The organism is Streptomyces sp. A0592 (assembly GCF_004795115.1).
In the GTDB taxonomy this organism is placed as follows: Bacteria; Actinomycetota; Actinomycetes; order Streptomycetales; family Streptomycetaceae; genus Streptomyces; species Streptomyces erythrochromogenes.
Map to the genome: position 1 here is coordinate 112,306 of NZ_SSBM01000012.1, position 108,238 is coordinate 220,543.

At 72.6% G+C, this 108,238-nt stretch carries 128 protein-coding genes and 3 pseudogenes (2 of these 131 running past the window's edge); 31 read left to right on the plus strand and 100 right to left on the minus strand.

The annotated features are described in order from the left end of the window. The 9 genes from E6U81_RS19135 to E6U81_RS19175 form a co-directional block, all read left to right on the plus strand. Positions 1–2,860 carry the 3' portion of a non-ribosomal peptide synthetase gene (locus E6U81_RS19135; protein ID WP_136231308.1) on the plus strand. Its footprint begins 1,079 nt before the window's first position, so the window shows 2,860 of its 3,939 coding nt (coding positions 1,080–3,939); the start codon falls outside the window, past its left edge; its stop codon occupies positions 2,858–2,860. Continuing rightward, on the plus strand, positions 2,860–3,504 hold the full coding sequence (locus E6U81_RS19140; RefSeq protein ID WP_136231309.1) for a 4'-phosphopantetheinyl transferase family protein: 645 nt from the start codon (positions 2,860–2,862) through the stop codon (positions 3,502–3,504). The genes E6U81_RS19135 and E6U81_RS19140 overlap by 1 nt, the downstream gene beginning before the upstream one ends. A gap of 12 nt (positions 3,505–3,516) precedes the next feature. Continuing rightward, positions 3,517–4,548 (plus strand): winged helix DNA-binding domain-containing protein, encoded by a 1,032-nt coding sequence (locus E6U81_RS19145; RefSeq protein WP_136231310.1) that lies wholly within the window; start codon positions 3,517–3,519, stop codon positions 4,546–4,548. Between the two features lie 119 nt (positions 4,549–4,667). Then, positions 4,668–5,948, plus strand: coding sequence for an MFS transporter (locus E6U81_RS19150; protein ID WP_136231311.1), 1,281 nt, complete (start codon positions 4,668–4,670; stop codon positions 5,946–5,948). Positions 5,949–6,125: 177 nt separating this feature from the next. Continuing rightward, positions 6,126–10,211, plus strand: coding sequence for a non-ribosomal peptide synthetase (locus E6U81_RS19155; protein ID WP_136231312.1), 4,086 nt, complete (start codon positions 6,126–6,128; stop codon positions 10,209–10,211). Then, positions 10,204–13,560 (plus strand): non-ribosomal peptide synthetase, encoded by a 3,357-nt coding sequence (locus E6U81_RS19160; protein WP_136231313.1) that lies wholly within the window; start codon positions 10,204–10,206, stop codon positions 13,558–13,560. The genes E6U81_RS19155 and E6U81_RS19160 overlap by 8 nt, the downstream gene beginning before the upstream one ends. Beyond that, positions 13,560–14,966 carry a condensation domain-containing protein gene (locus E6U81_RS19165; RefSeq protein ID WP_136231314.1) on the plus strand — a complete coding sequence of 469 codons (1,407 nt, stop codon included), beginning with the start codon at positions 13,560–13,562 and terminating at the stop codon, positions 14,964–14,966. The genes E6U81_RS19160 and E6U81_RS19165 overlap by 1 nt, the downstream gene beginning before the upstream one ends. Before the next feature lie 78 nt (positions 14,967–15,044). Next, on the plus strand, positions 15,045–16,235 hold the full coding sequence (locus E6U81_RS19170; RefSeq protein WP_136231315.1) for an acyl-CoA dehydrogenase family protein: 1,191 nt from the start codon (positions 15,045–15,047) through the stop codon (positions 16,233–16,235). Beyond that, positions 16,232–17,377: an acyl-CoA dehydrogenase family protein gene (locus tag E6U81_RS19175; protein WP_136231316.1), complete on the plus strand. Its 1,146-nt coding sequence runs from the start codon at positions 16,232–16,234 to the stop codon at positions 17,375–17,377. Before E6U81_RS19170 ends, E6U81_RS19175 begins: the two co-directional genes overlap by 4 nt. Before the next feature lie 67 nt (positions 17,378–17,444). Here the strand turns inward: E6U81_RS19175 and E6U81_RS19180 are convergent, their stop codons facing one another. The 6 genes from E6U81_RS19180 to E6U81_RS19205 form a co-directional block, all read right to left on the minus strand. Beyond that, positions 17,445–18,026, minus strand: coding sequence for a GNAT family N-acetyltransferase (locus tag E6U81_RS19180; protein WP_136231317.1), 582 nt, complete (start codon positions 18,024–18,026; stop codon positions 17,445–17,447). 26 nt (positions 18,027–18,052) lie between these two features. Next, complete coding sequence (locus E6U81_RS19185; RefSeq protein ID WP_136231318.1) at positions 18,053–19,123, minus strand: GntG family PLP-dependent aldolase; 1,071 nt, start codon at positions 19,121–19,123, stop codon at positions 18,053–18,055. Next, complete coding sequence (locus E6U81_RS19190; protein ID WP_168714670.1) at positions 19,120–19,809, minus strand: DUF2461 domain-containing protein; 690 nt, start codon at positions 19,807–19,809, stop codon at positions 19,120–19,122. The genes E6U81_RS19185 and E6U81_RS19190 overlap by 4 nt, the downstream gene beginning before the upstream one ends. Next, entirely contained in the window at positions 19,806–21,206 is a 1,401-nt protein-coding gene (glyA, locus tag E6U81_RS19195) for a serine hydroxymethyltransferase (protein WP_136231320.1), read from the minus strand. The genes E6U81_RS19190 and glyA overlap by 4 nt, the downstream gene beginning before the upstream one ends. A gap of 54 nt (positions 21,207–21,260) precedes the next feature. Then, positions 21,261–24,551, minus strand: coding sequence for a non-ribosomal peptide synthetase (locus E6U81_RS19200; RefSeq protein WP_136231321.1), 3,291 nt, complete (start codon positions 24,549–24,551; stop codon positions 21,261–21,263). Between the two features lie 90 nt (positions 24,552–24,641). Then, positions 24,642–26,504, minus strand: a complete 1,863-nt coding sequence (locus E6U81_RS19205; RefSeq protein WP_240803902.1) for a BTAD domain-containing putative transcriptional regulator — start codon at positions 26,502–26,504, stop codon at positions 24,642–24,644. Positions 26,505–26,717: 213 nt separating this feature from the next. On the opposite strand from E6U81_RS19205, the gene E6U81_RS19210 reads away from it, so the two are divergent. Further along, positions 26,718–26,924 carry a hypothetical protein gene (locus E6U81_RS19210; protein ID WP_136231323.1) on the plus strand — a complete coding sequence of 69 codons (207 nt, stop codon included), beginning with the start codon at positions 26,718–26,720 and terminating at the stop codon, positions 26,922–26,924. 127 nt (positions 26,925–27,051) lie between these two features. Here the strand turns inward: E6U81_RS19210 and E6U81_RS19215 are convergent, their stop codons facing one another. Both E6U81_RS19215 and E6U81_RS19220 read right to left on the minus strand, forming a co-directional pair. Further along, the gene (locus E6U81_RS19215; RefSeq protein WP_136231324.1) at positions 27,052–30,096 is read right to left on the minus strand and encodes a BTAD domain-containing putative transcriptional regulator; all 3,045 of its coding nucleotides are present in this window, start codon (positions 30,094–30,096) and stop codon (positions 27,052–27,054) included. A 140-nt stretch (positions 30,097–30,236) separates the two neighbouring features. Next, complete coding sequence (locus E6U81_RS19220) at positions 30,237–30,707, minus strand: MarR family transcriptional regulator (protein ID WP_136231325.1); 471 nt, start codon at positions 30,705–30,707, stop codon at positions 30,237–30,239. Positions 30,708–31,075: 368 nt separating this feature from the next. On the opposite strand from E6U81_RS19220, the gene E6U81_RS19225 reads away from it, so the two are divergent. Then, positions 31,076–32,578, plus strand: a complete 1,503-nt coding sequence (locus E6U81_RS19225) for an FUSC family protein (RefSeq protein ID WP_136231326.1) — start codon at positions 31,076–31,078, stop codon at positions 32,576–32,578. Here E6U81_RS19225 and E6U81_RS19230 read toward each other — a convergent pair. Further along, entirely contained in the window at positions 32,568–34,913 is a 2,346-nt protein-coding gene (locus E6U81_RS19230) for an ATP-binding domain-containing protein (RefSeq protein ID WP_136231327.1), read from the minus strand. The genes E6U81_RS19225 and E6U81_RS19230 overlap by 11 nt on opposite strands. A gap of 92 nt (positions 34,914–35,005) precedes the next feature. On the opposite strand from E6U81_RS19230, the gene E6U81_RS19235 reads away from it, so the two are divergent. From E6U81_RS19235 to E6U81_RS19245, 3 genes are all read left to right on the plus strand, one after another. Beyond that, positions 35,006–35,593, plus strand: a complete 588-nt coding sequence (locus E6U81_RS19235) for a GNAT family N-acetyltransferase (RefSeq protein WP_136231328.1) — start codon at positions 35,006–35,008, stop codon at positions 35,591–35,593. A 272-nt stretch (positions 35,594–35,865) separates the two neighbouring features. Beyond that, a complete protein-coding gene (locus E6U81_RS19240; RefSeq protein WP_136231329.1) occupies positions 35,866–37,002 on the plus strand; it encodes a nitric oxide synthase oxygenase in 1,137 nt (378 codons plus the stop codon). Positions 37,003–37,057: 55 nt separating this feature from the next. Then, positions 37,058–38,131: a lactonase family protein gene (locus tag E6U81_RS19245; RefSeq protein WP_136231330.1), complete on the plus strand. Its 1,074-nt coding sequence runs from the start codon at positions 37,058–37,060 to the stop codon at positions 38,129–38,131. Between the two features lie 67 nt (positions 38,132–38,198). On the opposite strand, the gene E6U81_RS19250 is transcribed toward E6U81_RS19245, so the two are convergent. The 3 genes from E6U81_RS19250 to E6U81_RS19260 all read right to left on the minus strand — a co-directional run bounded on the left by E6U81_RS19250 (position 38,199) and on the right by E6U81_RS19260 (position 40,999). Next, entirely contained in the window at positions 38,199–39,113 is a 915-nt protein-coding gene (locus tag E6U81_RS19250) for a hypothetical protein (RefSeq protein WP_136231331.1), read from the minus strand. 96 nt (positions 39,114–39,209) lie between these two features. Beyond that, entirely contained in the window at positions 39,210–39,896 is a 687-nt protein-coding gene (locus tag E6U81_RS19255; RefSeq protein WP_030657563.1) for a uracil-DNA glycosylase, read from the minus strand. An 11-nt stretch (positions 39,897–39,907) separates the two neighbouring features. Next, positions 39,908–40,999 carry an exo-alpha-sialidase gene (locus tag E6U81_RS19260; protein ID WP_136231332.1) on the minus strand — a complete coding sequence of 364 codons (1,092 nt, stop codon included), beginning with the start codon at positions 40,997–40,999 and terminating at the stop codon, positions 39,908–39,910. 227 nt (positions 41,000–41,226) lie between these two features. Here E6U81_RS19260 and E6U81_RS19265 point away from each other — a divergent pair, with 227 nt between their 5' ends. From E6U81_RS19265 to E6U81_RS19275, 3 genes are all read left to right on the plus strand, one after another. After that, positions 41,227–42,570, plus strand: a complete 1,344-nt coding sequence (locus E6U81_RS19265; RefSeq protein ID WP_136231333.1) for a wax ester/triacylglycerol synthase family O-acyltransferase — start codon at positions 41,227–41,229, stop codon at positions 42,568–42,570. A gap of 79 nt (positions 42,571–42,649) precedes the next feature. Then, entirely contained in the window at positions 42,650–43,759 is a 1,110-nt protein-coding gene (locus E6U81_RS19270) for an NADH:flavin oxidoreductase/NADH oxidase (RefSeq protein ID WP_136231334.1), read from the plus strand. Between the two features lie 131 nt (positions 43,760–43,890). Further along, positions 43,891–44,238, plus strand: a complete 348-nt coding sequence (locus E6U81_RS19275; protein ID WP_136231335.1) for a helix-turn-helix domain-containing protein — start codon at positions 43,891–43,893, stop codon at positions 44,236–44,238. Between the two features lie 125 nt (positions 44,239–44,363). Here E6U81_RS19275 and E6U81_RS41100 read toward each other — a convergent pair. From E6U81_RS41100 to E6U81_RS19290, 3 genes and pseudogenes are all read right to left on the minus strand, one after another. Beyond that, a pseudogene (locus tag E6U81_RS41100) lies at positions 44,364–44,595 on the minus strand (IS5/IS1182 family transposase); the annotation flags it as partial. 70 nt (positions 44,596–44,665) lie between these two features. Then, positions 44,666–44,893, minus strand: a complete 228-nt coding sequence (locus E6U81_RS41105; RefSeq protein ID WP_240803903.1) for a DUF2945 domain-containing protein — start codon at positions 44,891–44,893, stop codon at positions 44,666–44,668. Positions 44,894–45,417: 524 nt separating this feature from the next. Continuing rightward, positions 45,418–45,849, minus strand: coding sequence for a TspO/MBR family protein (locus E6U81_RS19290; protein WP_240803904.1), 432 nt, complete (start codon positions 45,847–45,849; stop codon positions 45,418–45,420). Positions 45,850–46,336: 487 nt separating this feature from the next. On the opposite strand from E6U81_RS19290, the gene E6U81_RS19295 reads away from it, so the two are divergent. Continuing rightward, complete coding sequence (locus tag E6U81_RS19295) at positions 46,337–46,810, plus strand: DIP1984 family protein (protein ID WP_136231337.1); 474 nt, start codon at positions 46,337–46,339, stop codon at positions 46,808–46,810. A 399-nt stretch (positions 46,811–47,209) separates the two neighbouring features. Further along, positions 47,210–47,734, plus strand: a complete 525-nt coding sequence (locus tag E6U81_RS19300; protein ID WP_136231338.1) for a VOC family protein — start codon at positions 47,210–47,212, stop codon at positions 47,732–47,734. A 144-nt stretch (positions 47,735–47,878) separates the two neighbouring features. Here the strand turns inward: E6U81_RS19300 and E6U81_RS39890 are convergent. The 3 genes and pseudogenes from E6U81_RS39890 to E6U81_RS19315 form a co-directional block, all read right to left on the minus strand. Beyond that, positions 47,879–48,370 (minus strand): annotated as a pseudogene (locus E6U81_RS39890) (prealbumin-like fold domain-containing protein); the annotation flags it as partial. 248 nt (positions 48,371–48,618) lie between these two features. Then, entirely contained in the window at positions 48,619–49,992 is a 1,374-nt protein-coding gene (locus tag E6U81_RS19310) for an FAD-dependent oxidoreductase (protein ID WP_136231339.1), read from the minus strand. 52 nt (positions 49,993–50,044) lie between these two features. Then, entirely contained in the window at positions 50,045–50,746 is a 702-nt protein-coding gene (locus E6U81_RS19315; RefSeq protein WP_240803905.1) for a DUF305 domain-containing protein, read from the minus strand. A gap of 63 nt (positions 50,747–50,809) precedes the next feature. Between E6U81_RS19315 and E6U81_RS19320 the strand changes: the two genes are divergently transcribed. Then, complete coding sequence (locus tag E6U81_RS19320) at positions 50,810–52,306, plus strand: hypothetical protein (RefSeq protein ID WP_136231340.1); 1,497 nt, start codon at positions 50,810–50,812, stop codon at positions 52,304–52,306. An 11-nt stretch (positions 52,307–52,317) separates the two neighbouring features. Here the strand turns inward: E6U81_RS19320 and E6U81_RS19325 are convergent, their stop codons facing one another. The 4 genes from E6U81_RS19325 to E6U81_RS19340 all read right to left on the minus strand — a co-directional run bounded on the left by E6U81_RS19325 (position 52,318) and on the right by E6U81_RS19340 (position 55,301). Beyond that, the gene (locus E6U81_RS19325; protein WP_136231341.1) at positions 52,318–52,950 is read right to left on the minus strand and encodes a TetR family transcriptional regulator; all 633 of its coding nucleotides are present in this window, start codon (positions 52,948–52,950) and stop codon (positions 52,318–52,320) included. Between the two features lie 102 nt (positions 52,951–53,052). Further along, positions 53,053–53,697: a phosphatase PAP2 family protein gene (locus E6U81_RS19330; RefSeq protein ID WP_136231342.1), complete on the minus strand. Its 645-nt coding sequence runs from the start codon at positions 53,695–53,697 to the stop codon at positions 53,053–53,055. 46 nt (positions 53,698–53,743) lie between these two features. Further along, complete coding sequence (locus tag E6U81_RS19335; RefSeq protein WP_136231343.1) at positions 53,744–54,682, minus strand: M56 family metallopeptidase; 939 nt, start codon at positions 54,680–54,682, stop codon at positions 53,744–53,746. 82 nt (positions 54,683–54,764) lie between these two features. Then, positions 54,765–55,301, minus strand: coding sequence for a DUF5134 domain-containing protein (locus E6U81_RS19340; RefSeq protein WP_136231344.1), 537 nt, complete (start codon positions 55,299–55,301; stop codon positions 54,765–54,767). Positions 55,302–55,431: 130 nt separating this feature from the next. On the opposite strand from E6U81_RS19340, the gene E6U81_RS19345 reads away from it, so the two are divergent. Next, positions 55,432–55,977 carry a GNAT family N-acetyltransferase gene (locus tag E6U81_RS19345; RefSeq protein ID WP_136231345.1) on the plus strand — a complete coding sequence of 182 codons (546 nt, stop codon included), beginning with the start codon at positions 55,432–55,434 and terminating at the stop codon, positions 55,975–55,977. 17 nt (positions 55,978–55,994) lie between these two features. Here the strand turns inward: E6U81_RS19345 and E6U81_RS19350 are convergent, their stop codons facing one another. Continuing rightward, the gene (locus E6U81_RS19350; protein WP_136231346.1) at positions 55,995–56,687 is read right to left on the minus strand and encodes a glycerophosphodiester phosphodiesterase family protein; all 693 of its coding nucleotides are present in this window, start codon (positions 56,685–56,687) and stop codon (positions 55,995–55,997) included. A gap of 191 nt (positions 56,688–56,878) precedes the next feature. Further along, complete coding sequence (locus tag E6U81_RS19355; protein WP_240803906.1) at positions 56,879–57,484, minus strand: PadR family transcriptional regulator; 606 nt, start codon at positions 57,482–57,484, stop codon at positions 56,879–56,881. 82 nt (positions 57,485–57,566) lie between these two features. On the opposite strand from E6U81_RS19355, the pseudogene E6U81_RS19360 reads away from it, so the two are divergent. Together E6U81_RS19360 and E6U81_RS19365 are read left to right on the plus strand one after the other, a co-directional pair. Then, positions 57,567–57,743 (plus strand): annotated as a pseudogene (locus tag E6U81_RS19360) (LLM class flavin-dependent oxidoreductase); the annotation flags it as partial. Between the two features lie 65 nt (positions 57,744–57,808). After that, positions 57,809–57,997 carry a hypothetical protein gene (locus E6U81_RS19365; RefSeq protein ID WP_136231348.1) on the plus strand — a complete coding sequence of 63 codons (189 nt, stop codon included), beginning with the start codon at positions 57,809–57,811 and terminating at the stop codon, positions 57,995–57,997. A gap of 60 nt (positions 57,998–58,057) precedes the next feature. Here E6U81_RS19365 and E6U81_RS19370 read toward each other — a convergent pair whose 3' ends face one another. Further along, positions 58,058–58,255, minus strand: a complete 198-nt coding sequence (locus tag E6U81_RS19370) for a hypothetical protein (protein WP_136231349.1) — start codon at positions 58,253–58,255, stop codon at positions 58,058–58,060. A gap of 173 nt (positions 58,256–58,428) precedes the next feature. Here E6U81_RS19370 and E6U81_RS19375 point away from each other — a divergent pair, with 173 nt between their 5' ends. Further along, the gene (locus tag E6U81_RS19375) at positions 58,429–58,665 is read left to right on the plus strand and encodes a helix-turn-helix transcriptional regulator (protein WP_136231350.1); all 237 of its coding nucleotides are present in this window, start codon (positions 58,429–58,431) and stop codon (positions 58,663–58,665) included. 43 nt (positions 58,666–58,708) lie between these two features. Here E6U81_RS19375 and E6U81_RS19380 read toward each other — a convergent pair whose 3' ends face one another. The 4 genes from E6U81_RS19380 to E6U81_RS19390 all read right to left on the minus strand — a co-directional run bounded on the left by E6U81_RS19380 (position 58,709) and on the right by E6U81_RS19390 (position 60,045). Next, positions 58,709–58,939, minus strand: coding sequence for a hypothetical protein (locus E6U81_RS19380; protein WP_136231351.1), 231 nt, complete (start codon positions 58,937–58,939; stop codon positions 58,709–58,711). Positions 58,940–58,962: 23 nt separating this feature from the next. Then, positions 58,963–59,544 (minus strand): hypothetical protein, encoded by a 582-nt coding sequence (locus E6U81_RS19385; protein WP_240803907.1) that lies wholly within the window; start codon positions 59,542–59,544, stop codon positions 58,963–58,965. Positions 59,545–59,662: 118 nt separating this feature from the next. Further along, positions 59,663–59,821 (minus strand): hypothetical protein, encoded by a 159-nt coding sequence (locus tag E6U81_RS39895; RefSeq protein WP_168714671.1) that lies wholly within the window; start codon positions 59,819–59,821, stop codon positions 59,663–59,665. Next, a complete protein-coding gene (locus E6U81_RS19390; RefSeq protein WP_136231352.1) occupies positions 59,818–60,045 on the minus strand; it encodes a hypothetical protein in 228 nt (75 codons plus the stop codon). Before E6U81_RS19390 ends, E6U81_RS39895 begins: the two co-directional genes overlap by 4 nt. Positions 60,046–60,223: 178 nt before the next feature. On the opposite strand from E6U81_RS19390, the gene E6U81_RS19395 reads away from it, so the two are divergent. Both E6U81_RS19395 and E6U81_RS19400 read left to right on the plus strand, forming a co-directional pair. Continuing rightward, positions 60,224–61,471 (plus strand): Twin-arginine translocation pathway signal, encoded by a 1,248-nt coding sequence (locus E6U81_RS19395; RefSeq protein ID WP_240803908.1) that lies wholly within the window; start codon positions 60,224–60,226, stop codon positions 61,469–61,471. A gap of 1 nt (position 61,472) precedes the next feature. Beyond that, complete coding sequence (locus E6U81_RS19400; protein WP_136231354.1) at positions 61,473–61,787, plus strand: 4a-hydroxytetrahydrobiopterin dehydratase; 315 nt, start codon at positions 61,473–61,475, stop codon at positions 61,785–61,787. A 59-nt stretch (positions 61,788–61,846) separates the two neighbouring features. Here E6U81_RS19400 and E6U81_RS19405 read toward each other — a convergent pair whose 3' ends face one another. The 21 genes from E6U81_RS19405 to E6U81_RS19505 form a co-directional block, all read right to left on the minus strand. Beyond that, on the minus strand, positions 61,847–63,205 hold the full coding sequence (locus E6U81_RS19405; protein ID WP_136231355.1) for a collagen-like protein: 1,359 nt from the start codon (positions 63,203–63,205) through the stop codon (positions 61,847–61,849). Between the two features lie 37 nt (positions 63,206–63,242). Beyond that, positions 63,243–63,611, minus strand: coding sequence for a hypothetical protein (locus E6U81_RS19410; protein WP_136231356.1), 369 nt, complete (start codon positions 63,609–63,611; stop codon positions 63,243–63,245). Next, complete coding sequence (locus E6U81_RS19415; RefSeq protein ID WP_136231357.1) at positions 63,601–64,032, minus strand: hypothetical protein; 432 nt, start codon at positions 64,030–64,032, stop codon at positions 63,601–63,603. The genes E6U81_RS19410 and E6U81_RS19415 overlap by 11 nt, the downstream gene beginning before the upstream one ends. After that, a complete protein-coding gene (locus tag E6U81_RS19420) occupies positions 64,032–64,292 on the minus strand; it encodes a hypothetical protein (RefSeq protein WP_136231358.1) in 261 nt (86 codons plus the stop codon). Before E6U81_RS19420 ends, E6U81_RS19415 begins: the two co-directional genes overlap by 1 nt. Before the next feature lie 2 nt (positions 64,293–64,294). After that, on the minus strand, positions 64,295–65,053 hold the full coding sequence (locus E6U81_RS19425) for an N-acetylmuramoyl-L-alanine amidase (protein ID WP_136231359.1): 759 nt from the start codon (positions 65,051–65,053) through the stop codon (positions 64,295–64,297). Further along, the gene (locus E6U81_RS19430) at positions 65,053–65,328 is read right to left on the minus strand and encodes a hypothetical protein (RefSeq protein WP_136231360.1); all 276 of its coding nucleotides are present in this window, start codon (positions 65,326–65,328) and stop codon (positions 65,053–65,055) included. Before E6U81_RS19430 ends, E6U81_RS19425 begins: the two co-directional genes overlap by 1 nt. A 66-nt stretch (positions 65,329–65,394) precedes the next feature. Next, entirely contained in the window at positions 65,395–65,898 is a 504-nt protein-coding gene (locus E6U81_RS19435; RefSeq protein ID WP_136231361.1) for a hypothetical protein, read from the minus strand. Positions 65,899–65,906: 8 nt separating this feature from the next. Then, positions 65,907–68,618 (minus strand): hypothetical protein, encoded by a 2,712-nt coding sequence (locus E6U81_RS19440; protein ID WP_136231362.1) that lies wholly within the window; start codon positions 68,616–68,618, stop codon positions 65,907–65,909. A gap of 12 nt (positions 68,619–68,630) precedes the next feature. Beyond that, entirely contained in the window at positions 68,631–71,099 is a 2,469-nt protein-coding gene (locus tag E6U81_RS19445; protein WP_136231363.1) for a hypothetical protein, read from the minus strand. A 149-nt stretch (positions 71,100–71,248) separates the two neighbouring features. Beyond that, complete coding sequence (locus tag E6U81_RS19450) at positions 71,249–71,719, minus strand: hypothetical protein (protein WP_136231364.1); 471 nt, start codon at positions 71,717–71,719, stop codon at positions 71,249–71,251. After that, positions 71,716–72,195 (minus strand): hypothetical protein, encoded by a 480-nt coding sequence (locus E6U81_RS19455; RefSeq protein WP_136231365.1) that lies wholly within the window; start codon positions 72,193–72,195, stop codon positions 71,716–71,718. The genes E6U81_RS19450 and E6U81_RS19455 overlap by 4 nt, the downstream gene beginning before the upstream one ends. A 64-nt stretch (positions 72,196–72,259) precedes the next feature. Continuing rightward, on the minus strand, positions 72,260–72,691 hold the full coding sequence (locus E6U81_RS19460) for a minor capsid protein (RefSeq protein ID WP_136231366.1): 432 nt from the start codon (positions 72,689–72,691) through the stop codon (positions 72,260–72,262). Beyond that, positions 72,684–73,034, minus strand: coding sequence for a minor capsid protein (locus E6U81_RS19465; RefSeq protein ID WP_206309968.1), 351 nt, complete (start codon positions 73,032–73,034; stop codon positions 72,684–72,686). Before E6U81_RS19465 ends, E6U81_RS19460 begins: the two co-directional genes overlap by 8 nt. After that, entirely contained in the window at positions 73,031–73,345 is a 315-nt protein-coding gene (locus tag E6U81_RS19470) for a hypothetical protein (protein WP_136231367.1), read from the minus strand. The genes E6U81_RS19465 and E6U81_RS19470 overlap by 4 nt, the downstream gene beginning before the upstream one ends. Continuing rightward, positions 73,339–73,758, minus strand: coding sequence for a hypothetical protein (locus E6U81_RS19475; protein WP_136231368.1), 420 nt, complete (start codon positions 73,756–73,758; stop codon positions 73,339–73,341). Before E6U81_RS19475 ends, E6U81_RS19470 begins: the two co-directional genes overlap by 7 nt. A 12-nt stretch (positions 73,759–73,770) precedes the next feature. After that, the gene (locus tag E6U81_RS19480) at positions 73,771–74,280 is read right to left on the minus strand and encodes a hypothetical protein (protein ID WP_136231369.1); all 510 of its coding nucleotides are present in this window, start codon (positions 74,278–74,280) and stop codon (positions 73,771–73,773) included. Continuing rightward, a complete protein-coding gene (locus E6U81_RS19485; protein ID WP_136231370.1) occupies positions 74,271–74,579 on the minus strand; it encodes a hypothetical protein in 309 nt (102 codons plus the stop codon). The genes E6U81_RS19480 and E6U81_RS19485 overlap by 10 nt, the downstream gene beginning before the upstream one ends. Positions 74,580–74,589: 10 nt before the next feature. Then, complete coding sequence (locus tag E6U81_RS19490) at positions 74,590–75,177, minus strand: hypothetical protein (RefSeq protein WP_136231371.1); 588 nt, start codon at positions 75,175–75,177, stop codon at positions 74,590–74,592. Further along, positions 75,174–75,554, minus strand: a complete 381-nt coding sequence (locus tag E6U81_RS19495; RefSeq protein WP_136231372.1) for a hypothetical protein — start codon at positions 75,552–75,554, stop codon at positions 75,174–75,176. The genes E6U81_RS19490 and E6U81_RS19495 overlap by 4 nt, the downstream gene beginning before the upstream one ends. Continuing rightward, entirely contained in the window at positions 75,554–76,618 is a 1,065-nt protein-coding gene (locus E6U81_RS19500; RefSeq protein WP_136231373.1) for a major capsid protein, read from the minus strand. Before E6U81_RS19500 ends, E6U81_RS19495 begins: the two co-directional genes overlap by 1 nt. Positions 76,619–76,633: 15 nt before the next feature. Then, entirely contained in the window at positions 76,634–77,407 is a 774-nt protein-coding gene (locus tag E6U81_RS19505; protein ID WP_136231374.1) for a hypothetical protein, read from the minus strand. 205 nt (positions 77,408–77,612) lie between these two features. On the opposite strand from E6U81_RS19505, the gene E6U81_RS19510 reads away from it, so the two are divergent. Next, entirely contained in the window at positions 77,613–77,807 is a 195-nt protein-coding gene (locus E6U81_RS19510; RefSeq protein ID WP_136231375.1) for a hypothetical protein, read from the plus strand. Position 77,808: 1 nt separating this feature from the next. Here E6U81_RS19510 and E6U81_RS19515 read toward each other — a convergent pair whose 3' ends face one another. The 16 genes from E6U81_RS19515 to E6U81_RS19570 form a co-directional block, all read right to left on the minus strand. Next, a complete protein-coding gene (locus E6U81_RS19515; protein ID WP_136231376.1) occupies positions 77,809–78,957 on the minus strand; it encodes a phage minor capsid protein in 1,149 nt (382 codons plus the stop codon). An 18-nt stretch (positions 78,958–78,975) separates the two neighbouring features. Next, complete coding sequence (locus E6U81_RS19520; RefSeq protein WP_136231377.1) at positions 78,976–80,529, minus strand: hypothetical protein; 1,554 nt, start codon at positions 80,527–80,529, stop codon at positions 78,976–78,978. Positions 80,530–80,559: 30 nt separating this feature from the next. Then, the gene (locus E6U81_RS39900; protein ID WP_240803909.1) at positions 80,560–80,721 is read right to left on the minus strand and encodes a hypothetical protein; all 162 of its coding nucleotides are present in this window, start codon (positions 80,719–80,721) and stop codon (positions 80,560–80,562) included. Next, on the minus strand, positions 80,718–82,010 hold the full coding sequence (locus E6U81_RS19525) for a PBSX family phage terminase large subunit (protein ID WP_136231378.1): 1,293 nt from the start codon (positions 82,008–82,010) through the stop codon (positions 80,718–80,720). The genes E6U81_RS39900 and E6U81_RS19525 overlap by 4 nt, the downstream gene beginning before the upstream one ends. 21 nt (positions 82,011–82,031) lie before the next feature. Further along, a complete protein-coding gene (locus E6U81_RS39905; RefSeq protein WP_168714673.1) occupies positions 82,032–82,550 on the minus strand; it encodes a helix-turn-helix domain-containing protein in 519 nt (172 codons plus the stop codon). A 212-nt stretch (positions 82,551–82,762) separates the two neighbouring features. Then, positions 82,763–83,056: a hypothetical protein gene (locus tag E6U81_RS19535; protein ID WP_136231379.1), complete on the minus strand. Its 294-nt coding sequence runs from the start codon at positions 83,054–83,056 to the stop codon at positions 82,763–82,765. Positions 83,057–83,277: 221 nt separating this feature from the next. Next, complete coding sequence (locus E6U81_RS19540; RefSeq protein WP_168714674.1) at positions 83,278–83,721, minus strand: NUMOD4 motif-containing HNH endonuclease; 444 nt, start codon at positions 83,719–83,721, stop codon at positions 83,278–83,280. Continuing rightward, on the minus strand, positions 83,714–84,193 hold the full coding sequence (locus E6U81_RS19545) for a DUF6221 family protein (protein WP_136231381.1): 480 nt from the start codon (positions 84,191–84,193) through the stop codon (positions 83,714–83,716). The genes E6U81_RS19540 and E6U81_RS19545 overlap by 8 nt, the downstream gene beginning before the upstream one ends. A gap of 8 nt (positions 84,194–84,201) precedes the next feature. Beyond that, positions 84,202–84,339 carry a hypothetical protein gene (locus E6U81_RS39910; RefSeq protein ID WP_168714675.1) on the minus strand — a complete coding sequence of 46 codons (138 nt, stop codon included), beginning with the start codon at positions 84,337–84,339 and terminating at the stop codon, positions 84,202–84,204. Between the two features lie 77 nt (positions 84,340–84,416). Then, the gene (locus E6U81_RS19550) at positions 84,417–85,010 is read right to left on the minus strand and encodes a hypothetical protein (RefSeq protein WP_136231382.1); all 594 of its coding nucleotides are present in this window, start codon (positions 85,008–85,010) and stop codon (positions 84,417–84,419) included. Then, positions 85,007–85,510 (minus strand): hypothetical protein, encoded by a 504-nt coding sequence (locus tag E6U81_RS19555; RefSeq protein ID WP_136231383.1) that lies wholly within the window; start codon positions 85,508–85,510, stop codon positions 85,007–85,009. Before E6U81_RS19555 ends, E6U81_RS19550 begins: the two co-directional genes overlap by 4 nt. Continuing rightward, positions 85,510–86,472: an iron-containing alcohol dehydrogenase gene (locus E6U81_RS19560; RefSeq protein ID WP_136231384.1), complete on the minus strand. Its 963-nt coding sequence runs from the start codon at positions 86,470–86,472 to the stop codon at positions 85,510–85,512. The genes E6U81_RS19555 and E6U81_RS19560 overlap by 1 nt, the downstream gene beginning before the upstream one ends. 73 nt (positions 86,473–86,545) lie before the next feature. Then, positions 86,546–86,710, minus strand: a complete 165-nt coding sequence (locus E6U81_RS39915) for a hypothetical protein (RefSeq protein WP_168714676.1) — start codon at positions 86,708–86,710, stop codon at positions 86,546–86,548. Positions 86,711–86,739: 29 nt separating this feature from the next. Continuing rightward, entirely contained in the window at positions 86,740–86,892 is a 153-nt protein-coding gene (locus tag E6U81_RS39920) for a hypothetical protein (RefSeq protein ID WP_168714677.1), read from the minus strand. Beyond that, positions 86,889–87,203 (minus strand): hypothetical protein, encoded by a 315-nt coding sequence (locus tag E6U81_RS19565; RefSeq protein WP_136231385.1) that lies wholly within the window; start codon positions 87,201–87,203, stop codon positions 86,889–86,891. Before E6U81_RS19565 ends, E6U81_RS39920 begins: the two co-directional genes overlap by 4 nt. Further along, positions 87,200–87,583, minus strand: coding sequence for a hypothetical protein (locus tag E6U81_RS19570; RefSeq protein WP_136231386.1), 384 nt, complete (start codon positions 87,581–87,583; stop codon positions 87,200–87,202). The genes E6U81_RS19565 and E6U81_RS19570 overlap by 4 nt, the downstream gene beginning before the upstream one ends. Before the next feature lie 163 nt (positions 87,584–87,746). On the opposite strand from E6U81_RS19570, the gene E6U81_RS19575 reads away from it, so the two are divergent. From E6U81_RS19575 to E6U81_RS19585, 3 genes are all read left to right on the plus strand, one after another. Next, positions 87,747–88,049 carry a helix-turn-helix domain-containing protein gene (locus E6U81_RS19575; RefSeq protein WP_168714678.1) on the plus strand — a complete coding sequence of 101 codons (303 nt, stop codon included), beginning with the start codon at positions 87,747–87,749 and terminating at the stop codon, positions 88,047–88,049. An 82-nt stretch (positions 88,050–88,131) separates the two neighbouring features. After that, positions 88,132–88,464: a DUF6233 domain-containing protein gene (locus tag E6U81_RS19580; protein WP_136231388.1), complete on the plus strand. Its 333-nt coding sequence runs from the start codon at positions 88,132–88,134 to the stop codon at positions 88,462–88,464. A gap of 23 nt (positions 88,465–88,487) precedes the next feature. Beyond that, positions 88,488–88,706, plus strand: a complete 219-nt coding sequence (locus E6U81_RS19585; protein WP_136231389.1) for a hypothetical protein — start codon at positions 88,488–88,490, stop codon at positions 88,704–88,706. A 159-nt stretch (positions 88,707–88,865) separates the two neighbouring features. On the opposite strand, the gene E6U81_RS19590 is transcribed toward E6U81_RS19585, so the two are convergent. Both E6U81_RS19590 and E6U81_RS19595 read right to left on the minus strand, forming a co-directional pair. Beyond that, positions 88,866–89,336: a GIY-YIG nuclease family protein gene (locus E6U81_RS19590; protein WP_136231390.1), complete on the minus strand. Its 471-nt coding sequence runs from the start codon at positions 89,334–89,336 to the stop codon at positions 88,866–88,868. Between the two features lie 70 nt (positions 89,337–89,406). Next, positions 89,407–89,895: a DUF3883 domain-containing protein gene (locus E6U81_RS19595; protein WP_168714679.1), complete on the minus strand. Its 489-nt coding sequence runs from the start codon at positions 89,893–89,895 to the stop codon at positions 89,407–89,409. A gap of 139 nt (positions 89,896–90,034) precedes the next feature. Here E6U81_RS19595 and E6U81_RS19600 point away from each other — a divergent pair, with 139 nt between their 5' ends. Further along, the gene (locus E6U81_RS19600) at positions 90,035–90,631 is read left to right on the plus strand and encodes a DUF4352 domain-containing protein (protein WP_136231392.1); all 597 of its coding nucleotides are present in this window, start codon (positions 90,035–90,037) and stop codon (positions 90,629–90,631) included. Between the two features lie 60 nt (positions 90,632–90,691). On the opposite strand, the gene E6U81_RS19605 is transcribed toward E6U81_RS19600, so the two are convergent. From E6U81_RS19605 to E6U81_RS19745, 32 genes are all read right to left on the minus strand, one after another. Then, positions 90,692–91,399: a hypothetical protein gene (locus E6U81_RS19605; RefSeq protein ID WP_136231393.1), complete on the minus strand. Its 708-nt coding sequence runs from the start codon at positions 91,397–91,399 to the stop codon at positions 90,692–90,694. A gap of 727 nt (positions 91,400–92,126) precedes the next feature. After that, positions 92,127–92,681 (minus strand): hypothetical protein, encoded by a 555-nt coding sequence (locus E6U81_RS19610; RefSeq protein ID WP_136231394.1) that lies wholly within the window; start codon positions 92,679–92,681, stop codon positions 92,127–92,129. A 220-nt stretch (positions 92,682–92,901) separates the two neighbouring features. Further along, positions 92,902–93,363: a hypothetical protein gene (locus E6U81_RS19615; RefSeq protein ID WP_136231395.1), complete on the minus strand. Its 462-nt coding sequence runs from the start codon at positions 93,361–93,363 to the stop codon at positions 92,902–92,904. Beyond that, on the minus strand, positions 93,360–93,725 hold the full coding sequence (locus E6U81_RS19620; RefSeq protein WP_136231396.1) for a hypothetical protein: 366 nt from the start codon (positions 93,723–93,725) through the stop codon (positions 93,360–93,362). Before E6U81_RS19620 ends, E6U81_RS19615 begins: the two co-directional genes overlap by 4 nt. Next, a complete protein-coding gene (locus E6U81_RS19625; protein ID WP_136231397.1) occupies positions 93,722–93,940 on the minus strand; it encodes a hypothetical protein in 219 nt (72 codons plus the stop codon). The genes E6U81_RS19620 and E6U81_RS19625 overlap by 4 nt, the downstream gene beginning before the upstream one ends. A gap of 4 nt (positions 93,941–93,944) precedes the next feature. Beyond that, positions 93,945–94,118: a hypothetical protein gene (locus tag E6U81_RS39925; protein ID WP_168714680.1), complete on the minus strand. Its 174-nt coding sequence runs from the start codon at positions 94,116–94,118 to the stop codon at positions 93,945–93,947. Further along, complete coding sequence (locus E6U81_RS19630; protein WP_136231398.1) at positions 94,115–94,504, minus strand: hypothetical protein; 390 nt, start codon at positions 94,502–94,504, stop codon at positions 94,115–94,117. The genes E6U81_RS39925 and E6U81_RS19630 overlap by 4 nt, the downstream gene beginning before the upstream one ends. Before the next feature lie 86 nt (positions 94,505–94,590). Then, the gene (locus E6U81_RS19635) at positions 94,591–95,010 is read right to left on the minus strand and encodes a hypothetical protein (RefSeq protein ID WP_136231399.1); all 420 of its coding nucleotides are present in this window, start codon (positions 95,008–95,010) and stop codon (positions 94,591–94,593) included. A 28-nt stretch (positions 95,011–95,038) separates the two neighbouring features. Further along, positions 95,039–95,296: a hypothetical protein gene (locus E6U81_RS19640; RefSeq protein ID WP_136231400.1), complete on the minus strand. Its 258-nt coding sequence runs from the start codon at positions 95,294–95,296 to the stop codon at positions 95,039–95,041. Between the two features lie 26 nt (positions 95,297–95,322). Continuing rightward, positions 95,323–95,520, minus strand: a complete 198-nt coding sequence (locus E6U81_RS19645; RefSeq protein WP_136231401.1) for a hypothetical protein — start codon at positions 95,518–95,520, stop codon at positions 95,323–95,325. Between the two features lie 71 nt (positions 95,521–95,591). Then, entirely contained in the window at positions 95,592–96,242 is a 651-nt protein-coding gene (locus tag E6U81_RS40505; RefSeq protein ID WP_206309969.1) for a hypothetical protein, read from the minus strand. After that, positions 96,242–96,541 (minus strand): helix-turn-helix transcriptional regulator, encoded by a 300-nt coding sequence (locus tag E6U81_RS40510; protein ID WP_206309970.1) that lies wholly within the window; start codon positions 96,539–96,541, stop codon positions 96,242–96,244. The genes E6U81_RS40505 and E6U81_RS40510 overlap by 1 nt, the downstream gene beginning before the upstream one ends. A 50-nt stretch (positions 96,542–96,591) precedes the next feature. Then, positions 96,592–96,825 carry a helix-turn-helix domain-containing protein gene (locus E6U81_RS40515; RefSeq protein ID WP_206309971.1) on the minus strand — a complete coding sequence of 78 codons (234 nt, stop codon included), beginning with the start codon at positions 96,823–96,825 and terminating at the stop codon, positions 96,592–96,594. A gap of 82 nt (positions 96,826–96,907) precedes the next feature. Beyond that, positions 96,908–98,701: an AAA family ATPase gene (locus tag E6U81_RS19660; protein ID WP_136231403.1), complete on the minus strand. Its 1,794-nt coding sequence runs from the start codon at positions 98,699–98,701 to the stop codon at positions 96,908–96,910. A gap of 11 nt (positions 98,702–98,712) precedes the next feature. Next, a complete protein-coding gene (locus tag E6U81_RS19665) occupies positions 98,713–99,009 on the minus strand; it encodes a hypothetical protein (protein ID WP_136231404.1) in 297 nt (98 codons plus the stop codon). Further along, on the minus strand, positions 99,009–99,848 hold the full coding sequence (locus E6U81_RS19670; protein ID WP_136231405.1) for a DUF2303 family protein: 840 nt from the start codon (positions 99,846–99,848) through the stop codon (positions 99,009–99,011). The genes E6U81_RS19665 and E6U81_RS19670 overlap by 1 nt, the downstream gene beginning before the upstream one ends. Before the next feature lie 2 nt (positions 99,849–99,850). Then, positions 99,851–100,210 (minus strand): hypothetical protein, encoded by a 360-nt coding sequence (locus E6U81_RS19675; protein WP_136231406.1) that lies wholly within the window; start codon positions 100,208–100,210, stop codon positions 99,851–99,853. Then, a complete protein-coding gene (locus E6U81_RS19680) occupies positions 100,207–100,626 on the minus strand; it encodes a hypothetical protein (protein ID WP_136231407.1) in 420 nt (139 codons plus the stop codon). The genes E6U81_RS19675 and E6U81_RS19680 overlap by 4 nt, the downstream gene beginning before the upstream one ends. A 298-nt stretch (positions 100,627–100,924) precedes the next feature. Next, entirely contained in the window at positions 100,925–101,602 is a 678-nt protein-coding gene (locus E6U81_RS41740) for a WhiB family transcriptional regulator (protein WP_136231408.1), read from the minus strand. Beyond that, positions 101,599–101,850: a WhiB family transcriptional regulator gene (locus E6U81_RS19690; protein WP_136231409.1), complete on the minus strand. Its 252-nt coding sequence runs from the start codon at positions 101,848–101,850 to the stop codon at positions 101,599–101,601. Before E6U81_RS19690 ends, E6U81_RS41740 begins: the two co-directional genes overlap by 4 nt. Next, positions 101,847–102,473, minus strand: coding sequence for a hypothetical protein (locus E6U81_RS19695; RefSeq protein WP_240803910.1), 627 nt, complete (start codon positions 102,471–102,473; stop codon positions 101,847–101,849). Before E6U81_RS19695 ends, E6U81_RS19690 begins: the two co-directional genes overlap by 4 nt. Next, positions 102,470–103,042 carry a hypothetical protein gene (locus E6U81_RS19700; RefSeq protein ID WP_136231410.1) on the minus strand — a complete coding sequence of 191 codons (573 nt, stop codon included), beginning with the start codon at positions 103,040–103,042 and terminating at the stop codon, positions 102,470–102,472. The genes E6U81_RS19695 and E6U81_RS19700 overlap by 4 nt, the downstream gene beginning before the upstream one ends. Beyond that, positions 103,042–103,794, minus strand: coding sequence for an exonuclease domain-containing protein (locus E6U81_RS19705; protein WP_136231411.1), 753 nt, complete (start codon positions 103,792–103,794; stop codon positions 103,042–103,044). Before E6U81_RS19705 ends, E6U81_RS19700 begins: the two co-directional genes overlap by 1 nt. Then, positions 103,791–104,558 carry an ERF family protein gene (locus E6U81_RS19710; RefSeq protein ID WP_136231412.1) on the minus strand — a complete coding sequence of 256 codons (768 nt, stop codon included), beginning with the start codon at positions 104,556–104,558 and terminating at the stop codon, positions 103,791–103,793. Before E6U81_RS19710 ends, E6U81_RS19705 begins: the two co-directional genes overlap by 4 nt. Then, positions 104,558–105,598, minus strand: a complete 1,041-nt coding sequence (locus E6U81_RS19715; protein ID WP_240803911.1) for a lambda-exonuclease family protein — start codon at positions 105,596–105,598, stop codon at positions 104,558–104,560. The genes E6U81_RS19710 and E6U81_RS19715 overlap by 1 nt, the downstream gene beginning before the upstream one ends. Then, complete coding sequence (locus tag E6U81_RS19720; RefSeq protein ID WP_136231413.1) at positions 105,595–106,098, minus strand: hypothetical protein; 504 nt, start codon at positions 106,096–106,098, stop codon at positions 105,595–105,597. The genes E6U81_RS19715 and E6U81_RS19720 overlap by 4 nt, the downstream gene beginning before the upstream one ends. Then, positions 106,095–106,343: a hypothetical protein gene (locus E6U81_RS19725; protein ID WP_136231414.1), complete on the minus strand. Its 249-nt coding sequence runs from the start codon at positions 106,341–106,343 to the stop codon at positions 106,095–106,097. The genes E6U81_RS19720 and E6U81_RS19725 overlap by 4 nt, the downstream gene beginning before the upstream one ends. Further along, positions 106,340–106,681 carry a hypothetical protein gene (locus tag E6U81_RS19730; RefSeq protein ID WP_136231415.1) on the minus strand — a complete coding sequence of 114 codons (342 nt, stop codon included), beginning with the start codon at positions 106,679–106,681 and terminating at the stop codon, positions 106,340–106,342. Before E6U81_RS19730 ends, E6U81_RS19725 begins: the two co-directional genes overlap by 4 nt. Next, a complete protein-coding gene (locus tag E6U81_RS19735; RefSeq protein WP_136231416.1) occupies positions 106,674–107,579 on the minus strand; it encodes a hypothetical protein in 906 nt (301 codons plus the stop codon). Before E6U81_RS19735 ends, E6U81_RS19730 begins: the two co-directional genes overlap by 8 nt. Then, positions 107,576–107,833 (minus strand): hypothetical protein, encoded by a 258-nt coding sequence (locus E6U81_RS19740; RefSeq protein ID WP_136231417.1) that lies wholly within the window; start codon positions 107,831–107,833, stop codon positions 107,576–107,578. The genes E6U81_RS19735 and E6U81_RS19740 overlap by 4 nt, the downstream gene beginning before the upstream one ends. Before the next feature lie 81 nt (positions 107,834–107,914). After that, positions 107,915–108,091 (minus strand): hypothetical protein, encoded by a 177-nt coding sequence (locus E6U81_RS39930; protein ID WP_168714681.1) that lies wholly within the window; start codon positions 108,089–108,091, stop codon positions 107,915–107,917. Next, positions 108,088–108,238 carry the 3' portion of a helix-turn-helix transcriptional regulator gene (locus tag E6U81_RS19745; protein WP_136231418.1) on the minus strand. It continues 65 nt past the right edge of the window, so 151 of the gene's 216 nt are visible here — the last part of the coding sequence; the start codon falls outside the window, past its right edge; the stop codon is at positions 108,088–108,090. Before E6U81_RS19745 ends, E6U81_RS39930 begins: the two co-directional genes overlap by 4 nt.

Here is a 108,238-nt window from a genome sequence, read left to right on the forward strand (position 1 = left end):
CGGCCGGCTGCACGTCTCCGGGGCCGGGGTCGCCGCCGGCTACCACGGCCGCCCCGAACTCACCGCCGCCAAGTTCCTCCCCAACTTCCTGCCCGACGACCCGCACCCGGTGCTCTACGACACCGGCGACCTCGCCCGCCGTCGCGAGGACGGCGCCGTCGAACTCCTCGGCCGCTCCGACTCCCAGGTCAAGATCCGCGGCTTCCGCGTCGAGCTCGGCGAGGTCGAGACGCACATCGCCCGCCTCGACGACATCGCCGAGGCCGTCGTCGTCACCCAGGAGCGCGGCCCCGGCGACAAGCGGCTCATCGCGTACGTGTCCCCGGCCGGCGGGGCCGAACCCGACTCGGCCGCCGTACGCGCCGAGGTCGCCCGGACCCTGCCCTACTACATGGTTCCCGCAGCCGTCGTCGTCCTGCCCGCCCTCCCGCGGCTGCCCAACGGCAAGGTCGACCGCCGCAGCCTGCCCGAGCCCCCCGAGGGCCGCGACGGCGTCGGCGCCGGCTACGAGGCTCCGCGCAACGAGGTCGAGGACGGCCTGAGCCGCCTGTGGGCCGACGCGTTCCGCACCGACGGCGTCGGCATCCACGACAACTTCTTCGAGCTGGGCGGCCATTCGCTGCTCGCCTTCCAGCTCATCGACGAGATCCGCCGCCGCTACGGGGTCGAGCTGAGCCTCTCCGACCTGTCCACCTGCCCCACCGTCGCCGAGCTCGCCACCCTCGTCACCACCGAACGCGCCGGCGGCCGCGCCTCCTTCGGCGGACTCCCCGCGATCGTCCCCGACCCGGCGGCCCGCTTCGAGCCCTTCCCGCTGACCGAGAGCCAGCAGGCCCTGTGGATCGGCCGCGGCGGACTCGTCGAACTCGGCAACGTCGGCTGCCACGGCTACTTCGAGTGGGAGAGCGAGAAGCTCGACGTACCCCGCTTCGAGGACGCCTGGCGCCGCCTCGTCGAACGCCACGACGCCCTGCGCACCCGGGTCCTGCCCGACGGCACCCAGCAGGTCTTCGAGGAGATCCCGGCGTACGACATCCCCGTCACCGACTTCGGCGGCCTCGACGAGGAGACCCGTACGGCCGAACTGGCCGACCTGCGCGAGAAGCTGTCCCACCAGGTCCTCGACGCCGACGCCTGGCCGCTGTTCGACGTGCGGATCAGCCTGCTCGGCGGCGGCCGGGCCCGGATCCACCTCTCACTGGACTTCCTCGTCGCCGACGCCTGGAGCTACTTCCAGGTCCTCATCCCCGACCTGGTCACCTACTACGTGGAACCGGACGCCGAACTCGCCCCGCTGGAGCTGACCTTCCGCGACTACGTGCTCGCCGTCGGCAACTCCCTGCGCGACAGCGAGATCTACCGCCGCTCCGAGTGGTACTGGCGCGACCGCCTCGCCACCCTCCCGCCCGCCCCCGAACTGCCCGCGCGCCCGGCCGACGCCGCCGAGCTGCCGGTCCGGTTCGAGCGGCGCAGCCACGTCGTCTCCCCGGAGCTGTGGACCCGCATCCAGGAGCGGGCGCACGCCCGCGAGGTCACCCCCTCCGGGGTACTGGCCGCCGCCTACGCCGAGATCCTCGGCCGGGCCTCCGGACAGGCCCGCTTCACCATCAACTTCCCGCTCTTCAACCGGCTTCCGCTGCACCCGCAGGTCAACGCCCTGCTCGCGGACACCACGACCACCCTGCTGCTCGCCGTCGAACAGCAGGACTCCACCTTCGCCGGACGCGCACAGGCCGTCCAGCGCCGCCTCTGGGCCGACCTGGAGCACCGCTACTTCAGCGGCGTGCAGGTCCTGCGCGAGCTGACCAAGCTGCGCGGCTCCCTCGCCCCTGCCATGCCCGTGGTGATGACCAGCCTGGCCGGCCACCCGCCGCAGTACGAGGAGACCGAGCTGGGCGCCCCGGTCTACGGCATCTCCCAGACCCCCCAGGTCTCCCTCGACTTCCAGGTCTTCGAGAAGCCCGAAGGACTCACCTTCAACTGGGACTACCTGCCCGCCGTCTACCCGGACGGCCTCATCGACTCCATGTTCGACGAGTTCACCGCCCTGCTGGAGGCCCTCGGCGAGGACGGCGTCTGGGAGCAGTACTCCCCGCCGCCCGGCGAGGAGGGCACCGACGCGGGCAGGGCCGAGGAGCGCGACACGGGCGACGCCTGGGAGCGCTACTGGGCCGGCATCAGCCGCACCGGCCGCGGCGGCGACGTCATCTGGGACGCCGACAGCGGCGAGGAGTTCCAGTGGCTCCTCGACCAGGCTCAGCGCCACTTCCGCGGCGACCTGCCGCTCATCGACCTCGGCTGCGGCAACGGCCGCTACAGCCGCGAACTCGCCCCGCACTACCCGTCGGTCATCGGCGTCGACGTCTCCGTCAGCGCCATCGACCACGCCAAGCGCGAGGCCGAGGGCGTGGCGAACGTCGACTACCTGGCGATCGACATGACCGACGCCGACCAGGCCGCGGCGCTGGGGGAGGGGCCCTACAACATCTTCGTCCGCGGTGTCTTCCACGTCCTGGACACCGAGGCCCGGGCCCGGCTCGCCGCGGTCGCCGACCGGCTGCTGGGCGACGAGGGCACGCTGATCGTGCACGAGCCCGACTACTCCAGCAACTCCTTCGGCTACCTGGGCTTCGTGGGCGGCAAGCGCGGCCGCGCCGAGGACCTGGTCGGCCCGCTGGAGGCGGCCGGCGTCCGGCACTCGCACCGCTTCACCCGGCCCGAACTCGCCGAGGCGTTCGGCGCCGACGGCTGGGAGATCGTCGAGGACGAGGCGATAGAACTGCACGCCATCGACCCCCAGTCGGACTCCGACGCACTGCGGCTGCCCGGCTACTACGCGGTGCTGCGCCGCAGGCGCTGATGGCCGGTCTCGCACTGGCCGGGCCGACCGGAGCGGTGCTGGCCGCGGCCGGTGACGTACGGGAGCTGCTGACCCGTACCGAACTGGACCGCGCCGGCGCCCTCCGGTCGGCCGCCGACCGGGACGACTTCCTGGCCGCGCACGCACTGGTCCGGCTCTGCGCCGGGCGGCTCCTGGGCCGCCCGGCGCAGAGCCTCACCGTCGTTCAGCGCTGCGGCTCCTGCGACCGGCCGCACGGCAGGCCGCGGCTCGTCGAGGCGCCCGGCACCGGCGTCAGCCTCGCGCACGCCCGGGGCTGGGTCGCGGCAGCCGCGGCCGGCGGCCCCGTCGGCGTGGACGTGGAGGCCGTCGACGGGGGAGAGGTGGACTGGCGGACGGCCGAGGCCGTCTGCACGGAGAAGGAACTGGCCGCCCTGCGGTCGGACACCCACCCGCGGCGCGCCTTCCTGCGCCAGTGGGTACGAAAGGAGTCCCTGGTCAAGGTCGGGGCGGGCACGCTGGATGAGCCGGCCCGCCTCGACGTTCCCGTGTACGGGCAGGAGCCGCCGCGCTGGCACGGCTGGCGGCTGCTGGACTGGGGCGGAGCGGAAGCCGTCGGATGCGTGGCGGCCCGCGAGGAGATGCGGCTGCGGCTGCTCGGCTGAAAGACTGGACACGTGGAACGACGTACGACCGAACGGCTGCTCAGGGCGCGCGCACAGGCGATCGGGGGCGAGGTCCGGGAGGACTCCGTCGCCGCCGTCCTGGACCGGGTGCTGGCCGTCCAGGCCCAGGACCTGCCCGCGGCGGAGCTCGGGCTGCGGGTACGGGCCCGCGGACTGACGCAGGAGGCGGTGCGCCGCGCCACCGACACCGAACGCACCGCCGTGCGCGGCTGGTTCATGCGCGGCACCCTCCAGCTGGTGCCCGCCGCCGACGCCCGCTGGCTGCTGAACCTCTTCGGCCCGGTCTACCTCGCGCTCGCCGCCCGGCGCCTGCGCGAACTCGGCCTGGACGAGGCCCTGTGCACGCGCTCGGAGCGCCTCATCACCGACGCGATCGCCGCGGAGGGCCCGCTGACCCGCGCCCGGCTCACCGACCGGCTCACCACCCTCGGCGTCGAACCGAAGGGGCAGTCCGCCTTCCACCTCATCCGCCGCGCTGCCCTGGCCGGCCGCATCTGCCACGGACCCCAGCAGGACGGCGACGCCACCTTCGTCCTCCTCGACGACTGGCTGCCCGCCACCGGGCCGCTGCCGTACACCGGGGAAGCGGCCGTACGGGAACTCGCCCGGCGCTACCGCGCGGCCCACGGGCCCTCCGACGCACTGGACTTCGTCCACTGGTCGGGGCTGAAGGCCACGGCGGGCAAGAACGCCTGGGCCGCCGTCCGGGAGACCGCTCCCGAGGAGCCGGCCGTCTCCGGCGAACCCGATGTACGGCTGCTGCCGGCCTACGACAACTACCTCGTCGGCTACCGCAGCCGGGACCTCTCGGTGCCCGCCGAGCACGAACGGCGGGTGTGGCCGGGCGGCGGGCAGATCCGTGCCACCGTGGTCGTCGACGGCCTGGCCGTCGGCACATGGTCGGGCGGCCGCCGGGGAACTCCGGTCAAGGTCGAACCGTTCCCCGGAACGGAGCCCCCGAGCCCCGCCGTGGCCGCCGGAATCGCCCGCGAGAGCGCCGACATTGCACGCTTCTCCAGCTGAACTCATCGCATGTCTACAAGCGTTCTATAGTCCCGGAATTCATAACCGGGCGCTAACTCGGGGTCCATAGCGTCAGTGCCGTCCGACAATTCCGTACCCAATCAGAAAAGGGCGTCGACATGGCACTCGGTCGGCATTCCGATTTCAATCGCCTGTGGTTCGGGCAGACCGTCAGCAACTTCGGCGACAAGATCTCCCTTCTCGCACTACCGACCCTCGCGGTCGTGGTGCTGGACGGCGGAGCCTTGGAGGTCGGCGTGCTCGGCGCGCTGCGCTTCCTCCCCTTCCTGCTGCTCGCCCCCATCGCAGGGCTGGTGGCCGACCGGGTATCGAGGCGCACCGTCATGATCGTGGCCGACCTGGGCCGCTTCCTGGCCCTGGCCACGATCCCGCTGGCGTTCGCGCTCGACTCCGTCACCATGACGCACATCTTCATCGTCGCCGGCGTCACCGGCTGCCTCACCACCTTCTTCGAGGTCTCGTACCAGTCCTGGCTGCCCCAGCTCATCGGCACCGAGAACCTCATCGAGGGCAATACCAAGCTGCAGATCAGCCGCAGCGTCGCCGAGGCGGTCGGCGCCGGCGCCGGTGGCGCACTCATCCAGCTGCTCGGCGCCGCACGCGCCATCACCGCCGACGCGTTCACCTTCCTCATCTCGCTCATCGCCCTGCTGATCATCCGTCACCGGGATGTGCGCGAGCGGACCGAGGAGCGGAAGGCCTCCGCGAAGGCGGAGATGAAGGAGGGCATGAAGACCCTCTTCGGCAACCCGGTCCTGCGCGGCCTGTTCACCGCCAACGTCGTGGTCAACCTCGGTGCCGCGATGGGTGACGCCATCCTGATCGTCTACGCGTACAAGGAGCTGAACCTCAGCCCCGGCCAGGTCGGTATCGCGTTCGCCGTCATGTCGGTCTTCGTCATCGTCGGCGCGGTGCTCTCCGAGGTCGTCTCCAAGAGCCTCTCGGTCGGCCGCCTGCTCGTGATCACCGCGGTCGTGCTCGGCGCCGGCTACATCCTCGTCCCGACGGGCGGCGCGGTCGGCGGCTTCGTCGGACTGATCGTGGTCCAGGCCATCATCGGTTTCGTCTCCCCGATGTTCGACATCCACGTCCTCAGCCTGGTGCAGGGTGTCACCCCGAACGAGCAGATGGGCCGCGTCAGTGGAACCGCGCTCTCCGCGGTGTACGGCGCCCTGTCCCTCGGCTACTTCGCCGGCGGTGCGCTCGGCGAGGCGATCGGTCTGACCGGCGGCCTCGCGGTGGCCGGCGCCGTCACCATCATCGGCGGCCTGACCCTGCTCAGCGGCCCGGTCGCCAAGATCAAGGAAATGCCCGGTGGCGGCGACGACGCCGCCGAGGAGGGATCTCCGGCGGCGGACGAGACCAGGATCACCGCCTGACGGTCCGGCCCGGCCCCACGGGAGCGGGTGCCCGCCCAGCGGCACCCGCTCCCGAGGCCCGCACCCCGCCCGCACGGGCGCACCCGCACGCCCGCACCTCGCACCCGCACGCCCGCGCCGCGCTCCCGCGGCGCGCCCTGCCGTACTCCCTCTCCCGAAGACGCACGGAGGCTCAAGGTGAGCGAGTCCCTCGCCGAACGCATAGCCGCACTGCCGAAGTCCCGCAGGGCACTGTTCCAGGCCCTGACGGGCCGCAACGGCGGGCGCGCCGCCGTACGGGAGGACCCTGAGCCGGCACCCCGTGACCCCGCCGACCCGCCGGTGCTCTCCTTCGCGCAGCGTCGGCTCTGGTTCATCGACCAGCTCCAGCCCGGCAGCCCCGCCTACAACGTGCCGGTGGCCACCCGCATCCGCGGCCCGCTCGACGTCCCCGCCCTGCACGCGGCGCTCCAGGACATCGTCGACCGCCACGAGGTCCTGCGCACCGTCTACACCTACCAGGAGGGCGCCTCCGAGGCCGTGCCCCGCGTGGTGGACGGCTTCCGGCTGCCCCTGCCGCTGACTCAGCTGCCCGACGAGGAATCCGTCCGGCCGTTCTACGACGCGGACGCCGGCGCCCCCTTCGACCTGGCCGGCGCCGTCCCGCTGCGGGCCCGCCTGGGCCGCCTCGGCGCCGAGGACCACGTCCTCGTGCTCAACCTGCACCACATCGTCACCGACGGCTGGTCGATGCGGATCCTCTACACCGAACTGGAGCGCGCCTACGCGGCCCGCACCGGGACCCCCGCCGACGCGAACGCCCCGCTCGCCCTTCAGTACGCCGACTTCGCCACCTGGCAGCGTCGCCGGGTCAGCGGCGACCGACTGGAGTCGCTCACCTCCTTCTGGCAGGAGGAGCTCGGCGGAGCCGCACCCGTGGACCTGCCCACCGACCGGCCCCGGCCCCCCGTCTTCGGGCACGCCGGAGCCTCCCGCTACATCGACCTCCCGCCCCACCTCATCGCCCGGCTCCGGGAGTTCGGCAAGTCCGAGGGCGCCACCCTCTACATGACGATGCTGGCCGGCTTCGCCGCCACCCTGCGCCGCTGGACCGGCCAGGAGGACATCGTCGTCGGGACGTCCGTCTCCGGCCGCGACCACCCCGCCTTCAGCGAGCTCATCGGCTTCTTCGTCAACACCCTGCCGCTGCGCATCAGAACCGGCGGGGACCCCGGGTTCGCCGAGTTGGTCCGGGCCACCCGCCACACCACCCTCCAGGCGTACGCGCACCAGGAACTGCCCTTCGACCTCATCGTCGACGCGCTCGGACTGCCCCGCGACCCGAGCCGGCCGCCCCTGACCTCCGTGATGTTCCTCCTCGACGAGACCCCCGACACCGCCCCCGGCCTCGCGGGCCTCGCCACCGAGCCCATCGACTTCTCCTCGCACGCCACCAAGTACGACCTCATGATCAGCGTCCACGACACCGGCACCGCGGTCCGCGCCCTCGTGGAGTACCCCACCGACCTGTTCGACGCCTCGACCGTGGACCGGCTGCTCGGCCACTTCCTCACCACCCTCGAAGGCGCCGTCGGCCGCCCCGACGCCCCGCTGTCCGCCCTGCCGCTCCTCACCGACGCCGAGCGGACCGCCGCCCTGGACGAGTGGAACGCCACCCGCGCCCCCTTCCCCCAGGATGCCTGCCTGCACCACCTCTTCGAGCAGCACGCGGACCGCCGGCCCGACGCGCCCGCCGTGGTCCTCGGCGGAGTCGGCGGCTGGAGCGTCACCTACCGGGAACTGGAGGAGCGCGCCAACCGGCTCGCCCACCGGCTCGCCGCGTCGGGTGCGGGCCCCGGCCGGACCGTGGCCCTGTGCCTGCGCCGCGGCCCCGGCCTGGTCACCGCGATCCTCGCCGTCCTCAAGGCCGGCGGGGCCTACGTACCCCTCGACCCGGACTACCCCGCCGAACGCCTCGCCCTGCTGCTGAAGGACTCCGCGCCGCCCATCGTCGTCTCCGACGCCGAACTCATCGGCAGGCTGCCCGTCCCCGACGGCACCGCACGGGTGCTCCTGGACACCGACCGGGCCGCGCTCGCCGAACTCCCCGCGACCCGGCCCGACGTGCCCGTCACCGCCCGGGACCTCGCCTACGTGATCTTCACCTCGGGCTCCACGGGCACCCCCAAGGGCATCGCCCTGGAACACCGCGGCGTCGTCAACAACCTCCTCGACCTCAACCGCTCCTACGGCATCGGCCCCGCGGACTCCGTACTCGCCCTGTCCTCGCCCAGCTTCGACATGAGCGTCTACGAGACGCTCGGCATCCTGTCGGCGGGCGGCACGCTCGTCCTGCCCGACCCCGCCGCCGCCAAGGACCCGGCACACTGGGCCGACCTCGTCGAGCGGCACGGCGTCACCGTCTGGAACTCCGCCCCCGCCCTCCTCGGCCTCCTCGTCGACCAGCTCGAACACGCCGGCGGGCCCCGACTGCCCAAGCTGCGCACCGCGTTCCTCGGCGGCGACTGGATCCCCGTCACCCAGCCCGACCGGATCCGCGCCTTCGCGCCGGAGCTGTCCTTCGCGGCACTCGGCGGGGCGACCGAGGCCTCCATCCACTCGGTGGAGTTCAGCGTCGGCCGGGTCGATCCGCAGTGGACGAAGCTTCCGTACGGGCGGCCCATGGCCAACCAGCTCACCTACATCCTCGACCCGCACGACCGCCTCGTCCCCGTCGGCGTCCCCGGCGAACTCCACCTCGGCGGGGTCGGACTGGCCCGCGGCTACCTGAACCGGCCCGAGCTCACCGAGGAGAAGTTCGTCCACGTCGAGCTTGCCCCGGGCCGCACCGAACGCCTCTACCGCACCGGCGACCTGGCCCGCTACGGCACGGACGGCACCATCGAGCTACTCGGCCGCACCGACTTCCGGATCAAGCTGAACGGGCTCCGCATCGAGCCCGGCGAGGTGGAGAGCGCGCTGCGCGACCGCCCCGGCGTCCGCGAGGCCGTCGTCGCCGCCCGGCGCTCCGCCGCCGGCTCGGACCGCCTCGTCGGCTACGTCGTCCCCGAGGACGGCGCCGACCTGGACACCGCCGCCCTGCGGACCGCGCTCGGCGCGGTCCTGCCCCCGCACTGCGTCCCCGCGGAACTGGTGCTGCTGGAGAGGCTGCCGCTGAGCCCCAACGGCAAGGTGGACCGGGGCGCCCTGCCCGACCCGCGCCCCGCCGCCCCGGCCCCGGACCGGCCCGCCGCCGCACCGGCCGGCGGTGATCCCGTCGCACTGCGGATCGCCGCCGTCTGGGCCGAGGTCCTCGGCGTGGCCGAAGTGGCCCCCGGCGACGACTTCTTCGCCCTGGGCGGGGACTCCTTCGCCGCCGTGCGCGCCGTCCGGGCCGTCGCGGCCGCCCTGCCCGACGGCGGGGCCGCCGCCCTGCGCGTCGTCGACCTCTTCAGCAACCCGACCCCGGCCGGCCTCGCCGCCCGCACCGCCGAACTCGGCGCCGCCGGAACGCAGGCACACGGGCTCCTGCACCGGCTCACCCCCGAACGCCCCGCCGGCACCGCCACGCTGACCCTGGTCTGCTTCCCGCACGGCGGCGGCGACGCCATCGCCTACCAGCCGCTGGCGGCCCAGCTCCCGCCGCACATCGAGCTCCTGGCCGTCTCCCCGCCCGGCCACGACCCGCTGCGCCCCGGCCCGATGCTGCCGGTCCCCGAGTTCGCGGAGCTCGCCGCCGGGGAGATCGCCCGCACCGTGCAGGGTCCGTACGCGGTCTACGGCCACTGCGCCGGAGTCGTCACCGCGCTGGAGACCACCCACGTCCTCGAACGCATGGGACAGCGGCCGATCGCCCTGGACCTCGCCGCCGCCCTCCCCGAGGAGGACCCGGAGTACGCCCTGGAGATGGAGCGCGTCTCCGGCGACGACGACCTCGTCGCCTACCTGACCACCATGGACGGCTTCGACGGGGTCCTCGACGACCGCGACCTCACCGCGGTCCTGCGGATGGTGCGGCACGACATGACCGAGGCCGCCCGCTTCTTCGCCCGTACCCCGGCCGGCTACGACCGGCCCCTGGCCACCCCGCTCACCTGCATCATCGGCGACGCCGACGACGCCACCGAGGGTTACGAGGACGGCTACCGCGCCTGGGGCCGGTACGCGGCCGACGTCCGGCTCGCCGTGATCCCCGGAGGCCGCCACTACTTCGCCAAGCACCTGCCCGACCGGCTCGCCGCCCTGCTCGCAGACCTGCACCGCAACGGAGGAAACCATGTCTGATCTCGCCGAACGGCTCGGCCGCCTGCCCCAGGGACAGCGCTCCCGGCTGCTGGGCAGGATGCGCAACCAGATGACGGCCGGCGTCGGCCGCCGCGTCGAACTGGGGCGCGCCGACCACGGACCGCGCTCCCGCTCCTCCTTCCAGCAGGAGCAGATGTGGTTCGTCGACAAGCTCGGCGCCGGCAAGGCCCGCAACAACATAGCCCTCTCCATAGCCCTGGGCGGACCCCTGGACCGGGCCGCCCTGCACGAGGCGCTCAACGCCGTCGTCGCCCGCCACCAGGTGCTCCACAGCAAACTCGTCGAGATCGACGGAGTCCCCTGGCAGGAGCCCGTCCCCTCCTTCGTGCTCGGCGTCCAGAGCACCGACCTGTCGGGCAGCGAGGACGCCGACCGCGAACTCGCCGAACTCACCGCGACCGCCGCCTCCGCCCCCTTCGACCTGGCCGCGGCCCCGCCCGTCCGCGCCCACCTCGTACGCCTCGCCGAGGACCGCCACGTCCTGCTCTGGGTCGTCCACCACATCGCCTGGGACCCGGGCTCGACCCGGATCTTCACCGAGGAACTGACCGCCAGCTACGCCGCGGCCGCCGCGGGCCAGCGCCCCGAGGCCCCCGCACTCGCCGTCGAGTACGCCGACTTCGCGGCCTGGCAGCGGGCGAAGCTGGAGAACGACGAGCACGGCCGGGCGCTCGCCGCCAAATGGCGCCAGATCCTCGCCGGCGCCGTCGCCACCGAGGTCATGCCCGACCACCCGCGCGGCCCCGAGACCCGCGGCGACGGCCGCGGCCTGAAGCTGACCCTCGACCAGAAGCTGCTGGACCGGCTCACCGAGCTCGCCGACGCGGGCAGCACCACCGTCTTCACCACCCTGCTGGCCGCCTTCAACGCGCTGCTGCGGCACTGGACCCGGACCGAGGACGTCGTCGTCGGCACGGCCAGCGCCTCCCGCCCGCACCCCGACCTGGAACAGGTCATCGGCTGCTTCGTCCAGATGATCACCCTGCGGACCGAGGTCACCGACGGACTCACCTTCCGCGAGCTCGTCACCCGCACCGCCGCCTCCGTGATGGACTCCTTCACCAGCAGCGAACTGCCCTTCGAGCAGGTCGTGGAGGCCGTCCGGCCGGTCCGCGACCCGCTGCGCCACCCGCTCTTCCAGATCGAGTTCACCTCGCTCGGCCGCTGGGGCACCCACCGGGCGCAGGCGGCGGACGTCGAGTTCACCATGGACCAACTGCACGACGGCGCAGCCAAGTTCGACATGAGCTTCCTCGTCGGCGAGAACGACGGCCTGGAACTCTCCCTCGAATACAACACCTCCCTCTACCGGCACGGCACGGCCAGCGCCCTCCTCGCCGCCTTCCGGCAGGTCCTGGAGCAGGTCGCCGAGAACCCCGACCTCCTGGTCGGCGACATCAGCCTGGTGGAGGAGCCGGCAGCCTCCCGGCACGCCCGCGAGCTGTCCCGCGGCGGTCCGGTCGACGAGACCGCCTGGACCACCACCCTCGACCGCGCCTTCCGCGAGCGGGCCACCATCCACCCCGACGCCGTCGCCGTCCGCCACGGCGCCACCCGGCTGGACTACGCCGCCCTCGACCGCTGGTCCGAGGCCATCGCCCACCGGCTGCGCGACCGCGGCGTAGGACACGGCGACCCGGTCGCCGTGTGCGTGGCCCGCGGCCCGGCCGCCGTCGCCGGAGTGCTCGGCGTCCTCAAGGCGGGCGCCCACTACATCCCCGTCGACCCGGCCGCCCCGGCCGAGCGCACCCGCACCGTCCTGGCCGACGCAAAGGTCCGCCACGCCCTCGTCGACGAGAGCGCGCAGCTGCCCGTACCGCTGGAACTGGTGAACACCGGGACCGCGGCCCCCGTCCGCGAGGTCCCCTCCCTCGCCGTCAGCTCCACCCCCGCCGACCTCGCCTACGTGCTGTACACCTCGGGCAGCAGCGGCACCCCCAAGGGCGTCATGATCGAGCACCGCTCGGTCACCCACTTCTCCCGCACCATCGCCAAGTCCTACGAGATCAAGGCCGAGGACCGGGTCCTGCAGTTCGCCCCCCTCACCTTCGACGTCTCCGTCTTCGAGATCTTCGCCACCCTGCTCGCCGGCGGCTCCCTCGTCATCGCCACCGACGACGAACGCCGCGACCCCGCCCTGCTCCAGGCCCGGATGCGCGAGGAGGCGGTCACCGTCGCCGAACTCCCGCCCGCGCTCCTGCCGCTGCTGGACCAGGCGGCCCTGCCCGACCTGCGCCTGGTCTCGGTCGGCGGCGAGGCCTTCCCGGGCCGGCTGGTCGCCGAATGGACCGCGGGGGAGCGCCGGTTCGTCAACGGCTACGGCCCGACCGAGGCCACCGTCGCTGTCACGCTGATGGACTGCACCGGCAGCTACGACCGCAACCCGCCCATCGGCCGCCCCATGCCGGGCCACCAGGCCTTCGTGCTCGACGAGCGGCTGCGGCCGGTCCCGCCCGGCGTCCCCGGCGAACTGTGCGTGGCCGGCCCCGGCGTGGCCCGCGGCTACCTGGGCCGCCCCGACCTCACCGCCGAGCGCTTCGCGGACAACCCCTACTCCGACGGCCCCGAGACCGCCCGCCTCTACCGCACCGGAGACCTCGTCCGCTGGCTGCCCGGCGGCAACCTGGACTTCCTCGGCCGTACCGACCGCCAGCTCAAGGTGCGCGGCCACCGGATCGAGCCGGGCGAGGTCGAGGCCGTCCTGACCGGGCACCCCTCGGTGCAGCAGGCCGTCGTGGTGGCCCAGCCCGCCGCGGGCGGCGAGCGCATGCTGGCCGCCTACGTCACCGTCGAGCAGGTCGGCTCCTACGCCTCGGAGGTCGCCGACGCCGAAGGCCTGCGCGCCTACACGGCCGTCCGGCTCCCCGGCTACATGGTCCCGGTCGTCGTCGTCCTGGACGAGCTGCCGCTGACCCCGCACGGCAAGGTCGACACCGCCGCGCTGCCGCTGCCCACCGAGCAGTCGGCACAGGGCGGGACCCCGCCGCGCGACGCCGTCGAGGAGCAGATCTGCCGCGACATCCTCACCCCGCTCCTGGAATGGCAGAACCCGGACGTGGAGGGCGACTTCTTCGCCCTCGGCGGCAGCTCCCTGCAGGCCACCATCGTGGTCTCCCGGGTCCGGGCCCTCTTCGGCATCGACATCGCCCTCGCCGACTTCTTCGGCCGCCCGACCGTCTCGGGCCTGGCCGAACTCGTCCGCGCGGCGAAGGCCGAGGCCGCCGGTGAACAGGACCGGCTGCTCGCGGTCTTCGAGCAGATCGAGAACATGAGCGACGAGGAGGCCGCCGCCCTCCTCGGCTCCCTCCAGCAGCCGGAGGGGCCCTGATGGCCGGACCGGCCGGGCTGGAGGGAGCGCTCGCCGCGCTCCCCGAGGCCAAGCGCGAGCTCGCCCGCCTGATGCTGGCCGCCCGCCGGCCCGTACCCGCACACCCGGCCCCGCGCTCCGGCGCGGGGCCGGTCCCGCCGACCGCCCTCCAGACCCGGCTGTGGCGCCGGGAGCGCACCCATCCGGCCGTCGCCACCGGCTCGCACGCCCTCCGCCTGACCGGCCCCCTCGACCCGCAGCGGCTGAACGAGGCCCTCACCGGGGTGCTGCGCCGCCACGAGGCGCTGCGCACCCGGCTGGTCCGCTCCACCGCCGACCAGCCGCGGCTGCACGTGGACGAGGAACCGGTCCTGCGGCTCACCCGGGCCGACCTGTCGGGCTTCACCCCGCAGGCCGCGGCGGAGCGGACCGTCCTGCAGCTCACCGAGAGCGCCTCCACCGTCCTGGACCTGGAGAGCGGCCGCACCAGCGCCTTCCGGCTGCTGCGGACCGGCCCCGACGAGCACGTCCTGATCCTCGCCTCCCACCTCGCGGTCTTCGACGGCTGGTCCTCCGGGGTCTTCCTCGCGGACCTCGCCGCCGGCTACCGCGAGGGCCCCGAGGGCCTCGCCCCGCCCGAACTCCAGTTCCCCGACTACGCCGACTGGCAGCACCGCTGGCTCGCCGGACCGGACGGCACCGCCGAACTCAGCCGCCGCCGGGCCGTGTTCGCCGCCGACCCGCCCGCTCCCCGGGCCCCCGGCGGCTTCGAGCGCGGACACCTGCCCGTACGGCTGGCCTGCGGCCCCGTCGACGCCGGGCTGGAACTGGGCGCGGCCGAGGGGGCCACCCCGTTCATGACCCTCCTCGCCGCGCTCGCCGTCGTCCTGGCCCGCCGGGACGGGCGTACCTCCGTGGTGATCGGCACCCCGGCCGCCGGCCGGTTCGCCGCACCGCTCGAAGGCGCCGTCGGGCAGTACACCACCGTCGTCCCGATCCGGCTCGACCTCGCGGGCGGGCCCACCTTCCGCGAGCTCCTGCACCGCACCCGCACCGCGGTGGCCGACGCCCTGGCCCACCAGCGCCTGCCCGTGGACGTGCTGTTCGGCGACGGCACGCCCCCGCCGTACAACGTCCTGTTCGCCCTCCACAACTACCCGGCCGTGCCGCTGGACCTGCCCGGCATCGAGGTCGGCCAGCTGCCCGGGCCGCCCGCCCGCCACCTGGAGCTCTACAGCCCCGACCCGGCCGCGGCCCTGGCCTGCGTCGGCCTGGTGGAGCGGGACGGCGAGATCGGCGGCACCGCCGAGTACAACCGGCACGCGGCCACGCCCGAGGACGTGGCGTGCCTGCTCACCGGCATCGAGGAGGTGCTGGACCGAGCGGTCGCCGCGCCCGCCTCCCCACTCACCACCACCCGGCACTGAGCGGGGCCGGGGCCCGCGGCCCCGGCCCCCCGCTCGATCCCCCACCGGACCCACCCAGACCCGCCTAGGGAGTTGCCCGTGCTCACCACCGAGTTCTACCGCGCGCCCGCGGACTGCGGGCTCGTACGGAGCGGGGCCGACGTGCCCCGCACCCCCATGCGGGCCCTGCGCGAGGACATCCACGACATCCTGGTGTCCGCCCCCGTCGCCGAGGCCCGGCGCACCCGGGACCCCCGGCCCATCCACCGGGCCCTGGGCGAGAGGGGCCTGCTCGCACCCCAGTGGCCCGAGGAGTACGGGGGCCGCGGCGTCAGCCAGGTCGCGGCGGCCGTGCTGGTCGAGGAACTGGCCATGCACGACGTCCCCGACCTGCTGCACACCCTCACCGTGCAGATCGTCGGCTCCACCCTGCTCAACGTCGCGAGCCCGCAGATGAAGGCGCGCCACCTGCCCGGCTTCGCCGCCGGCACCTCCTTCGGCTGCGTCCTCTTCAGCGAACCGCAGGCCGGCTCCGACCTCAACATCCTCTCCACCCGCGCCGTCTGCGACGGCAAGGGCGGCTACAAGCTCTACGGCACCAAGGTCCACTCCCTCTTCGCCCGCTTCGCCGACTACGGCCTGTGCCTGGCCCGCGGCGAGGACGACGCCTTCAGCCTCTTCCTCGTCCCCCTGGCCCAGCCCGGCGTCACCATCCGGCAGATCCCGGGCATCGGCGACGACGCCTTCCACGAGGTCGCCCTCGACGGCGTGTCCGTCACCGCCGACGACGTCGTCGGCACCATCGGCCAGGGCTGGGCGATCGTCGTCAAGACCCTGGCCTTCGAACGCACCGGCCTCGACTACTACGTCAAGGCGCTGCGCTGGTACCGGGCCGCCGTCGAACGGCTGGAGGCCCACACCGACCGGCTGGAGGCCGGCCAGCACGACCAGATCGGCCTGGCCAAGCTCAACGCCCGGCTGCTCGCGGCCGGCACCCTGGTCCGCCGCGTCCTCACCCGCCTCGACCGGGGCGAGCTCAACGAGGACGAGGCCGCCGCCGCGAAGTGGTACACCACGGAACTCGCCGCGGAGGTGGCCTGGTGGGCCGCCGAACTCGACGGCGACACGAGCATGACCCTCGACGACCCGGAGGTCGACGGGGTGGCACACCCACTCGATTCGGCGATGCGTGAAGCCCCGGGGATGCGGATATCCGGCGGCACCGCCGAAATGATGCTGGAGACGCTGGCCCGGCTGCGTCTCGACTCAGGGGCGGAGGTACGGCCGTGACGACCCAGGCGGTCAACGGGAGCGGTACGGACGGGGCGGCCGGCGAGGCGCCCGAGCGGTGGCGGGAGCGGGAGGACGAGGACTCTCTCTTCCGGCAGCTCCGGCTCACCGTCCGACAGGGCCTGGAGGTCGACGGGGACACCCCCGCGGGCGCCTGGGAGGCCCTGACCCAGGTCGGGGCCTGGGAGTTCGCCCTCCCCATCGAGAAGGAGGGCCTCGACCTCGGCCAGGCCGTCCTCGCCATGGTCTGCGAGGAGGCCGGCAACGCCATGCAGCCCGTCCCGCTCGCCGACACCCTCCTCGCGCTCGACGTGCTCTCCGCCCTCGGCCCCCTCGCGCCCGAGGGCACCGACGACCTGCTGGACCGGGTGCGCGCCGGGGAGCTCCAGCTCGCCGTCCCGGGCCGGCTGCCCGACCCGCGCGGCGCCGTACCCCCGGGCATCGCCTGGAAACCGGACGGCGACGGCGCGGGCGTCGTGCTCACCGGCACCGGCGGCCCGTTCGCCGCCGGCATCGGACCGGACGCCCTGCTGGTCCTGGCGAGCGGCCCCGACGGGCCCTGCGTCGCCCTCGTGGACCTGCCCGCGGCGGGTGTCACCGTACGCCCGCTGCGCGACCACGGCGGGGGAGCGGTCGCCGGCGCCGTCTTCGACGAGGCACGGATCCCGGCCGGGTCGGTACTGCTGCGAGGGCTCGCCGCCGAGCAGGCCCTCGCCCGCGTCGGCCTGCGCGCCGCCGTCCACCAGGCGTCCCTGCTGGCCGGCATCACCGCGGCGGCCCTGACCGCGGTCGTCACCCGGATCCGCGGACGCCAGCAGTTCGGCCAGGCCCTGGTCAAGCACCAGGGGCCCCGGCTGCGGGTGGCCGGGCTCCTGGCCCGGCTCGACGCCGTGCGCTGGGCCGTCGGCGACGCGGCCCGCGACCTCGACGCGGGCCGCCTCACCGCGGGGGAGGCCGCCGGGCTGATCGCCCTCACGGCCGAGACCACCCTCGACGTGACACGGGACGCCGTGCACCTGCACGGCGCCTCCGGTCTCGTCCGGGACGGCCTCGTGGCCGGCTGCTACCGGCGCGCGGCCTGGGAGGCCCTGCGCTGCGGACGCCCCGCCCACCTGTGGGACACCGCGGCCCACACCCCCTGACCGGCCGGAACGAGGAAGGGGCCCCCGCACCGCGGGAGCCCCTTCCCCTGTACCGCCGTGCCGGCCGTCAGACCAGGTCGCGGCGCACGATCCAACGGTGCCGCTTGTCGCTCTTGGCCTCGGTGCGCTGGATCCGGCGGAAGCCGGCCCGCTCGAACATGTCCATCGTCCCGACATAGGCGAGGGTCGGGTTCACCCGGCCGCCCTCGGGGTCGACCGGATATCCCTCGACGGCGGGCGCGCCGTTCGCCCGCGCGTGCTCGACGGCCCCCTCCAGCAGACCCGAGGCGACCCCCTTGCCGCGGAACTCCTTGCGCACGACGAAACAGGTCACCGACCACACGGGCAGGTCGTCCACCGGCGTGATCGTCTTCGAGGAGGTGAGCCGGTCGAGCTGGCGGCGCGGCGCCACGTTGCACCAGCCGGCCACCTCTCCGTCCAGGAACCCGAGGACCCCGGGAGGCGGGTCCGCCTTCTCCGTGAGGGTGCGCAGGTGCTCGCCCCGCTCCTCCGCGGTCATCCGCCCGTAGTCGCCTGTGGTCAGCCGCCACGCCATGCACCAGCACGTGTGCGCGCTCTTCTTCGGCTGGAGCACCTGGCGGACGTCGTCCCACAGATCCGCCGTGGCGGGCCGGACTTCTAAACTCATGCTGCTACTTCGCTCTCTTCCGCTTCTTACGAGCGTCCCGCGGGCACGGTCTTCCGCACCCCGGCGACGACATCGGTCATCACGGCGGTCAGCACCTCGAGGGCACGCCGACACGCCTTGTCTCCTACGTCCAGATGGGTGACCAGCCGGACGGTGTCCGGGTCCGGCGCGGTCACCAGTACTCCTTCCTGCGCGGCCCGTGCGACGACCTCGCCGGCACCCGGCACCGCGACGAGGACGATGTTGGTCTCGGGCGGGCGCACGGCGAAACCCGCGTCCCGCAGCCCCGCCGCCAGCAGCCCGGCGTGGTCGTGGTCCTCGGAGATCCGCTCCACGTGGTGGTCCAGGGCGTACAGCCCCGCAGCCGCCAGGATGCCCGACTGCCGCATGCCGCCGCCCAGCCCGTGCCGCAACTTCCTCGCCCGGGGCAGGTGTTCGGACCGGAGCAGGAGCACCGAACCGACCGGTGCGCCCAGCCCCTTCGACAGGCACACGGACAGCGAATCGGCCGTCTCCCCGTACTGCGCCGCCGAGGTCCCGGTGGCGGCCATGGCGTTCCAGATGCGGGCGCCGTCCATGTGGACCGCCACCCCCGCGCCGGCCGTCAGCTCGCGCACCCCCCGCAGCGTGTCCAGCGGGTGGACCGTACCGCCGGCCCGGGTGTGGGTCTGTTCCACCTCCACCGCCCGCGTGCCCAGCGTGTACGCGTTCCCCTGCCGGACCGCGCCGGCCAGCAGGGCCGCGGTGACCACCCCGCGCTCCGCCGCCACCGTACGCGTCTGGATCCCGCCGTAGCGGGCCGGGGAGGCCTCCTCGTGGGCCAGGACGTGCGCCTCCGCGTCGCACACCAGCTCCTCGCCGGGAGCGAGGAGGAGCTGCAGCGCGATCTGGTTGGCCATCACGCCCGACGGCGTGAACAGGGCCGCCGGGAAACCGAAGAGCCCGGCCAGGCGCTCCTCCAGGGCGCGGACGGTGGGGTCCTCCCCGAAGAGGTCGTCGCCGACCTCCGCGCCGGCCATCGCGGCCCGCATCCCGGGGCCCGGCCGGGTCACCGTGTCGCTGCGCAGATCGGCGATGCCGGAAGCGTCGATGCTCATGACGGATCGTCAACTCCTCGTTCGCGGGGCTTCGGGGTCAGTTCGCGCGCCGCCATCCACTCCAGCAGCGGCCGTACCAGCAGCCAGGTCTCCCGAACGAAGTCCCCGGCGCGTGCCGTGTGCAGGCCCGCGGCCGGACCCTGGCGGCGACCCGCGTCGATCTTGCGGTGGCGCAGCAGGTCCAGGCGCGGGTGGTCCGCGGGCACTCCCCGCGGCCGGGACTTGAGCCGGTCCCCGCCGAGGACGAAGCCCTGCTCCGCCAGCCGGCCGGTGATCGCCGCCAACTCCGTGCCGCCGTCCTCCTCCTCGACGACGGCACGGTAGCGGGCGACCTCGGCCCCGGCGTACGGGTACCAGCGGCCGGAGGCGTACAGCCCGTCCCGGTCCAGGTGCACCCACAGGCCCAGGCAGGGCAGCAGGTCCAGATAGGCGCCCTGGTAGGTCTTGTACGGGGACTTGTCGTGGGACATCCGGGTGTCCCGGACCGGGCCGAGCACCTGCACTCCGCCCGGCCCGGCCCACTCCTCGAAGAACGTGCCCAGTTCAGCGGCCAGCTCGTCCATCGGCGCACGTACGTCACGCTCGTACCGCTCGCGGTGGCGCAACCGCCACGCCTCCTTGCTGTTGTCGGCCGCGAGGTCCTCGTACAGGCGCAGTGCCGAGGGCGGGAAGCCGCTGAAGGTCACGGAAGGTACCCCGGCAGGGGGTGGGCGGCGCACAGCTCGGAGACCCGGGTGCGGACCCGGTCCCGCAGCGCGTCCGGCAGGACGCCGCCGGGTGCGGCGAGCGCCGTCAGGACGTCCGCGACCAGGTCGGCGCACTCGGCGGCCACCGTCCGGTCCATCCCGCGCGCGGCCAGCGTGTTGGTGCCCAGCCGCAAGCCCCCCGTCACCCGGACGGGTGTGGTGTCCCCGGGAACCCGGTTGCGGTTGACGACGATCCCGCAGGACTCCAGGGCCTCCTCGGCCACGTCCCCGGTGACACCGCAGCCGCGCAGGTCGAGCAGCACCATGTGGGTGTCCGTACCGCCGGTGACCAGCCGGAATCCCCGGTCCAGGAGCCGCTCGGCGATCGCCTGCGCGCCGTCGGCCAGCCGCTTGGCGACCTCCGCGAAGTCCGGGCTCGCCACGAAGTCCAGCGCGCGCGCCTTCGCCGCCACGGACGCCAGGTCGGGGGTGCCCTGGGTGAAGGGGAACACCGCCCGCCGCAGGGTCGCGGCCAGGGTGCCGCGCTCCGGCCCGGCCCTGCGGGCCTCGCGGCCCAGCAGGATCAGCCCGCCGCGCGGACCGTAGAGCTGCTTGTAGGTGCTGGTCGTGGTCACGTGGGCGTGGTCGACGGGGCTCTGGTGGAGGCCGGCCGCGACCAGTCCCGCGATGTGCGAGATGTCGGCCAGGAGATAGGCGTTGGCCTCGTCCGCGATCTCCCGGAAGCGGGCGAAGTCGATGCTGCGGGGGTACGCGCTCGCCCCGCACACGATGAGCTTCGGCCGGTGCTCCAGGGCCAGTTCGCGGATCTGGTCGTAGTCGAGCAGCCCCTCCGGCGTCACCCGGTAGCCGTGGGCGCGGTAGTAGCGGCCCGTCACCGACGCGGGGGAGCCGTGGGTGAGGTGGCCGCCGCAGTCCAGGTCGAGACCCAGCAGGGAGTCGCCCGGGCTCAGCAGCGCGGTGATCACGGCGAGGTTCGCGGACGACCCCGAGTGCGGCTGCACGATCGCGTCCTGCGCCCCGAAGGCCGCGCACGCCCGCTCGATCGCGAGGCGCTCGATCTCGTCGGCGACGCCGCAGCCCGCGTGGTAGCGGTTGCCGGGAAAGCCCTCGGCGGTCAGGTTCCCGAGCGAGCTGCCCTCGCAGGCCAGCACGGACGGGTCCGCGACGCTGGACGCCGCGACCATCATCAGGGTGTCGCGCTGGCGCGCCGACTCCCGGGCCAGCAGGTCGTACAGGACGGAATCGCGTTCTCTCAGCCGGGTGTTGGCGTGCGCGGCGAAATCGACCAGGTCGGGCGCGGGCGCCTGTGGTGCGGTGCCCCGGAGCCCGTCCTCGTCCAGCGGATCGGTGACGGGCGCGGGCAGGGTGAGGCTCATGACTGTCCCCTCTCGGAATCGTCCGTGATGGCCGTGCTGAACCGGCTCGTGTCCTCAGCCGGCCGCATCGGCGGTGTCCGTCTCGTCGGCCTCCAGCTCGCCGAAGGCCTCGGCGGCCCGGACCGCCTCCGCGCCGTGCTGCTCGTCCGCGGCGATCTTCGCGGCGAGCTCGGAGACCACCGGGTTCTGGAACACGGTCTTGACCGGCACCGGCACCCCGAGCAGCTCCTTGAGCAGCCCTGCGAGCCGGGTCCCGCTGAGCGAATCGCCGCCCAGGGTGAAGAAGTTGTCGCCGGGCGCCACCCCGTCCAGGCCGAGGATGTCGGCGACCGCCGCGCACAGCACGAGCTCCAGCGCGCTGCCCGTCCCGTCCCCGCCGTCCCGTACGGCCGCGTCGTCGGCGGACTGCCGGCTCCCGGCGGAGGAGGTCAGCAGCAGCCGGTCGACCTTGCCGTTGCGGGTCAGCGGCAGCTCGTCCAGCGCGGTCAGCGCGGCGGGCACCATGTAGCCGGGAAGCTGCGCGGCCAGCCGCCCCAGCACCCGGTCGGCCGCACCGGCGTCGGAGCCCTCACCGGCCACCACGAAGGCATGCAGCCGCCGCACCCCGTGGGCGCTGGCGGGGGCCACCACCACGGCCGCCTCGACCTCGTCGTCCTGGCGCAGCACGGCCTCGATCTCGCCCAGTTCGATCCGGTGGCCCTGGATCTTCACCTGGAAGTCGTCCCGGCCCAGGATCTCGATGCTGCCGTCCGGCAGGTACCGGCCCAGGTCGCCGGTCAGGTAGGCGCGCTCGCCGGTCTCCGGGAGGCGTACGAAGCGGCTCTCGGTGCGCCCGGGGTCGTTCCAGTAGCCGAGCGCGAGGCCGACGTCGCTGGCCACGGCCATCTCGCCGACGACTCCGAGGGGGCGCTCGTAGGCCGCTGCGTCGACGATGTAGTAGCGCTGGTTGGTGATCGGCTTGCCGTACGGGATGCTCGTCCAGGCCGGGTCGACCTCGCCGATCGGCTGGAACAGCGACCAGCAGATCGTCTCGGTGGGACCGCCCGAGCCGACCACCTGGATCTTCGGGCTCTGGGCCCGCAGCCGGTCCGGCAGGGTCAGCGGGATCCAGTCGCCGGAGAGCACCGACAGCCGCAGCGACTCCAGCGGCCGGCCGCCGCCGCGCCGCTCGCGCACCTCGGCCTCACCGACGAGCAGCTCCATCAGGACCGGCACGGAGTTCCACAGGGTGACCCGCTCCGCCTGCACCAGATCGGCCCAGACATCGGGCTCGGCGTGCTCGAACGGCGGCGGCACCACGACGGTCCCGCCCTGCGTGAGCACTCCGAAGACGTCGTAGATCGAGGCGTCGAAGTGCAGCCCCGAGATGGCCAGCAGCCGGTCCCGCGCACCGACCTCGAAGCGTGCCGCGACGTCGCGGATCAGGTTGACCACACCGATGTGGTCGACCATCACGCCCTTCGGCTCGCCCGTGGAGCCCGAGGTGAAGATCGTGTACGCGAGGTCCGCGGGGGTCTGCGCGATGTCGGGCCGGGTGGCGTTGCCGGTCTCGAAGTCCTTGTCCACCCGGTAGCGGCGGGCCGTGGGCGGCCAGCTGACCCGGGACTCCAGTGAGGACTGCGTGAGGATCCGGTCGACCTTGGCCTCGGCCAGCAGCCGGCGCAGCCGCTCCGGCGGCACGGACGCGTCCAGCGGCAGATAGGCCGCGCCGGAGGCCAGGACCCCGTACACCGCGGCGTACTGCTCCCAGCCCTTCTCCATCACGACGGCGACCAGCTCGCCCGGGGCCGCCCCGTGCTCGCGCAGCGTGTGCCCGATCCGCCAGGCGTACGCGGCCAGTTCGGCATAGCTGAGCCGCCGCCCGGAGGCGTCCACCACGGCCTCGGCGTCGGGCGTGAGCTCGGCCTGCCGCGCGAACAGCTCGTGCAGGGTGGTGTACGGGATCTGCCCGGCGGTGTCGTTGACCTGCCGGCGCAGCTCCCGCTCGGCCGGCGGGACCAGGTCGAAGCGGTCGGTGTGCAGGCTGTCCGGGTCGTCGGTGAGCCGCTCCAGGAGGTCCACGTACACGCCGAAGGCGGCATCGACGAAACCGGGCGCGAACGCCCCGTCGACGAAGTCCCAGATGACGCGGAGCTCGCCGGCCAGCTCGCGCAGCTGCACGTCGAGCGTCACCTGCGGGGTCTGCGAGATCGAGTACACCTCCCGGCCCAGGTCCGTGACGGGCCGGCGCACGGGGTAGTCGAGCAGGCTGGTCACGACCACGGGCATCCCGGCCGTCGCGCCCACACCGTGCAGGCGCGTCAGCTCGCGCAGGACGCGCACGCCGTTGAAGGAGCCGTGCTCCACGTCGCGGGCGAGCTGGTCGCGCAGGGCGTGCGCACGGTCGAGGAAGGTCGCGCCCGAGCCGTCGGCGGCGAGCATCACCGCGTTGGTGAAGTCACCGAGCACACCGGTGATGTCCGGGTGCACCGCAGGGCGCTGGAAGACCGGGTAGTTGATCGTGAAGTCGGACTCCTCCGCCCAGGCCCGGACCACCTCGGCGAAGGCCGCGGTGAGCAGCACCGACGGGGTCAGGCCCGCCCCGTGCGCCCGCTGCGAGAACCGCTGCCAGTCGGCGGGGGAGAGGCGGTGCTCGCGCCGGTCGAAGCGGACCTCGCCGGCGTCCCCGCCGGAGCCGCCCGTGGGCAGCGACGGGGCCGGCGGCAGCGTGGGCACGCGCTGCACCCAGTAGTCGCGGGCGGCGCGGAAGGCCTCGGTGTGCGGCAGGGCCTCGGCGCGCCAGCGGGCGTACTCGGCGAAGCCGATGCCGGGTTCCGGCAGCTCCGCGTCCGGGTTCTCGTACAGGTCGACCAGCTCGGGGAAGAGCACCTGGAAGGCACTGGAGGCGTCCAGCACCTGCAGGTCGATCCCCAGGTGGACCCGGCCGAGGTCCTCCGGACCGCCCAGCCGGATGATCCGCAGGTCGAACAGCGGCCAGCTGCCCACCGGGAAGACCACGTGGCTCATCTCCTCGCGCAGTGCGGCGAGGTGCTCCCGGGCGGCGTCGGCGGACAGGCCGGTCAGGTCCACGACCGGTATGTCGAAGGGCAGCGGGTCGGACGGCACCCACTGGGTGCCGTCGGTGCTGCCGATCGCGCGGAGCATGTCGTGACGGGCGACCACCTTGCGCCAGGCGGCGGCGAACCGCTCCGGGTCGAGGTCCGCGCGCTCCCACTCGAAGTATCCGTAGCAGCCGATGCCGCCCATCTCGACGGCTTCGCCTCGCCCGATCATCAGTGCCTGCTGCGTCTCGGTCATCGGGAAGGACGCGGCACTGTCCGCGCGAGCGGGCAGGAGCTCGGTCATGGTCCAACTCCATTCGGTGTTACGGGCCGTTGGCTTGTGCGTGCACGGGTGGATACGGGCCGGGACGCCCTGCTGCGGGGCAGGGCGAGGCTAGGGGCGGTGAGTTAGCCGCCGGTTATGCTCCGCGCGGCCGGCCGGGCCGCCGGGCACCGGTGCCCGCCCCTCCTCCAGGGAGAGTGCGAAGAGCCGAACGAGCGGGTGGAACAGGTAGCAGGGCTGGCCCCACTCGTCCGCGCCGCTGACCTCCAGCAGCGCCGCGTCGGCGAGCGCCTCCAGCAGCCGTTCTGCCTCGGCCTCCGGCAGGTCCAGCGCCGTCGCCGCCTCGGCGGCCGGGAACGGCTGCGCCCCCAGGGCGGCCAGCGCCGGGAACACTGCCCGCACCTCGGGCTCCAGCGCACGCCAGGACGGCAGCAGGGAGGTGTGCACGTCCAGGTCGCCCGAGTGCAGCTCCCGCAGCCGGGTGAGGGGATCGGCCAGCCTGCGGGCCAGCCGGTCCGGGGTGCAGTGCGGCCGGGCCGCGATCCGGGTGCCGACGATCCGCAGCGCCAGCGGCAGGCCGGCGCAGTGCTCGACGATCGCGGACGCGGCGCAGGGCGCGGACGCCACCCTGGCCGGGCCGGCCGCCGCGGCCAGCAGCTCCAGCGAGTCCCGCGGCTCCAGGGGCGCGAGGGCCACGGTGTGCGCGCCGGCCACGGTGGGCAGGGCCGTACGCCCGGTCACCAGCACTGCCGGCTCCGGGGTGTTGGGCAGCAGCGGCCCCAACTGGGCCGCCCCCGAGGCGTTGTCCAGCACGATGAGCAGCTGCCTGCCCCGGGTCCGCTCGCGGTAGAGGCGCACCAGCTGGTCCTGGTCGTCGGCGGCGGGTACGTCGTCCATCGGGCCCAGCGCCCGCAGCAGACGCCGCAGCACCCGGGCCGGGTGCCGCGGGGTGCCGTCCGCGGCGCGCAGGTCGGCGTACAACTGCCCGTCGGGGAAGTGCCGCTGGCAGCGGTGGGCCGCGTGCACGGCCAGGGCGGTCTTGCCCAGCCCCGCCATCCCGGTGACCAGGACCCGGCGCGGCCGCCCGCCGCCCTGCCCGTCGGGGGTCAGGGCGCGGCACACCAGGTCCAGTTCGGGACCCCGGCCCGTGAAGTCGACGGTGTCCGGGGGCAGCATCGCCGGAGCCGCGGCCGACGGCCCGGCGGGCCGCGGCCGGGCGCCCGCGCGTACGGCGGGGGCGGCACCCGGCCACCGGTCGAGCGTGCCGTCGAGCAGCGCCCGGTAGGTGGCCTGGAGCTCCTCGCCCGGATTGACCCCGAGCTCGTCCGCGAGCACCGCCCGGCCGTGGTGGTAGAGGTGGATGGCGTCCGCCTGCCGACCGGACCGGCACAGGGCGGTCATCAGCTGGCACCGGATGCGCTCGCGCAACGGGAACTCGGCGACGAGCCCGGTGAGCTCACCGGTGATCTGCTCGTGCCGGCCGAGGGCGAGGTCCGCGGCGATGCGGTGCTCCAGGGTCACGGCCCGCGCCTCCGTCAGCCGCGGGGCCTCGGCGTCGGCGAGGTATTCCGTGGCGTTCGCGAACGGCTGCCCGTTCCAGCGGGCCAGGGCGTCGCGCAGCAGCTCACCGGCGCGTTCGTAGTCCTCTTTGATCAATGCCTCGCGGCCGCCGCGCGCCAGCTTCTCGAATTCGTTCAGGTCCACGATCGCATTACCGATGCTCATGGCATATCCCGGCGGTCTGCGATCGATCACCACGTCGTCGCCGAGAATCTTGCGCAGGCGCGAAATATAGGTGTAGAGCTGTGCGCTGACGGTGGCCGGAGGCGCCCAGCCCCACAGCAGCCGGCACAGCCGCTCGTCCGACACGACCTCTTCGCGGGCCAGGAGGAGCGCCGCGAGCACGGTGTGCAGCTTCGCCCCGGAGAACGCGACCCGGTGGCCGTCCCGCCGTACCTCTACTGGCCCGAGCACTCGGAATTCCATGTACCGCCCCATCCGTGATTCCTGAGAAGAATCTTCGAACGAAGCTAGAGGAGGGCGTTGTCCCCTCGATATCGTGTCGATTTCGCGGGGGGCTCGGGTCATGAAATCGATGGAACACGGAAGAGAAAGGAGCCGTCCCTACTGTTCCATTCGTGCCGCAGCGAGCGGCGCAGAGATGATCCACCGAGAGGGGAATCCGAGATGCGCAGCACCCGGACGGCGAAGACGACGGCCGCTTGCCTGGTCGTTCTTGCGGGGATGTTCGTGGGCAACGGGGTCGCCTCGGCCGGCACGGCGCAGGCCGGCACCAGCGTCCAGGCGGACGACATGCCCTGGGGAGTCGTCAAGCCGCTGCACCCCTCCTACCCGGGATCCGCCGGCACGAACGGCGACATGCCCTGGGGCTGACCGCCTCGCGGCCCCCTGCACCGGGCCGCCCCGCACCACCGCACGAGCCGTGAAACCGCACCCCAGTGCATCCGCACCGTACGTCCGCGCATTCCGCCGCCGCGGCCCGATCCCTGCCGGACGGGCGTCAGTCCGCCGGATGCGCCAGCAGGGCCGTCAGTTCCTCCGGAGTGAAGGAACGATGCGGCAGCCCTCCGGGCCCCCCACCGCCCGGCTCTCCCCCCGCATCCTGCACGGCCGTCAGCAGCCGGCCCGCCTGCGCCCGCCAGGGCTGCGCGCCGACCTCGCCGAAGCCGGCACAGGCCCGCCGGAACCTCTCCGCCGCCTCCGCGCAGCGGCCCCCGAGCGCGTCCACGCACCCGAGGTCCGTCTCCACCCGGGCGTACAGGAACCGGTCCGCCAGCTCATCAGTGATCTCCAGGGCCTGCTGCAGCGTGTCCCCCGCCGCCTGCAGCAGGCCCTGGCTCCACTGCGTCTGGCCGAGGCCCCGCAGCGCGTGCGCCTCGCCGACCCGGTCGCCCTCGCCCCGGGTCAGCCGCAGCACGGCGCCGAACGCCTCGGCGGCCTCCCCGAGATCGCCCGCCCGCAGCCGTACCTCGGCCAGCCGGTACACGCTCTGCGCCTCGGCCCGTACCGATCCGGTACGCCGGCTGAGCGCCACCGCCCGCTCCGCGAGCGGCAGCGCACCGGCCACGTTGCCCCGGTCCAGCTCGATCTGCGCCTGGAAACCCAGCAGATGGGCCTCGTTCCCGATGTCCCCGGAGTCGTGGAAACCGCTGAGCGCCGCCTCGCAGTACTCCAGCGCCCGCTCCCAGTCGCCCTGGAAGCGCGCGCACATCGCCAGGTTCCGCTGCGCGAGCGCCGCCCCGCCCAGGTCGCCGGTGGTGCGCAGCAGCCGCAGCGCGGCCATGTTCCAGCCCTCGGCCTGCTCGTAGCGCCGCTGGTAGATCGCCAGCGACCCCAGCAGCCGCAGCATCGTCGCCTCGCCGGGCTCGTCGCCGGCCCGCCGGGCCGAGGCGAGGGCCTGCTCGGCGCTGCGCTGCCAGTCCTCCAGGTAGTTCTTCGTCTCGAAGTGCGGCACCGCGCTCTCGGTCAGCATCCAGGCGTATCCGGCCCGGCCCGTCTCCGCCGCCTGGGCCACCACGTCGGTCACCGCGGTGCGCTCCGACTCGAACCAGTCCATCGGCGAGCCCAGCAGCTCGTCGGCGAGCTCGCCGAGGAAGCCGGGGGCGGGCGCCGCCGGACGGCCCACCGGGAACTCTCGTCCGTCGATCCGCCGGTGTGCCTCCTCGGCCAGCCACAGCCAGGCGCCGAAGGCCCGCTCCAGCGCCGCGTCCGTCTCCTCCTCCGGCTCGTCCGATTCCGCCCGCTCCCGGGCGAACAGGCGCAGCAGGTCCTGGAACCGGTAGCGGGCCGCCCGGCCCGGAGCCGCCTCCGCCACCTCCAGCAGCTGGGCGTCGACCAGGTGGTCGATCAGCTCCTCCGCGTGCCACACGCTGGTGTCCAATACGGCCGCCCCCGCCCAGGCGGCGAAGTCCGCCGTGCGCAGCAGCCCGAGGCGCCGGTACATCCGGGCCGCCTCCGGCGGCAGGTCGCGGTAGGTGAGCCGGAAGCCCGCCCGCACCCCGCCCTCGCCCGGGCTCAGCACGTCGAGGCGGGAGCGGTGGTCGCGCAGCCGCTCCACGAGACTGCGCACGCTCAGGTTGGGCTTGGCCGCCAGCCGTGCCCCGGCGATCCGCAGCGCCAGCGGCAGGCAGTCGCACAGCGCGCCGAGCTGCTCCACCGCCACCGGGTCGCTGCCGAACCGGTCCGCCCCGGCCAGTTTGATCAGCAGGGCCGTCGCCTCGGTCGGCTCCAGCATCCGCAGCCGGAGGCTGAGCGCCGTGTAGTCGCCGGTCAGGTCGCCCAGGTTCTCCCGGCTGGTGGCCAGCACCACGCTGCGCCCGCCGCCGGGCAGAAGGGGTCTGAGCTGGTGGAAGGAACGTACGTTGTCCAGGACGATCAGCGTCTTGCGGGTGCTGAGCAGGCTCCGGAACAGCGAGGCCCGCTCGTCGGGGTCGGCCGGCACCTGGGGTGCGGCGATCCCGAGGGCGCGCAGGAAGCGGTCGAGCACGGCGGCGGGGGACACCGGCGCCTGCTCCTCGTCGTAGCCCCGCAGATCGGCGAAGAGCTGGCCGTCGGGGAACTGGTCGGCGACCTGGCTCGCCCAGTGCACCGCCAGTGCCGTCTTGCCGACCCCGCCCACGCCCACGATCGTCGCCAGTGCGGGGGTGTGGGGGTTGTACGGTTCCTTCAGCAGCCGGTCCAGCGAGGCCATCTCGCGCTGCCGCCCGGTGAACGCCATGACCCCCGCGGGGAGTTGGGCCGGGATCGTGTGCAAGGCGGCCGGCGCGGGGGCGACCACGGCCGGGGGCCGGGTCAGTTCCGGCGAGTCCCGCAGGATCAGGTCGTGCAACTGCCGCAGCCCCGGACCGGGTTCGATCCCGAGCTGCTCGGTCAGTAACCGCCGGCCGTGCAGGAACACGTCGAGGGCCTCGGCCCGCTGGCCCGACCGGTACAGCGCCAGCATGAGGTGCTCGCGGCACTGCTCGCGCAGCGGGTGCCGTGCCACCAGCTCGGTGAGCTCGCCGGTCAGCGCGCGGTGGCGGCCCAGCTGGAGCATCAGCCCCGCGCGCTCCTCGATGAGCGTGAGCCGCATCTGCTCCAGCCGCGTCGCCTCGGCCTCCAGCCGGGAACCGGGCGTCTCCTCGAGCGCCGCGCCCCGCCAGATGCTCAGCGCCTCCTCGAACAGCGTGCAGGCTTCCTCGGTGCGGCCGTGCCGGGCGGCGTCCCGGCCCTGGTCGGCCCGCTCCAGGAACTCCTGGACGTCGACGCGGTGCTCACCCTTGGCCAGCAGGTAGCCCGGGGGAGAGGTGATCAGCAGATCGGTCACCCCGGCCTGCTTGAAGGTCTTGCGCAGGGTGGCCACGCAGATCGCGATCTGGTTCCGTGCCGTCGCGGGAGGCGAATCCGGCCAGACGGCGTCCACCAGGGTGTCCACCGAGACGACGCGGTCGGCATAGAGCACCAGCATCGCGAGGACCGTCGCCTGGCGCCGGCCGTTGATGCGCAAGGGGCCGTCCTCGGCCTGGACGAGCAGTGGCCCCAGCAGTCTGAAGACAAACCGATTCAACAGGTCCCCCGCCTTTGAAACCCCGCGTCAGGCGCGAACGGTACCGCAAAGACGATTCCTCGGTGCAGTCAACCTTTGGGAAAAAGAGCGGCTGTTTCAGGCCAGCTTGTCCGTATAGCGGTAGGGGATCGACAGGGCCCTCACGGAGAGTCGCCGGTGCCGACCGAGGACAGCGCGCCCGACAGCCCCCGAAGCATCTCGGCCGTTCGGTGCACCTCCGCCTCGCCCCCCAGGCTCTCGCACAGGTGCCGGGCCAGTCCGGCCAGACAGGAGTCGATCTCCCGCTTCACCGCCGCGCCCCGCTCCGTGGCGGAGAGCAGTTTCGCCCGCCGGTGCGCCGGATTGTCCAGGTAGAGCGCGAGCCCCTGCGACACGAGCAGGTCCGCTATGCGCTGCACGCTCTGCCGGGTGGTCCCCACGCGCCGGGCCACCTCGGAGACGGACAGGGACTCGCCCGTCACCGTGCTGAGGATCTGCCAGCGCGCCGCGCTGAGCCCGAACGACAGCGCCAGCCGGTCGACGGCCGCGGTGAACCGCCCGTTCAGCCGGAAGACCGCCACGGCGGCCCGGCTGAACGCCTCGGCCTCACCGGACTCCGCTGTACGGGTCAACGCCGGTCCCCTTCCGTACGTCTTCCGGGTCGCTGCACGATAACAGCGCGTGGTCGCACGGACGAGAGCCGTGCACGCCCGGGGAGGAGGCGTCGGCCGCGACTGGTCCGTTGGCAGCCCCGTGGCCGACAGAACCCATGGCTAACCATGCCAATGGCCCTGCACATCGCGCACGAGTTGAGCCAGTGGGCCTTCAGGTGCTTATCTGTGTCCTATCCATGTACTTACGGCGCCGCGCAGCGCCGGACGGCAACGAGGCCGGTTCCGGAGCGCGGCGCCTTCGCCGTGCCCGTCCGCAGCCCACCACCCCCGGGCCCGCCGGGCCGGCGCGCACCACTGCAGGGGGGCGGCACACCGCTGTGAAGAGGATGTTCGTAGCTCCGGATCCGGGGCGTATGAGGCTCAGGACCTCGGCCCGCGCCGTGATCGGCGTCGGCGCCGCCGTAGCCCTCGCCGAAGTGTGCGGTCTTTCCCTGACCGCCTCCATCACCGGCGGACTCGCGGCCCTGCTCGCGCTCTTCACCGTCACCGACCCCACCGTGCGCCGCCAGGCCGTCACCACCGCCCTGCTGCCCGCCGCCGGATTCCCGGTCCTGGCCCTCGCCACCGCCCTGCACGGCGTCACGCCGCTCCGGGACGCCGCCTTCGTCCTCGTCGTCTTCTGCGGGGTCTACGCCCGCCGCTGGGGCCCGCGCGGGCACGCCCTCGGGATCTTCGCGTTCATGAACTTCTTCATCACGCAGTTCCTGCACGCCCTCCCCGCGCAGCTGCCCGAGCTGTACGCCGCCGTGGGCCTCGCCCTCGGCGCCGCCGCGGCCGTGCGCTTCCTGCTCTGGCCCATCGAGCGGCGCACCCCGCCGCCGGCCGCCCCCGCGCCGCTGCCGGGCCGCGGTCTGGCCCGGCACACGACCCGGCAGGCCTTCCAGGCGACCGCCGCCTGCGCCGTCGCCCTCACCGTCGGCCAGGTGCTCTCCGAGGACCGCTGGTACTGGGCCGTCGGCACCGCCTGGTGGATCTTCGTCAACACCGCCTCCCGCGGCGAAACGCTCGTCCGCGGCTTCCGCCGGGTGCTGGGCACCGTCGTCGGCGTGGCCGCCGGCGTCCTGATCGCCATCCCGCTGGACGGCGCGCCCCTCCCCACCGCCCTCCTGGTCGCGGTCTGCGTCTTCGGGATCTTCTACACGGCCGCTGTCTCGTACAGCTGGATGATCCTCGCGGTCACGCTGATGGCGGGGCTGCTCTACGGGCTCCTCGGCGTACTGGACCCCGGCCTGCTCGTACTCCGCCTGGAGGAGACGGCCGTCGGAGCCGTGTGCGCCGCGCTGGCCGTGGTCCTGGTCCTGCCGGTCACCACCCACGCCACGAACGACGCCTGGATCCAGCGCGCCCTGCACTGCGTGCACGCCGCCACCGCCCAGGCCACCGCCCGCCTCGCCGGCTCCCCGACGGCGGACCCCGCCCCGCACGCCGCCGAGCTGGAGACCCTGCTGGCCCGGGTCCGGATGGCACTCGCGCCGCTGGTCCACCCGCTCAGCCCGTTCCGCGCCCGCAAGGCCCGCGCCGGCCAGGTCATCGCCCTGCTGGACGACTGCGCCCGCGAGGTGCGCGGCCTGGCGACCGTCGCCGCCGACCCGGACGCCGGACACGACGCCCGCCTCGCCGCTGCCTGCTGGCGCGTCGAGGCGGCCGTGCAGGCGCTGACCGCCGGCGAGCGGGAGCTCGAAGAGCCCGCCGCGGCCGGCGCCACCGCGTCGCCCGCCGCCACCACCGAGCCCGCGCTCGCCCACCTCCAGGGCCTGGAGCGGGCCCTCGCCGAACTGGCCACCCCGCTCGGCAGCGACCCGAAGGCGCCGTTCGTCATCAGCGCCTGAGCAGCCCGCCCCAGGCCGGCGCCCGCCCCGCGGGCGTCCGGCCGGGGGAGTGCACGACCCCCAGGGCCTGGGTGGCCCGGGTCAGCGCCACGTACAGGTCGCTGGGCTCGAAGTCGGCCGGCTCCACCACGATCACCGTGTCGAACTCCAGCCCCTTGGCCTGGCGCGGATCCAGCAGGACGACCTCCCGCGTCAGATCGGGCTCCGCGCCCTCCCGTACCCCCGGCAGTACGCCGGCCAGCGCCCCGTGCAGCCCCCGCGGCGCGATCACCGCGAGCCGCCCCTCGGCCGGCCGCTCCCCCTCCACGGCCGCCGCCACCGCTCCGGCGAGGTCCTCCGCCGCCCGCGCCCACGGCCGCACCCCGGTGGCCCGCACCGACCGCGGCGGTTCGAATCCGGGATCGCGCTCGCGCAGTACGGCCGCCGCCACCTCCATGATCTCGGCCGGCGTGCGGTAGTTGACCCCGAGCCGGACCAGCTCCCAGCGCTCGCCGACGTACGGCGAGAGGATCCGCTCCCAGGACCCGCAGCCCGCCTCGTCCCCGGTCTGCGCCGGATCGCCGACCAGCGTCATCGAGCGGGTCGGGCAGCGCCGCATCAGCAGCCGCCACGCCATCTCCGACAGCTCCTGCGCCTCGTCCACGATCACGTGTCCGAAGGCCCAGGTGCGGTCGGCCGCGGCGCGCTCGGCGGCGCTGCGGTGGTCGGCCTCCTCGTGGCGCTCCGCCATCCGCTCCGCGTCGATGATGTCGTGCGCCGCGAGGTACTCGTTCTCCTCGTCCTCGAACTCGTACGACTGCGAACCGGCGGACACGTCCAGCACGCCCTGCGCATAGGCGATGCGCCGCTGCCGCTGCCGCTCCTCGGCGGCCCGCAGCGCGCTGTCGTCCTCCCCGAGCAGCTCGGCCGCCTCGTCCAGGAGCGGTACGTCGGCCGGGGTCCAGTCGGGCCGGGCCGACGGCGCCCGCCGGATGAGCCGGGCCTCGTCCGCGGGCAGGTGCGTGGGCTCCGCCAGGAAGTCGGCGACCAGCCGCTGCGGGGTGAGCGAGGGCCACAGCGAGTCGATGGCCGCGTGCACGGCGCGGCTCGTCGCGATCTCCTTGCCGAGCTGGGCGACATCGTCCGGGCCGAGCAGGTTCGGCCCGCCGTACGGATCGGCGCCCAGGCGGTCGGCGAGCTGCGCGGTGAGCGCGTCGATGATCCGGAAGGCGAACGCCGGCCGCGCCTGGTTGTGCGGCAGCCCCGTGGCCCGGGCGCGGTCGCGCGCCTCGTGGGCCATCGTCCGGTCCAGCAGCAGGGTCCCGTAGTCGTCGTGGTCGATCTCCAGCGCGGGTTCGGGGACGGTGTCGTACTCCTCTCCGGTGCCCGCCGGCACGTGTTCCGGCAGGCACTGCCGGTCGGCCACGACCCGGGCGAGGACCTGGGCCATCGCGGCCCGGCCCTTCACGGCGGCGGCCCCGGGCCGGTCGGTCCCGGTGGCGTGGACCCCGGGGAACAGCTCGCCGGGGGTGGACAGCAGCACACCCGTCTCACCGAGCGCGGGGAGCACCCCGCCGATGTAGCCCAGGAAGGCCGGGCCCGGTCCGACGATCAGCACTCCGCGCTTGGCGAGCAGCTCCCGGTGGGCGTACAGCAGGTAGGCGGCGCGGTGCAGCGCGACCGCGGTCTTGCCGGTGCCGGGTCCGCCCTCGACGACGAGGACCCCGCGGTGCGTGGAGCGGATGACCCGGTCCTGCTCGGCCTGGATGGTCCGCACGATGTCGTGCATGCGGCCGGTCCGCGCGGCGTCGAGCGCCGCCAGCAGTACGGCGTCCGCGTCGGCGCCCTCGTGCCCGGTGCGCTCCGCGTCGGTCAGGTCGAGGATCTCGTCGTGCAGGGCGGTGACCACCCGGCCCCGGCTGCTGATGTGCCGGCGTCGGCGCAGCCCCATCGGGGTGTGCCCGGTGGCGAGGTAGAAGGGGCGGGCGACCTCGGCCCGCCAGTCCAGGACCAGGGGGGTGCGCTCCGCGTCGTCGGCGCGGATCCCGATGCGGCCGATGTGGTGGTCCCGGCCGTCGGAGAACTCCAGACGCCCGAAACAGAGGCCGTTCTCACCGGCATTCAGGGCGGAGAGCAGACCGGACTGCTCGGCCACCATGACATCGCGCTCCAGGCGCGCCTGAAATCCGGTTCCGACGTCGCGCAATGCCCCTTCGACCGCCTGTTCGGCCTGGTCGCGCAGGTCATCGAGGCGCCGATAGAGATCGGTGACGAATTGCTGCTCATTCCGGAATTCCTCGGTTGACAATTGCACTCCTGCCGCGCTACAGTGTCCTCGTAAGCTTTCTTGCGTCATCACTCGGGTGAAGTCGCGAACTATTCAATATACGCCTTCTCCTCCCTCGGCAGCGAATTCGGCCGGGGGATTTTTTGCGTACCGTGGATCTCATGACCACCGCACACGGCCCTGCCGACGGAATCGTCTACCGCCTCGCCCGCCCCGAGGACGCGGGCGCCATCGAGGCCCTGGACAGCTCCTTCACCACCCCCACCGTCTTCGAGGTGGCCGCGTCCGGCGACGGCTTCGGCTTCCTGCTCCGCGAGGTCCCCGTGGACCCGCCCGTGCACAAGGCCTTCCCGCCCGAGGAGCACGACGAACAGGGGTTCGCCGGCTCCCGGGGCCCCGACGTGGACGCGGACGCGCGCACCTTCGTGGCCCTCGAAGGGGGCGAGCTCTGCGGGTTCGCCGCCGTCGGCTACGCCGCGTGGAACCGCCGGCTGACGATCGAGGACATCGAGGTCGCCCCCGGCCACCGGGGTCGCGGGATCGGCAGCGCCCTGATGGAGCGCGCCGCGGAGTTCGCCCGCGAACGGGGCGCGGAACACCTGTGGCTGGAGGTCAGCTCGGTCAACGCCCCGGCCGTGCACGCGTACCGGCGCATGGGGTTCGGCTTCTGCGGCCTCGACACCGCCCTCTACGGGGGCACGCCCTCCGCGGGCGAGCAGGCGCTCTTCATGAGCCGGCCCTGCCGCTGACCCGTCTCGACCGGTCGCCCCGTCGCGCGAGGGGCCGCGTGCGCCGGCGCGCGCACATCACCTGATGGATCGTCAACTCCCTCGGTGCGCCGGATCCTACGCCTTCGCGCCCCCTGTTCGCAGCCCGTTCCGCGAGGATCACCCGGAGGAGTGTTCCGGGAGCTCATGCCACGCGCCGCTGACCTGCGGCAGGTACAACGGGTAATTGATTACTGCACATTCATGCGGCACGTACAGGGTGGATCTGGTCGGACAGGGGGTAACCCGCCGGAATGGAAATTCTTCAACAGCGCTCCACCACCGCTCAGGTGTGGCAGGCGGCCGAGGAGTTCATCCGACTCTTCCACAGGGAGAACGCCGGCGCGGGTGATCCGCGCGCCCGGCTCGCCGCCGTGAGGGCGGAACTCGCGGACACCGGTACCTACGCGCACACGCCGGAGGAGCTGGTCCACGGGGCGCGTGTCGCCTGGCGCAACAGCAACCGCTGCATAGGCAGGCTCTACTGGAACTCGCTGCGGGTCCGCGACCGCCGCGGACTCACCGACGCGGACGCCATCGCCGCCGAGTGCTTCGACCACCTGCGCGAGGCCACGAACGGCGGCCGCGTCAGACCCACCATCACGGTGTTCGCCCCGGAGGCCCCGGACCGCCCGGGGCCGTTGATCTGGAGCGAGCAGCTCGTCCGGTACGCCGGCTACGGCGACCACCCCTCGATCACGGTCGGCGACTCCCGCAACGCCCCGCTGACCGAGGCGCTGCTCCGGCTCGGCTGGTCCGGCGGCGCCGGCACCCCCTTCGACCTCCTCCCGCTGGTGGTCCAGGGCGTCGACGACAAGCCCCGGTGGTTCGACACCCCGGCGGACGCCGTCCTGGAAGTACCGATCCGCCACCCCGACGGCGACGGATGGGCGGACTGGGGGCTGCGCTGGCACGCCGTACCCGCCATCTCCAACATGTGCCTGGAGATCGGCGGCATCCACTACCCGGCCGCGCCCTTCAACGGCTGGTACATGGGCACCGAGATAGGAGCCCGCAACCTCGCCGACACCGACCGCTACAACCTCCTGCCCGCCGTCGCCCGCCGTCTGGGCCTGGACACCTCCAGCGACCGCTCCCTGTGGAAGGACCGCGCTCTCGTCGAGCTCAACCGGGCGGTCCTGCACTCCTTCGACCGTGCCGGGGTCACGATCGCCGACCACCACAGCGAGTCGCGGCGCTTCCTCTCCCACATGGAACGGGAGGAGCGCAAGGGCCGCGAGGTCGGCGCCGACTGGTCCTGGATCGTGCCGCCGATGTCCGGCGCCGCGACCCCGGTCTTCCACCGCACCTATGAGGACCGTCCCAGCAGCACGGCCTACGTCCACCACTCCGGCGCGCAGGAACGGGCCCAGGGACGCGATTTGGTCTAGACCTTCTGTTACCGTCGGCTCCGGACGGATCCGACAGCGGTGAGAGGGGTTTCCTGTGGGCGGCGCGGACAGCACGGACCGGAGCGGCGAACACCGGGCCTACATCGGTTCCTTCACCTCGGGGGGCGGCCGCGGTGTGACCATCGCGACCGTGGATCCGAAGACCGGGGCGCTGACTCCGCTCTCGGTCGCCACCGCCGAGGATCCGTCGTACCTCGCCCTCGCCCGGGACACCGGCGTCCTCTACGCGGTGAGCGAGACCGAGCGGGGCGGGGTGGCGGCCTTCCGGCCCACCGCGGGCGGCCTCGCCCCGCTCGGCGCACCGGTGCGCGTCGGGGGCTCCGGCCCCACCCACGTCAGCGTGGCCGGACGCCGCCTGTTCACCGCCAACTACACCTCGGGCAGCGTCAGCAGCCTCGCGCTGGACGCCGACGGCCGCCCGTACGGGCCCTCCCGCGTCCTCGCGCACCGCGGCTCCGGACCCGACACCGCCCGGCAGGAGGGTCCGCACGCCCACCAGGTGCTGCCCGACCCGACCGGCCGCTGGGTGCTCAGCGTGGACCTCGGCACCGACTCGGTACGGGTCTGTGCCCCGGACCCCGTCACGGGGGAGCTGCGGGTGCACGCCGAGACGGCGCTGCGCGCCGGGACCGGACCCCGCCACCTGGTCTTCCACCCGACAGGCGGCACGGTCTACGTCCTGCACGAGCTGGAGCCGCAGGTGACCGTCTGCCGCTGGAACGGCGCTTCCGGGCACCTGGAACCGGTCGGCGAGGTTCCGGTGGCCTCCTCGGGCGCTTCAGGGGCCGTGCGGGCGTACCCCTCGGCGGTCGTCGCCTCACCCGACGGACGGTTCGTCTGGGCGGCCGTCCGCGGGGCCGACGTGCTGGTCACGCTGTCGCTCGCCGACGGACCGGGCAGGCCGCGGCTCACCGGCACCGTGGACTGCGGCGGAGCCTGGCCGCGGGACCTCGCCGTGGACGCCGCCGGGAGCCGCCTCTACGCGGCCAACGAGCACTCGGGCGACGTCACCTGGTTCGACGTGGACCCGCTGACCGGGCAGCCGCACCGGGCCGGCTCGCTGGCCGTGCCCGCGGCCACCTGCGTGGTCCTCGGCCGGGAGCCGTAACCGCGCGAAGGCCCCCGCCGGCCGGGAGCACCGGTGCGGCGGGGGCCTTCGTGAAGTGTCGGGCGGGTCAGTGCGCGGGCGAGCCCTGGGGGATCCCCAGAGCCGCGGTGTACTGCGCGACGGCCAGCTTGCCGAGTGCCGGGTAGGCGCCGAGCACCTCGGCGGTGGCGCAGTCGGCTTCCTTGCAGGCGGTGTCCAGCAGCCCGTCGGCGGCCTCCGGGCCGATCAGGTACGGGGCGAGCGCGAGCTGAGTGGAACCCTCGCGGCGCAGCTGCTCGGCGACCGCGGCCACCGAGCCCTCCTGGTCCAGCGCGGCGGCCTGGACGGGCACGGCGAGGCGGGCGGCGAGCAGCATGCCCGTGATCCCGGCGGCCTGCACGGCCTCCTCGCCACCGGTGGTCGCCAGGACGATGCCGTCGGCGGCCGTGGTCACGGTGAAGAGGCGTGCGCGGTCGGCGCGGGCCAGGCCGGCCTCGGAGAGGCGCACGTGCAGGCCCTCGGCCAGCAGCGGGTGCGGACCGAGGACGTCGGCCAGCTCGGCGGCGGCGGAGGAGTCCATCAGCGCCTGGCGCATCCGGCGCAGCAGGTCGCTGTCCGGGCCGGCCAGCAGCGGGACGACCACGGCGTCCGGGCCGGACTGGTCGGGCACCTCGTGGCCGGCGGCGCGGGCGAACTCCACGCGCGCGGTCCGGTCGGCCGCGACGGCGCTCAGCACGCCGGACAGGGACGGGAACTCGGAGGCGTCGTCACCCTCGAGGAAACCGATGCGGGCGTCGAGGCCCGGCAGCTCGGAGCGGCCGATGCTGATGATCTCTTCCGCGAGCCCCCGCGAAGCGGCCGACGGCGCACCGGGCACGGCGAGTACCAGCGCGGGCGCGCCCTCGGGCGCAGCCGCGGGCTCGGGCCGGCGGTGCCGTCCGGTCGGGCGGGGTCGCGGCATTCGTACGGGCAGGCCATTTGCGGGGCCAGTGGGGGAGCTCATGGCGCCGCATGCTACTGGCTTATCGGAAGAAGGTGTTCGGGCAGGGCCTTCTCGTGCCGCATCTGTCCGTATTTATCCGTTGAATTGCAGATACGCTCAACTGACGGACGGCAAGCGCCAGTCCACAGGCTGTGAACCCTGGCCCACCAGCAGCTCGTTCGTCCTGCTGAACGGCCGGGAGCCGAAGAATCCGTAATCGGCCGACTTGGGGGAGGGGTGCGAGGACTCCACCACGGGCAGGTCGCCGAGCAGTGGCCGCAGGTTGCGGGCCGCGCGGCCCCACAGGATGGAGACCAGCGGCTTGCCGCGGGCGGCCAGCGCGCGGATGGCCTGGTCGGTGACGGCCTCCCAGCCCTTGCCCTGGTGCGCGTTCGACCGGCGGGGCGCCGTCGTGAGCGAGCGGTTCAGCAGGAGCACGCCCTGCCGGGTCCACGGGGTGAGGTCGCCGTTCGCGGGCCGGCCGGTCCCGATGTCCCGGTGCATCTCCAGGAAGATGTTGTCCAGGCTCGGCGGCACCGGCCGGACGTCGGGGGCCACCGAGAAGGACAGGCCCACGGCGTGCCCCGGCGTCGGGTACGGGTCCTGCCCCACGATGAGGACCTTGACCTCGTCGAAGGGCTGCTGGAAGGCGCGCAGCACATTGGCCCCGGCGGGGACGTACGTCCTCCCCGCCGCGATCTCGGCTCGCAGGAAGTCGCCCATCGCGGCGATCTGCGTCGCCACCGGCTCCAGAGCGCGGGCCCAGCCCGGCTCGACGATCTCGTTCAACGGTCGTGCTGCCACGGTGGATCACTCTACTGGCCGATCGTCGCCGCCCGCACACACAGGACGTCCGGCAGGTGCTCGGCCAGCAACTGCCAGCTGTCGCCGTCGTCGTGGCTGGCGTACAGCTCGCCGTTGCGGTTGCCGAAGTAGATCCCCGCCGGGTCCGCGTCGTCCGTGCAGAGCGCGTCCCGGAGCACCGTGCCGTAGTGGTCGGAGTCGGGCAGTCCGCGCGTCAGGGGCTCCCAGGTGGCGCCCGCGTCCTCGGTGCGGAAGACCCGGCACCGGTGCTCGGCGGGGACCCGGTCGGAGTCGGCGTTCAGCGGGAAGACGTAGGCGGTGTCCGGCCGGTGCGGGTGGGCCGCCACCGCGAAGCCGAAGTCGGAGGGCAGCCCGCCGCCGATGTCGGTCCACCGGCCTCCCGCGTCGTCGCTGCGGTAGACGCCCCAGTGGTTCTGCAGGTAGAGCCGGTCGGTGTCCCCGGCGTCCCGGGCGATCTTGTGGACGCACTGGCCGAACTCGGGGTTCGGTTCGGGCAGGAACACCGCCGAGACTCCGTTGTTGGACGGCTTCCAGCTCGCGCCGCCGTCCTCGGTCCGGAACACCCCGGCCGTGGAGACGGCGACCGTCACCGTGTCCGGGTCGCGGGGATCGGTGAGCACCGTGTGCAGGCCCTCGCCGCCTCCGCCGGGAACCCACTTCCCGCGGGTCGGGTGCTCCCACAGGGGGCGGACCAGTTCGAAGGACTCGCCCCGGTCCGTCGAGCGGAAGAGCGCGGCCGGCTCCGTCCCGGCGTAGACCACGTCCGGTGCCTCCGGTCCGGCCGGCTGCAGCTGCCAGACCCGCTCCAGCGAGGCGCCGGTGTCCTGGGGGAACTTCACGGCGGCCCTGGCCGGTTCCCGCCAGGTGGCCCCGAGGTCGTCGGAGCTGAAGACGGACGGCCCCCAGTGGGTGCTGTCCCCGCCGACCAGCAGCCGGGGAGCCGGTCCGCGCCGGTCCACGGCGACGGCGTAGACGGCCTGGGCGTTGAAGTGGGGCTCGCCGAACTCCCACGGCCCGTCCCCCCGGCGGCGGCCGATGAACAGTCCCTTGCGGGTTCCCACGAGCAGCAGTACGTCGGCCATGGCCGGCACCTCCGGACCTCGTCGTCCTTGCGCGGATTCGTTCCTTGCAGAGCGTCTTTCCGGCCAGTCTGCACCCGACCACCGACAGGGGCCCGGTGGGCGCCGCGCACCTCACATCGGATGATCTATACCGATCATTTACCGCCCGGAAATGATTGCGCCTTGCATGGGGGTGTTCGCAATGGGTTGACTTCAAGCCACTGCTTGCCGCGCGTGAGAGGACGTATGTGGCCACCGAGCACCTGTCTCCGCTCGACCTCGCTTTCTGGCGGATGGAAACCGCCGACCACCCCATGCACCTCGGCGCCCTGGCCGTGTTCCGCGCCGCCGCGGCACCCCCCGGCTCCGGCGCCGGACGTGCGGCCGAGCGCGCCGCCGCCCTCCTGACCGCGCGCTGCGCGGCCGTGCCCGGCCTGCGCCGCCGGATCCGGGACGTGCTGCTGCCCCTCGGCGCCGCCGCCTGGTCGCCGGACCCCGGCTTCGATCCGGCGCGGCACGTCTTCCTCGTCCGCACGGACCGCACCTGCGTGCACGAGGCCGCCGGGCCCCTGATGGCCCGCCCCCTGGACCGCGAGCTGCCGCCCTGGGAGGCGCACGTACTGGACGGGCCGGACCCGGACTCCTTCGCCGTGCTCTTCAAGTTCCACCACGCCCTCGCCGACGGCCTGGGCGCCCTCGCCCTCGCGGCCGCGCTCTTCGACGAGGTCCCGGGTCCGCGGGCCCCCGCGCGCGCGGTCCCGGGGCAGCGGGCCGGCACCGTCCTGAGCCGGCTCCCGGGAGCCCTGGCCGCCCGGGTCCAGGGTGTCGGCCAGGCCCTGGAGATCGGCGCCGCGGTGGCCCGCGGCGGGCTGCCGCTCGGTGTTCCGGCCGCGCTCACGGCCGGTCCCGCCGGCGCCGGCGGGCGTACCGTCGCCGGTCTCGCGCTCGACCTGGACGAGGTCAACCTGATCCGCAAGGGGGCCGGAGGCACCGTCAACGACGTGCTGATCACCCTGGTCGCGGGCGCGCTGCGGCGCTGGCTGGCCGAGCGGGGCGACCCCGAACCCCTGGGTGCCGGTCCGCGCGCCCTGATCCCCGTGTCGCGCCGCCGCGGGCCCCGGGGCGGCGAAGGCGCCGGGAACCGGCTCTCCGGCTACCTGCTCCGGCTGCCGCTCGCCGAGCCCGATCCGCTGCGCCGGCTGGACCGCGTACGCGCCGGCATGGACCGCAACAAGGACGCCGGGCCCGCCCGCGGCGCGGGGGCCGTGGCCCTGCTCGCGGACCACGTCCACCCGCTCGGCCACCGGCTCGGCGGCCCCCTCGTCGCCCAGGCGGCACGGCTGCTCTACGACATCCTCGTCACCAGCGTCCCGCTGCCCGGTCTCACCTTCTCCCTCGGCGGCAGCCGGGTCCACGAGGTCTACCCGCTCGCCCCGCTGGCCCGCGGCCAGTCGCTGGCCGTCGCCGTCTCCACCTACAAGGGGACGGTCCACTACGGCCTGGTCGCCGACGGGGCCGCCGTCCCGGACCTGGCGGCGCTGGCCGGGGCGCTGCGTGCGGAGCTCGACGCACTTGTACGAGAGGTCTCGTAGTACGAGGGGATTCGTAGTATGGTGAGTCTCGTACTTAGCCGCCGACCCCGGCGCGCCCGGTGACCTCTGGAGAGCCCCGATGAGTGCTGCCCCCGCCGTACCCGCCGCCTTCGCCGCCCTGTTCGAGCCGTACGCCCTGCGCTCGGTCACCGTCCCGAACCGCGTCTGGATGGCCGCGATGTGCCAGTACAGCGCCGAGGCCTTCGGCCCGAACGCGGGCGTGGCCAACGACTGGCACTTCGCCCACTACGCCGCCCGCGCGACCGGCGGCACCGGCCTGATCGTCCAGGAGGCCACCGCGGTCTCCCCGGAGGGCCGGATCTCCCCGTACGACCTCGGCATCTGGAACGACACCCAGGTCGAGGCCCTGCGCCGGATCACCGGCTTCCTCAAGGCCCGGGGGACCGTTCCCGGCATCCAGATCGCCCACGCCGGCCGCAAGGCGTCCACCGACCGGACCTGGACCGGCGGCGGACCGGTCGGCCCCGACGCCCACGGCTGGCAGCCGGTCGCGCCCAGCGCCGTACCGTTCGCCGAGGGCCACGCGGTGCCGCACGAGCTGACGGCCGATGAGATCGCCGAGATCACCGGCCAGTTCGCGGACGCGGCCGGACGGGCGCTCGCGGCGGGCTACGAGGTCGTCGAGATCCACGGCGCCCACGGCTACCTCATCGGGGAGTTCCTCTCCCCGCACAGCAACAAGCGCACCGACGCCTACGGCGGATCCTTCGAGAACCGGACCCGCTTCGCCATCGAGGTCGTCGACGCCGTACGGGCGGTGTGGCCCGAGGAGCTCCCGCTCCTCTTCCGGATCTCCGCCACCGACTGGCTGGAGGGGGAGGGCTGGACCGCCGACGAGACCGTGCGCCTGGCCCGGCTCCTCCAGGAGCACGGCGTGGACCTCCTGGACGTCTCCACCGGAGGCCTCGCTCCCGGCGTGACGATCCCGGTCGGCCCCGGCTACCAGGTGCCGTTCGCCGCCCGGGTGAAGGCCGAGACGACCCTCCCCGTGGCCGCGGTCGGCCTGATCACCGAGCCGGAGCAGGCCGAGAAGATCCTGGCCAACGGCGAGGCCGACGCGGTCCTGCTGGGCCGCGAGCTGCTGCGCGACCCGTTCTGGGCCCGCCGTGCGGCCGACGAGCTGGGTGCGTCCATCCGTACGCCTGAGCAGTACCACCGGTCCTGGTGACGGGGGTGCGGCCGCCGCCGCCGGGCGGCGGCCGCACCCCCGTCCCCGCCGATGTCGGCGATCCCCACGCCTCCTTCGACGACTCTCGTACCATGGGGGCCCGGACCAAGCCGAGTGAGTGGAGCAGGGACATGACGGATCGGGACACCTCCCGCACCCTGGCCCACCCGGAGGCCGCCGAGATCCGCCTGGAGGGCGTGCTGCACGCGCTCTCCGACCCGGTGCGGCTCTCCATCGTCCTGGACCTGGCCGGTTCGGCGGACGACCTGGCCTGCTCGCACTTCGACCTGCCGGTCACCAAGTCCACGACCACGCACCACTTCCGCGTCCTGCGCGAGAGCGGTGTCGTACGCCAGGCCTACCGCGGGACCACGAAGCTCAACGCCCTGCGCCGCGAGGACCTGGAGGCACTCTTCCCGGGCCTGCTCGACAGCGTCCTGACGGCGGCCGCGGCCGAGGCGGCCCGCCTCACGCCCTGAGCCGCTGCCGCGTCGCCCGGCAGGATTCGCAGGACACGGCCCTACCACCCGGCAACCGCACCCGGGAGGCGAGGACGCGCTGCCGTACGAGGTCCGCCGCGACCGGCAGGTCCGACTCCCGCCCGGCGGCTGTCGGCGTCGATGACGACCTGCCCGTTCGCCGAGAACCGGTAGGTGCGGGAGGAGGCGGCGACCTGTCGGCCGCGGACCGGGACGAGGGCGCCGTCCACGACCCGCAACCGGTCCACGTCAGCGACCGGCTTCGGAGCCGGCTCCAGCGCGAGCTGCCGCACCGTGTGTCCGGTGCGGTGGTTGCACGGCCAACAGCAGCACCCGTTCCGCCAATGGCAGACACCACGAAAGGCCCGCCACCGAGCCTTCTGCAACCCCGTTCAGGGGCTTCCTTGCGCGGGGCGAGGGCCGGTGCTCAGGTGGAACGGCGCCTGCGTCGCAGAGCTTCGGGCCTGTGCACGGCCGAGCGCCCGGAGGCGTCGCTCTCCACCTCGTACTGCGGCTCCTCCGCCGAGGCGTCGACGGTGCGGCCGGCAACCCGGCCGCGCTCCGTGATCTTCCTCTTCACCGTGCCGTTGACGGTCCGGCCGTGGCTCTTCCACGAGACCCCGTCGCCCCGCGCGTGCTTGTCCTTGCCGGCCACGGGCTTCTGCCTTCCTGTCGTTCCGCTTCCAGCCCCAGCCCCAGCACCAGCCCCAGCCGGGTCGGGTTTTCCCGGCCCCGTTCCGGGAAGACGCCGTCTGCCGTCCCGGGGTCCTGATCCTGGGGCGGTCCATGCCGGCGGTAGGACGGGGCGGCGCGGAGGACATCGGTCGGCCAGTGAGCGACCCCGGCCCTCCGGAGGGCGGACGAGCCCGCCGCCCGGCGCCTGCCCCTGCCGGGCCGGGCGAAACACGGGGTCGGAAGGGGGCGGAAGGGGCGGCACCCGCACCCGGGGCAGGTGCGGCTCGGGCCCCGGAACACCCGCCCGCCTCCATCGAGTGCTCGCCGCGGCGGCTCCGGTACCGCAACGACGACGGCCGAGGCATGGGCAAACGCAACCGCGAGGCATTGGCACCGGAATGCGTCCCGCGCTACCAGCGAGGTTCTCGGCGTACGTCGATCTGCCCGACGCCGCCATCGTGACCACGAGGGCGCAGCCGGCCACTCCCTGGAGAACATCGCGGACTATGCGTCGAGGTGCCAGATGGACGCGTTGAGGGCGCTCGCGAAGGCCACCCACAACAGGTAGGGGACAAGGAGAAGTGCCGCTGGGAGGCTGAGCCGCCGGAAGCGGACGACGGTCGTGCTGAGCGCGGCCAGGAGAAGCAGGATGTCCAGCAGCGCAAGTCCGTACTGGCGGGCGGCGAAGAACAAGGGGGTCCAGGCGAGGTTGAGCGTGAGCTGAATGGACCACCAGACCAGTGCCGTTCGGACCCGGTCGCGGTCGGGGTGGCGCCAGACCAGCCACGCGGCGATGCCGATCGTGGCGTAGAGGGCGGTCCAGACGGGCCCGAAGAGCCATGCGGGAGGAGCCCACACAGGCCGGTCCAGGGACTCGTAGACCATGCCCGCGTCGGAGGAGGCGAAGGCGCCGAGAGCCGCAACGCCGTAACTCACGGCGAGGAAGAAAAAGAGAGCCCGAAGGCTTCCCGCCCCGCGCCGGCGCACCGGCGGCGTCGCAGAAGGTGCCACAGCGTACTCCTGGTGGACTCGGTGAACCGGGCGTCCGGATGACGATCGTCTTCCCTCTCATTCGCCTCCCACGCGGTCACCGGATGCGTCCGGCAGTCAGCCACCAAGGCATTCCCGACGCCCGCTTGAGCCCGTGCCGCGCAAGGCAGCCCGCTGCGCCTGGGCGAGGCGAGCCCATGGCCGCGCAGTGTCCCATCTGAATCAGGTAGCGGGCCCGATGGAGACGCCCGGCAGGCGTCCGGCCGGCGCGGTCGGCTCGGCGACCAGCAGCGACCTCACGCTCTGGACCCGCCCTGTCGCCTTCGGTAGGTACGTGGAGGCCGGACATGGATCAGGTCGCAATCCAGGCCCGTATGCATCGGTTTGCGCTCGTATACTCGGGCGAGTTCATGGACGAAGGCAGGGGGAAGCGGTGAAGCTTGCCGAGGCACTGGCGGAGCGCGCGGAGGCGACGCGGCGTGTGGAGCAGTTGCGAGCGCGAGTCGTCAGCAGTGCGCGGTACCAGGAGGGGGAGACGCCCGCCGAGGACGCGACTCAGCTGTTGGCCGAGGCCGGGGAAGTGCTGGACACCCTCGAAATGCTGATCCGGCGGATCAACCGGACCAATGCCACCGTGGTGCTGGGCCCGGACGGCGGCACGCTCACCGACGCACTCGCGCGCCGGGACGTCTTGCGATTGCGACACTCGGTGGTCACTGCGGCGGCGGACGCCGCGGCAGGTACGGGTGATCGTGGATACGGCCGACAGCTTCGGTCCGAGCTGATGATGCTCGCGGCGCTTCCGGTCGCGGAACTGCGTGCTCGGGCGGATGCGCTCGCCCGGGACATCCGGGAGGTCGATGTGCGGATCCAGCGTGCGAACTGGGAGGTCGACCTGCTGGACTGACCGGTCCAGCAGATCAAGAGGATGTGGAGCAGGTAGCCGCTTCGGAGGCGTGCACACACCGAGGGTCGGCGGTTCTCCGACCCACCTGTGGTGCGTGAAGAGCAACGCTGGGGTTCGATTCCCCCTCAACAGTGCAGCTCAGCACGGCGTACAGGTAATGGTGCACACCGCACAGCACATCACCACGTGCAGATCCGGGGCGACGAGGGCGGGATCGGGGTTTTCCACATCGCAGTACCACGGGAACGATCTTCTCCGGGGTCCCGTTGACGGGTCGGCGCTTTGCCCTGTACCGATGGCGGTGGCGTTGTCTGATCCCGTACCCGATCTAGGTCCGCTGTTGTCCTCGTTGGGCCCTAGGGTCGTCGCATCGAGCGACCTGACGAAAGGACGAGAGCGATGAGGCACTCTGCGCCCGAGGGTTACACCAGCATTGCGCCGTGGGTGGTCACCGACGACACGGGCGCGCTGCTCGACTTCATCACCAACGCCTTCGGCGGCGAGGAACTCGCACGGGTGTCCGTCGAGGACGGCACCATCGGCCACGGTGAGATCCGTGTCGGCGACACGGTGGTCCTGGCCTTCGACCGGCGGCCCGACTGGCCCGTGATGCCCTCGCTCCTGAGGATCTACGTACCGGACGCGGACGCCGCCATGGCCGCTGCCGTCGCACAGGGGGCGCAGGTGATCACCGAGCCCGCTGACAGCGCGTGGGGTGATCGCGGCGGCCGGGTACGGGATCCGTTCGGCAACATCTGGTGGGTGGTGAGCAGGGTCGAGGACGTCCCACCGGACCACGCCTGGGCGCGCATGTCCGAGCCGAAGTACGCCGAGGCGATGCGCACGGCCCAGGAGACGCTGGACGCCGCGCTGAGCGGCCGGGTCACCGGGGTGGCGAGTGCCCCGCGGCGCCCGGCACACTGAACTCTGTCGGGCTCGTGGTGTCGACGCCGACGGTCCGGCCTGGCCGAGCGGGACGGGCGTGGGGGCGTTCCCGGCGGTCACCGTCACGCCTTCGGCGGCGTTCTGCGCGGTCAGCACCAGTGGGCCGAAGACGGGGTTGGCCGGCAGGTCGTAGCCGGGTGGGGCCTGGGTCTCCTGCCAGTAGTAGAGGCCGGTCTCGACGGTGCGGGCGCAGGTGCCGTCGTTCGCGGTGGTGCAGGTGTCGCCGATCTGGGTGTCCGGGTCGATGCCGGTGGTCTGGAGGCCGGGGATGCCGTTGGTCTCCTCCCGCAGCCGGAAGACGGCGCCCGCCAGCAGGGCTCCGGTCGACACGTCCTCCTTGACCACCCGGACGTCGCCGAGGGGCACATCGGGCCCCTCACAACCCGGAGGTCCGGTGTCGCAGCGGGGCGGAGGGCACCATTCCCACCCGTCGGCCACGGCGTGGTCCGGACACCGGGCGGCACTCACGGCAGGCCTGTCGCGGACAGCAGTGCCGGCCTCGGCCGCCGCGGCGTACGAGGAGGCGGAGAGCACCAGCCCCGTGACCGCCACCGCGAGCGCCCAGGCCCGCCGGCCGTCCCATCCGCTGCTGCTCCGGGGCTCCGCTCCCGACATGATCGGGGCGCGTGCGCGGCCCGGCGCGGCGACACTCCCGCACAGGGGCGTTCCGGCGGGACGACCACCCGGAAGCGCCACGCCGACGCGCGGGACCGGGCCGCGGGCGACGGAGGGCGGGCCTCGCGAGAGCGGGCCTCGCGAGAGCGGTGGGCGCGCACAGGGCGGCCGAGTGCGCCGTCGGCCACCGGCCGTCGGGGGCCTGTCCCGGGCGGGCCCGGGATCCGGCACCCGCCGGGGCGGGACGGCTACGCAGGCCCCGCGTCCGGCGTGTTCGCCGCGGCCAAGAGACCGCTCCAGTCCGGGATCTTGACGGAGCGTCGGCCCAGGGAGTGGCCCAGGGCCGCCTCTGCCGACTCGATGGCCAGCCAGCCCGGCCACTCCACCGGGTGCAGGCCCGCCGTCCGCAGCGCGTCCAGGGGGTCGCCGGGCAGTTCGCGCCGGGCCAGCGCCCCCGCGTCCTGCAGGAGTGAGGAGGCGGTCTCCTTGGCGCACGGCCGGTTCGTGCCGATCACCCCGGTCGGGCCCCGCTTGATCCAGCCCGCCACGTACTCGCCGACCGAGGCCCGGCCCGCGCGCAGCACCCGGCCCGCCGCGTGCGGAACCGTGCCCTTCGCCGGGTCGAAGGGCAGCCCGGCCAGGGGCACGCCCATGTACCCGACCGAGCGCAGCACCAGCTGAGCCTCGACGTCCTCGTGGACGCCCGTCCCGGTCACCCCGCCGCGGCCGTCCGGAGCGGTCCGCTCGAAGCGCATCCCGGCGACCCGCCCGTCGGGCCCGCCGAGGACCTCCACCGGCCGCAGGTAGAACCGCAGCGCGATCCGGCGCGGCCCCGCGCCCGGGGGCCCGCCGGCCCAGCCGCGCAGGACCTCCAGATTGCGCCGTGCCACCGCCGGCAGCGCGGCGGCCGCGCCCGGATCGGCGTACAGGGGGTCCAGTGCCAGCTCCTCCGGGTCCGCCCAGGCGTCCACACCCGGCAGCGTGCCCAGTTCCCGCAGCTCCTTGGTGGTGAACCTGCCCTGGGAGGGTCCGCGTCGGGCCACCATCGCCACCCTGCGCACCCCGCTGTCGGCAAGCGCGCCGAGCGCCGGCTGCGGCATGTCCGTCGGTGCCAGCTCCGCCGTGCCGCGGGCCAGGATCCGGGTCACGTCCACCGCGACGTTCCCCGCCCCGACCACCACCGCCGAATCGACCCCGGGCAGGTCGAAGACCTCGGCGGCGGCATCCGGGTGCCCGCTGTACCAGGACACGAAGGCCGTCGCGGAGTGCACCCCGGGCAGTTCCTCGCCGGGGATCCCCAGCAGCCGGTCCCGCGCCGCGCCCACGCAGTACACGACCGCGTGGTACAGCTCCAGCAGCCGCTGCGTCGGCAGGGCCGCCCCGCCGACCTCGACGTTGCCGAGGAAGCGGATCCGCTCGTCCTCCAGCACCGTGCGCAGACTGCCCTGCAGCGACTTGATCTTCTCGTGGTCCGGCGCGACCCCGTACCGCACGAGTCCGTAGGGGGCGGGCAGCCGGTCCAGTACGTCGACCCGCACCCCGGGCACCTCGCGCTGCTGGACCAGCGTCTGGGCCGCGTAGACCCCGCTGGGGCCCGATCCGACGACGGCGACACGAAGCACGGCGGAGCTCCTCCCGCAGGTGGTCCCAGCATGACACCGGCCCCTCGCGGAGTCAGCCCATCGCGCGCATCCGGTGGATCTCGGCGCTCTGTGTTGCCACCACCTCGTTGGCCATCTCCTCCACGGCCGGGTTGTTCCCGCCGGCCAGCGCCTCGCCCGCCATCGTCAGGGCCCCCTCGTGGTGGGCGGTCATCAGCTTCAGGAAGAGCCGGTCGAAGTCGGCGCCGCGGGCGTCGGAGAGCTCCCGGAGCTGCTGCTCGGTCGCCATGCCCGGCATCGATCCGTGGTCGTGCCCGTGCCCGTGACCGGGGGCGGGGGCGGGCGTGCCGGAGCCTGGCGCCGAGTGGAGGGCCAACCACTTCTGCATCGCGCCGATTTCAGGCTTCTGGGCGGCCGAGATCCGCTCCGCGAGCCGTTTGACGGGGTCCGTCGCCGCCCGCTCGGGAGCCAGTGCGCTCATCGTCAGGGCCTGCCGGTGGTGTTCGATCATCCGCTGCACGTAGGACTGGTCGGCGGCGTTCGGGCTGTCGTCGGGTTTCGCCTTGGCGGCCTGTTCGGGGGTGAGCGTGCGGGACTTCTCGCCCGGCCTGCCCGGCGCGACGATCGAGGCCTGCCCGTCGTCGGCCCGGTCCGCACCGTCGTCCTGGCAGCCGGTGAGCGTCAGCAGGAGGCCGGCGGTGGCCGTCGCCGCGGCGAGCCGTAAGGGCCGCGTGGTCAAGGCCTTGCGGCCCCGGAGGTCTTTTGCCATGTCCATGAAGGGAAGATACTGCCGGGGTCCTGGTTCCGTTCCCCTGCGGACGGAACCGATCGGGCTCCCATGGGAGGCACAGTGACCTCGCTACACACCAGGAGAGCGGGCAACAGGAGGGTGGGGGTGGCCGTCGCGGCGGCCGGACTCCTCGCGACCCTCCTCGCGGCCGGACCGGCCGCGGCCACCCCCGACCCGGGCGACTTGACGCCCGGCCACGGCAACCACCAGAGTGCCGGCACTCCCGAGGGCGGCGAACTCGCCCCCGGGGCCATCCCCGGCCAGGACGAGATCGTGCACAGCGCCAACATCAAACCCCTGGCCAACATCCCCTCCACCGACCCCACGGTGGTCAACTCGGACCTCGCGTTCCAGGGCAGGTACGCCTACGCGGGCAACTACAACGGCTTCACGATCTACGACATAGCCAACCCCAAGGCTCCGAAGAAGGTCACCGAGGTGCTCTGCCCCGGCGGGCAGAACGACATCTCCGTCGACGGCGACCTGCTCTTCCTCTCCACGGACTCCTCCCGCAGCGACGACTCCTGCAACAGCGTCTCGCAGCCCGCGACGGAGAAGTCCTCGTGGGAGGGCATCAAGATCTTCGACATCAAGGACAAGAGGAACCCCCGGTACATCAAGTCCGTCGAGACGGCCTGCGGCTCCCACACCCACACGCTGGTCCCGGGCCGCAAGGACATCTACCTCTACGTCGCCTCCTACTCCCCGAACGAGGCCTTCCCCGACTGCAAGCCGCCGCACGACGGCATCTCCGTGGTGAAGGTCCCGAAGAAGAGCCCGACGCAGGCCGCGGTCGTGGCCTTCCCGGTGCTCTTCCCCGACGGCGGCAACCCGGGCGCGCCCACCAACCCGGGCGTCTCCAGGACGACGGGCTGCCACGACATCACCGTGCTGCCGTCGAAGGACCTGGCCGCCGGAGCCTGCATGGGCGACGGCATCCTCTTCGACATCAGCAGGCCCGAGCAGCCGCGCGTCATCGACCGGGTGCAGGACAACGTGAACTTCGCGTTCTGGCACTCGGCCACCTTCAACGAGCGTGCGAACAAGGTGGTGTTCACCGACGAACTCGGCGGCGGTGGCGGCGCCACCTGCAACGAGGCCACCGGCCCCAACCGGGGCGCCGACGGGATCTACGACATCACCGGCCGCGGGGACCAGCGCAAACTCGTCTTCCGCAGCTACTTCAAGATCCCGCGGCACCAGGCCGACACCGAGAACTGCGTGGCGCACAACGGCTCGCTGGTCCCGGTCGGCGGCGGCCGCGACATCATGGTGCAGGCCTGGTACCAGGGCGGCGTCTCGGTGTGGGAGTTCACCGACTCCGCGCGGCCCAGGGAGATCGCCTACTTCGAGCGCGGACCGCTGTCGACGGACAAGCTGGGTCTCGGCGGTTCCTGGTCGGCGTACTACTACAACGGGCACATCTACTCGAACGACATTGCCAAGGGCCTCGACGTGCTGCGGCTCGACGACCGGCGGACGGACAGCGCCAAGCGGGTCCGCATGGACCGGCTCAACGTACAGACCCAGCCCGAGTACCGCTGAACCGTGTGAGGTCAGGGGTGTGAGGGAAACGTTCCGCCGGGCGGCAGCCCGCCGTCCGGTGGAACACCGAGCTCCCAGTCCAGCCCGTAGCGCTGGAACAGCTCCGCCCGCAGCCGGACGGCCGGCATCGGGGCCCCGGGCAGCAGCACCGCCACGACCGCGCCCATCAGCAGGGCGCGCAGCAGCGGGTAGTCCGCGTCCACGTCCGCCGAGCCGTACCGGGCGACAGTGTCCCGCAGCAGCTCGGCCAGCCGCCGCTGCTCCGGGCACTGCACGAAGCCGTCGGCCGTGAGGATGCCCGCCATGTGCGTCCGCATCAGCAGGGGCTCGTCCCGGGCGAGCCCCAGGATCGCGTCGATGGCGCGCGCCAGCAGCTCCCGCCCGTCCTCGCAGCGGGGCTCCCGCTCCAGCGCGGCGCCCAGGGTGAGGTGCATCAACCGGTGCACGGCCGACTGCAGCAACTGCCGTTTGCCCGGGAAGTAGTACGAGACCAGGCCGCGCGCGGCGCCCGCCCGGTCGGCGATGTCGCCGAGGGTCGTGGCCTCGTAGCCGCGTTCGGCGACGAGTTCCACCGTGGACTGCAGCAGCCGCTCCCGGGAACGTCTGCGCAATTCTTCATTGACCGATGCGCTGCGCGGGGACATGCTTACTCCTGCGTTGACTGGCTCACAGCCAATATACTCAGCGCACGGGGTCGCCTGCTCTGGGTGACACGGGGGATCATCCAGGGCAGGCGCGCCGCACCCTCAGCGCTCCGCCCGCTCGCGTCTGCGGCTGCCGACGGTGACCGTCGTCACCAGGACCACCAGAGCCGCGCCCAGGAGCCAGCCCGCCAGGACGTCCGAGAACCAGTGCACGCCGAGGTAGAGCCGGGTGAAGCCGACGCCGACGACCGACACGGCCGCCGCGGCCCAGGCGGCCGGGGCCCACTTCGGGGCCGGGCGGGGGATCAGCCACAGCAGCACCCCGCACACCACCGTCGCCGTCATGGCATGGCCGGACGGGTAGGCCGCGTAGTGCGCCGAGTCCACCGGGTCCGACCACACCGGGCGCTCCCGCCCCACCGCCGCCTTCAGCCCCTGCTGCACCAGTGAGGCCACCACCGCCGCCAGCGCCACCCTTAGGGCCCGCTCGCGGTCGCCGCGCCACCACAGCAGGAAGCAGGCTACGGCCGCCAGCACCCGCATCGTCCACGGGTCCCAGACCCAGTCGGACAGCACCCGCATGGACTGCGTCACCCCGGAGTGGGCGACGGCGTGGGCGTGCAGGTCCCGCGCGACCCGTTCGTCCCAGGCCGACAGGGGCTGCCACCCCGCCACCACCAGAGCGGTCAGCACCGCCCCGAGCACCGCGCAGCCGATCCCCAGCCACCGAAATAGATCGTTCCGCATAGAGGGATCCTCGCACCGGCGGCGCCCGGGCGAGGTCGGGCTCGCGCTACGCCAGGGCGCTCAGCCCGGGTACGAAGGCCACCAGCAGCGGGATCGCCGGTACCAGGGTCGCCAGCGCGGTCAGCCGCAGCCGGCGGCCCGGGGAGAGCCGGGGCGCGGCCGACAGCAGCCTGCGCACCCGCTGCGGGACGTGCGCCTCCGGGGCGGAGGAGGCCGCGAACACCCCTCGGTCCTCGTTGAGTCCGACGAGCGCCAGCGCGACCGTCAGCCGCCCGAACCGCCGCGAGGCCATGTCGTCGGCGGCCAGCTCCACCAGCCGGTGCATCTCCGCCTCGAAGGCCGCGAAGACCGGCACCTGCGGGAAGCCCCGGGCCAGCGCCCGCGAACAGTGCAGCAGCCAGTCGTGCCGGGCCGCGGCGTGCCCCTGCTCGTGTGCCATCACGGCATCCAGCTGGCTGCCCTTGAGCCGGCCCAGCGCCGCCGTCGTGACCACCAGCTGCGGGGACGCACCCGGCAGCCACCAGGCGTCCGGCCGCGGGCCCTCCAGTACGACGAGCCGCGCGCCCACGGGGTCCTCCCCGGGCAGCAGCGGGGCCCGCACCAGCAGTTCGCTGCCCTGCGCGCGCCGCCGGGCCCGGGCCCTCAGCACCTCCCCGGTCAGCATCGCCCCGGTCCACAGGCCGCCGCCCGCGAGGGCGAGGGCGGTGGCCGCGGCCCACGGGCCGCCGGACGCGCCCAGCGCGTACGCGTCGACCACCCCGTGCGGGGCGGCGGCGAAGAGCCGGCCCCGGACCGCCTGCCAGGCCGCCGCGGCGCTCAGCAGCATGGACAGCCCGAAGCACAGGAGCACCGCGCCGACCACGCACTGCCACACCCACAGGGCCACGACCGGTTCTCGTTCGGGCCACTGGGCCCGGGCCAGCAGACGGGGGGCGAGCACCGCGGTCAGGGCGCCGAGCACGAGGAGGGCGGCGGGGACCATCATGGCCACCAGCCTATGAGCGCCGGGCTACCTCCGGGTATGAGACGGGGTCATTGGTGACGCAGGACACGTTTGCCCGGCGTCGTCACATCGACAGCAGCATTGCCAACATCCCCATTCCCATGGCGAGTCGGCAGGCCCTGACGAGCTCCGCGGACGTGGTGTACAAGGGCTCGGGGGACGGACCACCCGCGGTGACCAGCCGCGTGCCGCCGAGCACCACGTAGCCGGCGTAGTAGAGCAGGAGCGTCCCGGTCAGCAGCGGGAGCCCGGCGCCCTGCCCGTGGCCGTGCCCGCCGCCGGAACCCGCCGCGGCTGCCATGTAGACCATCGCCAGCGACCCCACCAGGTGGTGCGCGTGGTGCGCCCCGCCCCGCAGCAGCCACAGGGCGTGCAGGGCCGCGGCGCAGAAGACCGCGCCCAGCACGGGCGGCCGCCACCCGCCGCCGTCCCCGAGGGGCACCGCCATCAGCGCCATGCCGAACCCCATCACCGCCTCCCCGGCGGCGGCCCCGCCCCCTCCGCGCACCCGCCGCAGGCAGTACGCACCGCTCACCGCACACAGCAGGACCAGCAGCCAGGAGGAGACGCAGGCGGAGAGGGACGAGGCGGATCCGTGCACGGCGGAACCTCCCGGTTCGTCGGCGTCACGGGGAGAGATGCCCTTCTCATACGGCCCTCACTCGGCTCCGGGATAGGCTCTCCCTGCCGTCCCAGGCATGTCATATGCCACCGCATCGAACGGAGCGCCCATGTCGACCGCCCAGCCCGCAGCCCTCAGCTTCCGCAGTGCCGTCGAGTCGGACGTGCCGGAACTGGTGGCGCTCGTGGAGTCGGCGTACCGCGGGGACGCCAGTCGGGCCGGCTGGACCACCGAGGCGGACTACCTGGACGGCCAGCGCACCGACCCGGACGGGGTCCGCGCCGTCATCGACAGCGAGGACGGGGTCCTGCTCGTCGTCGAGCGCTCGGGCGGGCTCGTCGCCTGCTGCCACATCGAACACCGCGGCGACCACGCCTACTTCGGCATGTTCGCCGTTCGTCCGGGTCTCCAGGGCGGCGGCCTCGGCAGGGAGATCCTCGCCGAGGCGGAGCGCCGCGCCCGCGAGACGTGGGGCGCCCGGGAGATGCGGATGACGGTGGTGAACGTGCGGGAGGAGCTCATCGCCTACTACGTGCGCCGCGGCTACCGGCGCACCGGCGAGCTGAGCCCCTTCCCGTACGGCGACGAGCGCTTCGGCATCCCGCTCCGCGACGACCTCGCCTTCGAACTGCTGGTCAAGCCGCTCCAGCCGTGAGCCGCCCGCCCACCCCCTCAGGCGGTGAAGCGGCCCGTGCTGCGGATCTCCGGGAAGTCCGTGGCCACGCCGTCCAGTCCGAGCGCCCGCGCCAGCCGCAGCTGGTCGAGGGTGTTGACCGCGAGGCCCGTCACCCGCAGGCCGGCCGTGTGCGCCGCCTCCACCGTCTCCAGGGCGATCCGGTGGATGTCGAGGGCGACCGTCGCCGCACCGGCGGCCAGCGCCCGGCCCACGACCGCCTCGGTGCCGCCGTCGAGGGAGCGCACGAGCAGGGTGGTCCGCACGCCCGGCACCCGGCGGGCCGCCCCGGCGAGCACCGCCTCGTGCGCCGAGGCGATCTCCACCCGCGAGACGAGGTCGCGGCGCAGGATCAGCTCCGCGAGCACGCCGGCCGCGGCCTGGTCCCCGACGCACGCGTGGAGCGGTGACCGGACCGTGTCCAGCACCTCCTCGAACACCGGGACGCGCTCGCCCTGACCGGCGTCCAGCCCGCGCAGCTCGGCCAGGGTCAGGTCGGCGACGGCTCCCGAGCCGTCGGTGGTCCGGTCCACCTCGGGGTCGTGCACGGCGACGAGGACGCCGTCCTTGCTCAGCCGGAGGTCCAGGGCGATGGCGTCCATGCCGGAACGTTCCGCTCGGACGAACGACCGGAGGGTGTTCTCCGGTTCGACGCCCATGACCCCGCGGTGACCGATGGTGAGGAAAGTCAAGGTTCTCTCGCTTCCGTCGACGGCGGCTCCCCGCGCGGTCGCGGTGTCCCTACCGGCCGCGCGCGATGAGGTCGCATGCTAGTGCGCCGCCCGTGGATAGGGACCGCCCGTGCACGGCCCCGCGGGAGCGCCACCGACCGCTTCCCGCCAGGGTTGTGCGCCCCCGGGAGGCCTTCCCCGGCCGTGCCGCGTCACCCGGGCGTGGGCGCGTCCCCGCCGGCTTGACGCCCGGCCGCCCCGTCCTGCGGGGAGAGTTCCGCCAGGTCTGCCAACAGGGCCTCGCCCAGCTCCAGTTCGGCCAGGTGCCGGCGCTCGCTCCAGCGCAGGGCGAGGCCCGGGAAGGCCCATTCCGGCACATCGGCCGCCTGCTCCACGGCCTCCCGCACGGCAGCCAGTTCGCCCCGGGTGCGCTCCAGGTGCTCGCCGACCATCGCGCGCAGCCGCGCCGGTTCGGCCAGGTGGCCGAGCCAGATCCGCAGTAGCAGCCCGTGCTTGAGGACCGGCGGACCGGCCTGCGCGGTGTCGGCGGCCCAGCCCGACAGGGCCTCGCGCCCGGCCCCGGTGATGGCGTACCGGCGCTTGGCCCGCGGCTCCTCCGGCCCCGAGCGCGCGGAGGACGCGTACCCCAGTTCCTCCAGACGGCGCAGCTCCGCGTAGATCTGGCTGATGGCCGGCGACCAGTAGAAGAAGCGCAGTGAGGAGTCCGCCCACTTCTTCAGCTCGTAGCCGGTCCGCTCGCCGGGGAAGGACAGCAGGCCGAGAACGGCCCACGCGGTCGCCGGAAGGTCCTGCGTCATCTCTTGCTTCTTCGACATATGACTACTAGTCATATTCCGAATTGAAGTAGCACCGGGCACGCGACGCAACCCTGGAGGCACCGTGAAATTCTCCGTGATCTTCGAAGCTCAGCTTGCCGACCCGACGGTGGAGCGGGAGCACCGCCTCATCCGCGACTGCGTCGAGCAGGCCGTGTTCGCCGAACGCATGGGATTCGACCGGATCTGGGCCGTGGAGCACCACTCTCTGAAGTGGTACGCCCACATGAGCGCTCCCGAGAGCTTTTCATTGCGCATGGGTACGGGTCGGTCTGGACCCGCGCAGTCTAGGGGCCGGGGCCTGCGGTGACCCGAGCCGAGCGGCTCGCCCTGCTCGGCGACGAGGCCGTCGCCCGCGTCCGGCGGGAGGCTGAGGCGGCCCCGCCCATGGACGCGATGCTGCGCGACGCCCTGCGGCGGATCCTGACCCGGCCCGCGCGCCGCGCGGCGCCGGCCGTCCTGCCGGCCGCCGACGGCGTAGGCCTGGCGGCCTGACCCGGACATGACGACGGCCCCGAGGGCGGAGTTCCTCGGGGCCGGTCGCGTGCGGAGGGGTCAGGTTTTGTCGATCAGTTCTCCGATCAGTTGGAGTGCGTCGTCGAGGGAGCTGCGGAGGCTCTCGATCATGACGATGGAGGAGGCGGCCCCGAGGGTGGCGAGGTCGGCGATTCTGGACTGTGCGAGCGCGCGGGCGTCGGCGTCATAGCGGGTCTGCTGCGTGGGGTTGAGCCGCAGGCGGCAAGAGTCCGGCATTTCGTGCACTTTGCATCACCCTGAGTCGTCGTTCGGTGGCTCTGTCAGCACCCTTACGGTTTCAAGCCACTGGCGCAATGGTTATCGGTCAAGCGGTTGGCCGGTACATCAGATCGTGATGGTGTACCCAGCCGGGTACAGACAAACCCTCATGATCGTTACAACGTGGGCGGGTGCTCACCGAACCGCCACCCGCCTGGGTAATCGCCCGCCAGCGGGCCATCGGTGTACGCCTGCGCCAAGCGCGGACCCGCGCGAACCTGTCGCAGGAGCGGCTTGCTGAGCTGGCTGGCATTGACCGGAAGACGGTCGTACGTCTGGAGGGTGGCCAGCGGGACGTTCGCTTGACGGTCTGGCTGAGGCTTGCTCACGCTCTCGGTGTGCCGTTGGCCGACCTCTTACGCGAGTAGCCCCGGCCGGAGGGGGGCAGCCGGCCGGGGCGGTTGACGCTCGTCAGGCTGAGGTGTACTCGCGGTCGCTGGCCCCGCCCCCGCGGCACGCGAGGCACGGCTGGCTGTAAACGACCCGGTACTGGCCATCCACCAGGATGGTCCGCCTTAGGTCTCGGCACGCCGAGCACTTGGCGACGGCCACGCCCCTGCGGCGGGGCACCGCGCCCTTACGGCGCAACTCCTGCAGGTGGTTGATCAACGGACCGTAATCGGGGCGTTCCTGCGCGCTCATGTCCGTCAGCCTAGCGAGCATGACTAGTTGGGGTGGTCCGCGCGACAGTTTGCCTCACAGTTCCCGTCGGCACACCCGTTGTCGTGCTGGCAGCTGGCTGCGACGGGGATCCCCTCCAGCGGGCCGGTCCACAGCTCCATGTCGACCTCGAAGCCGGCCTCTCGGATCCGGCCAATGGTGTGGTCGAGGGCGCCCGGCGTGTACCGGGTCGGGTCCGGGAGTTCGGGCAGGTGGTGAACGAACCTGCCGAGTCGCTCGCACAGCTGGGCGTAGACGACGGTGTGCAGGATGAGCGCGTGCCAGCCCTCGTCGACGGTCCGGGACGGGCGCATGCCGCCGGGGAACTGCGCGGCGGCCGCGACGAACTTAAGGCCTTCCAGGGTGATGCGCTCGGCGTTGGTCTGCGACATGTCGGGGTTGTTGCTGGCGACGGTCGCGGCGACGCCCTCGAAGTCGGCGGCGCTGATGAGCGAGCGGGCGTCTCGGCGCTGGGTCAGGGTGAACGTCCCGCCGCCCTGCGGGCGCGTGTCCGAGGTCGGGGCGCCGCCCCGCGGGGCGAACGGGGGCAGGGGGTGTTCGGGGCCGGAGGTGCAGGCAGAGGTCATGGTGTGCTCCTCGGTGAGATTCTGATGGTGCGATGGGCCCGCCCCGGGCGTCCGGCGGGGGGACTGCCGGGCGCGCCGGGGCGGGAGTCTGCTGGTGCCGACGACGGCAGGGGGTGGATCAGGTGATGCCGTGGCGGCCGCCCTGGGAGCAGCCCGGGGCGTGGACCACGGCGCCGCCCTCGGGCCCGCCCAGGGGCAGCGGCTTGGCGCCGCAGCTGCACGGCATGAGCGGCGGGGGCGTGTCCGCCCGCTGCCAGGTGATCTCGTCGGTCGTCACTGGCTGGCCGCCTCGATGTTCGCGACGGCCGTGGACAGTTCGACGCCGCCGCCGTGCGGGCGGATGTAGGCGATGTCCGCCCAGCGGTCCGGTCCGACGGGGCTCCCAGTGTTCTCGACGAGCACGGCCATGAGGATGCCCTCGGTGCCGGACGCGATGTCGCGCACGGGCTGGTGCAAGAGGGCGTGCGGCACGTGCTGGTGTGCGTCGTGCGGGGTGGCCATGGCGGGGCTCCCTCTACCGTCGTCAGCGGGTGGAGTGGCCCGTATACCTGCGGAGTCCAGGGCCACACGAGGATGATGGGCTGGCACGCACATGGGCAGATAGGCCATGCCGTGGCCATCCGCGGCCACGTAACGGCCACGGCCGGGGACAGACGCGATGACACCTCACACTGGGGCCATGAGCCCCCGCAACGACGCGCTCAGGGCCGCCCGGCTCCGGGTGGGCTGGCGCACCATGGAGCAGGCCGCAGCCCAGCTCCAAGCGCACGGACAACGGTTCCTCGACGACCCGCACTACACCGTCAGCGCCCGCACCTGGCGCCGGTGGGAAGGCGGCACGCCCGGCTGGCCGCCGGAAGAGACCGCGACCGTGCTCCACGACGCGCTCGGCCGCTGGCCCGAGGAGCTGGGGTTCACGGCGCCCGCCGGATGGATCCGCCCCGAGGCACATCAAGAGGACGACTTGAAACGCAGGACATTCGTCTCCGTCACCGCGGCCGCCCTGATGCCCGGGCCCGTCGCCACACAGCACGTCGACCCCGCCCTGATCGACTACTTCCAGCAGCAGCTCGAAGGGCACTACCGGGCCGACATGTTCCTCGGCCCGCACGACCTCATCGGCACCGTGTCTGCCCAGTACCAGCTCATCGACAAACTCGTCCGCAGCGCCCGCGGCGAGACCCGGCGCGGCCTGCTCCGGGTCGGAGCCGCCTACGCCGCGCTCGTCGGCTGGCTCTACCAGGACGCCGGCGACCTCGGCGCCGCCGCGTTCTGGCGCGGGGTCACGCAGGAAATAGCGGTCCGGTCCCGGGACCCTCACCTCATCGGCTACTCCCTCGTCAACCAAGCCCAGGTCCGGACCGACCTCGGCGACGGCCACGGCGTCATCGACCTCTGCGAGGCCGCCCTCGACGACGCGGACCTCCTCGTGCCGAAGGTGAGGATCATGGCCATGCAGCAGCAGGCCCACGGTGCCAGCCTCACCGGGGACCGGGACTCCGTCGACCGGCTCATCGACACCGCGGACGGGCTGCTCGCACGGGTCGATGACGACTTGCCGTGGGGCAATGCCTGCCGCCGGACACCGGGCTACCTGGAGGTGCAGCGGGCCACCTGCTACGGCCGGCTCGGCCTCGGTTCGGAGGCCGACCGGCTGTGGACGCAGGTGCTTGCTGCGGTGCCCGCCACCGCGCGCCGGGACCGCGGCGTGTACCTCGCCCGGCATGCCACCGCCGTAGCCGTGTCGCGGGACCCGGATCACGCGGTCGAGATCGCGCGCGAGGCGGCGACCATCGCGGTCGAGACCCGGTCGGTGCGGATGCTGCGCGAACTCGGGGCGCTGGAGCGGGCCATGCAGCCATGGCACGATGCGCCGGTAGGCCGGGACCTCGCCGAGGTTCTGGGGCCCGTGAACGAGGGGAGCTGACATGGGCGTACCGAAGCCGTTGACGCACGAGGAGATCGCCGAGCACTTGGCGGCGCTGCCCGGGTGGGAGCAGGTGGGCGACGAGATTACCCGCGCCTACCCGATCCGCTACCACGCGGCCGTGGCCGCGATCGTGACGATCGCCGACCGGTCCCGTCGGATTCAGCATCACGCCGACCTCGACCTGAGGATCGACCACCTGCGCGCCAGCATTACCACGCACGACGCCGGGAACCGGCTCACCGCAGCCGACTTCGACCTCGCCCGGCGCATCGACGCGATCGTCGCCGCGCACCAGGCCCTGCCGCTCGACTGACCCCGGACACGACGAAAGCGCCCCCTCCCGCCCGAAGGCGAGAGGGGGCGTTGTGCTGTTCAGACGATCCGGGTCAGCCGAAGCCAACTGCCAGTCTTGACGATGGTCGGGGTGCCAGAGGAAGCGGTCTGCGCCCAACGCAGCTGCAGCGACCCCGCGGTCCCACCGACAGTCAGCCGACCGGCCGGCCGTACTGAGGACCCGGCCGCAATGATGCCGACGCCGGACGAGGTCGCCGCGTCGTTCCGCTGGAGCTTGATCGACCCAATGTTGTTGGTATTGCCCGCGCTGATCCCGCCCTCCGTCCACGACATCGTCGCCCCGGCCGGAACCGACCAGCCGATCGTCAGATCGCCAGCCGGGTCGGCCTCGACGTCGAGGAACAGATCGACCGCGTACCAGCCTCCGGCCGCCACGCTGAGCGTGAGGTGATCGTCGTCCTGGAGAGAGGTACTGCTGGTGACCGACTCGTCGGCGGTCTTCACCGCGATGCGGGTCTCAGCCTCCGCCGAGGTCATCCGCGTCTCCAGGTCCGTGATACGGAGCAGCGCATCGTCCAGGAAGCCGTTCAAGGCGTTGCCGCTGCTGAGCGGGTAGAACTGGCCGGTGGCCCATGCGCGGTCGCCGTGCGGGTCGGACGCGGCCGCGTGAGCCGTCACCTTCCCCGTGGCGCCAGCCGTCGTCTCCAGGGCCGCTGTGTCCGTGATGCCGTGCACCGCGGTGCTGTCCGCCGCGTGCACCGACAGGGCGGCGGCCGCAGTGGCCTCCGCGGCGGCCTGCGCACCGTCTGCCTTGGTCTGCGCGGCGGCCGGGGTCTCGGCGCCGATCGCCGCCGGGGTGACCGGGTCCGTACCGCCGGAGCCGTGCGAGGTGGCGTGCGCGGTGGGCGTTCGGGAGTTCGTTGTCGTCGGGTCGGTGGAGCGCAGAGCGGTGTCTGCGCCCGCGCCGGCCGCGCCGAGCGGGGGCTGGGGGCCTGCCGGGCCGGTCGCGCCCTGCTCGCCTTGCGGGCCCTGCACGCCGATAGCACCCGTAGGCCCGGTAGCGCCCGTGGGGCCAGCCGGGCCCGTTGCGCCTGTCGGCCCGGTGGCGCCGCGCACATAGCCGGGCAGGCCCGGATCGGCCACGACCAGATCGTCGATGTGGAGATCCCCCACCCCGTCCGGCACCTCAAACACCCGTCGGCGGACCGGCACCCCGCCGACGGCCTCCACGAGCCGGTAGTAGCGGCCCGTCGCCGGCTCAATGCCCGGCTCGTCGGTCGGCAGCAGCAGCGCCGACCATGCCCCGTCCACCACCGGCACCGCAGTGTCCGGGGCGGCCAGAACCCGGTCGCCGGCCTCGTCCGTCCAGCGGCGCGGGATCGCGGACAGAGTCACAGTGACGTCGGCGGCCGGATTGTCAGTGAAGAGGTCGTCCACGCGGCCGCGGACGGTACGTCGGGGCACGGCGGCCTCCTCAGTCGATGCTGTACGGAATGAGCTCCGGCGGCACCGGATCCGGGTCGGTTCCCGCGTCGCGGAGCTGCCGGTGAGCGGAGCGGAGCAGGCGCATCGCCTGCCGGAGAAGCTTCTCCAGGGTGGAGACCTTGACGGTCTGGGCCTCGACGAGCGCCGTGAGGTGGTCCACCTTGCCTTCGAGCGTGGTGATCTTGCCGCTCATGTGCTGCCAGATCTCCGGCGCGACCTCAAGAACAGGCGGGCCGTCGTCCGTGTCAGCCGGACCGATCGGCGCCGCCTTCGGCGCGGACACCCGCGCCACCAGGACAGCACCGATCGCGCCGATCACCGCGATCACCACACCGAGGACAGAGTTGTCACCGCCCATCGGCCACCCCCTCACCTGCGCCTCTGCGCGTCCGCCCCCCTGTAATGACTGCGATCACGACCACCAGGAAGAGCGGCGCGAGGTACAACGGCAGCGATGCCCACGCTGTGTCGACCGAGCCAGTGGCGGCGGCCGCGAGGAACGCGGCGGCCCACCACAGGGGCGGCCCGGCCAGGGCGCCGAATCCGACGACGTCCCGGCCCGGCCGCACTACGGCCGTTACCAGCCCGAGCACGCCGCAGGCGATCCAGAGGCCGCCCCACGCCTCCATACACATCAGGGTGAGGAGCGGGGCCGTTGCGGTGGCGACCCCCGGGCGGTCCGCGACGACCAGCCCGGCGCCGTACCAGACCCACAGGGCGCCGACTCCGGCCAGGGTGACGCCTCGCCACTGGAGGTGCCGCCACAGGGCGGCCAGCACTAGACGCCCTTGGCGAGGCTGGCCGAGTTGCTCACGTCCCGCCAGCGGGCGACGAGGCCCTTGCCGAGGGCGACGACCGCGGCGACACCACCGGCGCCCGCGGCGTACCACATCGACCCGTCGAGCGGCTGCGTGATCACGATGCCGCCGATGGTCCCCTGCAGGAACGTGCTGAGCACGCGCTCCAGGAGGTCGCGGCCGTAGGTTGCGGCGGTCTTAACGACGGTCTCGCCGGAGGGGAAAGCGATCGGGTTGGCCATGGCTAGGCCCCCTTCGTGGTGAGGGCCTTGACGGCCGCGGTGAGTTCGGCGAGCTGCGCCTTGACGGTGCCGAGTTCGGCCTTGACGCTGCCGAGCTCCTTGAAGACGACGTTGTGCCGGTTGTCGGTCCAAGCGAGGATGTCGGCGGCCGACACCTGGCGGCCGTCGGGGATCTCAATGCGGTGGGACCAGAGGTCCGCGGGGGTGGGCATGTCGTCCTCCTGGGACTGGCCGTTGGCCCGGGCGACGATGCCCGGGAAGATCACTTCGCGGAACTGCTTCACCCGGGCATCGCCCGGGCAGTCGGTGCCGCCCTTAGCCCACGCAGCGTGGAGCCGGTGGTACCCGTAGCCGGGGTCCGACGCCGAGCGGCAGATCCGCAACGGGATGTCGGGGTGCTGCTGGTGAAGCCACACGCCGAGCTTGATCAGCTCCTCGACCTGGGAGTTGCTCCAGGGGTCCGTGTGGTTGCTGTTCGACGCCGTCTCGATGGACACCGCGCCCGTACCGTCCGGCCGCAGGTTCGCCAGGTAGTTGGCGTCCGCCCGCGTCTCCGTGCCGATGTACTGGCCGGGCGCGCCGTAGTAGTCGAGCCCGAAGTGCGACTCCAGGTTCGTCGAGTCGCGCCAGTATTCGTAGGTCCGGCGGACGGACCAGGGGGCTGCGATCGAGTGCAGGATGAACTGCGTCGGCCGGATCGCCGGTTGGTTGTCGGACTCCGGCTGGAGCTCCATCCGGACGGCGCCGGAGTACCAGGCCATCAGACACGCTCCGGCCAGTGCCAGGTACCGCCGCGCTGCTCCTCGGAGTACGCGCACCCGCGGTTGAAGAAGACGCCCTCCGGGTTGAGGACGGCGAGCCCAGCGATCCACTGGCCTTCCGTGCCGTTCGGGCAGCCGTCGAAGGGCTCGGCGGTCAGGTACTCGGGGACCTCGGTGATGACGGCCGCGCGGCACTGCGAGGTGTACTCGCCGTCCGGCGTGCCGTAGCTGACGTAGTGGACGACCCGTCCGACGGACGGCTGCTGCTCGGGCACTGAGAGCCTCCAGGGCATGAGAAAAGCCCCCGGCCGACGGCACGGAGGCGATAGGAAGGGGGCGGATCAGGCGATGCGCAGCGCGCGCAGCCACGACCCCGCATAGATCGTCGTAGCCGTGGCATTGGAGGCGTCCTGCGCCCAGCGGAGCGTCATGTTCCCCGCGGTCCCGAACGTCGTGACCGTCGCCGTGATCGACGCGGTGGTCTTCGTGCCACCCGTGCCGTACGTACCGACCGTCAAGTTCCCCGCCGTGGTGCCGTTCGACGCGTACGCCGCGGCCCCGCCCGTCGCGGGCGCGTTCGGCGACCACAGGATCGTCGCCAGCGCCGGTAGGGACCACGTCAACTTGAGGTTGCCGGCGTTGTACACGCCGTCGTAAAACAGGGCGCCCTCGATCGTGTACGTCGACGCTGCGGCCAGCGGAATGATCAGGTGGTTGTCGTCCTGCAGCGCGGTGCTGCTCGTGACCGACTCGTCGGCGGCCTTGATGACGGTGAACGGCTGCATCGACGACAGCAACGCCGCAGTGAGCTTCTGCCCTGCGTAGAGGGACGGATAGGCGGCCATCAGGCTCCTTACAGGGCGAGGATGAGGGGGGTCGCGAGGCCGACCGGAGCGGCCGCCAAGTGCGGTTTGACGATGCCGTTGACGCTGCGGGTGACCGTGAACGTCTGCGGGCTGGAAGCGCCGGACATCGCCGTCACCGTCATCACCTCGCCCCCGATCAGGATGTTGAAGGGCACGTCGGTGGCGTACCAGATCGGGCCCGACGCCGTGGCCACGGACAGGCTCGTGGCGGTCGAGGTGACGCCGGAGACCAGCGTCGAGCCGGCGGTGTCCAGGCGCCCCAGCGTCGAGTCGTCGAGGACGCCGACGTTCCACGGGCCTGCGGGCGAGCAGGTGAGGGTGACCGTCCACTCGAACGTCTTGAACTGGTCCTCGCCGCCCTCCACCAGCAGATCCACCGGGCCCGGCGGCAGCCACGACGGCAAGTCCGTGATCCGGATGACGTCCCCCGGCTGCAGCGCGGCCACGGAGGGCACCAGCTCCGGGTACTTGTGGAGCAGGATCCGGACCTTCGGATACCGGGCCTCGTCCCACGTGCCCCGGTGCAGCAGCCAGCCGGCGATGTCCGGCAGCTGGCCGTCCTCGTAGACGTTCAGGGTGGTGGAGTCGTCGTACAGGCCCACCCCGTCCGGCGGCGGCGCCGTCGACAGCGGCCCGGAGCTGAGCACCGCGCGCGCCGACGAACCGTCCCTGCGCTGTGCCGTGCGGTCGTTGCGCGTGTACCGGTCGTCGTCGGTCTGCTCCAGCGGCGCGACCAGCTGCCCGTACGGGATCGTGACCCGCGGGGCCTGGCTGTACATCGACGCCCGCGTCCGGTAGACGAGGCCGAGGCGTGTCCGGTCCTCGACGAGGATCCCGCCGTCGGCCGCCTCGATCTCGTCGAACAGGTCCAGCAGCTTCGCGGGCCGCTGGGGGCCGAGGCGGGTGTGCAAGCCCGGCCCGTCCGCGATCGACACCGGAATGCCCTCCTCGGCGCACAGGCGCAGCAGGCGGGCGCCGGCCTCCTCGCCGCTGTAGCCGATGTCCGCGTCGAACCATTCGGTCGGGTCCGCGTCCGGGTAGACAACGAGGTGGCCGAGGGCCATCCCGGACAGTAGCGTCCCGAAACCGGTGTCGATGTCCGTGACGCTGCCGGGCGTGCCGGCGACGGAGAAGTTCATGATGTCGCGGAGCCCGAACTCGTCGACAACACCGCAGGTGAAGTCGATGTTGGCGCCGTCCCACTGGGCGGTGAGCTCCAGTCGCCGCCACACGCCGTCGCCGACCGCGGCGGCCGGGGTGAACGCCTGGCTGGTGAGGAGGGCGCCGGCCGTGGAGTACACGTCACAGACGATCTGCGTCGACGTGAACGAGACGACGACGCCGCGGCCGGTGCCGGTCGTCTGGATCGACAGCAGCGCGCTCTTCGAGGCGGGCAGGGCCTCCAGGCTGTACATCATCGCCACGAGATACCCGGTCGTTGACGACGTATACGGCGGGATCGACCCGTGCATCGTCGCCGCCGCCCCGATCGTCGGCAGCGAGGCGGCGCCCGCGCACGACTGGTCCGCCGCGAAGTCGAAGTCCGCGACGCGCAGCGGCTGGACGCCGACGATCGCGGACGCGGCCCGGGTGGAGTCGGAGCCGTCCTCCATCGGCCAGTAGGCGACCGGCCCCGACCCCAACGTCGGCAGCGACCGGCGCAGCGTCGAGGCGAGGGGCTTCGCGCCGCGGCCGAGCCGCCGCAGGATCCCCGCCGCAGCGATCGGCGTCGTCACGTTGAACTCGTTCGTCCACCGCGGCGTCATGTCCGCCGCCTCCAGCACCGCCCGCGTCCGCCGGCTGGTGATGAGGCCGGTGGCGGCGCTCCAGGACCGCCCGGCAGCGTCCGACCACGAAGTCGTCCCGGACGCCAACCCGCTGAACACCGGGTTCGCGACCGCGCTGCCGCCGATCCCTGACCGGACCTCGATCGCGTGGTACTCCCGGGCGATCGGCTCGAACGCCAGGGCGCCGATATCGCCGACCTGGAGGTCCGCCGTCGAGTTGAAAATCGAGGTGGCGCCGCCAGCGGTGGTGATGTCCGGGGTGCCGAGCTGGGTCCACGGTCCGGCGATCGTGTCGGCCGTGTAGTAGGTGACCGTGTACCCGCCGAGCCCGTTGGACACGTCGAGGGTGACGCGGATCGCGCCCCGCTGCCCGGGCGCGAACGGCACCTCCGCGTCGGAGCCGAGGACGGTGCCCGTGACCCCGTTCGTGGACCAGCCGAACGCCAAGCGTCCGGAGTCCTGCATGCGCAAATACCAGGACTGCTGGCCAACGATGCCCCACTTCCCCATCACCTCCCAGCCGGAGGAGGCGGTGGTGCCGCCCCAGAGGGCGGGGGTGAGGTCGGCGCGGACGTCGATGTCCCCGACGATGTCGAGGGCGGCCGCGTCCGGGGTGGAGGCGCGGCCGATGCTGTCCGGCGGCACCACGAGGGCGACGTTGGCGCCGCCGTGGGTGATCCGGGTCGGCGTGTTGCGGCCGAGCTCCCCGTAGTACGGGCTGTTCGGGTTGCGGGTGGAGTACTTGCCGTCGGCGTTCTTCAGGGTCAGCGAGGCCGCCGCCGGGTCCGTGCGGGACCCCTCCGCGCGGCGGCCCCAGCTGTAGGTAACGGCCTGCGAGTGGAGCATGTCGTCCGTGACGGACGTGTAGGACCCGCCGGGCTGCAGCTCGACGTCGATGTCCGGCACGGCCATAGAGGGGTCCTCCTACTGCTCGAATGCGGTGATGACGGAGCCGCGTCCGTCGGTCTGGACGATGCTGCGGATCAGGGCCTTGAGGCCGTCGGGGCCGACGAACTCGATGACCGTGCGGCTCGGGCCGCCGCCGTAGCCGCCCGCGCCTGCGCCCGCGAGGGCCATGCCGGGGATCGCCCCGGTGAGGCCGCCGAGCTGCGCCTGCAGCGCCGGGATCCGGTCGTCTACGCCGCCCATCAGGCCGTCCATGAGGAGGCGGCCAGCGGGCCGGAGCAGACGGGAGTCCCGCTCGGCGGGCCCCTTCCAGTCCGGGATCATGTCGGTGACCGACCCGAGCTTGCCTTTCAGGGCGCTGATCTTTGACGAGACGCCGTCAATCAGGCCCTGAATCAGGCGCGAGCCGGCGTTCCAGAGCACGCTGCCGAGGTCGCCGAGCGCGTTGCGGGCCATGCTGGGCAGCTCGCGGAGCTTGGCGATGGCCTCGTCCCGCTTCTGGCGGACGCCTTCGTTGAAGCGGCCGCCCGCCTCCTGGACGCGGGACCACAGGGCGCCCGCCAGGCCGGCCAGCGCCTCGGACGCCTTCGCGGGTAGCTCCCGGAACATGCGGATCCAGGCGTCGACAATCCCGCTGACCATGGTTTTGGCGGCCTGCCAGGCGCCGGAGAAGTCTCCGGCGAGGATGGCGGCGATCATCTGGAAGGCGGGGATGACGACGCCGGAGACGACGGCGGCGAGCTCGTTGCCGAAGACGCTGGCGAGCTTGGCGACCAGGCCGATGACCATGGTCAGGACGGGTGTTGCCTTGGTTAGGACGTCGGCCGCCAGCAAGATCAACTGAGCGATGACGGGGCCTAGAGCTACGAGCAATTGGGCAAAAATACCCGCAAGTTGAGCGACTAGAGGGGCGAAGGCTGCCGTCTGCTCCGACAGGATCGGCAGGACCGCCGACGCCAGTACACCCAGGGCGTCGACGATGGGCTGGATCGCAGGGATCAAGGCGGCCAGAATCGGCTGGAGCGCAGACGTCAAAATTCCGGCAAACTGCGCCACAAGTGGGGCAAGTTGGGTGAAAATAGACGCCGCGAGAGACAGGAGCGGAACCAAGGCAGGCAGGAGCCCAGACACCAGCGCACCGACCACACCGAGCAGCGGCGACGCGGCATCGATCAAGGCCCCTACGGCAACCGCCGCGACCTGCAGAACAGGGCCGAGGGCAGCGATGGTCGAACTGAGGATCGGGCCGAGGGCGGCTACCAGCCGCTGTATCGGTGGGCCAAGGGCGGTAAAAATGGGAGCAATGGCTCGCAGGGCCTGCGCGAAAAGCGGGGCGACGGTCGTTCCGACCACGGACATCGTCTCGAAAATCGCCCGCAGCCCGGCCTGCACGCCGGGGCTCGCGAAAGCCGTCGCCAGGGCGCCGGAGACGTCCCGGAGGACGCCGAGCATGCCGCCGCCCTCCGCCTGCGCGGCCCCGAAGACACTGCCGACGATGGAGAAGACGTTCCCGGCGACCTCGCCGATCTGCTTGATCAGGCCGATGGCCTTCTCGATCGCGGCCTCCACGCGGCCGTCCTCGAACGCCTTGCTGAACTTGTCCGAGAGAGAGTCCGCGCCCTCGCCCGCGCGCGCCGTGAGCCGGGCGAACGCGGGCGCGGCCGCCGCACCGACCTGGGTGAGGCCGAGCATGAGCTGCGACGGAATCCGGGAAAGGTTGGTGAGGCCGATGTTCGCGCCGGAGATGGCCTGCCCGAGGACACCGGACTTGGACATGCCGACGGCGGTGTTCCCGATGTTCCGGCCCATCAGGTTCAGGGCGCCAGCCGCACCCGTGAGACCGTTCTTCAGGACGGGCAAGGTGTGCTTGCCCATGTCCTTCAGGATTCCGTCGAGGCCCTGGAACAGGCGCTCCTGGACGCCCTGCTGCAAGGCCTTCAGCTGGGGCTGAAGGGTGCGGATCTCCCCGACGAACGCGCGGGCGTTCGGCGACAGCTTCTTCAGGGCTTCCGCGTACGCCTGCGGGTTGGACGGGTCCAGCGCCGCGGACACAGCGTCCTTGACGCCGACCATGCCCAGCTTCAGGGCCTTCGTGGCGAGCTGGACGGCGATCAGACCGGTCACCGCCAGACCGGCGGCCGGAGCGATCTGCGCCACGGTCGCGCCGAGCCCGGCCACCAGCGGCACCGCTACGCCCAGCCCGGCCCCAGCCTTCAGGATGGTCGCCGCGATCCCGCCGAGCCCGCCGGCCAGGCCACCGAGACGGCCCAGACTCAGGCCGAACCCCCGGCTGGACTCCTCGGCGTCGGCGAAGCCCACCGAGATGCGTTCGCTGAGGCTGGCGAAGGTGCCGTCGAGTCGGCGGAGGCGGCCCTCGGTGTCCTGCTGGAAGCCGCGCATGGCCAGTTCGGCCTCGCCCAGGCCGCGGGTCATGCCGCTGCTGTCGGCCTCGATGTTCGCGACCAGCTCGCCGACGTTGAGTGCCATGGGTCCCCCTCCGGGCTACGTGCGGCCGCCACGGAGGCCGAAACGGATCTGGTCGGGGTCGTCGATGACGGACAGCTCGTCGCCTGCCACCCGCTGGAACGCGGACTCAGGGGAGAGGCCGTTGAGGAGCTGCCAGAACTCGCGTTCGCCTAGGTACGGGAGGTCTTCCGGCCGGAGGCCGTACTCGCGGCGGAAGTCCGCGACGATCGCCCACCAGTGGCGCGTGACTGCGATCTCCGTGCGGCTCGGTTCCCGGTTACCGCGGCTGCCGCTTTTCCCGGGTCCGGGCTGTTCGCGACCTCGTAGGCTTCGCTGAACGTGACGTCACGGCCGCTGCCTTGCAGGTAGCCCCACATGATCGCGACGAGGAGCCCGTTGGCACCCATGCCGTTGTCGACCCACTGATCGAACACGCCGTCGCCATAGAGCAGCGCGACGACCGGGGCGAAGTCCTCGACGTCGGATTCGGAGCTGAGGTGTCCGGCCATCCTCTTGAAGCCGAGCGGCACGTCGTCGGGCACCTGCACCTCGACGCCCTGGATGATCTCGGTGCGTACCCCGAACTCCTGGGCCTTGAAGTCCTCCCAGGACTGCGCCTTCCCGGCGCGCGCGCCGGTCACGGCTTGGCCGCGGTTGTCGACGGGCCGGAGCGGGTCACGGTGACGGACCATGTGGCCTTGTCGTTGTTGCCGCCGCCCTGGTCGCCGAGCTGGAACGTGGCGTCCGCCCATACCTCCCAGGTGGTGTCGCCGGGGGCTGCGAACCGGAACCCGCACTGGCTGTCGGCGCCGAGCCGGGCGGCCTGCGCCTCCGCGAGGGCCATCGCCGGGTCGAGGGCGCCGGTGGACGGGTCCTTCAGGCGGAAGCCCTCCAGCGTGATGGACATGCCTTCCTGCATGTTCTCCGTCTCGGCGCGGCCCTGGCTGCCGAAGGTGGTGGTGTCGACGGCTTCGTACTCGAAGCTGCGGGAGAAGGTGTTGATGCCGCCGACCCCGGAACCGGCCGACGCCGTCCGGAAGGCGGTCCAGGTGCCGGGGCTGAGGAAGTCTTCGATCTCGAAGAAGCAGTCCCTCGCGTTGTACTTCTGCGGTGCCATGGGGTCCTCCGGGCATGGCGAAGAGCCCACACGGCGCGGCCGGCGGGCTGGACAGGATGGGTGGTCAGGACCGGTGGACGGTCGTCTCGCGGGTCTCGAACTCGAAGTTCACGACGTGCTCGAAGCGCCGGTTGTCGTCGGCGCCTAGGGACTCTGGTGCGGCCTGGAGGGCGTGGCAGGAGATGACGTTGGTGCCGTCCGGGAGGATCACCGGGCCGAGGCCGTGGAGCTCCGAGCGGATCGCCTTGGCCCGGCGGCGGGAGACCCGCGGGTCGGTGGTGCCGCGGACGCGGATCTGTACGCGGGGCTGGTCGTAGGGGAGGAGGCTGTCGGGTTCGGGGCCGCCGTAGCCAGTCAGGACCACGCACTGGTCGGGCGTGGACGGCATGCCCTCCATGAAGAGGTCGCCGCCGACGTCGTCGGGTGTGTAGGTGACGAGGTCCCGCTCGTGCAGGTAGAGGGCCACGCCGTGGAGGAGGTCCGGGTCATCAGCCACGCAGCCACCTCCACAGCGAGACCCGCATCAGCTCGCGTACGGCGGCCGCGGACTCCAGGAGGGCGAGTTCCAGGTACTTCGCGCGGCGGCCCGGCAGGTGCTTCCATGTCAGCTCTTCGTGCTGGCGGCGGGCGTACACCGTGTCGTACTGGACCTGCCCGTTGAGGCCGTCGCGGACGACGCGGCCGGAGCGTTCGAGGGTGCCCTCACGCAGCGGCACCGTCTTGTTGGACTCGCCGAGGACATGCTCCAACGACTTCTGGACGCCTTCCTCGGCGAGGCGGCGGCCGCGGCTGGTCCACAGCCGGTCGCCGTCCCACCGCATCGTGACGCGCTGACTCATTCGAGAGTCACCTCCCTGTGATCCGGGGTGGGCAGCCCCCCGCCGTCGTGGAGCTGCGAGGTGATGACCGAGGCGACCCGCCCGGACGGCGTGGTCACCCGGGACTCGGGCGGGCAGGCCTGCGTGGGCAGCAGGTAGACGGTGGTGGAGGCGGTGACCTCCTCGCCCTGCTGGTTGCGGACCGTGCGGACCTTCTCCTCGACGAACGCCCGCGCGACCACCGGGGCCGCGTACTGGGGGCCGTAGGCGGAGTCCCCCAGGTAGGCCTCGATGGACACCGTGTGCCGCAGAAGCCAGCCGGGGATCACCACGTCGACACCGCCCCCAGCTGGAGAAGGTCCGGCGTGAGGTCCGGGTTGCGGAGTGCGTCCCCGACCGCCGGGGCGACCTGCCGGCCGGGCGCGTCGGCGCCGGACACGGATGTGACCGAACGGCCGAGCTGCACCCCGCCGATCTTCACGTTGCCCCAGCCGACTCCGGCCGCGCCGGTGGTGTCGCCGACCTCCACCCCCCACAGTGCTTGCGCGCACGTGGCGTCCGCGAATGCGGCGGCGACGAGCGCGTTGGAGGGGAGGCCGGCGTCGGTGACGTCGTACCGGCACATGCGGAACACCTGCGCGTCGAGGAAGCTGCTTGCGGCGCGCAGCCGGTGGTCGATGTCGGCGGGAGGGGCTTGCCCGGTGTAGTCCTCGTACTGGTCGGCGGTGGCGTAGACGCGGGCCATGGCCGCCACCTCCTACGCGCTGTTGCCGACGATGATCACGTCATAGGTGACCGAGGTCGAGCCGGCCGAGTTGGCGACCTTGATGAGGTCGGCGGTCGTCGCGGTCACGACCATGCCGGTCGCATCCGCGCTGCCGGACATCGCCGCGAACGTCGCTCCGGGCCGCAGGGTGATCGTCCCGGCCGCGTTCAGGAGCCCCACCCAGTCCGCCGAGGCGTTCGCGCCGACGACCACGTTGTTGGTGTTCCCGGCGGCCGCCGAGATGAGGATGAACTTGACCCGCGCGAACGAGGTAGTCGTCCCATAGGCGTCCGTCAGGGACCCGGCAAGGTCGAGTGTCTCCGTCGCCGACGCAGACAGCGTCCGGGTGTCGGCGAAGATCCGGTCGGCCTTGCCCGCGCCGCTGCCGCTTTCGAGGTGGACGCCGTACCGCTTGATCAGGTCATCGGCAGCGCTGCTGAGGTCGCTGGCCTTCGTATTGCGCACGGTGGCGCTGATGCCGAAATCGCTGGTCACGGCCATTCCGGATCCTCCTCGGGCTGCTCGTCCGCCATGTCGGCGGTTTCGTCGGTGGTCTCGTCGGGCTCCACCTCGGCCTCGACGGGGGCCGGTTCAGGCACGTCGAGCGGGACGACCACGTAGCCGGGCTCGGCCCGAAACCAGGCCAGCGACCGGGCCTGGTTCTCGGTGACGACGGCGTGCCCGTTCGCGAAGCCCACGCCCATCACGCCGCCGGTGACCGCCCCCGGCGCGGTGACCGCGTACCGGGCGGGCGGCACCGGCGGCGGTGCGGGCGGGCTCTCGATCTCTTCGGGAGCCACGTCGTCCACCTCAGGTGATCTCGACGTACGGCACGAACTGCTTGGCCGTCGGTGTCGCGATCGTCGCCGGGGCGGTCGTGGTCAGCGAGGACCCGGACGACTGCGACAGGGCCCGCTCACCGGTCGCGATGGCCGGCGCCGCGATCGTCCCGAGCAGCGTCGGTACGGCGGTGGCCTTGACCATGATCCCGACGTAGTAGATCCCCGACTCGGTGATCGTCTTCGGGGCCGCCAGGGCCTTCGTCATCGTGGTGTTCGCCGCCCACGCAGTCGACGTCTGGTCGGCGGTCTGGCCGAGCAGTGCCGGGGTGGCCGCGTTGGAGTACAGGGCGAACCACCAGTTGGTGGGGGTGTCGGCCGCCGTCGCGCCGGACCGGAAGGAGATGTTCGTGACGACGTCCCCGGCGGCCAGGTAGATCGGCACCGACGTCATGACCTGGGTGGTCAGCGCGACCTGGCCGGTGTCACCGGCCGAGTCGTACAGGCCCGTCCGCGGGAGGTTCCGGCGGAAGAACGTGTCCGCCGAAGCCGGGTCGGAGGAGTTGAGGTGCATGAGGGCGTCGCGGACGTTGCGGATGTAGCCGCCGAGCTGCGTCACTGGCTCGATCCCTTCTTGAGGATGGTGGCGCGGGCCTCGCCCGCGGCTTCGGCGGCGAGCACGCGGGCCCGCTCGTCCTCGTCGGCGTCGGCCAGGTAGGCCAGGACATCGACGACGGTGTGGCCAGACGGGTCGAAGGCCTCGGCCGGCTCCGTCGGAGCCGGTTCCGGGGTGGTCTCGGGCTCGACCGGGGCGGCCGGTTCAGGGGCCTCGTCGGCCTGCTCCGGCTCTGCCTCGGTGACGCGGTAGCCGCGCCGACGGAAGTAGGCCAGGGCCGCGGCGTGCACGGTCGCGTCCAGCGTGGCCTCACCCCGGGTGAATGCCACACCGGCGACCTCGCCGGAGAACTCCGGTTCGGGAGAGTTGATGGTGAGCATCAGGCCACCTTGATGTTGCGGAGCGCCCCGCAGGCCTTGACGTTCCGGAGCACCATCGCGGCCGGACCCATCTCGATCTCGCCGCTCTTGACGGCGCCGGCCTGGCTGAAGTCCGGCATGAACGTCTGGACCAGCGGGTTCCCAGCCACTGACGCACCGTGGAGCGCGTCCAGGCCGAAGCTGGCCGCGTACAGGTCCGTCAGGTTCGTCGAGGTGCCCGAGTCCGCGGAACCGCCGTGCGCGCGGGTCTCGTTCGGGATGATCGGGGCGCTGCCCATGGCGTTGTCGCCGAGGTCGACGAGGACCCACGGCCCGTACGTCTCGATCTGCCGGCCGAGGTCGTCGCGGGTCTGGGTGTAGATCCCGGCCCAGCGGGCGAGCGCCCGGAGGCGGGTGATGGAGCGGGTGTTGCCGAGGATGGCCTTCACGCCGGGCGGGAGGGCGCCGGGCATGCCCTGGTCGCCGCCGCCGGTGTGCGACGGGACGATCCGGGACAGCCACTCGTCGACGACGTCGAGCATCGCCATGGCCTCGGCCTGCGTGTCGATGGTGCCCCGGGTGAAGTCGAGGATGCCGGTCGTGATGCCCTCGGTGAGGGGCACGTACTCGGTGGATGCGCCGGTGAGGGACTTGTCGAGGCCGTCGTAGCCGTTCGCGTCGACCGCGGTGTCGCCGTTGATGAGCTCGTCCTGGAAGCGGGTCCGGGTCGCGGTCAGGAGCTGCTGCATCTGGAACGAGACCTCGTTGGAGGCAGCCTGGCCCAGCCGCGCCAGGACCCGGTCGACGCTGAAGCTGCCGCCGAGCGGCTTGAGGGTCACCGTGTACTGCTGGCGGGCCGCCTGGCCGGGCGTGTACTCGGAGTTCATCGCGCGGAACTGGGCGGAGCGGGCGGCGGTGAGGCGGGTGTAGCCGTAGGTGAGGCTGGAGCCGCCGGTTCCCGGGGTGACCGTGTCGTCGAAGACGATCTGGTCGAGGAGCCAGCTGTAGCGGCGGAGGTTGTCGATGACGGCGTAGTCGACGTCCGCCGCGGTGTTGACCTGGGCCTGAGCGAGGGTGATGGGCACGGGGTCCTCCTGTGGTTACGTGCCGAAGCTGCCGCGCACGGCGGCGGAGAGTGAGGTGGGGCGCTGGCGGGTCGAGGCCTCGCCGGTGCCACCGGAGAGGTCGCCGCCGGACGCGGCCGCGGCCTGCGCGGCGCTGAAGGCGGGGTTGTCCTTGACCGCGGTCTTGATTGCCGCGTCGAGGGCGGCGGTGAATCCCTTGTCGGAGGGGTCCAGGTCGCCGATGTCCCGCAGGAACGACCGGGAGTCGAGGAGCGCGGCTGCGCGGGCGCCGGCCTTGTCGGCGCGGGACCACACGGCGAGCTCGACGTCCTTCGCCCGGATGATGCCTGCGCTCTCGGTGAGCTTGGCGTCCTTCTGGCTGATCGCCTCGGCGAGGGCCTTCGGGTCCGGCGGGCCGTCGTCCTTGACGAGGCCGAGTGCCTTGCCGAGCTTCGCGGTGAGGTCGGCGACGGCTGTGTCGGCGGCCTGCTGCTTCGCGGCGGTGCGTTCCTTCGCCGCTTCCTTCCGGGCGTCGGCGAGGTCCTTCTCCAGCCGCTTCACGGTGGCCGAGAGGTCGTCGCCTGCGGCCGCCTGGCCGGTCTGCTGCCCTGCGGCGGCTTGGCCGCTGCCGCCGGTCGTGTCTGCGGAGGTGTCGGCGCCGGTGCTACCGGCTGCGTCGCCGCTGCCGGATGCGGATCCGTCGCCGTCCCCTCCGTCCGCGTACAGGAACGGGGAGAAAGGGCCGTGGCCGTAGGGGTGTGCCCAGCCGGTGGCGATGAGCCGGTGGCGGGGGAGGAAGCGTCGGGTCATGGGTGCCCTCCAGGGCATGGGGCGCCCGCACCTGGCGGGTCGTCGGGGATGGCTCGGGGTCCGCGCCTGGCGGTCCCCGGGGGTGGTGCATGCCGCGCGGTGGCGGCTTCAGGAGTGACCCGCGCCAGGCGGATCGGTGTTCCCGGCCCGCACCAGGCGGGCCGAAGTCTGTTCACGCCGGGGCGGGGTGCCCTACGGTCACGTGATGGGAATCAACAGGTCTCTGCTGCCGACGAACGAGCCGTGTCCCCGCTGCGGAATCAACAAGGTCTCCGAGCGCCAAGAGCGAGCCGCCTGGGGCGGAGCGTCTCAGGTGAAGATCGGTAAGCCGTACTGCGCCAACGGCTGCACGCAGCAACAGCTCGAGGAGTTCGAGCGGGAGCAGGCGGGCGAGGCGTAGCTCACCGCGCGCGGCCGATCTGCTCGCGCGCGGGCTGGCGGACGATGTGCTCGTGCGCGGCCACGTGCTCCCGCGCGGCCTTCTGCCACGCGCGGACCTTCGCCGCGGCCTTCTCCCGAGCCTTGTCGTCCAGCGCGGCGGCCTGACGGCGCTTCCACTGCCGGATATGCCGCTCGATCTCACGCTGCCGCTGCGTGTCCTCGTACGTCGTCCCCGGCGTCGGATGGTCCGGCGGCCGAGTCGTCACCCCGGGCAGGTACAGCGCCAGGGAGTGCCGGCAGTTCGGGTGGAACAGGCCGGCGGCGCGGGCCTCCGGCAGGCTGCCCGCGATATGCACGGCCACCGTCGTCGGTGGCCGCAGCATGCCGCGCAGCCCGGTCGGCTGGACGGTGTGCTCGGTGCGGACGGTACGCGGCCCGGACGGCCCCGACAGGGCCAGCACCTCGCCCTCCCACGGCCTGCATACCTCGCACTCCAGCGGGGCGTTGGACACGATGACCAGGCCTTGGCCGACCTCGGCCATGGCGTCGATGTGCCCGTCGATCGCAGCGCGCGCGGTGACGGAGCGGACGGCCATCTCCGCGTACGCGGCCAGCTCCCAGGCGTGCCCGCGGGAGTCGACGAACCCGGTGACGCCGCGGCGTGCGAACTCGTCGAGGGCCCGCTGTGAGGCGTCCCGGCGGGTCATGCCGGTCAGGAGCTGCGTGCCGGCCGCCCGGGTGGTGACCTTGCGGAACACGTCGAGGATGGCCCGGGTGATTCGCTGGTACAGGGGTCGGGTGTCGGCCGCGTAGGAGGCGGCGAGCCGGTCGACGGCGGGCGCGCCGGGCAGGATCCGGCGGGCGTGAAGCTCCCGGCCGATGTCCAGCGCGCCCATCTCGGCCACGGCCGCCTGCCTGCCGCGCCCGTACGCCGTGGCGAGGGCCTCCGCGACAGCCCCGTTGGCGTCCTGCTGCAGGGCGTCGGTGACGGTCTCGATGGCCTGCCGTAGGTCGCCGATGGACCGGAGTTTCAGCTCGGCCCAGCGGGGGCTGTCGATGCCCTGGGCGAGGGCGTCGCGGAGGATCTCGATCAGGGCGAGTTCGGCATCCGAGTAGAGCATGGTGATGGCGGCGGCGAGGTCTTCGGCGAGGGCCGGGGAGACGGGCATCAGGTCCGCCTCCCCGGGCTACTCGGCGGCCGGTGTTCCGAAGCCGGGGGTGCCGGGTCCTTCGGCGCCGACCGCGGTCGGGTCGGCGACGTCCCGGCCGGACTCCTTGAGGATCCGCCGGACCTCGGCCTTCTGGTCGTCGGCGTCCATGTCCGGGTTGACCAGCGCCACCAGGGTCTCCGTCGACGCGGCCTCCGCGCGACGCAGCAACTCGGCCGACTCTGCGAGGACTTTGGTGTCGTCCTGGACGGAGTCCCGGAAGTGGACCCGCGGCCGCTCGACCTCGACAGTCGGCAGGCTCGGGAACATAGGGGAGGCCTCCAGGATGAGGAGGGTCTCGACGATGTCCGCGATGCCGACGGCCTCCAGCTCGGCCTTCCGCGCGCGCGTGGACATCGAGCGGGCCGTGCGGGCCTTGATCTCCGTCGCGGTGGCCGCGGTGCCGTCCTCGGTGTCCCCGAACGTCCCACCCGAGTAGCCGGCGGTGCGGATGACCTTGCTGGACAGGTCGGCGATCGTCTCGCGGTGGGAGAGGTGGCGGATCTCGAACTGGTTGAGGGTGATCTGGTGGTCGGAGGTGGGCGGGATGTTCATCGGGGCGTAGACCTCGCGGTCCTCCCACGACACTCCCTGTCCGGGCCCGCCGGACTGGAGGTAGCCGGCGGGGACGAGGATCCGGGACCGGGCGAGGCGGACGTCGCGCATCCAGCTCGTGTACACCTCGTCGATCGCGGACAGGAACGTCTCGCTGCCCTGGTAGTCGCTGGTGCCGAGGCTGGCGGCGCCGGGCAGGTCGTGCCAGTCGGGGGCGGCGACAGTGTTCGGAATGTAAGTGCTGGCGAGCCGATTGCCGATCGGCAGGGTCTGCTCCGGCAGGAACCCGGCGGTCTCCGTGAACGCGCTGAGGTCGAGGGGCTTGCCGAGGTTGTCCTCGGTGCCCTCGTACACGCCGTGGAGAATCTTCCCGGGTTCGTGGCGTTCCAGGTGGCGGATGACTTTCTGGCCGTCGACGCCGAGGACGGTCCAGTAGGTGACGGCGCGGAGCCGGCCGTGGACGAAGGTGGGGGCGGCGCCGTCGGCGCGGACGAGGCTGATCCACGGCCGGTCGCTGATGGTGAGGTCCCAGACGATGCGGAGGTAGGCGCCGCCGAGCGCGGCGGACATCTCGCCCTGTGCGAGGAGGGTGCGGCGGAGGCCGTCCTCCATCAGCTGCTCCAGCCGTTCCCGGGTGCCGGTGTTATCGGTGAGGAGCGTGGGGGGTTCGGAGAAGAGGAGGTCGGAGCTGGTGCGGGCGAGGTCGCGGGCGAGCGGCAGGTGCAGGTTGGCGCGCTTCTCACCGAGGGGGGTGGGTTCGCCCCAGAACCAGCGCGCGACGGTGCCGACGAGCCCGCCGCGGTACTGCGACGGCCGGTTGGCGGGGGTGCCGTAGCGGGCGGTGTCGCGGTGCCGGTTCTGGTAGCGGTAGGTGAGCCGGTCGGGGTTGGCGGAGTACCAGGCGGACCAGGTCTCGATGTCGGAGCGGACGGCGGGGTCGATCGGCGGCCACGGGGCGCCCTTGTCAGGGAGCGGCATCGGGCACCTCCGGGTCTCGGGTTGTGGCCATCAGCTGCGGTCCAACTCGACGACGGGCCCGGCGTAGTTCAGCCAGCTGCAGGCGAGTTCGTCGTAGCGCTCCATGAGCGGCAGGTTGGTCATCTCCAGCTCGGCGGCCTCCAGGAGGCGCGCGGCATTGTCGAGGGCCTGCTCGGCGGTCGGTCGGCTCACGCTGCCACCTCCAGCTTCGGGCGGAGCAGGGGCCGCCATTCGTGGGACGTCGAGTGCAGGGCGTACCGCAGGGCGTCCACGCTGTGGTCGTCGACCTTCAGCGGCTTGTCCTCGCCCTTCTCGGCCGCCTTCGGGTCCCAGGCATACGAGCCGATCTCGGAGAGCAGGCCCTTGCAGGAGCGGTGCACGGACAGCGCGTTGGAGCCGAGCGCCACGCCCACGGAGCGGATGCCGTCCCGCACGTCGTTCTGGGCCTTCGCGACGCCGGGAACACCGTCTGCCCACAGCTGCGTCATGAACGACGCCGCGGACGGGTCGACGAACACCCACTGCGGCGTCACCCCGCGGCCGCCGCCGTGCTCGTAGCTGCCGAGCCAGTCCCGGAACGCCTCGCTGTACGCCGCGTCGGTGAGCTGCCGGCGCGCGGTGCGCGAGTCGTGCCGGTACTCGGAAGCCACGTAGAGGCGGCGGTCCGTACCGACGCCCACGAGGAGTGCCGACAGGGGGTTGATGGTGCCGTAGTCGATGCCCACGCACATCCACCGGTCGATCGCGGGGATGATGTCGACGACGTGGCGGGCGTCGTCCCACATGTCGTAGACGACGCCTTCGGCAAGGCACCATTCGCCGAGGACGTACCGCTTGTAGAACAGCCCCTGATATTCGATCTTCAGGTTGGCGACGTACGCGGCCGGCAGGTACGGGTTGTCGTCGAGGCTGAACGAGAACCGGTGCAGGTCGATCGCGTCGGCGGCCTGCGACTCGGCGATCGTGCCGTCGCGGCGAACGTGCAGGCGGGCCCGGTCGAGGAACTTCTTCTTCAGCCAGTGGTTGGGGCCCTCGGGGTTCGTCGTCCCGAACCACTGGGCGCCGTCGATGCTGAGACGGGTGCCGAGCATCGAGAAGAACGTCTCGGGGAACGTGGTGACCTCGTCCAGGTAGGCGCCTGCGAGTGTGAGGCCCTTGATCTTCTCGGCGGCGCGTTCGTCGTTGGCGCCTGCGGTGTAGATGGTCCGGCCGAGGAGTACCAGCTCGCCCGCGCCGGCCTTGTAGACGCAGCGCTTCGGCCCCAGCATCTCGATCATCGGGTCGATGATGTTCCGCTTCAGGGTGCGCTCCGTCTTGCCGACCATCAGCAGCGGTCCGGCGGGGCCGGTGCGGACGTATCGCAGCCACACCATGATCGAGCTGATGGTCTTCGAGGAGCGGACCGCGCCCTCCCACAGGTTTCCGCGAGCGGTGGCGAGCTGGGTGGAGCGGAGTTGCTTCCCGGCGAGGGCCTTGTACATGGCAGGCCCCCTCGCGGTCGGCTACTCCGGCGCCGGGGTGCCGCCCATCATTCCCCTCAGCCACTGGTCGACGGCGGCCATGCCCTCGGTCTCGGTCTCCGGCGGTACGAGGCGCAGGGCCTGCGCGGAGGCGGCCGTGGCGGCGGCCATCAGCGCCCGCTTGTCGGCTGGCGGAGGCTCGGCGACGGCGTGCTGTTCGTAGGTGTTGTCCTTGCCGCCGAAGTTGTAGACGACGGTCGGCTCCCACAACTGTGCGGAGAGGCGAAGGGCATCGTCGGTGAGGGCGTCGGCGAGGATCGCGCGCTTCTCTTCCAGCTCGGCGCGGCGCAGCTTGGCTTGGGCGGTGCGGTGCGCGGTGGCGGTTTCGATGCCGGTGAGGTCGAAGGTGAGGCCCATGGCGGCGCAGTGGTTGGAGATGACGCGGCCGTTGCGGCCGAGGCGGCGGGCGATTTCGTTGCGGCCGTGGCCTTCCGCGTGGAGGCGGCGGATTTCGGCGAGGTCGGCGTCGGTGATGGGGTTGCTGTGTTGGTTGGCGCCCACGGGTCACCTCCGGTGGTATGGGGCCCGCCGTCCGGGGCTCGACCGCAGTGGGGTGCGGGAGTCCGGGCCGGACGACGGGGTCTGGGTATGCATCAGCCCCGCGCGGTGGCGGGGCTGACGAGGGGTTTCTGCGTCCGGGCACGCCGGATCTGCGGCCCATGATGGGGCACAGCCAACCGGTTTTGCAACTAGGCGCAAAACGCGGGCGAGGTCTATGCAGGCGCCGGGCCGGTCCCCGTGATCTTCAAGGTCCAGACGGTCCCGTTGAAGCTCGGGAACACGAACGCCTGGCCCGTGCGCCCGTCGGCGAGCCGGAGTTCGGTGGGGTCGTTCCTCGTCATATCCGGGGGTGTGAAGCCAGCGGGCTTGTTCTGGACGTGGAACGAGAGGGAGCCGCCCCATGACTGCAAGCGTCCTGAGGGCCCGTCTTCTCGGAGTCGAGCATCTGGGTAGGTGACGCCGTCGATGGTGAGGGGGCCGCTGTAGTGGAACGGTGCGTCGCTCATGTGCTCATCATCTCCATGGGGTCTGCCATCGGGGAACGGAAGAGCCCCACCGCACGGGGGACGTGGCGGCGGGGCTCTTCCAGGTAACCCCGGCTGGAGTGGGAGGCCGGGGTGCCCCCAGGTGGTGGCGTCACGCTACTCCCGGACTGGCCGGAACAACACCCCTCGTGCTGGCCTGATTCAGCTGGTGGGCCGCCATTCGCCGCGGTAGTCCTGGTGGATCATCGGTAGCACGCCTTGCAGTAGCGCGCGTTAGGGCGTGAGGGCGTGACGCGGGTGTTCTCCGAGGTGTATTCGTGGCCTTGCGGACAGTGCGTTCGGCTTGCCGTGGGGTGGGTGCCGTGCCGCACCGCGTCGAGCAAGTTGTCGCTGTGTGTTCCGTAGGCCAAGTTCTCTGCGGAGCAGTTCAGCCTGTCGCCGTCGAGGTGGCGAACTTGAGCTTGGGGCGGCCGAGGTCCCAGGAAGGCGAGAGCAACAAGCCGGTGCACCTCGTGGGTTGTCTGCACGCCGCCAGCAACGAGGCTGACGGCCCAGTAGCCCCGTGCGTTGACCTTGAGTTTGAGCAGGCCGCCCCGCGTACGCGGTCTGGCCTTGGAGTTGATCTGCCCGGTGTCGCTGACTTCGTAGGTGTGCTCGTACCCGGGTATCGGCCGCCATTCAGCCACGCCATTCCTCCTTGAAATCATCGTGTCCGGCGTAAGGGAGAGCGAGCGCGCGGAGGATCGGGCACGCGTTGACGTCGGGTGTGATCGGGTCGTCCATGTTGTCGAGGCCGCACCCGGCGCACCGCCGGTCGTCTTCCGGTGCTTCGCCCTCTCGCAGGCCGAGGGCGGCCATCTTGGGGGAAACGACGGCGGGGATGTTGTGCAGGAGGAGGATCCGCCGCTTGGCGTCGACCTCGGCGAGGACACGGGCCGGATCATGGCGGGCGATGTGAAGTCCGTCAGCGGTGGTCTCGAAAACCGGCGCTTCGCCGCTCCAGCGGGATCCGCCCACGACGACTACCGATTCGTCGGCGGTGAGGATCTGCTCGGCGTGCCTCTCGTCGTCCAGGACCCAGGGGCCGCCTGTTGCTGCTCGGGCTGCCTGCTCGTCCTCGTCGAGGCGGGCGCGGAGGAACTGCACGAGGTCGTCCATGCCGTCCATCATCCCTCCTTGCGGGCGCCCGGGACGGGCTTCGGCGGGGTCGGGTAGTGCCTGCCGCGGGACGCCGAATACGTCGTCTCGTGCCGCGGATCCGGCCGGGTTTCGGGCTTCATGGGCATGGTCTTGCGGAGTGCCATGATGGCGGTCCTGTCTCTCGTGAGGTGACGGGGTCCCGGGGCGGCCGGTAGCTGCCAGGCGGCGGCCGCCCCGGAGTTCAGACGGTGTACGCGCGGCGCTCGCCCGGGACCCGGACGACGCTGCCGCTGTGGCCGATGGGCTCTACACGCAACCCCTCTCGGGGGTCGGCCGGGGCCGCGTTGTTGGCGTTGGTGTTGGCGCCTGAGCTGCACAAACAACCCCCAGAAGGGGCACCGCTCCCGGCGCCGGGAAGGGGCGGCACATCGTCGCGGTGGACGCCCGGCCCGTTCTTCCCGGCCGCGCGCACCCCGTCCCGGATGCGGATGCCGGCCTCGTCGAGGAGCGCGCGGGCAGCCTTGGTGTCGGGCAGCCCGGCGGCGTCGGCGAGCTGGGTGAGCCGCACGTGCTGGCCGCCGTCGGCGAGGCGTTGGAGGACGCTGACGATGTCGACGGCCTCGGCGTCGCCTGGCTCCTCGTCGCGCTTCTGGAACCGGGCGGTCAACGCTCGTCCGCGGCGGACTGCCTGCGTGGCGAGCAGGCCGGCCACGAAGTACGCGGACTCGGGTACGGCGTAGGCCACCGTGCTGGCCGCGGCCAGGCCGACGGCGAGGACGCAGCCACCAGCGACTCGGTTGCCGCCCGGCTCCTCCTGCTGCTCCTCGGCGGTCACGAGATCATCCCGGTGAGCCAGGCTCCGGACAGGTTCGCGGCGGATGCGAGCGGGACGGCGGCGTAGCGGGCGATGCTGCCGGTGAGGCCGAGGCCGATGCCGGAGAGCCAGCCGCGCCATTTCGAGCCGGCGGCGCCGCGCCGGCGGCGGGCGATGAACCCGGCGAGGATGAGCAGGGTCATGAACAGGCCGCCCTGGGTGAGCGGTGCGGCGGCCGAGCCGGGTGCGGTTCCGCTCTGGGCGCCGACGCCGTAGATCAGGATCCCGTCGCCGAAGGTGTTGAGGCCCCACAGGGCGGTGTCGCCGAGCCAGCCGACGAGGCCGCCGACGACCATGACGGTGAGGGCGCCGATGGCCCAGCAGAGGAGGAAGGGGAGGAGGTCGCCGAGGTGGGGGAGGGCGTTGCTCTGGAGGGTCTTGAGGCCGGGGTACCAGACGGCGATCTCCCAGACGAGGAAGATCAGGCCGAAGAGGACGGCGCCGAGAGTGGGCGTGATCATCAGTTGTAGCCCTCCCCGCCCTGGCCGATGCCGGGCGCGTTCTTCTTGCGGGACAGGACGGTGCGGACGTAGGACTCGCCGACGGTGAGGCCCGTGGTGCGCTTCACGCGCTCCACGACCGCAGCAGCTTTCGCATCAGGGCCCAGCGCTGATGCGGCGTCGAGGATCGCGCTGCTCTTGTTGATGGCGGGCGGCGCGCTGACCTGCGGCGCATCAGGCGCATCGTCACGCTGCACGGTGATGCGCTCGGGTGTGGCGCCGAGGACGAGAGCGACCTGGACGGCGGACACGTGGACGCCGTAGGAGGTGAGTTCCGCGGCGAGTTCGGCGGGAGGGACGGTCGGGGTCGCGGAGTGGGCGAAGCGGATCGCGTCGGCCGGGTCCATGTCAGCGAAGGTGCGCCGCAGAACGGCTGATGCGCTGCGGTCCACGGGGTGATGCGGCTGCGGCGGCGGTGATGCGCTGCTGGCCACGTGGGTAACGGCGCGCTTCTTGGTGGCGGCCCACGCGTCTTCGGTGGCGAGGAGCCAGCCCCACATCCCGTACCGGGGCAGGGTGACGGGGGTGTCGCCTGCGGCGGCGCGGTTGCGGGCGCGGACCCCGGACCAGGCGAGGCCGGTGATGAGGAGCAGCGCGACGGTGGGGGTGGCGAACAGCAAGGTTGCGCCGAGACCGCCGTCGATGTGGACGGCGTGCAGGCGGTTGAGGTAAACGGAGACGCCGGCCATGCCGAGCGTGGCGAGGTGCGGTCCGAGGGCGGACCGGCTTTCCTGGACGGCCTGCCCGGCAAGGTAGAGCGCGGCGATGGCGGTTCCGTCGTAGACAGCGGCGGTGAGGATGGCGAGGCCGTGGGGCACGCCGTAGATGCCGTGGGCGACGACGTAGAGGGACCAGGCGGTGATGCCGGCGGCGGATGCGCCGATGAGGGCCAGGCTGGCCCACCAGATGATGCGGGTGCGCACGGTGTGCTCCGGGGGCGTGTGGTGGGCCGGGCCGCGCGGGGGGATGGCGCGGCCCGGCCGGTCTGGGATGGGGTCAGGCCTGGCGCCAGGTGCCGGCGATGGCGCCAGCGGCGTACGTGTCGTACTCGACGGCTGCGGCGTAGTCGCCGGCGGCGCGGGCTTCGTCGGCGAGCTGGGTGTAGAGGGCGGCGGCCTGCCGGGCGTGGTCCTGGGCCTGCTGGCGGCGGGTGGCGTTCACGGGCGCTCCTTCGAGGTGGCCGGGCGGGGTTAGCGCTGTTTGGCGAGTAAGGCGCGGATGTGGGCGGCGGTCTCGTAGTCGCGGGCGCAGGCTTCGACGGTGGCGGGCTCGGAGAGGATCGTGTTCTCGCGCGGGGTGCGGTCCGGCTCGGGCGGGGCAGGCGCGCTCGGCTTGTCGATCACGTCAGGCTCCCGGCGGCGCGGCGGATGTGGAGGGCGAGTTCGCCGCCGGTGATGCCCTTGGGGAGGCTGTCCTCGTCGGGGAGCGCGGCGAGGGCGCGGTCGAGGGCGTGCTCCTGCACGGCGGGCGGGTACTCGCCGAGGATGTCGGCGCCGGCGGCGGTGAACGCCATGCCGAGTGCGTAGCGGTTCGCGGGCTGTTCGGGCTGGTAGTCGCTGAGGCGGTCGGCGACGTAGTGGAGAACCTGCGCGGCGACGGGCATGTCCTGGCGGGCTCGGCGGAGGTGTTCGTCGGCCTGCTGCTGGGCGGTCATCGGGCACCGCCCGGGGACCGCTTCGCGATGGCCGCGACGGCGTCCTCGACGGGAACGGGTTCCATGCGGGCCTTGCCGCACAGAGCACACGCACCCCCGTCCCACCTGTGGCCGGGGTCGGTGTCCGCCCCAGAGAAAGAGTTCGGGCACGGGTCGATGTCGGCCAGCGGAACGATCTCACGGACGCGGTCCTTGCTGACGATCAGCGGGTTACCGGCGCCGTCGCGCAGGCTGTAGTAGAGCGGCGCCTCGTGTTCGATCACAGCCCGAATGGACTGCAGGCTGTGGAAGCGGAGCACCATCGTCTCGGACGGACCGGAGGCGGGGTTGGTGTCGCCCAGGGTGTTCGGCGGTGTGGGGTGCTGGCTACTGTGTGCCATGGCTGTTCCTCCTGGTAGGCAGGTGGAGTGGCCGGCCCCGGCCGGGCTCTGACACACCGGCCGGGGCCGTTCTGTTGAGACAGCTCTGGGAGGGCCGCTCTGGACTCAATGTATGTCATGGCATACATTGGGGCAAGTGGCCCGCCGAAGAAGGGATGCGGGCGTGAGCGACGACGTAGGCGAGGAGGCGCAGAAGGTGTTCGACGCGCTGTCGGAAGTGGAGGCGATCGAAGATCCGGTCGCGCGCGCCGTGGCGATCAGTAAGGTGCTCGCCGATCACGACGAGCGCGCGCCTCGCCTTCGGGATCTGCGGCGGGAGGCGGTGTTGCAGATGCGCGCGGACAAGATGCCGTACCGGAAGATCGCCGCCCTGCTCGGCGTCTCACTGGGCACCGTGCAGAACATCGAGCGCGGGCATGCTGGCGCGTGGGGCACGAAGTCGCGGGCCAAGCCGGCCGCCGAGTAGCCGCGCACAGCAGAGCCCCCGGCCCTGGCGGATCGGGGGCTCGCTGCTGCCCGGGGTTCGCGCGGCGCGTAGACTCGAACACATGTCCGACCTGCCGCCCGATCTGCCCCGCCTCCGCACTCTGGAGACGTGGCTCGCCCTGAACCTCGACCGGGTCCGGCAGCAGATCACCGCCGCCGAACGGCAGGCCGCCGCCGACGCTGCCCGCCGGGAGCCTCCCCTGCCGCCGGACTGGCTGATCGAGCACGGCATCGGCGTCGGCCGCAGCCCGGTCCGCGTGCACGTCGGCTCATGCTGGGACACCCGCTCCCGCTGCGCGGCCGCTGACCGGGACAGCGCCCGGCGGGCCCTCGCAGAGGGCGTCGAGGCGTGCACGCACTGCCGGCCGGACACGGCGCTCGGCGTGCTGGACTGACCAGCGGCCCGCAGGCTGGGGGTATGAGCGAACGGCCCATCGTGATCAAGCGGCCCCGCGGTACCGGCGGCCGGCGCGTCCGCATCGACGGCCAGATCGCCGGGCTCGCGTACAGCCTCGCCGACGTCGTCGAGTTCCTGCGGATCGCCGGCCTCGACCTGGACGAGCAGCAGGTGGCCGAGTCCCCGCTGATCGACTGGGATGGCGCTCCGGCGACCGTGTGGGCCGAGTCCCCGCCGTGACCCACCCGCCCGGGCGGCGTTAGGTCGGGCGTGGACCTCGAAGATCTGATGGAGCAGCCCGGCGAGCGGCTCCCGCTCCTTACCCGTGGCGAGGCGGATGCGCTGGTGCAGCTCCTCGGCAGGCTCGATGGCGCCGACGAGCACGTGCAGCGGGCGGGGCTAGAGCTGCAGGCCCGGATCGGGATGCGCCTCCCGGCGCTGTAGGTCGGCCAGGCGGGCCCGTAGCTGGAGCAGGATGACCTGGCGGAGCTGCTCGCGTTCGGTCTCGATGCCGTCTTGCAGGCGGAGGCGCCATAGGTACCACTCCCGGCGGAGTGCGGGCCGGATCTCCCGGGACTGGTAGGCGAAGCGTGTGCCGTGGGGCTGCGGCGGGACTCCGGCGGGGAGGATCGGGCCGGGCAGGCTCTTGTTGCACCGCGGCTGCTCGATGAAGATCGCAGCGCGCTCCGCGGCGTCGGCTTCCCGCTCGGTCGGGAACCACTGGCGTTCGTGGCGGTCGACCTCCCGCCACCAGAACATCTCTTTGCGGTGCTCGCGCCAGCGGCGGGTGGGGTCGTTGGACGCGCCGATGTAGAGCAGGTAGCCGGCTGCGTCGTAGAGGCGGTAGACGGACGTAGGCCCTTCGGTCATGGGCGGATCGTGTCATCGCCCACTGACAGTGGCGGCTTGGGTCGCGGCGGCCTGCTCGTGGGGGTGTGGACTACGTGACGACCTTGCCGAGGGCCAGGACGTCGGCCTGCCCCACGTGCCAGTGCCCTTCGTCCTGCACTCGTGAGCTGCCGTGCTGCGTTCCTGGGGTGTCGCCGTTCAGGCGATGCCAAGGAAGGCGGGCCGGTCGGTTGACGACGATCAGTCTGGGCTGTGGCGTCCGGCATTCCAGCGCCACGTACAGCCACCAGTCCTCGCCGCATCCGAGCATCGCGCTGTGCTGCCGGTCGACGAGGGAGACGCTCGTGGGTCCGCCCCTGCCTTTGACCTCGATCAGGCGCGCCAGTGAGCCGTCGGGGTGTCGGGAGACCAGATCGCAGGTCAGGCGGTTGACGTCTTGGTGTCGTTGGGCGAGCCAGTCGCGGACCTCGCTCCCCAGGTCGCCCCAGTTGCTACTGACGTCAGTCACCTGCCGGCCTTGCGACTGTTCGTATTCCACGGCCAGGGCCATGGCTATCTGCTCGACCTTGTTGGCGATCATGCGCCGGAGCTTGCCAGCCGAGTTCAGCTGCGTCAGCCGGTTGTTGAATCTTCGATTGTCACAGTTCGGATACCGGCACCCGCGCGTCCGCTTGTGCGCATACGGTGACCGGACTTGCACACGTCCCCTGGGGGTTTCCATGTCGCAGCAGTTCCCGCCTGGCCAGCCGCAGCCCGGTTACGGCTACCCGCCCCCGCCGCAGCCGAAGAAGAACTCCGCCGGGAAGATCATCGGGTTCGGGTGTCTCGGGATCGTCGGCCTGTTCGTGCTCCTCGCGATCGTCGGCGCGCTCATCGGCGACAGTGGCGACAGCAAGGCGGACAGCAAGCCGACCCCGCCGGCGGCCGCTGCTCCGTCGTCGGCGCCTGCGAAGGCCCCGGAGTCGAAGCCGGCCGAGCCGGAGAAGAAGGCCGCGGTGGAGGTCGTGGCGAAGCCGACCGAGTTCACGAAGACGATCCTGGCGCAGGGTGACGGTTACACGAGCGTGTCGGTGACCGTCACCAACAACTCGTCGAAGCCGATCAACGTGAACCCGCTGTACTTCGCGATCACCGACACCAACGGCAGCAAGCACACCGCCGAACTGGGCGTCGACAAGAACCAGATCGACACGGTGGAGCTCGCGCCGGGTGAGAACGTGACCGGCGTGATCACCGGCAAGGGGTCGTGGACGGCGAAGACCGTGACCTACACCGACGGGCTGATCGGGAAGTCGGTCCGGGCCGACGTTTCCTGACCCACTGCGGGCTGCTGCGCCCCACCTCCTGGCCGCTCCGGGGGTGGGGCGCAGCCATGTTCAGGCCGCGATCACGCCGCTCTCGGTCCACAGCGCTCCGCAGCCGGTGCAGCGCGCGCACGGTGTCGCCCCCCCGCCGCCGTACACCTCAATCGTGCCGCCGCACTGGCAGCTGTGCTCGGGCCCGAGTTCCTTCATTCGGTCGCCGCTGGTGTCGAGCGCGGCCTCCGCCCGGCGCAGCGCCTCCATGGCGACGGTGCGGATGTACCGCTCCTGCACGTCGTCGAGCGTGCGGAACGGGCCGGGCCGGCGTTCGATGCGGGCGAGGAGCCACAGCGCTGTGTACGTGGCGGGCGGGGTGCCGGGGCGCTGGAATCGCCAGCGGCGCCGGTCGGCGAGGTCGGCGCGGGAGGCTGCGGTGCGGCGGGCCCGGTCGGCGGCGGGCCAGTCCGAGCCGGGGAGGGGGATGGGGTCGATCTGTACGGCGGCCGCGGTGACCTCGGCGCAGTGCGCGAGCGCGGCCTCGATGGCGCGCATGGTGTCGTACAGGGCCAGGTTGAGGGGGACGGGTCGCTGGCCGAGTTGTGCGGGGTCGCGTTCGTCGGCGCGGAGTGCTGCGGCTTCGGTGGGGTCGTGGTGGTCGATGGCGGTGAGGTAGCCGCGGAGGCCGAGGCCGAAGGCGCCGTGGATGGGGCGGTCGCCGAGCGCGTTGTGGAGATCAGGCCACATGGTGATGAGGGTGCGGAGGGTGGTGGCGGTGGTGGTCATCGTGGCTCCGGGTGCTGGTCGGGCGGTATCTTGATCAGCACCTGGGGGCGTGCCCGGTCTTGGCGGACGGTGGGCGCGCCCCTCGCGCATGCTCAGAGGCGGCCGCTCCGGCGAGCGGCGGACATGTTGCGGGACTTCACTGCGGACAAGCACTGCGGGCTGCATGTCTTGGCTGCCGCCCTGCCTGGCCGGAACGGAACTTCCGCGCCGCAATTCGTGCACGACTGGCGCGGCTTGCGAAGCTGTTTGCCGCGCTTGGCGCCGTTCGCCTTGCTCGCAGCCATCTGAGCAGGCGTCCGTGGCCGTTCGGCGAGTGCCTTCAGCGTACGGCGGTGCACGGTGCGCCCCGCCCCCGAAAGCGCGATCTTGCGGCCCTTCTTCGGCCTCTCCTTGGGGGCGATTCCACCCCTGTCGACGAGCAGCTGGCGGTGCTTTTCGGAGTACTCGGGTGAGCAGATGGAAGCCCGTTTCACCAGTCCCGCAAGTCGCCGAAGCTCGTGTCTGTCGACTCCGTGACGCTGCACCGTGTGGAGAGCCAGCAGCGAGTACGGCCCACGCCCACAGAAGGGGCACATCGCAGCCTCGATGGCCGCCCGGATGGCTTCCTCAGTCGGGGCAACGACCTGACCGTGCTGACCCTCAGGGCTCCTCTCCTGCTTCCTCTTGGCGGCGATGACGTCAACGCCGGTCCCACGTGATCGCCTGCGGTCCGGACGGACGCCCACGGCTACAGCCCTCGCTTCGGTCGGATGGTGAGCTGCTGGAGCCGCTCGTACTTCTGCTCCGTGGTGTGGCCGTCCCAGGGCAGGACGAGCCCGTTCTGCCACTCAACGTGGGCGAACAGGTCCATGTCGTCGGGGGCGACGTGCCAAGACATCTGTCCAGTGGGGCCTTCGATGGTGACGACGGCCCAGTCGGGGCTGTCGGGGTCGGTGTAGGCAATCTGGGAGGGGTAGAGGCTGGCGAGGTGGGCGACGAAGTGGGCGCGCTCGCGGTACGCCTTGTCCCGCTCGGCTTCGACCTGTTGCACGGTCGGCTTCCGGAACGGCTGCCAGTGCTTGGGCGGTTCGGCGGTGAGCGGGACGGCGCGGGGCTCGACGTACAGGTTGCCGCGCTCGTCGGCGACCTTGCGGCCGTCGGCGTCGAGGACGAACGCCTCGTAGTGCAGCTCCCGGCCGGCGGCTCCCTCCTCGATGTGCAGGTCCGAGTCGATGGGGACGGTGAGCGGGTCGATGCCGTGGGCGGTGAGCCAGGCTCCGACCTTGGTGTACATGTCGCCCATGGTCACTTCTCCTTGCGGTCGTTGACGCGGACGGCGGCCCAGAGCACGCCGAGGAATGCGGCGGTGGCGCAGATGAGCGCGATTGCGGTGGTGGACACGTTGGCTCCTCAGCGGATGAAGTCGACGGCGAGGCGGAACAGGTGCGAGATGGTGCTGAACGCGAGGCAGACCAGGATCGTCACGTAGAGCCGGCGGGGGACGGTGATGGTGTGAGGCGTGCTCACGGGCGGGGCTCCCTGGGCTCGTCAAGGGCGGCGCGGACCATGGCGAGGGCGTGCCCTCCGGCGGCTTCCCCAGTGGCGAGGAAGTGCAGGCGCCACTGCTCCTCGACCTCGCGGGCGCGGGCGATGGCGGCCTCGGCCTGCTCGGCGCGGTGCCGGGGTGTCCCGGGCGCTCCGGAGTCGAGGGTGGCCACGGTGGCGCGCCAGGTGGCCAGCTCCTGCGCCTGGTGGTCGAGGGCGGCGCGCAGCTGCTCGCGCTCGGCGTACAGCTGGTCGAGTGCGTCGCTGGTGATCGTGTCGACGGTGTGCCGGGCGGGCTGTTCGGTGGCCGGTTCGGGGCCGTCGCAGGTCAGGCGGCATTCGCAGCACGTCCCGCAGGGTTCGACGCCTGCGGAGACGCCGCAGACGCCGCGCGTGCACGGTCCGGTGCAGGCGAACCGGCTGATGGGCTGGTCGGTCACAGGACGCCTCCGGTGGGTACGTCGCGGGTGGTCGGGCTGGTGCACCAGGGGCAGCCGGTGACGGGGCTGGTGTGGTGCTGCTGGTGGATCGCGGCGGAGTGGACGCAGTGCTCCGGCTCGGGGCGCGGCTCGGCGGGCTGGGCGAGGATGGCGCGGGCCACGCGGACCGTGTTGCGCCGGTCGTAGTCCTCGTCTGCCGGGAAGCCCGGCCCGTCGGTGAGGGAAACGAGCCGGTCGATGACGAGGGCTTCCCGAGTGAGCAGGTCGGCCAGTGGGGCAGCGATGTGGGGCGCGACGAGGGTGGAGCTCTGTGGCTGTGTCAGCGCCCAGGCGGCGGCGCGAAGGTCTTGTGAGGGCGTCATCGGTGTCTCCGGTGTCGTGGCCGTGTGCGGCCGTGTGCGGGCCTGTCGGGTGCGGGCGGGGCCGCAGGGGTGGTGCGGCCCCAGTACGTGGCGTGAGGGTCGGTGTGGCGGGTCTGCCGGTCCTGCTCCTCGCCGTGGCGGAGGGCGTAGCTGAAGGCGACCGCGGCGAGGGCTATGACGGTGAGGCCGCCGGCGACGAGGAGCAGGGTCAACACGGGGCTACTCCGAGGGCTTCGCGGCGGCGTGGTGCGGGCAGTCGGACCCGCGCTCGAAGCCGCTGATCATGTCGACGGTGTCGGTCGCCCGGTCCAGCAAGCGGGGCGGGTCTTCGCGCCTGGTCCACGGTCGGCAGGTGCAGCCGTCGACCAGAAACGGCGCGGGCTGCTGGCTCATGCTCCGGCCCCCGCGCACTCCGGGCCGCAGAGCGCGTGCTCCTCGTCGGTGTGGGCCTGCTCCCGTTCATGCCGGTCGCAGAGCTCGCCGTCCTCGCACGGGTTCGGGGTGCTGCAGGCGGCCCCCTCGGTGGCGCGGGTCAGGTCGGCCAGTTCGTTGGCGGCGTCCTCGTCTCCGCCAGCGGCGCGCACCGCGAGCGGCAGGCTGGACCACATGTCGCCGAACCACTCCATCGCCCACTCGTCGCCGCCGGAGCGGGCGGTCTCCATGTCCCCGTGGATCCGCTGGAGGGCTTCGACAAGCGGCTGATTCAGGGCGCGGAGTTCGTTGATGGTGGCCATGAGGGCGGGCATGGTCTGGGCGGTGGTGGCGTGGCGGGCGGTCATGAGGGCGGGTCCTTCCGGTGGTGTGGGTGGTGTCCGGGTCGGCCGCCCCGGGAGGACGACCGGCAACGGGGCGGGGGGTCAGGTGGTCAGCCGCCGGTGATGACGGTGGCGGCGATCATGGCGACGAAGTCCCGGCGGTCTGCCTCGCTCATGTCCGGCGCGAACGCGAAGTGGATCCGGGCCCGCCCGTCGCCGATGTTCAGCTGCTGCTCGCTGGGCTGCAGGCTGTCGGCACCGAGGTGCACGGCCCACTCGGAGAGATCGGCGGCGCCCTGCACGAGGCTGTGAATCTTCCGCTGCGCCTCGTTGTAGGCGTTGCCGTCGTCGTGGTTGTAGGGCAGCAGGTCGCCCCAGGTCTGGCGGTCGTCACCCTCGCTGGTGGACTTGACGTAGGCGTCCTCCATGCCCTCGCCGATGCTCATGAAGTCGGGGTCATCGGCGAGGGCGGCGAGGGCGGTGACGGCCTGGGCGCGGAGGTCGGTGTCGGTGTACGGCTGCTCGGTCATGTGGGTTTCTCCTTGTGCGCGGGTCGGGTCAGGCTTCGTTGTCGGTCTGCTCGTCGTCGGCCCACAGGCCGTCGTGGTCGTGCTGCTCCACCGGCACACCCACCGGGCATCCGGGGCAGTAGTCCCGTGCCTCCTCGTCCGACCAGCCGTCCACGGCTGCCGTGTGGTGGTGCCGGTCGGCTTGCTGGGCGGGGGTGGTGCGCCGGATGTGGCCGGTGATGGTGAAGGACGTGCAGTCCTCGCAGTCGCATGTGGTCTGCGTGGTGGTCGGGCGGGTGCTGCGCATGGTCTGCTCCTGGTGGGTGGGTCGGGTCAGGCGGGGCGCAGCTCGTCGGCGGTGTACGACGCGGGCAGCTGGTCCGGGTCGCCGTCGAGGAGGACGCCGTAGGAGCCGCCGATCTTCGGGCCGGTGATGGTGCCGAGGGTTCCGGCTGGGGCGGCGTGGGCGCCGGGCCAGGCTGCGGGGGCGTTGACGGTGGTACGGACTCGCTGGCCGAGGGTGAAGGTCACGGGGGTCTCCTGGTGTGTGGTGTGCTGGTGGTGGCCGGCCCGCATTGCCCGCGGGCCGGCCGTCCGCGTGGTCACGGGGTGTGTGGGTCCTGGCTGCCGGGCGGCCGGTGCCCGGCGGGCTTCGAGCAGCGGCCGCCGCCGACGAAGGTGACGTCGCAGTACTCGACGGGCGGCCGGCGGTCGAGGTCGGACACCCAGGCCGCGCACACCGCAGCGACCTGGATCAGCTCGGCGCGCAGCTGAGCAGGGTCGGTCTCGGCCATGACCTCGGTGAACTCCTCGTAGAGGATGTGGCCCCAGGTCAGGCAGTCCTCGTCGGCCGCGTGCTGGCACTGGGCGTTGGCCTCGTCCGCCCAGCTCGCGTTGCCGATGCTGGTGCCGTCGCGGTGCCGCTGGTCGCCCCATTTGGCGAGCTGCCGGCCGCGCTCCGCGGCCAGCTCGGCCATGAACCCGGCGAGCCCTGGGGCGGCCGGGAGGATGCTGCCGAAGTAGGCCGCCACCTTGACGGTGAGCTGGGCTGCAAGGTCAGCGGTGCCTTCGGGGTGGCCGAGACGAACGGGGGTGTCGTGGATGGCGGTGCCGATCGTGGCGGCGAGGTCGGCGAAGAGGTGGGGGTCGACGGTGCGGCGGCGTGAGGCCTGCTCGGCGGCGAGGCGGGCTTCCTTCTCGGCGAGGGTTTCCGCTGGCAGGGCGTGGTCGTGCGGGGTCGGCACGGTCGGCATCAGGCAGCCCTCCGAACACCAGCAGCCGGCGCCGGCGGCAGCGAGAACGGCCGCAGGTCCCTGGGCTCGATCAGCCCGTACGCCAGGCACAGCGCAACAGCGTGCTGCCGGTTCCGGGCCCGCAGGAGCCGGAACGCGTGCGCCAGCTGGGTCTTGACGGTGTTCGGGCTGACCTGGAGTACGACGGCGGCCTCTTCGTTGCTGTGGCCGCTGGCTACGAGCTTGAGGAGCTGGAGGCGGCGGCGGGTGAGCTTGGGGGCGGTGCGGAGTCGGGCGGTGGTGGGGTGTTGGGCGGTCACGTGGGGTGTCCTTCCTGGGCGCGCGTGGGCGGGTCGAACCGGAGCGGCGGTCAGGCGGCGAGGGCGGCTTTCCAGCGTTCGACGGTGCGGGTGCTTGCGCCGGAGAGGCGGGCGATGTGGCGGGTGGAGTAGCCGAGTTTGAGGAGGCGTTTTCCGGTGGCGCGGCGTTCGGCTTCGGTGAGGCCGTCGGGGAAGGCGCGGCGGATGACGGCGGTTTCGACGTTTTCTGGGTCGAGGTCGGTGCGGAGGGTGGTGTGGATGTTGCCGTGGCGTTGGAGTCGCATGCGGCAGGGGTGGCAGAGGGTTCTGCGGGGGGCGCGGGTGCGGGGGCAGTTGGGGGTGCGGCAGGGGGTCATGGGGTGCCTTTCAGGCTGCGTCGGGGTGGCTGCCGGTGGTGGGGTCGCAGGCGAGGCAGGTGTCGTATCCGCGGTTGAGGCGGAAGCCGTGGAGTTCGTTGCCGCAGACGGTGCAGTGGGGGGTCGACGGGGTGTCGTTTTCGTCGTCCTCCCCCTCACCTCCCCCCTCCCTAGAGGGGGAGCGGGGGGAGGGAGGTTTTGTAGGGGCATCCCCCGGACCTCCCCCCGCGTTTGGGGGGATGTCTGACCTGGGGTTTTCGTCTACCTCCCCCGGGGTCCCCCCGGTTTTGGGGGGAGTTTGCTGTTCAAGATCGCGGGGGAGGTTCGGGGGGAGGTTTTCGGAGCCGCTGAGGGCCTCGTCGAAGGAGTCCTTCCGCTTGCGGATCCGGACCGCTTCTTCGATCTTGTCCTTGCGCATCTGGATGTCCCGCTCGGTGCACCACTTGCTCACCCGCGGGCTGCCCCAGGAGATCGGAACGCCGGCGACGGCGAGGCGGTGGACGAGCCACTCGGGGCTGCCGACAGCCAGCACGGGCGGCCGCTCGTCGAGGGACTCCAGCACCACGGAGGTCACCGGCCGGCCGTCGGGCTTCTTCTCGCCGTCGAGGGTGACGACCTTGATGCCGAACTGGAGGTCGGCGCCCTCCGCGTTGTCCTTCTGCTTGCCGACCTTCATCGTGATCACGATGTTGGAGGCGTTGTCGCCCTTCTTCGAGACGTGCATCTCGGACTGGAGAGCGCCCTTGGCGGCGGAGGCGCCGCGGCCGTGCTCGCCGACGTGCCCGGTGTGGTGGATGGGCAGGACGCAGGCGCCGGTGGCGCGGCGGAGGTCGTCGAGGCGCTCGACGACGATGCCGAGCTCGGTGTTGGAGTTCTCCTCGACGCCGACGGAGACGCGGGCCTGGGTGTCGATGACGATGAGCGCCGGTTCCAGGCGGCGCATGGCCTCGATCCACACGTCCCACTCGGGGCCGCGGGTCTGGACGGGGCGGGGCAGGAACAGGGCGTTGTCCATGCGCATGCCGTGGTGCTTCTCCCAGGCGCGGACGCGCTGGCGGATGCCGGCCATGCCCTCGGCGACGAGGTAGACGACGGTGCCCTGCCGGACGTACTGGCCGTGCCACTTCTTGCCGGTCGCGACGTGTCCGGCGATGTCGATGACGACGAAGGACTTCATGTGCCCGGAGGGGCCGATGATCCGGGCGAGGGTGTCGAGGTGGAGGAGGTCACCGACGAGGGGTTCCAGGGTGGGGATGTTGTCGAGGGCGTTGGTGTCGAGGAGCTCGGCGAGGAGCGCGTCGACGGGGTCCCCGGAGCGGCCGGCGGCGCGTTCCTGCTGCCGCTTGAGGTAGTCGTCGATGAAGGTGACGGCGTGGCCGGGCTCGGCGTCGGGGGCGGTGGCGTACTGGACGATGCGGCGGCCGAGGTCTGCGTCCGCGCGGAGGTCGGATGCGGCCCGGACCTTGCCCGCCCAGTGGGCGGCGTCGCCGCCGCCGACGTAGTCGTTGACCTGGGTGACGTAGGGGATGCCGCCGGCTCGGCGGAGTTCCTTGCTGCGGTCGAGTTCGGCGACGACGGTGAGGTAGTGGGTGCTGTCGCCGCGGTCGACGAGGTTGAGGATCGCGGTCCAGATCACTTCGTGGGCGGGCCGCTGGAAGTCGGCTCCCTTGATGGCGGCGCGCATGGTCTTGATGTCGTGCGGTTGGTTCATGGCGGTGCCGAGGACGAACCGCTCGGCGTCGAGCTGCTCTTCGAGGCCGTCGCGGTCCGCCTGCTGGTGCGGGAAGGGGCGGACGTTCTCCACTCGGGGTCTCCTCAGAACAGGGTGGTCGGCTCGGTGGTGCAGCGGTGTTCGGTGACGTGCGGGTGCGGGCAGCCGGCGGGGTGTCCGGGGCCGGTCCAGGCGAGCCGGGCCGGGGTGTACGGGCTGGCCTGGCGCAGGCACCAGATGAGCCGGTTGGGTTCGCGGACGGTGGCCTGCTCGCTCGGGGTGAGCGGGGTGAGGTCCGCGGTGACGGTCAGGGCGGCGACGGTGCCGACGAGTTGGCGGAGGATGGGGGCCCGGCAGCGCGGGCAGCGGGTGGTGCCGCTTGCGCTGCCGGGCCGGGTCATCAGGCCGGGCTGCCGTTCATGACCGGCTGGGCGATGTCGGCGCCGATCGCGGTGACGACGTCCGCGAACGCGGTCCGCAGGGTGTCGCCGGGCCGTTCGAGCTTGTAGCCGATGCGGAGCTGCTGGTCCGTGATCCGGTACCGCAGGCGGGCGGTCAGCCGGTACCCCTCGCTGCCCTCGAACGGGACCAGGCCGACGACGAACGTCTCCGGGATGGTCAGGTCGCCACGCTGGCCGGCCTTCGCCGTGGTGTTCTCGACGTACTTGAACTGGCGCTCCCCGGTGGCCAGTCGGGTCCCGGACTGGAAGTCGACCTTCGTGGCTGCCTGGATGGACTGGGCGATCTCCAGCATCGTCGCGGCGGACGGGTCGAGGAGGTCGGGGAGGTGGTCCTCCAGGAACTCGGCGAACTGCTCCTGGCCGAGGAGCCGGCCGTCGTTCTCCAACCACTGCTGCCAGGTTTCCGTCCGGCGGAGCGCCAGGCGGAGCCGGTGGCCGGACCAGCGCGGCTCGTCGGCGGTGTGGGCGTCGAGGACGGCGGTGACGGTGAGCTGGTCGGCGTCGGCGTACACCTCGGTGTCCGCGTCGGAGTGCTTGCTGAAGTAGGCGGCGAAGCTCGCGGCGTCGCGGACGGTGGTGGTGCCGTGCTTCCGGGCCGGGGTGCCGGTGTGTTCCGGGCCGGTCAGGTCGATCGTCTGCGTGCCGCCGCCGGCCGTCCGGACGGCGTAGACCTTCCCGGGCTCCATGGCGGCCGGGACGGTGGCCTGCTGGGCGATGTCGATGACGGACTGGATCCCGTCGAGGTCGGCCGCGGGGCCGGAGGTGTAGCGGGTCGTCATGATCAGGCGTCCTTGAAGGTCGGGGCGGTCGGGGCGGGGCGGAACTCGATGGCCATCTGGCGGGGGTCCTCGCGGACGGGGTTGCCGTCGTCGTCGAGGAAGTACAGGCTCTTGACCGGGGTGGGCTTGGGGGCCTTGACCGCGGACTCGACGCCGATCGGCATCGGGGCGGATTCGACGCCGTTGGCCGGGGGCTCGACGACGACCGTGATGGTCATGGAGCCCTTTTTGCCGTGGGTGCGGACGGCGTCGAGGAGGTCGTGGAACTCGGCGGACAGCTCTTCGGCGGTGCGGCCGTTGAGGTGTGCGGCGAGGAACGCGGCCAGGTCGGCGGTCTCGCGGTCGGCGGTGAGGTCGGTCATGCGGCTTGTGCTCCTTCGCTGGGGGCCGCCGGGCAGGCGGCCTTGTGGGCGGCGCGGATGTGGTCGAGGAACCTACGAATGGCGGTAGGGCCGGTGATGGTCTCGGACTGCCATCCGCAGGCGAGGCACTCGTAGCGGGCACGGGGCTGGCCGGTGTAGCGGATCTGGCCGGCCCGGTCGCCGTGCTTGGTTTCGCGGCCGTCGCCGCAGTCGACGAACAGGGCGCTGGTGACCTGCCGGGGGCCGCTGTGGGTCTGTCGTTGTGCGGCGGCGGCGACGGCCGGGCTGATTGTGGTGGTGGGTGTGGTGGTGGGGCGGGCCTGCGGGGCGTGGGTCGTACAGCGCCAGCCGCACGGGTAGGGGCGGGGCTGGCCGTCGTGGCTGCCGCCGGGTACGTCGCACAGGCCGCCGGTCATCCGAACAACCCCAACTGCTGCGGCGGCTCCGGCCGGTAGCAGCGGCGGCACCCGCACCGGGACCGACAGGCCGCTCCGACGGTGTGGACCGCGGCGCGCGGCGGCCACGCCAGGCCGGGACCGTAGACGCCCTTCTCCCTGTCGGTCAGGTGGCCGGGGCAGGCGTCGTGGGAGCCGACTTGGCAGGCGCCGCAGACGGCCCGGGCGTCGCAAGGGCACAGCCCGCCGGCGCGCGGTCCGGTGGACGGCGCGGACTGCACCAGAACGCTGGCGCGGACCCAGGCCGCGGCGGCGGCCTTCATGCGGCGACCCGGGAGTTGCGGATGACCCGGTCGGCGAGGTGCTCCCACGCGATGCACTCGGGGAACCCGCAGGTGACCTTGACGTGACCCTCCGCCTCACGGCCGTAGCCGAGGAGGAACGCCAGGTGGGTTACGCGGTAGTACTGCTTCTGAACCTTGATCTGCGGGCGCTTCCCGCCGCCCGCCGACTCCCAGACGACATGGCCTCCGTCGACGGAGCGGGCGTGCGCCTCGAACGCGCTCTGCGGCGTGGCCCGCTGCCAGAAGACCGGCAGGCCGAGCGCCTCGCGGCGCCGGTGGATGGAGCTGTCGGGGATCCCGGTCGCCTTGGAGATCTGGGCGTCCGACATGGTGCCGGAGCGGAGCAGCACGTCGGCTTCGGCGTAGTCGTGCGGGTCGGCGGGCGTCATCTTCGAGGCGGGCGCGCCGGCGGCCAGGGCCCGTTCGCGGGGGCTCATGCCGCCGCGGGTCCCGTACCGCTCCCACTGGCTGACGGCGCCTTCCTCGGCGAGGGCTGCGGTGAGGCACTCCTGGCGGACGGGGCATTCGCGGCAGATGCGCTTGGCCTCGATGTCGTCGCGCCGGTCCTTGCTGGGGAAGAACAGGTCTGCCTGGCCGATGCAGGAGGCGGACAGCCGCCAGTTGGTGCGCGGCGGGGCGATGGCGGTGGTCATGCGGCACCTCCGAGGGCGGGTGTGGTGTGGGCGGCGGCGATGCGGCGGCGTTCGCGTTCGGAGGTGCCGCCCCAGATGCCGTAGCGCTCGTTGTTGGCGAGGGCGTAGTCGAGGCACTCGGCGCGGACTTCGCAGGCGCCGCAGACCTTCTTGGCGAGGCGGACGGAGCCGCCCTTGTCGGGGTAGAACTCCTCGGGGTCGGTCTGGGCGCACAGCCCGACGGCCTGCCAGTCGAGTGAGGCGGTCATCGGGCCACCGCCTTGTCGAAGCCGGACCAGTCGCAGCCGGCCAGACCGCGGGCGTGCTTCTCGGGTACCTCGGCCAGCGGGTGCCCGAGGTGGTGCAGGCCCATGGCGAGGAGGACGTAGGCGTCGGCCTCGTCGAACTGGCAGGCGCCCTCGGTGTGGATGCCGTACCGCTCCTTCACCGCGGCCCGCACCATCGCCTTCAGCGCCGGGCCCTTGACCCGCAGCCCGTCGGGGTCCTTGTGGACCGTGGTGCCCGTGGCGTAGGTGATTCGCTTCGTGGGGGTGATGACGACGTACGGGATACGGCGCTTCCACAGGTCCTGCCGGACCATCCACCGCAGCCCGGCGAGCGAGTCGGCCCCGTTGTTGTTCTTGGAGTAGGCGGCGCCCTCGATGACGACGTACTGGGCGTTTCGGTAGAACGAGGCGAGCCCGTCGAGCTGGTACTGCAGGCGGGCGTGGGTGCTGCTGGCGGTGGTGCGGACGTGGTCGGTCCAGCCTTCGCCGGCGACTCCGGAGGCGCCGGTGGCGACGTCGAGGCCGATGACGAGGGGGCGGGGGTGGTTCACCGCGGCCGGGAGCCGCAGGGGCATCCCGGTCGCGGGAGTCACGGTGGTGGTCATCGCACGACGCCCTTCCGCCGGTCGATGCGCGTCTCCTGCCAGCGGGCGCCCGCGTCGACGTCGGGGTGGTCGATGCCGACGGCGTGGTCGTACCGGGCCTGGAGACCCGCGGCGTGCCGGGTCAGGCGGGCCTCGTCGGCCCGGTACCGGGCGCAGGCCCGGAGCGCGCGGTGCAGGCGGGCCTGCTGGTCCTCGTACCGGCGGCGGCCAAGCGGGCCCCGGCCGCTGTCCGTCCACGCCTGGATCAGCCGCAGGGCCTGCTCGTGCTGCTGCGGGGTGATCGCCCGGATGAACTGGTCGGCGAGGGCTTCACGGAACGTGTCGCCCATGCCGGACCCCCACAGGGACCAGTCGATGAGGGACCACAGCTCGTCGGAGTGCGCGATCGGCGCCTCGGCCGCGCGGGCGGCCTCGGGCTCCTGCTGGTCCCGGTCTCGCAGGAGCTTCTCCGCGTGCCGGGCCGAAGCCGCGTAGCCGCGGGCGTCCTCAAGGGCGTCGTCCCGTTCCTGGGTGCGGACGCGGAGCGCCCGTTTCAGGTCGGTGATCTCTCGTGTCTTGCTGCCGAACATCAGGCTTCTCCGTCCTGCTGGTGAGGGATCGGGATCAGGGGCCAGGAGCCGTCGATGACCTTGTTCGGGTCACCGCCCTGCTCCGGCGTCGCCTTCGTGCGGAACCACTGCTGCAACCCGGCCTGCTGGTCGGCCCGCCACCGCTTCTGCTGCGTGAACAGCGAGGCGGGCGAGTGGTCGCCGAGGAGCGGGAACTTCGCGAACTGGGCCTCGGTGATGAGGAGCGCGGCGAGCGCGTCGGCTTCGGCGCTGTGCCAGTCGGTCAGCTCGACGCCGTACCGCTCGGCGGTGGGCTTCAGCTTCCGCTGGCCCTGGCCCTTGACGTATCGGTCGAACTGCTTGTCGATGACGTGGGGGTCCAGCAGCGGCGGGATGGTGCCTTCGGGGAGCCGCTCGCCGAGGGTCGGCAGGCGGTGGCGTTCCATGTCGCGGGCCAGGACGGTCCAGTCGAAGCTGAGGTTGAACGCGATCACCGGCATGCCGTAGGCGAGGGCCTTGGCGAGGATGTCGGCGATGTCGTCGAGGGCGTCGGCCGGCGCGGCTCCGGTGGCTGCCTTCGCGTCGTCGATGCCGTGGATTTCGGTGGCCTCGGCGGGGATCGGGATGCCGGGGTTGATGAGCCAGGACATGACCTTGTCGGGGCGGCCGCCGCCGTGGGCGACGAGCGCCGCGGTGACGATGCGGTCCTGGAGCGGGTCAGGGCCGGTGGTCTCGGTGTCGAACGCGATCTTGCGGACGTCGGCGAAGCTCACTGGCCACCCCCCGCGGCGCGCTCCTTGCCGATGCGGACGACCATCTCGCCGACGCGCTCCTCGTCACCGACCTCGTTGGTGACGAGGGCACCCAACTGCCGGGTGCTGTTCAGCTCGTGATGGATCTGCCGCAGACGGCCCGCGCTGGTACGCGGGTCGCAGATCTCATCCAGGTACGAAACCGCGGGCCGGACGGGGTTCTCCGCCCGCTCGAAGTGCACGGCGTCCGCGTCACGGTCCTCCGTCGGGACCAGCCCGTTGTTGATCAGTAGCGTGCGCAGGGCGATCGACTGGGCCTTCGGAGTGGACCGCCCGCCAGAGTCGGACGCTTCCCCGGCCGCCTGCGACTCGAAGTACGAGCCGTCCGGCCCGTAGATGCGGAAGGTGACCAGGGCGGTGCACTCCCGCATCTTGCTTCCGCCGCTGGTGGTGATGTCCCGGTACTCGGTTTCCACCCGGTGCTGGATGACGAGGACACCGTGCTTGCGGCAGGCCGGGCCGAAGGAGTTCAGCGCGGTCTCGATGCCGCGGAAGTTGAACTTTCCGGCACGGCCGCCGTCGAACTGTTCGTTCTTCCCGATGGCGCGGACCGTGCCCATGACCCGGGACCACGCGGTGACGGCGCTGGTGGTCGGCGCGGCGTCCTTGGTGAGGTCGCCGATGTCCGGCTCGGTCAGGTTCGGAGCCTCCCTGAAGTCCGTGGCCGGCGCCTGCTCGGCCGCCGTGCGGCCAGCCGCGGCGGCTGCGTTCTCTGCCAGTCCCATCAGGCAATCCCCTTGTACGTCGGTGCGATGGCGATGCGCTCGGTCGGGTTCGGGGCGACGCACGCGGCGTACGCCTCCGGCCAGCGCTCGGAGAGGAGCTCCAGGTCGACCTTCGGGGCCGCGTTGGAGGGCTCCAGGGAGTAGGCGCGCTCGCCGCCGATCAGCGCGGCCTGCGCCGTGTCGAGAGCGGCGATGAGACGGGCCTTCGCCACGGCCTTCGCCTTCTTCGCGGCGGCCTCGGCGCGCTGCTGGAGCCCGTACTCGTACAGGGCGTCCAGCGCGTCCGGGTGCCGGTCCACGTCGACCGACCCGGAGCGGGCCGGGTGGAGCCGGCGGAACATCTGGGCCAGGGCCTCGCCGTCACCGGTGACCGGCGGCGGAACCTGGGCCTGCACGTGCTCGGACCAGAACCGGTCGACCGCCGTGGTGATGTCGGCGATGACGGTGGTGTACTGGTCGGCGCGGACGGTGCCCTGGTGGTACTCGTTGCCGCCGATCAGCACGGCGAAGTGCATGTGCCGGTAGCCGCAGACGGCGATCTGCCACAGGATCTGCGCGAGGACGTCGTCCGGTGCGCCGGCGTGCCACTGGCTGCTCTTGAACGCCGAGCGCGTCTTGACCTCCAGCGCGCAGACGTCCTGCTCGTCATCGTCGAGTGGGCACTTCATGACGCGCCGGTCGAGGGTGGTCATCCAGTGCGGATGGTCCTGGTGGGCGACGAGGCCGACGCGGCGGACGTTGCTGCGGTTCTGCATGGCCCACCGGCGGGCGACGGGCTCTTCGTTGACGGTGCCCCAGTAGGCGGCCTCTCCGGCGTCGTCGACGTCGTGGCCGAGCTTGTCGAGGTAGACCTTCAGCGGGGGCTTGCGGTCGATGAGGCCGAGGATGCCGGGGACGTCGGAGGACCCGATGCCGGAGCGGCGGGCGGTGAGCCAGTCGGCGCGGTCGGCGTCGGCGGGGAGGATGAGGCGGCCGGTGGGGGTGACGCGCCGCCCGGCGGCCGGGGCGGTGGTCGCCCCGGCCATCGAGGTGTCGGTCACCGGCCACCGTCCTCTGCGAGGAGCAGCCGGACGCCGTACCGGCCGCCGTCGAGCTGCTGCCATCGACTACCGGGCGCCGTCACGTACTTGTAGGAAGAGAGCAGCAGCTCGCTCGCAGCCTCAGGGGACCATGCCGGACCCGAGCGAAGCTGGGCGAGTGCGACCGGGACGCGGCCGGGCTCGTGGGGGTCACGCCGGATCGCGATCAGGTACCCGTACTCGACGGGGCTGGCTACCGCTGTGAACCGGTCCGCCGGGGTGGGCTCGCCGCCGGTCGTGCCGGTGCCCTTCCCCTCCTCCTCGGCCATCCGCCGCAGCATCCGGGCCGCCCACGAAGCGCCGCACTTCACTTCCTCGGGGAACGGCGCCTTGCCGGAGTCCACCGCGTCGGCGGCTTCGATCAGGACTTCGGCGCGGTGCTCGTCGATCAGGTGCTGTCGGACCTGGGCGTGCGCGACACCCCGGGTCAGCTCGGCGTACAGGTTGTCGGCGGCGGTCATCGGCCGTCCTCCGCTCGGATCAGTCGGTACACGCGGCCGTTGTCCGGACCGAGCCGCTCCAACAGCCCGGAGGCGGCCAGCGCCTCCAGCACCTGCCGGACCAGCAACCGGCACGACGTCGCCCCGTGCGCCTGGCAGTACGCCAGCACCTCGCCGGTGCCCAGGTGCCGGTACGGCTGCTCGGTGAACAGGGCACGGACCGCGCGGCGGACGGCCGGGGTGGCCGCCTCCATGCGGGCGCTCACGCCGCATCCCGCCGCGCCGGAATGTGCTGCCTAGCCGCCTTCAGCAGCGACGCAGCCAGCCGGCGCACCTGCGGGCCGTACACCGGGACCCGAGAGGACGCGCGCTCCACCAGCTGCTGCTCCAATTCCTCCCGGTCCAGCCGGTCGGCCGCGCCCGTCGACGGGGCGGCGACCTCGTGGAGGAGGTCCCACAGGGTGGTGTCGTCGCCTTCGAGGAGCGCGTCGAGGACGTCTCCGACGACGAGCCGGGTGAGCGCGGTGAGGTCGAGTTGGGCGCCGCCGGGGATGGTGCGGACGTGGACGGGGATCGGCCCGTCGACGGGCTTCGGGTCAGGCATGGGGGTACTCCGGGAGGTCGTGGCCGAGCCGGTAGTCGGTGCGGAGCGGGGAGTCGTGCGGGTCCTCTCGCGAGGCCAACTGCTCGGTCGCGTGCTCGCGGATCCCGTCGGCCATCAGGTCGAGGAAGTTCACCGAGTCGTCGTCCCGGCCGGTGTCCTCCAGCAGGCGGGCCGCGTCCTTGTAGTGGTCAGCGCGGACGAGCTCCCGCGTAGCGATGAGCGGAGCGTCCGGCCGGACGGCGCCGCGGGAGAGCTTGTCCGCCGTCCGTGCCACGGCCTCGGCCTTCGCCCGCTTCTCCGCGTTCGATGTGCCGTACTCGCCGGCCTTCTTGCCGAGCCACGCGATGATCTGCGCGTCCCGACCGGCGACGATGGCGCCGCGCTCGGCCTCCAGCTCGGCGATCCGGTCCCGGCCCACCCGCAGCGCCTCCGCCGCGTCGGACAAGGCCTCGTTCGTGACGTGCCGCTCCGACTCCAACTCGGCGATCCGCGTCCGCAGCCGGGCCAGCTCGGACGGCGCGTCGCGGACCCACTCCTTGGACGCCAGCGCGTCGAGGACCAGGGGGTTTCCGTCGAAGTCAACGCCGGTGATCCGCATCGCGGTCCCCGTGTTCCACGGGTTCGACTCAAGCTCGTGTGGGTACGGGCCGACCTCGATGAACCGTGCGTGGTTGCCCCAGACGCGGTCACCGGGGGTCAGGTCTTCGGTCCGTACGCGGGCGGTCTGCGTCTCCAGCTGGGCGATCCGGTCACGCAGCCGCACCAACTCGGCGGCCGTCTCCGGGGACATGTGCCGGCCCGCCGCGTCGACCGCGATGGCGATCCCCATCGGCGTCCGGTCCTGCTCCTGCGCCCGAAGGATCAAGTCCGCGAGCGAGTTCAGCGCCTTCGTGTTCACGCCGCACGCTCCACCCGGGTCAGCGGGGCACCGAACGCCTCGACCAGGTCGGACTCGGCCGCCCACACCCAGCGCGGGCACGTCGCCGGGTCGGACTCGGCCGGGATGAGCAGACGCCCGCCGGCGTCGTTCGTCCCGACGACCTGGAAGACCCGGCCCGTCGGGGCCGCGTACAGCTCGGGCGCCGGGGCGGGGGTGGGGTTCGTGATGCCGCTCTGGCCGGGGAGGCTGTTGGCGGTAGGGTTGTTGTTCATGGTGTTCCTCGATCTCTTCGGGTTGTGAGGAATGCCGGGGTCGCTCAGGCCGGGAAGTCGGAGCGACCCCTTTTGCGTGGCTCAGGCGGCGGCCGGCGCGGAGTCCGCGGTCGGCGTGCGGCGCTTGGCCGGGTTGGTGAGGATCGGCCGCAGTGCGGCGATCAGTTCGGGCGGCATCGGCGGCGCGGCCTCGGCCTCGCGGCGGACGTGCTCGACGACGGCGGGCCCGAGGAGCGCGAGGCGCTCGGCGCGGGTCACGCGGCGACCTCTTCGACGAGGTCCTTCTGCGTGAGCCCGTAGCTGTCGCGGAGCTTCATGATCGTGGCGAGCCCCGGGGTGGAGTGGCCGCGCAGCATGCGGGAGACGGCCGATTCCGAGATACCGGTGCGCTTGGCGATGTCGGTG

Excerpts from the sequence above, each read along its gene's own strand:
- E6U81_RS19235 (WP_136231328.1), top strand. The coding sequence starts at position 35,006 with ATGACCACCGCACACGGCCCTGCCGACGGAATCGTCTACCGCCTCGCC.
- E6U81_RS19225 (WP_136231326.1), top strand. The coding sequence starts at position 31,076 with ATGTTCGTAGCTCCGGATCCGGGGCGTATGAGGCTCAGGACCTCGGCC.
- E6U81_RS19325 (WP_136231341.1), bottom strand. The coding sequence starts at position 52,950 with ATGTCCCCGCGCAGCGCATCGGTCAATGAAGAATTGCGCAGACGTTCC.
- E6U81_RS19400 (WP_136231354.1), top strand. The coding sequence starts at position 61,473 with ATGGGCGTACCGAAGCCGTTGACGCACGAGGAGATCGCCGAGCACTTG.
- E6U81_RS19605 (WP_136231393.1), bottom strand. The coding sequence starts at position 91,399 with ATGACCACCACCGCCACCACCCTCCGCACCCTCATCACCATGTGGCCT.
- E6U81_RS19585 (WP_136231389.1), top strand. The coding sequence starts at position 88,488 with ATGAGCGAACGGCCCATCGTGATCAAGCGGCCCCGCGGTACCGGCGGC.
- E6U81_RS19535 (WP_136231379.1), bottom strand. The coding sequence starts at position 83,056 with ATGAGCGACGCACCGTTCCACTACAGCGGCCCCCTCACCATCGACGGC.
- E6U81_RS19455 (WP_136231365.1), bottom strand. The coding sequence starts at position 72,195 with ATGGCACCGCAGAAGTACAACGCGAGGGACTGCTTCTTCGAGATCGAA.
- E6U81_RS19495 (WP_136231372.1), bottom strand. The coding sequence starts at position 75,554 with ATGCTCACCATCAACTCTCCCGAACCGGAGTTCTCCGGCGAGGTCGCC.
- E6U81_RS19620 (WP_136231396.1), bottom strand. The coding sequence starts at position 93,725 with ATGACGCCCTCACAAGACCTTCGCGCCGCCGCCTGGGCGCTGACACAG.
- E6U81_RS19595 (WP_168714679.1), bottom strand. The coding sequence starts at position 89,895 with ATGATCGCCAACAAGGTCGAGCAGATAGCCATGGCCCTGGCCGTGGAA.
- E6U81_RS19580 (WP_136231388.1), top strand. The coding sequence starts at position 88,132 with ATGTCCGACCTGCCGCCCGATCTGCCCCGCCTCCGCACTCTGGAGACG.
- E6U81_RS19355 (WP_240803906.1), bottom strand. The coding sequence starts at position 57,484 with ATGACGCAGGACCTTCCGGCGACCGCGTGGGCCGTTCTCGGCCTGCTG.
- E6U81_RS19555 (WP_136231383.1), bottom strand. The coding sequence starts at position 85,510 with ATGATCACGCCCACTCTCGGCGCCGTCCTCTTCGGCCTGATCTTCCTC.
- E6U81_RS19165 (WP_136231314.1), top strand. The coding sequence starts at position 13,560 with ATGGCCGGACCGGCCGGGCTGGAGGGAGCGCTCGCCGCGCTCCCCGAG.
- E6U81_RS41740 (WP_136231408.1), bottom strand. The coding sequence starts at position 101,602 with ATGACCACCGCCATCGCCCCGCCGCGCACCAACTGGCGGCTGTCCGCC.
- E6U81_RS19515 (WP_136231376.1), bottom strand. The coding sequence starts at position 78,957 with ATGCCCGTCTCCCCGGCCCTCGCCGAAGACCTCGCCGCCGCCATCACC.
- E6U81_RS19590 (WP_136231390.1), bottom strand. The coding sequence starts at position 89,336 with ATGACCGAAGGGCCTACGTCCGTCTACCGCCTCTACGACGCAGCCGGC.
- E6U81_RS19600 (WP_136231392.1), top strand. The coding sequence starts at position 90,035 with ATGTCGCAGCAGTTCCCGCCTGGCCAGCCGCAGCCCGGTTACGGCTAC.
- E6U81_RS19635 (WP_136231399.1), bottom strand. The coding sequence starts at position 95,010 with ATGACCGAGCAGCCGTACACCGACACCGACCTCCGCGCCCAGGCCGTC.
- E6U81_RS19345 (WP_136231345.1), top strand. The coding sequence starts at position 55,432 with ATGTCGACCGCCCAGCCCGCAGCCCTCAGCTTCCGCAGTGCCGTCGAG.
- E6U81_RS19710 (WP_136231412.1), bottom strand. The coding sequence starts at position 104,558 with ATGGGACTGGCAGAGAACGCAGCCGCCGCGGCTGGCCGCACGGCGGCC.
- E6U81_RS19180 (WP_136231317.1), bottom strand. The coding sequence starts at position 18,026 with ATGAGTTTAGAAGTCCGGCCCGCCACGGCGGATCTGTGGGACGACGTC.
- E6U81_RS19370 (WP_136231349.1), bottom strand. The coding sequence starts at position 58,255 with ATGCCGGACTCTTGCCGCCTGCGGCTCAACCCCACGCAGCAGACCCGC.
- E6U81_RS19270 (WP_136231334.1), top strand. The coding sequence starts at position 42,650 with ATGAGTGCTGCCCCCGCCGTACCCGCCGCCTTCGCCGCCCTGTTCGAG.
- E6U81_RS19695 (WP_240803910.1), bottom strand. The coding sequence starts at position 102,473 with ATGACCACCACCGTGACTCCCGCGACCGGGATGCCCCTGCGGCTCCCG.
- E6U81_RS19700 (WP_136231410.1), bottom strand. The coding sequence starts at position 103,042 with ATGTTCGGCAGCAAGACACGAGAGATCACCGACCTGAAACGGGCGCTC.
- E6U81_RS19385 (WP_240803907.1), bottom strand. The coding sequence starts at position 59,544 with ATGACCTCTGCCTGCACCTCCGGCCCCGAACACCCCCTGCCCCCGTTC.
- E6U81_RS19505 (WP_136231374.1), bottom strand. The coding sequence starts at position 77,407 with ATGACCCGACGCTTCCTCCCCCGCCACCGGCTCATCGCCACCGGCTGG.
- E6U81_RS19680 (WP_136231407.1), bottom strand. The coding sequence starts at position 100,626 with ATGACCGGCGGCCTGTGCGACGTACCCGGCGGCAGCCACGACGGCCAG.
- E6U81_RS19445 (WP_136231363.1), bottom strand. The coding sequence starts at position 71,099 with ATGGCACTCAACGTCGGCGAGCTGGTCGCGAACATCGAGGCCGACAGC.
- E6U81_RS19690 (WP_136231409.1), bottom strand. The coding sequence starts at position 101,850 with ATGACCGCCTCACTCGACTGGCAGGCCGTCGGGCTGTGCGCCCAGACC.
- E6U81_RS19150 (WP_136231311.1), top strand. The coding sequence starts at position 4,668 with ATGGCACTCGGTCGGCATTCCGATTTCAATCGCCTGTGGTTCGGGCAG.
- E6U81_RS19185 (WP_136231318.1), bottom strand. The coding sequence starts at position 19,123 with ATGAGCATCGACGCTTCCGGCATCGCCGATCTGCGCAGCGACACGGTG.
- E6U81_RS19300 (WP_136231338.1), top strand. The coding sequence starts at position 47,210 with ATGAGGCACTCTGCGCCCGAGGGTTACACCAGCATTGCGCCGTGGGTG.
- E6U81_RS19390 (WP_136231352.1), bottom strand. The coding sequence starts at position 60,045 with ATGGCCACCCCGCACGACGCACACCAGCACGTGCCGCACGCCCTCTTG.
- E6U81_RS19315 (WP_240803905.1), bottom strand. The coding sequence starts at position 50,746 with ATGGACATGGCAAAAGACCTCCGGGGCCGCAAGGCCTTGACCACGCGG.
- E6U81_RS19200 (WP_136231321.1), bottom strand. The coding sequence starts at position 24,551 with ATGACCGAGCTCCTGCCCGCTCGCGCGGACAGTGCCGCGTCCTTCCCG.
- E6U81_RS19230 (WP_136231327.1), bottom strand. The coding sequence starts at position 34,913 with ATGACGCAAGAAAGCTTACGAGGACACTGTAGCGCGGCAGGAGTGCAA.
- E6U81_RS19475 (WP_136231368.1), bottom strand. The coding sequence starts at position 73,758 with ATGGCCCGCGTCTACGCCACCGCCGACCAGTACGAGGACTACACCGGG.
- E6U81_RS19240 (WP_136231329.1), top strand. The coding sequence starts at position 35,866 with ATGGAAATTCTTCAACAGCGCTCCACCACCGCTCAGGTGTGGCAGGCG.
- E6U81_RS19335 (WP_136231343.1), bottom strand. The coding sequence starts at position 54,682 with ATGATGGTCCCCGCCGCCCTCCTCGTGCTCGGCGCCCTGACCGCGGTG.
- E6U81_RS19380 (WP_136231351.1), bottom strand. The coding sequence starts at position 58,939 with ATGAGCGCGCAGGAACGCCCCGATTACGGTCCGTTGATCAACCACCTG.
- E6U81_RS40505 (WP_206309969.1), bottom strand. The coding sequence starts at position 96,242 with ATGCCGACCGTGCCGACCCCGCACGACCACGCCCTGCCAGCGGAAACC.
- E6U81_RS19630 (WP_136231398.1), bottom strand. The coding sequence starts at position 94,504 with ATGACCGCCCGCCACGCCACCACCGCCCAGACCATGCCCGCCCTCATG.
- E6U81_RS19510 (WP_136231375.1), top strand. The coding sequence starts at position 77,613 with ATGGGAATCAACAGGTCTCTGCTGCCGACGAACGAGCCGTGTCCCCGC.
- E6U81_RS40515 (WP_206309971.1), bottom strand. The coding sequence starts at position 96,825 with ATGCGACTCCAACGCCACGGCAACATCCACACCACCCTCCGCACCGAC.
- E6U81_RS19545 (WP_136231381.1), bottom strand. The coding sequence starts at position 84,193 with ATGGACGACCTCGTGCAGTTCCTCCGCGCCCGCCTCGACGAGGACGAG.
- E6U81_RS19670 (WP_136231405.1), bottom strand. The coding sequence starts at position 99,848 with ATGACGACCCGCTACACCTCCGGCCCCGCGGCCGACCTCGACGGGATC.
- E6U81_RS39910 (WP_168714675.1), bottom strand. The coding sequence starts at position 84,339 with ATGGCACTCCGCAAGACCATGCCCATGAAGCCCGAAACCCGGCCGGAT.
- E6U81_RS19465 (WP_206309968.1), bottom strand. The coding sequence starts at position 73,034 with ATGAGTCAGCGCGTCACGATGCGGTGGGACGGCGACCGGCTGTGGACC.
- E6U81_RS19275 (WP_136231335.1), top strand. The coding sequence starts at position 43,891 with ATGACGGATCGGGACACCTCCCGCACCCTGGCCCACCCGGAGGCCGCC.
- E6U81_RS19425 (WP_136231359.1), bottom strand. The coding sequence starts at position 65,053 with ATGGCCTGGTACTCCGGCGCCGTCCGGATGGAGCTCCAGCCGGAGTCC.
- E6U81_RS19730 (WP_136231415.1), bottom strand. The coding sequence starts at position 106,681 with ATGCCTGACCCGAAGCCCGTCGACGGGCCGATCCCCGTCCACGTCCGC.
- E6U81_RS19440 (WP_136231362.1), bottom strand. The coding sequence starts at position 68,618 with ATGGCCGTGCCGGACATCGACGTCGAGCTGCAGCCCGGCGGGTCCTAC.
- E6U81_RS19140 (WP_136231309.1), top strand. The coding sequence starts at position 2,860 with ATGGCCGGTCTCGCACTGGCCGGGCCGACCGGAGCGGTGCTGGCCGCG.
- E6U81_RS19565 (WP_136231385.1), bottom strand. The coding sequence starts at position 87,203 with ATGACCGCCCAGCAGCAGGCCGACGAACACCTCCGCCGAGCCCGCCAG.
- E6U81_RS19160 (WP_136231313.1), top strand. The coding sequence starts at position 10,204 with ATGTCTGATCTCGCCGAACGGCTCGGCCGCCTGCCCCAGGGACAGCGC.
- E6U81_RS19665 (WP_136231404.1), bottom strand. The coding sequence starts at position 99,009 with ATGACCCGGCCCGGCAGCGCAAGCGGCACCACCCGCTGCCCGCGCTGC.
- E6U81_RS19420 (WP_136231358.1), bottom strand. The coding sequence starts at position 64,292 with ATGGCCAACCCGATCGCTTTCCCCTCCGGCGAGACCGTCGTTAAGACC.
- E6U81_RS19435 (WP_136231361.1), bottom strand. The coding sequence starts at position 65,898 with ATGGCCGCCTATCCGTCCCTCTACGCAGGGCAGAAGCTCACTGCGGCG.
- E6U81_RS19520 (WP_136231377.1), bottom strand. The coding sequence starts at position 80,529 with ATGCCGCTCCCTGACAAGGGCGCCCCGTGGCCGCCGATCGACCCCGCC.
- glyA (WP_136231320.1), bottom strand. The coding sequence starts at position 21,206 with ATGAGCCTCACCCTGCCCGCGCCCGTCACCGATCCGCTGGACGAGGAC.
- E6U81_RS19330 (WP_136231342.1), bottom strand. The coding sequence starts at position 53,697 with ATGCGGAACGATCTATTTCGGTGGCTGGGGATCGGCTGCGCGGTGCTC.
- E6U81_RS19260 (WP_136231332.1), bottom strand. The coding sequence starts at position 40,999 with ATGGCCGACGTACTGCTGCTCGTGGGAACCCGCAAGGGACTGTTCATC.
- E6U81_RS19720 (WP_136231413.1), bottom strand. The coding sequence starts at position 106,098 with ATGACCGCCGCCGACAACCTGTACGCCGAGCTGACCCGGGGTGTCGCG.
- E6U81_RS19480 (WP_136231369.1), bottom strand. The coding sequence starts at position 74,280 with ATGGCCGTGACCAGCGATTTCGGCATCAGCGCCACCGTGCGCAATACG.
- E6U81_RS39925 (WP_168714680.1), bottom strand. The coding sequence starts at position 94,118 with ATGAGCCAGCAGCCCGCGCCGTTTCTGGTCGACGGCTGCACCTGCCGA.
- E6U81_RS19640 (WP_136231400.1), bottom strand. The coding sequence starts at position 95,296 with ATGCGCAGCACCCGCCCGACCACCACGCAGACCACATGCGACTGCGAG.
- E6U81_RS19395 (WP_240803908.1), top strand. The coding sequence starts at position 60,224 with ATGAGCCCCCGCAACGACGCGCTCAGGGCCGCCCGGCTCCGGGTGGGC.
- E6U81_RS19525 (WP_136231378.1), bottom strand. The coding sequence starts at position 82,010 with ATGTACAAGGCCCTCGCCGGGAAGCAACTCCGCTCCACCCAGCTCGCC.
- E6U81_RS19570 (WP_136231386.1), bottom strand. The coding sequence starts at position 87,583 with ATGGCACACAGTAGCCAGCACCCCACACCGCCGAACACCCTGGGCGAC.
- E6U81_RS19210 (WP_136231323.1), top strand. The coding sequence starts at position 26,718 with ATGCGCAGCACCCGGACGGCGAAGACGACGGCCGCTTGCCTGGTCGTT.
- E6U81_RS19410 (WP_136231356.1), bottom strand. The coding sequence starts at position 63,611 with ATGGGCGGTGACAACTCTGTCCTCGGTGTGGTGATCGCGGTGATCGGC.
- E6U81_RS19740 (WP_136231417.1), bottom strand. The coding sequence starts at position 107,833 with ATGAACAACAACCCTACCGCCAACAGCCTCCCCGGCCAGAGCGGCATC.
- E6U81_RS19610 (WP_136231394.1), bottom strand. The coding sequence starts at position 92,681 with ATGGGCGACATGTACACCAAGGTCGGAGCCTGGCTCACCGCCCACGGC.
- E6U81_RS19675 (WP_136231406.1), bottom strand. The coding sequence starts at position 100,210 with ATGACCGACCTCACCGCCGACCGCGAGACCGCCGACCTGGCCGCGTTC.
- E6U81_RS19250 (WP_136231331.1), bottom strand. The coding sequence starts at position 39,113 with ATGAGCTCCCCCACTGGCCCCGCAAATGGCCTGCCCGTACGAATGCCG.
- E6U81_RS19320 (WP_136231340.1), top strand. The coding sequence starts at position 50,810 with ATGGGAGGCACAGTGACCTCGCTACACACCAGGAGAGCGGGCAACAGG.